Source organism: Qipengyuania marincola, assembly GCF_029688625.1.
Taxonomy (GTDB): Bacteria; Pseudomonadota; Alphaproteobacteria; order Sphingomonadales; family Sphingomonadaceae; genus Qipengyuania.
Map to the genome: position 1 here is coordinate 1 of NZ_JARULC010000004.1, position 112,602 is coordinate 112,602.

110 protein-coding genes and 2 tRNA genes (1 of these 112 only partly in view) are annotated in these 112,602 nt (G+C 62.2%); 54 read left to right on the top strand and 58 right to left on the bottom strand.

Annotation, left to right across the window (positions count from 1 at the left end):
• The first annotated feature begins 217 nt into the window (after positions 1-217).
• The 3 genes from P8Q88_RS14170 to P8Q88_RS14180 all read left to right on the top strand — a co-directional run bounded on the left by P8Q88_RS14170 (position 218) and on the right by P8Q88_RS14180 (position 5,959).
• A complete protein-coding gene (locus P8Q88_RS14170; RefSeq protein WP_278324505.1) occupies positions 218-1,036 on the top strand; it encodes an NYN domain-containing protein in 819 nt (272 codons plus the stop codon).
• Positions 1,036-3,531: a site-specific DNA-methyltransferase gene (locus P8Q88_RS14175; protein WP_278324506.1), complete on the top strand. Its 2,496-nt coding sequence runs from the start codon at positions 1,036-1,038 to the stop codon at positions 3,529-3,531. Before P8Q88_RS14170 ends, P8Q88_RS14175 begins: the two co-directional genes overlap by 1 nt.
• Positions 3,532-3,889: 358 nt before the next feature.
• Entirely contained in the window at positions 3,890-5,959 is a 2,070-nt protein-coding gene (locus P8Q88_RS14180; protein ID WP_278324507.1) for a 3'-5' exonuclease, read from the top strand.
• Positions 5,960-5,961: 2 nt separating this feature from the next.
• Here the strand turns inward: P8Q88_RS14180 and P8Q88_RS14185 are convergent, their stop codons facing one another.
• The 10 genes from P8Q88_RS14185 to P8Q88_RS14230 all read right to left on the bottom strand — a co-directional run bounded on the left by P8Q88_RS14185 (position 5,962) and on the right by P8Q88_RS14230 (position 15,567).
• Positions 5,962-7,407 (bottom strand): ISNCY family transposase, encoded by a 1,446-nt coding sequence (locus P8Q88_RS14185; protein ID WP_278324508.1) that lies wholly within the window; start codon positions 7,405-7,407, stop codon positions 5,962-5,964.
• A 164-nt stretch (positions 7,408-7,571) separates the two neighbouring features.
• Complete coding sequence (locus P8Q88_RS14190; RefSeq protein ID WP_278324509.1) at positions 7,572-7,739, bottom strand: hypothetical protein; 168 nt, start codon at positions 7,737-7,739, stop codon at positions 7,572-7,574.
• Positions 7,736-8,503, bottom strand: a complete 768-nt coding sequence (locus P8Q88_RS14195; protein WP_278324510.1) for an MBL fold metallo-hydrolase — start codon at positions 8,501-8,503, stop codon at positions 7,736-7,738. The genes P8Q88_RS14190 and P8Q88_RS14195 overlap by 4 nt, the downstream gene beginning before the upstream one ends.
• Positions 8,500-9,276: a TatD family hydrolase gene (locus tag P8Q88_RS14200; RefSeq protein ID WP_278324511.1), complete on the bottom strand. Its 777-nt coding sequence runs from the start codon at positions 9,274-9,276 to the stop codon at positions 8,500-8,502. The genes P8Q88_RS14195 and P8Q88_RS14200 overlap by 4 nt, the downstream gene beginning before the upstream one ends.
• A complete protein-coding gene (gene metG, locus P8Q88_RS14205) occupies positions 9,276-10,835 on the bottom strand; it encodes a methionine--tRNA ligase (RefSeq protein ID WP_278324512.1) in 1,560 nt (519 codons plus the stop codon). Before metG ends, P8Q88_RS14200 begins: the two co-directional genes overlap by 1 nt.
• Positions 10,828-11,778 (bottom strand): DNA polymerase III delta subunit-related protein, encoded by a 951-nt coding sequence (locus tag P8Q88_RS14210; RefSeq protein ID WP_278324513.1) that lies wholly within the window; start codon positions 11,776-11,778, stop codon positions 10,828-10,830. Before P8Q88_RS14210 ends, metG begins: the two co-directional genes overlap by 8 nt.
• On the bottom strand, positions 11,775-12,413 hold the full coding sequence (tmk, locus tag P8Q88_RS14215) for a dTMP kinase (protein WP_278324514.1): 639 nt from the start codon (positions 12,411-12,413) through the stop codon (positions 11,775-11,777). The genes P8Q88_RS14210 and tmk overlap by 4 nt, the downstream gene beginning before the upstream one ends.
• Positions 12,410-13,576 carry a D-alanyl-D-alanine carboxypeptidase family protein gene (locus P8Q88_RS14220; RefSeq protein WP_278324515.1) on the bottom strand — a complete coding sequence of 389 codons (1,167 nt, stop codon included), beginning with the start codon at positions 13,574-13,576 and terminating at the stop codon, positions 12,410-12,412. Before P8Q88_RS14220 ends, tmk begins: the two co-directional genes overlap by 4 nt.
• A 31-nt stretch (positions 13,577-13,607) precedes the next feature.
• Entirely contained in the window at positions 13,608-14,144 is a 537-nt protein-coding gene (locus P8Q88_RS14225) for an SPOR domain-containing protein (protein ID WP_278324516.1), read from the bottom strand.
• Between the two features lie 403 nt (positions 14,145-14,547).
• Positions 14,548-15,567 carry a lytic murein transglycosylase gene (locus tag P8Q88_RS14230; protein WP_278324517.1) on the bottom strand — a complete coding sequence of 340 codons (1,020 nt, stop codon included), beginning with the start codon at positions 15,565-15,567 and terminating at the stop codon, positions 14,548-14,550.
• A gap of 116 nt (positions 15,568-15,683) precedes the next feature.
• On the opposite strand from P8Q88_RS14230, the gene P8Q88_RS14235 reads away from it, so the two are divergent.
• Positions 15,684-15,773, top strand: a tRNA-Ser gene (locus P8Q88_RS14235).
• Between the two features lies 1 nt (position 15,774).
• On the opposite strand, the gene P8Q88_RS14240 is transcribed toward P8Q88_RS14235, so the two are convergent.
• The 8 genes from P8Q88_RS14240 to P8Q88_RS14275 all read right to left on the bottom strand — a co-directional run bounded on the left by P8Q88_RS14240 (position 15,775) and on the right by P8Q88_RS14275 (position 23,314).
• Entirely contained in the window at positions 15,775-15,960 is a 186-nt protein-coding gene (locus P8Q88_RS14240; RefSeq protein ID WP_278324518.1) for a hypothetical protein, read from the bottom strand.
• A gap of 62 nt (positions 15,961-16,022) precedes the next feature.
• Positions 16,023-16,754, bottom strand: coding sequence for a sulfotransferase-like domain-containing protein (locus P8Q88_RS14245; protein WP_278324519.1), 732 nt, complete (start codon positions 16,752-16,754; stop codon positions 16,023-16,025).
• The gene (locus P8Q88_RS14250; protein ID WP_278324520.1) at positions 16,751-17,689 is read right to left on the bottom strand and encodes an aminotransferase class IV; all 939 of its coding nucleotides are present in this window, start codon (positions 17,687-17,689) and stop codon (positions 16,751-16,753) included. Before P8Q88_RS14250 ends, P8Q88_RS14245 begins: the two co-directional genes overlap by 4 nt.
• A complete protein-coding gene (locus tag P8Q88_RS14255; protein WP_278324521.1) occupies positions 17,686-19,545 on the bottom strand; it encodes a cation:proton antiporter domain-containing protein in 1,860 nt (619 codons plus the stop codon). Before P8Q88_RS14255 ends, P8Q88_RS14250 begins: the two co-directional genes overlap by 4 nt.
• A gap of 35 nt (positions 19,546-19,580) precedes the next feature.
• On the bottom strand, positions 19,581-21,005 hold the full coding sequence (gene lpdA / locus P8Q88_RS14260; protein WP_278324522.1) for a dihydrolipoyl dehydrogenase: 1,425 nt from the start codon (positions 21,003-21,005) through the stop codon (positions 19,581-19,583).
• A 113-nt stretch (positions 21,006-21,118) separates the two neighbouring features.
• Entirely contained in the window at positions 21,119-21,508 is a 390-nt protein-coding gene (locus P8Q88_RS14265) for an acyl-CoA thioesterase (RefSeq protein WP_278324523.1), read from the bottom strand.
• Positions 21,501-22,004: an endonuclease domain-containing protein gene (locus tag P8Q88_RS14270; RefSeq protein WP_347569019.1), complete on the bottom strand. Its 504-nt coding sequence runs from the start codon at positions 22,002-22,004 to the stop codon at positions 21,501-21,503. The genes P8Q88_RS14265 and P8Q88_RS14270 overlap by 8 nt, the downstream gene beginning before the upstream one ends.
• Positions 21,974-23,314 (bottom strand): pyruvate dehydrogenase complex dihydrolipoamide acetyltransferase, encoded by a 1,341-nt coding sequence (locus tag P8Q88_RS14275; RefSeq protein WP_278324524.1) that lies wholly within the window; start codon positions 23,312-23,314, stop codon positions 21,974-21,976. Before P8Q88_RS14275 ends, P8Q88_RS14270 begins: the two co-directional genes overlap by 31 nt.
• A gap of 129 nt (positions 23,315-23,443) precedes the next feature.
• On the opposite strand from P8Q88_RS14275, the gene P8Q88_RS14280 reads away from it, so the two are divergent.
• Complete coding sequence (locus P8Q88_RS14280; protein ID WP_278324525.1) at positions 23,444-23,896, top strand: universal stress protein; 453 nt, start codon at positions 23,444-23,446, stop codon at positions 23,894-23,896.
• A 4-nt stretch (positions 23,897-23,900) separates the two neighbouring features.
• Here P8Q88_RS14280 and P8Q88_RS14285 read toward each other — a convergent pair whose 3' ends face one another.
• The 10 genes from P8Q88_RS14285 to radA all read right to left on the bottom strand — a co-directional run bounded on the left by P8Q88_RS14285 (position 23,901) and on the right by radA (position 35,486).
• Positions 23,901-24,422, bottom strand: coding sequence for a peroxiredoxin-like family protein (locus P8Q88_RS14285; RefSeq protein WP_278324526.1), 522 nt, complete (start codon positions 24,420-24,422; stop codon positions 23,901-23,903).
• A gap of 50 nt (positions 24,423-24,472) precedes the next feature.
• Positions 24,473-26,809 (bottom strand): ribonuclease R, encoded by a 2,337-nt coding sequence (gene rnr / locus P8Q88_RS14290; protein WP_278324527.1) that lies wholly within the window; start codon positions 26,807-26,809, stop codon positions 24,473-24,475.
• Between the two features lie 12 nt (positions 26,810-26,821).
• A complete protein-coding gene (locus P8Q88_RS14295; protein ID WP_278324528.1) occupies positions 26,822-28,201 on the bottom strand; it encodes a M28 family peptidase in 1,380 nt (459 codons plus the stop codon).
• A 37-nt stretch (positions 28,202-28,238) separates the two neighbouring features.
• Positions 28,239-29,780: a proline--tRNA ligase gene (proS, locus tag P8Q88_RS14300; RefSeq protein ID WP_278324529.1), complete on the bottom strand. Its 1,542-nt coding sequence runs from the start codon at positions 29,778-29,780 to the stop codon at positions 28,239-28,241.
• Between the two features lie 46 nt (positions 29,781-29,826).
• Complete coding sequence (gene phaR / locus P8Q88_RS14305; protein WP_278324530.1) at positions 29,827-30,369, bottom strand: polyhydroxyalkanoate synthesis repressor PhaR; 543 nt, start codon at positions 30,367-30,369, stop codon at positions 29,827-29,829.
• Between the two features lie 76 nt (positions 30,370-30,445).
• Complete coding sequence (gene alr / locus P8Q88_RS14310; protein ID WP_278324531.1) at positions 30,446-31,480, bottom strand: alanine racemase; 1,035 nt, start codon at positions 31,478-31,480, stop codon at positions 30,446-30,448.
• Complete coding sequence (locus P8Q88_RS14315) at positions 31,473-33,110, bottom strand: MFS transporter (RefSeq protein WP_278324532.1); 1,638 nt, start codon at positions 33,108-33,110, stop codon at positions 31,473-31,475. The genes alr and P8Q88_RS14315 overlap by 8 nt, the downstream gene beginning before the upstream one ends.
• 38 nt (positions 33,111-33,148) lie before the next feature.
• On the bottom strand, positions 33,149-33,583 hold the full coding sequence (locus tag P8Q88_RS14320; RefSeq protein ID WP_278324533.1) for an iron-sulfur cluster assembly scaffold protein: 435 nt from the start codon (positions 33,581-33,583) through the stop codon (positions 33,149-33,151).
• Complete coding sequence (locus P8Q88_RS14325) at positions 33,580-34,104, bottom strand: CvpA family protein (protein WP_278324534.1); 525 nt, start codon at positions 34,102-34,104, stop codon at positions 33,580-33,582. Before P8Q88_RS14325 ends, P8Q88_RS14320 begins: the two co-directional genes overlap by 4 nt.
• Before the next feature lie 14 nt (positions 34,105-34,118).
• Complete coding sequence (gene radA, locus P8Q88_RS14330) at positions 34,119-35,486, bottom strand: DNA repair protein RadA (protein WP_278324535.1); 1,368 nt, start codon at positions 35,484-35,486, stop codon at positions 34,119-34,121.
• Between the two features lie 71 nt (positions 35,487-35,557).
• Here radA and P8Q88_RS14335 point away from each other — a divergent pair, with 71 nt between their 5' ends.
• Positions 35,558-37,873, top strand: coding sequence for a patatin-like protein (locus tag P8Q88_RS14335; protein WP_278324536.1), 2,316 nt, complete (start codon positions 35,558-35,560; stop codon positions 37,871-37,873).
• Between the two features lie 10 nt (positions 37,874-37,883).
• On the opposite strand, the gene P8Q88_RS14340 is transcribed toward P8Q88_RS14335, so the two are convergent.
• The 3 genes from P8Q88_RS14340 to dnaK all read right to left on the bottom strand — a co-directional run bounded on the left by P8Q88_RS14340 (position 37,884) and on the right by dnaK (position 41,962).
• On the bottom strand, positions 37,884-38,771 hold the full coding sequence (locus P8Q88_RS14340; protein WP_278324537.1) for an MBL fold metallo-hydrolase: 888 nt from the start codon (positions 38,769-38,771) through the stop codon (positions 37,884-37,886).
• A 61-nt stretch (positions 38,772-38,832) separates the two neighbouring features.
• The gene (gene dnaJ / locus P8Q88_RS14345; RefSeq protein ID WP_278324538.1) at positions 38,833-39,954 is read right to left on the bottom strand and encodes a molecular chaperone DnaJ; all 1,122 of its coding nucleotides are present in this window, start codon (positions 39,952-39,954) and stop codon (positions 38,833-38,835) included.
• A 73-nt stretch (positions 39,955-40,027) separates the two neighbouring features.
• A complete protein-coding gene (gene dnaK, locus P8Q88_RS14350; protein WP_278324539.1) occupies positions 40,028-41,962 on the bottom strand; it encodes a molecular chaperone DnaK in 1,935 nt (644 codons plus the stop codon).
• Between the two features lie 186 nt (positions 41,963-42,148).
• Between dnaK and P8Q88_RS14355 the strand changes: the two genes are divergently transcribed.
• The 3 genes from P8Q88_RS14355 to P8Q88_RS14365 all read left to right on the top strand — a co-directional run bounded on the left by P8Q88_RS14355 (position 42,149) and on the right by P8Q88_RS14365 (position 43,739).
• The gene (locus P8Q88_RS14355) at positions 42,149-42,631 is read left to right on the top strand and encodes a copper chaperone PCu(A)C (protein ID WP_278324540.1); all 483 of its coding nucleotides are present in this window, start codon (positions 42,149-42,151) and stop codon (positions 42,629-42,631) included.
• A gap of 95 nt (positions 42,632-42,726) precedes the next feature.
• Positions 42,727-43,170 (top strand): vgr related protein, encoded by a 444-nt coding sequence (locus tag P8Q88_RS14360; RefSeq protein WP_278324541.1) that lies wholly within the window; start codon positions 42,727-42,729, stop codon positions 43,168-43,170.
• Positions 43,167-43,739 carry a hypothetical protein gene (locus P8Q88_RS14365; protein ID WP_278324542.1) on the top strand — a complete coding sequence of 191 codons (573 nt, stop codon included), beginning with the start codon at positions 43,167-43,169 and terminating at the stop codon, positions 43,737-43,739. Before P8Q88_RS14360 ends, P8Q88_RS14365 begins: the two co-directional genes overlap by 4 nt.
• A gap of 63 nt (positions 43,740-43,802) precedes the next feature.
• Here the strand turns inward: P8Q88_RS14365 and P8Q88_RS14370 are convergent, their stop codons facing one another.
• The 4 genes from P8Q88_RS14370 to hrcA all read right to left on the bottom strand — a co-directional run bounded on the left by P8Q88_RS14370 (position 43,803) and on the right by hrcA (position 47,599).
• Entirely contained in the window at positions 43,803-44,093 is a 291-nt protein-coding gene (locus P8Q88_RS14370; RefSeq protein ID WP_278324543.1) for a YMGG-like glycine zipper-containing protein, read from the bottom strand.
• Between the two features lie 62 nt (positions 44,094-44,155).
• Entirely contained in the window at positions 44,156-45,928 is a 1,773-nt protein-coding gene (locus P8Q88_RS14375) for a DUF885 domain-containing protein (RefSeq protein ID WP_278324544.1), read from the bottom strand.
• Positions 45,929-45,949: 21 nt separating this feature from the next.
• Positions 45,950-46,543, bottom strand: coding sequence for a nucleotide exchange factor GrpE (grpE, locus tag P8Q88_RS14380; RefSeq protein WP_278324545.1), 594 nt, complete (start codon positions 46,541-46,543; stop codon positions 45,950-45,952).
• A 12-nt stretch (positions 46,544-46,555) separates the two neighbouring features.
• On the bottom strand, positions 46,556-47,599 hold the full coding sequence (hrcA, locus tag P8Q88_RS14385) for a heat-inducible transcriptional repressor HrcA (RefSeq protein WP_278324546.1): 1,044 nt from the start codon (positions 47,597-47,599) through the stop codon (positions 46,556-46,558).
• Positions 47,600-47,686: 87 nt separating this feature from the next.
• Between hrcA and rph the strand changes: the two genes are divergently transcribed.
• Both rph and rdgB read left to right on the top strand, forming a co-directional pair.
• Positions 47,687-48,403 carry a ribonuclease PH gene (gene rph, locus P8Q88_RS14390; RefSeq protein WP_278324547.1) on the top strand — a complete coding sequence of 239 codons (717 nt, stop codon included), beginning with the start codon at positions 47,687-47,689 and terminating at the stop codon, positions 48,401-48,403.
• Positions 48,400-49,026, top strand: a complete 627-nt coding sequence (rdgB, locus tag P8Q88_RS14395) for an RdgB/HAM1 family non-canonical purine NTP pyrophosphatase (RefSeq protein WP_278324548.1) — start codon at positions 48,400-48,402, stop codon at positions 49,024-49,026. Before rph ends, rdgB begins: the two co-directional genes overlap by 4 nt.
• A gap of 3 nt (positions 49,027-49,029) precedes the next feature.
• On the opposite strand, the gene P8Q88_RS14400 is transcribed toward rdgB, so the two are convergent.
• Positions 49,030-49,584, bottom strand: coding sequence for a CAP domain-containing protein (locus tag P8Q88_RS14400; RefSeq protein WP_278324549.1), 555 nt, complete (start codon positions 49,582-49,584; stop codon positions 49,030-49,032).
• Between the two features lie 46 nt (positions 49,585-49,630).
• On the opposite strand from P8Q88_RS14400, the gene hemW reads away from it, so the two are divergent.
• Positions 49,631-50,785, top strand: coding sequence for a radical SAM family heme chaperone HemW (hemW, locus tag P8Q88_RS14405; RefSeq protein WP_278324550.1), 1,155 nt, complete (start codon positions 49,631-49,633; stop codon positions 50,783-50,785).
• Positions 50,782-51,678, top strand: a complete 897-nt coding sequence (locus tag P8Q88_RS14410; protein WP_278324551.1) for a tyrosine recombinase XerC — start codon at positions 50,782-50,784, stop codon at positions 51,676-51,678. Before hemW ends, P8Q88_RS14410 begins: the two co-directional genes overlap by 4 nt.
• Positions 51,679-51,688: 10 nt before the next feature.
• Here P8Q88_RS14410 and gshB read toward each other — a convergent pair whose 3' ends face one another.
• From gshB to rsmI, 3 genes are read right to left on the bottom strand one after another with little or no spacing between them, the layout of a single operon-like run.
• Complete coding sequence (gene gshB / locus P8Q88_RS14415) at positions 51,689-52,657, bottom strand: glutathione synthase (RefSeq protein ID WP_278324552.1); 969 nt, start codon at positions 52,655-52,657, stop codon at positions 51,689-51,691.
• A 10-nt stretch (positions 52,658-52,667) separates the two neighbouring features.
• The gene (locus tag P8Q88_RS14420) at positions 52,668-53,018 is read right to left on the bottom strand and encodes a YraN family protein (protein ID WP_278324553.1); all 351 of its coding nucleotides are present in this window, start codon (positions 53,016-53,018) and stop codon (positions 52,668-52,670) included.
• Positions 53,015-53,866, bottom strand: a complete 852-nt coding sequence (gene rsmI, locus P8Q88_RS14425) for a 16S rRNA (cytidine(1402)-2'-O)-methyltransferase (protein ID WP_278324554.1) — start codon at positions 53,864-53,866, stop codon at positions 53,015-53,017. The genes P8Q88_RS14420 and rsmI overlap by 4 nt, the downstream gene beginning before the upstream one ends.
• Before the next feature lie 37 nt (positions 53,867-53,903).
• Between rsmI and P8Q88_RS14430 the strand changes: the two genes are divergently transcribed.
• Complete coding sequence (locus P8Q88_RS14430) at positions 53,904-55,061, top strand: penicillin-binding protein activator (protein WP_278324555.1); 1,158 nt, start codon at positions 53,904-53,906, stop codon at positions 55,059-55,061.
• Positions 55,062-55,125: 64 nt separating this feature from the next.
• The gene (parE, locus tag P8Q88_RS14435; protein ID WP_278324556.1) at positions 55,126-57,117 is read left to right on the top strand and encodes a DNA topoisomerase IV subunit B; all 1,992 of its coding nucleotides are present in this window, start codon (positions 55,126-55,128) and stop codon (positions 57,115-57,117) included.
• Here parE and P8Q88_RS14440 read toward each other — a convergent pair.
• The gene (locus tag P8Q88_RS14440; protein WP_278324557.1) at positions 57,114-58,334 is read right to left on the bottom strand and encodes a bifunctional alpha/beta hydrolase/OsmC family protein; all 1,221 of its coding nucleotides are present in this window, start codon (positions 58,332-58,334) and stop codon (positions 57,114-57,116) included. The genes parE and P8Q88_RS14440 overlap by 4 nt on opposite strands.
• Before the next feature lie 101 nt (positions 58,335-58,435).
• Between P8Q88_RS14440 and P8Q88_RS14445 the strand changes: the two genes are divergently transcribed.
• Together P8Q88_RS14445 and P8Q88_RS14450 are read left to right on the top strand one after the other, a co-directional pair.
• Positions 58,436-59,302, top strand: a complete 867-nt coding sequence (locus tag P8Q88_RS14445; RefSeq protein WP_278324558.1) for an AAA family ATPase — start codon at positions 58,436-58,438, stop codon at positions 59,300-59,302.
• Entirely contained in the window at positions 59,302-59,748 is a 447-nt protein-coding gene (locus tag P8Q88_RS14450; RefSeq protein WP_278324559.1) for a GFA family protein, read from the top strand. Before P8Q88_RS14445 ends, P8Q88_RS14450 begins: the two co-directional genes overlap by 1 nt.
• Here the strand turns inward: P8Q88_RS14450 and P8Q88_RS14455 are convergent.
• Entirely contained in the window at positions 59,733-61,127 is a 1,395-nt protein-coding gene (locus P8Q88_RS14455; RefSeq protein ID WP_278324560.1) for a methyl-accepting chemotaxis protein, read from the bottom strand. The two genes, P8Q88_RS14450 and P8Q88_RS14455, sit on opposite strands and share 16 nt — an antisense overlap.
• A 128-nt stretch (positions 61,128-61,255) precedes the next feature.
• Between P8Q88_RS14455 and P8Q88_RS14460 the strand changes: the two genes are divergently transcribed.
• The 3 genes from P8Q88_RS14460 to P8Q88_RS14470 are packed head-to-tail and all read left to right on the top strand — an operon-like array spanning position 61,256 to position 63,688.
• On the top strand, positions 61,256-62,437 hold the full coding sequence (locus P8Q88_RS14460) for a vWA domain-containing protein (RefSeq protein ID WP_278324561.1): 1,182 nt from the start codon (positions 61,256-61,258) through the stop codon (positions 62,435-62,437).
• Positions 62,438-62,441: 4 nt separating this feature from the next.
• On the top strand, positions 62,442-63,284 hold the full coding sequence (locus tag P8Q88_RS14465) for a DUF817 domain-containing protein (protein WP_278324562.1): 843 nt from the start codon (positions 62,442-62,444) through the stop codon (positions 63,282-63,284).
• Between the two features lie 11 nt (positions 63,285-63,295).
• Positions 63,296-63,688: a hypothetical protein gene (locus P8Q88_RS14470; protein WP_278324563.1), complete on the top strand. Its 393-nt coding sequence runs from the start codon at positions 63,296-63,298 to the stop codon at positions 63,686-63,688.
• A 10-nt stretch (positions 63,689-63,698) separates the two neighbouring features.
• On the opposite strand, the gene P8Q88_RS14475 is transcribed toward P8Q88_RS14470, so the two are convergent.
• The 3 genes from P8Q88_RS14475 to P8Q88_RS14485 form a co-directional block, all read right to left on the bottom strand.
• Positions 63,699-64,991, bottom strand: a complete 1,293-nt coding sequence (locus P8Q88_RS14475) for a spinster family MFS transporter (RefSeq protein ID WP_278324564.1) — start codon at positions 64,989-64,991, stop codon at positions 63,699-63,701.
• Positions 64,992-65,124: 133 nt separating this feature from the next.
• Positions 65,125-66,327, bottom strand: a complete 1,203-nt coding sequence (locus P8Q88_RS14480; RefSeq protein WP_278324565.1) for an exo-beta-N-acetylmuramidase NamZ family protein — start codon at positions 66,325-66,327, stop codon at positions 65,125-65,127.
• Complete coding sequence (locus P8Q88_RS14485) at positions 66,324-66,866, bottom strand: DOMON-like domain-containing protein (RefSeq protein WP_278324566.1); 543 nt, start codon at positions 66,864-66,866, stop codon at positions 66,324-66,326. The genes P8Q88_RS14480 and P8Q88_RS14485 overlap by 4 nt, the downstream gene beginning before the upstream one ends.
• Positions 66,867-66,898: 32 nt before the next feature.
• Here P8Q88_RS14485 and tyrS point away from each other — a divergent pair, with 32 nt between their 5' ends.
• The 5 genes from tyrS to P8Q88_RS14510 all read left to right on the top strand — a co-directional run bounded on the left by tyrS (position 66,899) and on the right by P8Q88_RS14510 (position 71,576).
• Positions 66,899-68,128 (top strand): tyrosine--tRNA ligase, encoded by a 1,230-nt coding sequence (tyrS, locus tag P8Q88_RS14490; RefSeq protein ID WP_278324567.1) that lies wholly within the window; start codon positions 66,899-66,901, stop codon positions 68,126-68,128.
• A gap of 112 nt (positions 68,129-68,240) precedes the next feature.
• A complete protein-coding gene (locus P8Q88_RS14495) occupies positions 68,241-68,579 on the top strand; it encodes a PilZ domain-containing protein (RefSeq protein ID WP_278324568.1) in 339 nt (112 codons plus the stop codon).
• A gap of 74 nt (positions 68,580-68,653) precedes the next feature.
• Positions 68,654-69,967 carry an MFS transporter gene (locus P8Q88_RS14500; protein WP_278324569.1) on the top strand — a complete coding sequence of 438 codons (1,314 nt, stop codon included), beginning with the start codon at positions 68,654-68,656 and terminating at the stop codon, positions 69,965-69,967.
• Positions 69,964-70,881 (top strand): cysteine synthase A, encoded by a 918-nt coding sequence (gene cysK / locus P8Q88_RS14505; protein ID WP_278324570.1) that lies wholly within the window; start codon positions 69,964-69,966, stop codon positions 70,879-70,881. The genes P8Q88_RS14500 and cysK overlap by 4 nt, the downstream gene beginning before the upstream one ends.
• Positions 70,881-71,576, top strand: a complete 696-nt coding sequence (locus P8Q88_RS14510; RefSeq protein WP_278324571.1) for a dienelactone hydrolase family protein — start codon at positions 70,881-70,883, stop codon at positions 71,574-71,576. The genes cysK and P8Q88_RS14510 overlap by 1 nt, the downstream gene beginning before the upstream one ends.
• Positions 71,577-71,630: 54 nt before the next feature.
• Here P8Q88_RS14510 and P8Q88_RS14515 read toward each other — a convergent pair whose 3' ends face one another.
• The 4 genes from P8Q88_RS14515 to P8Q88_RS14530 form a co-directional block, all read right to left on the bottom strand.
• Complete coding sequence (locus P8Q88_RS14515) at positions 71,631-73,436, bottom strand: acyl-CoA dehydrogenase C-terminal domain-containing protein (RefSeq protein ID WP_278324572.1); 1,806 nt, start codon at positions 73,434-73,436, stop codon at positions 71,631-71,633.
• A 40-nt stretch (positions 73,437-73,476) separates the two neighbouring features.
• Positions 73,477-73,935 carry a MerR family transcriptional regulator gene (locus P8Q88_RS14520; protein ID WP_278324573.1) on the bottom strand — a complete coding sequence of 153 codons (459 nt, stop codon included), beginning with the start codon at positions 73,933-73,935 and terminating at the stop codon, positions 73,477-73,479.
• Between the two features lie 31 nt (positions 73,936-73,966).
• Positions 73,967-74,269, bottom strand: a complete 303-nt coding sequence (gene hisI / locus P8Q88_RS14525; protein ID WP_347569020.1) for a phosphoribosyl-AMP cyclohydrolase — start codon at positions 74,267-74,269, stop codon at positions 73,967-73,969.
• Between the two features lie 417 nt (positions 74,270-74,686).
• On the bottom strand, positions 74,687-75,454 hold the full coding sequence (locus tag P8Q88_RS14530) for a ComF family protein (RefSeq protein ID WP_278324575.1): 768 nt from the start codon (positions 75,452-75,454) through the stop codon (positions 74,687-74,689).
• Between the two features lie 53 nt (positions 75,455-75,507).
• On the opposite strand from P8Q88_RS14530, the gene P8Q88_RS14535 reads away from it, so the two are divergent.
• Complete coding sequence (locus P8Q88_RS14535; protein WP_278324576.1) at positions 75,508-76,266, top strand: class I SAM-dependent methyltransferase; 759 nt, start codon at positions 75,508-75,510, stop codon at positions 76,264-76,266.
• Here the strand turns inward: P8Q88_RS14535 and ppdK are convergent.
• Genes ppdK through P8Q88_RS14550 form a run of 3 tightly spaced genes read right to left on the bottom strand, consistent with a single transcriptional unit; the run spans position 76,263 to position 82,138 of the window.
• The gene (ppdK, locus tag P8Q88_RS14540; protein WP_278324577.1) at positions 76,263-78,926 is read right to left on the bottom strand and encodes a pyruvate, phosphate dikinase; all 2,664 of its coding nucleotides are present in this window, start codon (positions 78,924-78,926) and stop codon (positions 76,263-76,265) included. The genes P8Q88_RS14535 and ppdK overlap by 4 nt on opposite strands.
• A 60-nt stretch (positions 78,927-78,986) precedes the next feature.
• Positions 78,987-81,242 (bottom strand): glycine--tRNA ligase subunit beta, encoded by a 2,256-nt coding sequence (gene glyS / locus P8Q88_RS14545; RefSeq protein WP_278324578.1) that lies wholly within the window; start codon positions 81,240-81,242, stop codon positions 78,987-78,989.
• Positions 81,239-82,138, bottom strand: a complete 900-nt coding sequence (locus P8Q88_RS14550; RefSeq protein WP_278324579.1) for a glycine--tRNA ligase subunit alpha — start codon at positions 82,136-82,138, stop codon at positions 81,239-81,241. The genes glyS and P8Q88_RS14550 overlap by 4 nt, the downstream gene beginning before the upstream one ends.
• Positions 82,139-82,331: 193 nt before the next feature.
• On the opposite strand from P8Q88_RS14550, the gene P8Q88_RS14555 reads away from it, so the two are divergent.
• From P8Q88_RS14555 to P8Q88_RS14600, 10 genes are all read left to right on the top strand, one after another.
• A complete protein-coding gene (locus P8Q88_RS14555; protein WP_278324580.1) occupies positions 82,332-82,649 on the top strand; it encodes a UrcA family protein in 318 nt (105 codons plus the stop codon).
• 65 nt (positions 82,650-82,714) lie between these two features.
• Complete coding sequence (locus P8Q88_RS14560) at positions 82,715-83,131, top strand: hypothetical protein (protein ID WP_278324581.1); 417 nt, start codon at positions 82,715-82,717, stop codon at positions 83,129-83,131.
• Positions 83,132-83,143: 12 nt separating this feature from the next.
• Positions 83,144-83,611 (top strand): hypothetical protein, encoded by a 468-nt coding sequence (locus P8Q88_RS14565; RefSeq protein WP_278324582.1) that lies wholly within the window; start codon positions 83,144-83,146, stop codon positions 83,609-83,611.
• Positions 83,608-83,805, top strand: coding sequence for a helix-turn-helix transcriptional regulator (locus P8Q88_RS14570; RefSeq protein WP_278324583.1), 198 nt, complete (start codon positions 83,608-83,610; stop codon positions 83,803-83,805). Before P8Q88_RS14565 ends, P8Q88_RS14570 begins: the two co-directional genes overlap by 4 nt.
• Positions 83,789-84,442, top strand: a complete 654-nt coding sequence (locus P8Q88_RS14575; RefSeq protein WP_278324584.1) for a hypothetical protein — start codon at positions 83,789-83,791, stop codon at positions 84,440-84,442. The genes P8Q88_RS14570 and P8Q88_RS14575 overlap by 17 nt, the downstream gene beginning before the upstream one ends.
• A gap of 30 nt (positions 84,443-84,472) precedes the next feature.
• Entirely contained in the window at positions 84,473-85,393 is a 921-nt protein-coding gene (locus P8Q88_RS14580; protein ID WP_278324585.1) for a TraB/GumN family protein, read from the top strand.
• A gap of 20 nt (positions 85,394-85,413) precedes the next feature.
• Complete coding sequence (locus P8Q88_RS14585; RefSeq protein ID WP_278324586.1) at positions 85,414-86,295, top strand: TraB/GumN family protein; 882 nt, start codon at positions 85,414-85,416, stop codon at positions 86,293-86,295.
• Positions 86,296-86,437: 142 nt separating this feature from the next.
• Positions 86,438-87,139, top strand: a complete 702-nt coding sequence (locus P8Q88_RS14590; RefSeq protein ID WP_278324587.1) for a 50S ribosomal protein L25/general stress protein Ctc — start codon at positions 86,438-86,440, stop codon at positions 87,137-87,139.
• Between the two features lie 91 nt (positions 87,140-87,230).
• On the top strand, positions 87,231-87,800 hold the full coding sequence (gene pth, locus P8Q88_RS14595) for an aminoacyl-tRNA hydrolase (protein ID WP_278324588.1): 570 nt from the start codon (positions 87,231-87,233) through the stop codon (positions 87,798-87,800).
• A 134-nt stretch (positions 87,801-87,934) separates the two neighbouring features.
• The gene (locus P8Q88_RS14600; protein WP_278324589.1) at positions 87,935-88,678 is read left to right on the top strand and encodes a cistern family PEP-CTERM protein; all 744 of its coding nucleotides are present in this window, start codon (positions 87,935-87,937) and stop codon (positions 88,676-88,678) included.
• 135 nt (positions 88,679-88,813) lie between these two features.
• Here P8Q88_RS14600 and P8Q88_RS14605 read toward each other — a convergent pair whose 3' ends face one another.
• A complete protein-coding gene (locus P8Q88_RS14605) occupies positions 88,814-90,337 on the bottom strand; it encodes a tetratricopeptide repeat protein (protein WP_278324590.1) in 1,524 nt (507 codons plus the stop codon).
• A 112-nt stretch (positions 90,338-90,449) separates the two neighbouring features.
• On the opposite strand from P8Q88_RS14605, the gene P8Q88_RS14610 reads away from it, so the two are divergent.
• The 6 genes from P8Q88_RS14610 to P8Q88_RS14635 all read left to right on the top strand — a co-directional run bounded on the left by P8Q88_RS14610 (position 90,450) and on the right by P8Q88_RS14635 (position 96,018).
• Positions 90,450-91,445: an SDR family oxidoreductase gene (locus tag P8Q88_RS14610; RefSeq protein ID WP_278324591.1), complete on the top strand. Its 996-nt coding sequence runs from the start codon at positions 90,450-90,452 to the stop codon at positions 91,443-91,445.
• Between the two features lie 64 nt (positions 91,446-91,509).
• Positions 91,510-92,610 (top strand): redox-regulated ATPase YchF, encoded by a 1,101-nt coding sequence (gene ychF / locus P8Q88_RS14615; RefSeq protein WP_278324592.1) that lies wholly within the window; start codon positions 91,510-91,512, stop codon positions 92,608-92,610.
• A gap of 8 nt (positions 92,611-92,618) precedes the next feature.
• On the top strand, positions 92,619-93,881 hold the full coding sequence (locus tag P8Q88_RS14620) for an alkaline phosphatase family protein (RefSeq protein ID WP_278324593.1): 1,263 nt from the start codon (positions 92,619-92,621) through the stop codon (positions 93,879-93,881).
• A gap of 59 nt (positions 93,882-93,940) precedes the next feature.
• On the top strand, positions 93,941-94,765 hold the full coding sequence (locus P8Q88_RS14625) for a DUF1206 domain-containing protein (protein ID WP_278324594.1): 825 nt from the start codon (positions 93,941-93,943) through the stop codon (positions 94,763-94,765).
• A gap of 36 nt (positions 94,766-94,801) precedes the next feature.
• Entirely contained in the window at positions 94,802-95,539 is a 738-nt protein-coding gene (locus P8Q88_RS14630; RefSeq protein ID WP_278324595.1) for a MauE/DoxX family redox-associated membrane protein, read from the top strand.
• A gap of 14 nt (positions 95,540-95,553) precedes the next feature.
• Positions 95,554-96,018, top strand: coding sequence for a MaoC family dehydratase (locus tag P8Q88_RS14635; protein ID WP_278324596.1), 465 nt, complete (start codon positions 95,554-95,556; stop codon positions 96,016-96,018).
• Between the two features lies 1 nt (position 96,019).
• Here P8Q88_RS14635 and P8Q88_RS14640 read toward each other — a convergent pair whose 3' ends face one another.
• Together P8Q88_RS14640 and mutL are read right to left on the bottom strand one after the other, a co-directional pair.
• Positions 96,020-96,505, bottom strand: coding sequence for a hypothetical protein (locus P8Q88_RS14640; RefSeq protein ID WP_278324597.1), 486 nt, complete (start codon positions 96,503-96,505; stop codon positions 96,020-96,022).
• Entirely contained in the window at positions 96,505-98,307 is a 1,803-nt protein-coding gene (mutL, locus tag P8Q88_RS14645; RefSeq protein ID WP_278324598.1) for a DNA mismatch repair endonuclease MutL, read from the bottom strand. Before mutL ends, P8Q88_RS14640 begins: the two co-directional genes overlap by 1 nt.
• Before the next feature lie 192 nt (positions 98,308-98,499).
• On the opposite strand from mutL, the gene P8Q88_RS14650 reads away from it, so the two are divergent.
• Genes P8Q88_RS14650 through rodA form a run of 5 tightly spaced genes read left to right on the top strand, consistent with a single transcriptional unit; the run spans position 98,500 to position 104,232 of the window.
• The gene (locus P8Q88_RS14650) at positions 98,500-99,543 is read left to right on the top strand and encodes a rod shape-determining protein (protein WP_278324599.1); all 1,044 of its coding nucleotides are present in this window, start codon (positions 98,500-98,502) and stop codon (positions 99,541-99,543) included.
• A 12-nt stretch (positions 99,544-99,555) separates the two neighbouring features.
• The gene (locus tag P8Q88_RS14655; RefSeq protein ID WP_278324600.1) at positions 99,556-100,446 is read left to right on the top strand and encodes a rod shape-determining protein MreC; all 891 of its coding nucleotides are present in this window, start codon (positions 99,556-99,558) and stop codon (positions 100,444-100,446) included.
• Positions 100,446-100,997: a rod shape-determining protein MreD gene (locus P8Q88_RS14660; protein ID WP_278324601.1), complete on the top strand. Its 552-nt coding sequence runs from the start codon at positions 100,446-100,448 to the stop codon at positions 100,995-100,997. Before P8Q88_RS14655 ends, P8Q88_RS14660 begins: the two co-directional genes overlap by 1 nt.
• Complete coding sequence (mrdA, locus tag P8Q88_RS14665) at positions 100,997-103,117, top strand: penicillin-binding protein 2 (protein ID WP_278324602.1); 2,121 nt, start codon at positions 100,997-100,999, stop codon at positions 103,115-103,117. The genes P8Q88_RS14660 and mrdA overlap by 1 nt, the downstream gene beginning before the upstream one ends.
• A gap of 41 nt (positions 103,118-103,158) precedes the next feature.
• Complete coding sequence (gene rodA, locus P8Q88_RS14670; protein WP_446532573.1) at positions 103,159-104,232, top strand: rod shape-determining protein RodA; 1,074 nt, start codon at positions 103,159-103,161, stop codon at positions 104,230-104,232.
• Between the two features lie 6 nt (positions 104,233-104,238).
• Here the strand turns inward: rodA and P8Q88_RS14675 are convergent, their stop codons facing one another.
• Positions 104,239-104,949: a helix-turn-helix transcriptional regulator gene (locus P8Q88_RS14675; protein WP_278324604.1), complete on the bottom strand. Its 711-nt coding sequence runs from the start codon at positions 104,947-104,949 to the stop codon at positions 104,239-104,241.
• Positions 104,950-105,019: 70 nt separating this feature from the next.
• On the opposite strand from P8Q88_RS14675, the gene P8Q88_RS14680 reads away from it, so the two are divergent.
• From P8Q88_RS14680 to P8Q88_RS14700, 5 genes are all read left to right on the top strand, one after another.
• Positions 105,020-105,379, top strand: a complete 360-nt coding sequence (locus tag P8Q88_RS14680; RefSeq protein ID WP_278324605.1) for a hypothetical protein — start codon at positions 105,020-105,022, stop codon at positions 105,377-105,379.
• A 98-nt stretch (positions 105,380-105,477) separates the two neighbouring features.
• Positions 105,478-105,553: transfer RNA gene (locus P8Q88_RS14685), tRNA-Lys, on the top strand.
• Positions 105,554-105,665: 112 nt separating this feature from the next.
• A complete protein-coding gene (gene ribB / locus P8Q88_RS14690) occupies positions 105,666-106,904 on the top strand; it encodes a 3,4-dihydroxy-2-butanone-4-phosphate synthase (RefSeq protein ID WP_278324606.1) in 1,239 nt (412 codons plus the stop codon).
• A 5-nt stretch (positions 106,905-106,909) separates the two neighbouring features.
• Complete coding sequence (gene ribH / locus P8Q88_RS14695) at positions 106,910-107,329, top strand: 6,7-dimethyl-8-ribityllumazine synthase (RefSeq protein ID WP_278324607.1); 420 nt, start codon at positions 106,910-106,912, stop codon at positions 107,327-107,329.
• A 4-nt stretch (positions 107,330-107,333) separates the two neighbouring features.
• Positions 107,334-108,164, top strand: a complete 831-nt coding sequence (locus P8Q88_RS14700; protein ID WP_278324608.1) for an EamA family transporter — start codon at positions 107,334-107,336, stop codon at positions 108,162-108,164.
• Here the strand turns inward: P8Q88_RS14700 and P8Q88_RS14705 are convergent.
• Positions 108,161-109,252, bottom strand: a complete 1,092-nt coding sequence (locus P8Q88_RS14705; protein WP_278324609.1) for an Rv3169 family protein — start codon at positions 109,250-109,252, stop codon at positions 108,161-108,163. The two genes, P8Q88_RS14700 and P8Q88_RS14705, sit on opposite strands and share 4 nt — an antisense overlap.
• Positions 109,252-110,301 carry a phosphotransferase gene (locus tag P8Q88_RS14710; RefSeq protein ID WP_278324610.1) on the bottom strand — a complete coding sequence of 350 codons (1,050 nt, stop codon included), beginning with the start codon at positions 110,299-110,301 and terminating at the stop codon, positions 109,252-109,254. The genes P8Q88_RS14705 and P8Q88_RS14710 overlap by 1 nt, the downstream gene beginning before the upstream one ends.
• A gap of 78 nt (positions 110,302-110,379) precedes the next feature.
• On the opposite strand from P8Q88_RS14710, the gene P8Q88_RS14715 reads away from it, so the two are divergent.
• Positions 110,380-110,637, top strand: coding sequence for a hypothetical protein (locus P8Q88_RS14715; protein WP_278324611.1), 258 nt, complete (start codon positions 110,380-110,382; stop codon positions 110,635-110,637).
• On the opposite strand, the gene eno is transcribed toward P8Q88_RS14715, so the two are convergent.
• A complete protein-coding gene (gene eno / locus P8Q88_RS14720) occupies positions 110,634-111,920 on the bottom strand; it encodes a phosphopyruvate hydratase (protein ID WP_278324612.1) in 1,287 nt (428 codons plus the stop codon). The genes P8Q88_RS14715 and eno overlap by 4 nt on opposite strands.
• 186 nt (positions 111,921-112,106) lie before the next feature.
• On the opposite strand from eno, the gene P8Q88_RS14725 reads away from it, so the two are divergent.
• On the top strand, positions 112,107-112,602 hold the 5' portion of the coding sequence (locus P8Q88_RS14725) for a hypothetical protein (RefSeq protein WP_278324613.1). Its footprint extends 140 nt past the window's final position; the window shows 496 of its 636 coding nt (coding positions 1-496); it begins with the start codon at positions 112,107-112,109; the stop codon falls past the right edge of the window.

The following is a 112,602-nucleotide window of genomic DNA, read 5'->3' on the forward strand; positions in this document are numbered from 1 at the left end:
TTCATCGCAACGTTCATCGCAACGTTCATCGCAACGTTCATCGCAACGTTCATCGCAACGTTCATCGCAACGTTCATGACGATTTTAATTGCACATTAGGACATATGGTCCTATCTCAACTGCACATCCGCCCCTTGAGAGTAGGTTCGCTCGACTATCCAGAGTGTTACCGAAATCTTGGGGCTTTTCTTTTGTCCGGCATCCGCGAGACGCGGATATGAGCCGAGAAATAGCGATACTGATCGACGGCGGCTTTCTGACGAAACGTCTGCCGAAGCTCGTTAGCGAAGAGCATCACAAAACACCGGCAAACGTTGTCGGCTCGATCCGCTTCATGTGTCACCGCCATGTAGAGCGCCTTACGGGCGACACCGATCAGAACTGGCATCGCCACGTCTATCGCATATTCTACTACGATGCTGAACCCTTCGAGGGGCAAGCGCACCATCCGCTAACAAACAAGCAAATAGATTTCGGCAAGAGCGACCGTGCCACCTTCCAGCGCGAAATTTTCGATCTGCTTCGCAAACAGCGAAACGTCGCATTACGACTCGGCAAGGTGAATCGACTCGGTGGATGGACGGTCACTGGCGGACGGATGCAGAAGCTTTTCCGCACACGCGCCGCACTTGAACAAATCGATTTCGCTCAAACGCTGGCAGACGGTTCGTTAAACCTCTCGTCAGAACAGGTCGCCGCTCTGGCCGATTGTAAACACCAGTGGCTGGACATCGAAGCACATAATGTTGCTCTCGATCTGCGACAGAAGGGCGTCGATATGCGCATCGGCCTGGATATCGCATCGCTCACGCTCAAGCGGTTGGCAAAGACAATCATACTCATTGCAGGTGACAGCGATTTCGTGCCTGCCGCGAAGCTTGCACGCCGCGAAGGACTCCAATTCATCCTCGATCCGCTTTGGCAAAGCGTGAACGATGATCTCTACGAACACATCGACGGACTGCAGTCGGGACTGCCTCGCCCGACTGGAAGCGCACCTGCTGCGCAGGAGCCGCATCTCAAGGACGCTGAATAATGGCCCGCTCACCCAAGAAACCCCTCCGCGTCGAGACGCTCACCCATGACGAGGCCACGCGCAAGAACGCGCCCACGGCGGAGCTCGAAACCTTCGTCGATGCCGAAACCAAGCGGCCGATCGAGGTTGCTTACGAGCGGCGCAATCGCGATCTCGATCCGCAGCTGGTGTGGCGGGGGAAGGATGTGGCGGACTGGTCGGACCTCGTAGTCGAGGCGCCGCCGCTCTACATCCAAGAGAAGATTCATCCCAAGGCGCTGATCGAGGATTTGAAGCGCGCCAGCCAGCGCGACGAACCCGACGACGCGCCCGATCTCTTCGCCGATTTCAACGGCGTCGATCCGGAGGCGCGGACCGAGTTCTACGCGCATGACCAGCACTGGTCGAACCGCATGATCTTGGGCGACGGGCTGAAGGTGATGGCATCGCTGGCCGAGCGCGAGGGGCTGAAGGGCCAAGTGCAGTGCATCTATATCGACCCGCCCTATGGCATCAAGTTCAACTCCAACTTCCAGTGGTCCACCACCAGTCGCGACGTGAAGGACGGCAAGGCCGATCACTTGACGCGCGAGCCCGAGCAGGTGAAGGCATTCCGCGACACCTGGGCGGACGGCATCCACTCCTACCTCACTTATCTGCGCGACCGCCTGACCGTAGCGCGCGACCTCCTTACCGAAAGCGGCAGCGTTTTCGTCCAGATCGGCGACGAGAACGTTCATCGCGTGCGAGCGCTGATGGATGAGGTGTTTGGGGAGGAAAATTTCGTCCGGGAGATCGCGTTTGCAAAAACCTCGACTGGATCAGGCGACTTCTTGCCTGCTGTGAATGACTTTCTTCTTTGGTATGCGAGAGACGCCTTGCAACTCAAATGGCGGCGCCTCTTGGAGGAGAAAACCGTCGGCGGAACAGGCGGAACAGCTTTCACATTCGCGCTGAACGAATATGGCGAAAGGCGGCCATTAACGGACTTGGAGAAAGCCGATCCGTCTCAACTTCCAGAAGGTTGGCGAGTGGCTGGCACTGGCGACTTGACTTCGTCTCGACCCCCTGGAAGCTTTCCGATCAACTTTCAGGGCAATATTTACAAGCCCGGCAAACGTTACTGGAGCACCGGCGAAACCGGAATGCCACGGCTGATCAAATCCAGCCGCGTCGCTCAAACCGGTAAGGGGCTCAGTTTTCAGCGCTTCTTAGATGATTATCTCGTCTATCCGGTAACGAACATATGGACTGACACTGTCGGCCAGAACCAGTTCGGTGGCCCGAAAGAGTACGTCGTGCAGACAGGCTTGAAAGTCGTCCAACGCTGCATCTTAATGACAACCGATCCCGGCGATCTGGTGCTCGATCCCACCTGTGGTTCGGGCACCACCGCCTACGTCGCCGAGCAATGGGGGCGGCGGTGGATCACGATCGACACGAGCCGGGTCGCGCTCGCGCTCGCCCGGGCGCGGATCATGGGCGCGCGCTATCCCTGGTATCTGCTCGCCGACAGCCGCGAGGGGCAGGTGAAGGAAGGCGAGATCACCCGCACCCCGCCTCGCGATACGCCCACACAAGGCCGCATCCGCCAGGGCTTCGTTTACAAGCGCGTGCCGCACATCACGCTGAAAAGCATCGCCAACAACGCCGAGATCGACACGATCTGGGAGGAGTATCAGGAAAAGCTCGAACCCCTGCGCGCCGAGATCAACGCGATGCGCGGCCGCGCCTATGATGCCGAGGGGGGCTCCGATCCAGACCTGCCGCCCTTCGAGGAATGGACGATGCCGCGCGAACCCGGCTCGCCTTGGCCCGAAGCTGCGGCGAAGGCTCTGGCAAAGGCGCGCGGTCCCGGCTCCGATGCTGTGCGCACCAAGTGGCTTACCAAGCTGAACGAGGAGCTGGGCCGCGACTACACGCTGGAGACGCTGCCCGAACACCCCGTTGACCCGTGGAACGACCCGCGCGCCGAGGAACTCCACGCCGAATGGTGGAAGTTGCGCATCGAACGCCAGCAGGAAATCGACGCCAGCATCGCCGCCAAGGCGGACACCGAATATCTCTACGACCAGCCCTATGAGGACAAGGGCCGCGTGCGTGTGGCGGGGCCGTTCACGGTCGAAAGCCTCAGCCCCCACCGCGTCCCCGCCGTGGACGTGGACGACAGCCTGTTCGACGAGATCGAGGCAGCAGAGGGCAGGGCAAAGAAAGGCGAGAGCGGCGAACGCGCCGATTTCGCCGAGATGGTGCTCGAGAACCTCAAGCGCTCAGGGGTCCAGCAGCGCGCCAAGGACGATAGGCTCGTCTTTGAGACCATAAAACTGTGGCCAGGCGAATTCATCGTCGCCGAGGGCACCGTGCGCCAGAAGTCTCTTACCGAGGCACAGGACGAAGAAGCAACCGAGGCCGGCGACACCCGTTCACGACCATTTGCGAGGCCGAAAGAGGGTAGAGTGGCCGTGAAGGTGGTGAATCACCTGGGGGATGAGGTGATGAAGGTGCTGGAGGTCTAATCGTGGCAGGTCGGCGGCGGGTGGGCGGTTCAGGATGGGCTGGTGTTTATGGGTCGTTTGTAGGCCTCGGTAGCAAGGGGAAGCCTGGAGCCAAGCGCGCAAAGAAGAAAATAAAGCGCCAGTATCCGCTATTTCCTGGTCACATGACGTTACAGGAAGCCCGCCACGCAGGCCTCTCCATTAAGCAGTGGCGTGCGCAGTCGGATAACTTGGTCAAGCGTGTGGAAACGCAATTGAAAGATGCTCGCAAAGACATCGAACGCCTCGAACGCGAACTTCGCCTAGCCGAAAAATCCCGCCAAGCAGCCTATAAATCCAATGATTCTGCCTCCAAACGAGTTCGGAGCACGGAGGGCTGATGACGCTTCTATATGCCTCCACCTTTGCTGATGCCCTCGGCAAGCTCAGCCATAACGAGCAAAAGCAGGTCAAGCTCACCGCTTTCGACCTGATGACCGATCCTAAAGGCAGCGGCCTCAGTCTCGAACGTCTAAACCGGGCGGGGGATGACAAGCTTTGGTCAGCGCGTGTCAGCCGCGATCTTCGGATCATCCTGCGTCGCGATGGGGAGGACAACCTCCTCGCATATGTCGGTCATCATGACGACGCTTATGCTTGGGCTGAGCGCCGAAAGATCGTCCCGCATGAGCGAACTGGAGCGATGCAGATCGTCGAACTTGTGGAGCGGAGAGAAGAAACTGCCCCTCTCATTTACGCCGAGACCTCGGAGGACACCCCGGAACAGTCCGTACAGCCTTTCTGGGCGCTGACCGACGACGAAATGCTCGACGTCGGTGTTCCGCGCGACTGGCTTGAGCGCGTGCGTGAGATGCCAGAGGGCGAGGTTGACGGGCTGTTCGACCGCCTGCCTGCCGAAGCGGCCGAAGCGTTGTTGGATTTCGCGACCGGCGGGAAGCTCGAGAACCATGTTACCAAACCCGCCGAGCCGGGTGCCGACCCCTTCGCGCATCCTGATGCACAGCGCCGGTTCCGTGTGCTCGACAATCTGGAGGAGCTTCAGGCGGCACTAGATGCACCATTCGAAAAGTGGGCGGTATTTCTCCATCCCGCCCAGCGCGAACTCGTCGGGCGCAAGGTCACCGGGCCGACGCGCGTGACTGGCTCCGCAGGAACCGGAAAGACTATCGTCGCCCTTCATCGTGCGGTCCATTTGGCTGAGGCAGCAGATCGGACACGCGTACTTCTCACGACATTCTCGCAAGAGCTGGCGAACTCGCTTTCTGCTAAAGTCGATCTGTTAACCCAAAGCCAACTCAAGCTGCGCGACCGCATAACCGTCCGACCAATCGATCAGGCCGCAATCGAACTCTATGCCGCTGAATTCGGCAATCTGCAGATCGCGGAGGACACGCAGGTACGTTCACTGATCGAAGATGCGAGAGAAGCCGGCTTGGGAGGAGATCTGACTCCAGCTTTCCTTTTTGAGGAATGGATCGAACTGGTCGACGCCTGGGGTGTGACCGATGCGGAAAGTTACGCTGAGATACCACGTATCGGACGGCGCACGCGTCTAGGGCCGCTTCAACGCGAATCTGCCTGGGCAGTCTTCGATGCCGTTCGCCAAGGACTGACAAAGCGTGGACTGGTCACTCGCGCGATGATTTACGACCGCCTGGCCGCATGGCTGTCAGATGGTGGCACGCTGCCCTTCGAACATGTGGTCGTGGACGAAGCGCAGGATCTGACAGTGGCTCAAGTTCGCTTCCTCGCAAAAGCGGGCAAGGGCAGGGCCGATGCACTCTTCCTCGCGGGCGATATCGGACAGCGCATCTTCCGCCTTCCTTTCAGCTGGGCAAAGCTTGGTCTCGATATTCGAGGGCGAAGCCATACGCTGAAGGTCAATTACCGCACATCGCACCAGATCCGTTCGGTCGCCGACCGCCTACTACCGCCGTCTATTACTGATATGGACGGAGTAGAGGAGGGGCGTCGCGGCACCGTCTCGGTATTTGACGGTCCAACCCCGGTTGTTTCACTCTTTGCGGACGAAGCGGACGAGATCACCAGCGTCGCTGAGTGGCTGCGAAGTTGCGAGGCCGACGGCATCGCCGCCGAAGAAATAGGGCTGCTGGTTCGAAGTAGCCGGCAAACTCATCGCGCGCGTGCCGCCATTGAGGAAGCCGGTCTGGGCGGCCAAGCGGCGCCCAGAATCGCTAACATGCACGATGCAAAGGGCCTCGAGTTTCGCGCTGTTGCTGTAATGGCATGCGACGATGATGTGCTGCCCGATCCAGAACGCCTGTCCGCCATCGGAGACATTGGTGAAATGCAAGCAGCCTTCGAAACCGAACGCCACCTTCTGTACGTGGCCTGCACACGTGCCCGCGATCGGTTGTTAATCACTGGCCTAGAGCCGGGAAGCGAATTTTTGGAAGATTTAGACCCTCCTCAGGTTGGTCTGAGGTAGCCTCACGGTTTCTCGAATTCCTTCTCGTTCGACTCCAAGGAATGACTGCATATCACGATAGGGTGACGTCCCAAGGGCGCTCGCGGGCGCCCGTTATGGGCACGACGCAATTCCCTGGGAGGGTTTAGAAGTCGCGTACTTTCTGGATCAGTAGGGTCTCGAAAATTTTTTCTGAAACCCGCGAGAACATGAGCATTCCGTTTGTAATGATGCGGTTCCACCTCAGATATAGTCTTGCACAGGGCAAGTGCTGAACCGAGGCGCTTATGATCCACAACCTCCGGGACGTCTCTGACCCGCCGTATCTTATCAAAGACCCTAAAGGGAATCGCCTGCTCGTCGTACAGGATTTCGAGGTCGCCCTGCAGAGTTTGCACTATAGAAACCTTCGAACCGACTGCCTTTCTCGCTAGCGGACAATCATCAAGAATTATCTTTAACTTGTTATAGCTTAGAGATAAATCCTTGAAGACTTTGCGCTCAACAGCGTATGTCAGCAAGTTCCTCAGATCGGCATTGGGGGCAGGGCGATGAGCATCTGACGGGTCGAGAGGTTCGCGAGCAAAACGTCGATTGTGATCCAGGCGGTATTTTTCGAGAAATCTATTGCCTTCTTCCATCGTGGAAATGTTTGCCAATCGCATTCCCTTGATCAATCTATCCTGAAGCGTTCGATTAGCCCGTTCAACTCGGCCTTTTGCCTGAGGCGTTTTCGCACAGATAATTTGTATCTCAAGCTTACCACAAGCACGTGCAAATTGAGTTGGCATCCTCACCCCATTCCCTTTGGGGTTCGTGGCTCGAAAAATACTGTGGCGATCAGCAAAAAGCGCTTCGGGTCTACCGAAGCGCTGAATGTAAACCATGAGACAGTTCATGTAATTGTAAGAAGTTTCGTGCTCGACAAAGCGAAGTAGCTTAAGTTCACTCGTTGCATCGTCGATAAAGACAATTAAACAACATTCGCCTCCGCGCTTTTCGAACCAACGGTGATAAGAGCCGTCCACCTGAATGAGCTCTCCGCACCTAGGTCTTGGATCACGAGGTGAAAATATTCTAGGCTGCCTTCCTTTTCGATCAGTCCATAGTTTCTCTTCGATCATCCACTGCCGTAATTTTTCGTCGGAGATCCGGAGGTCGTGGATTTCTTCCAGTTTTTCTGCCGCCAAAGTTGGGCCGAAATCCGCATATTTTTCTCGAACTATCGTCAAGACATCGGAGCGGAACTGACTGGAGAATGCGCGATTCTTGTTTCCGACCTTTTTAGAGATCAAGCCGCCGGCGCCTTCCTCCTTAAAGCGCGAAACCATTCGGTGTGCCGTAGCTCTTGATACCTCAAGCGAAGCATGAAGGTCCTTTGCCTTCAATTCCCCACGAAGGTAGGCTTTGATGGCCTTTACCTCATAGGTCTCGTCATCGACTTCTATTTCGAATTCCGGCTCCGCCATTTTCTCGCACCTCCAAGGTCACAACCGAAAACGCGTCTCGGTCAGGGTAGAGGAGTCTCACTTCGAAATTGCGAGACTGTCTCATTTGGAAGTTGCGCTTACAGCTCTGCAAGAACGATAATATATATTATGTAAAATACGGTTATAGCGCCGAGCGCTCCGGTTCAACGGACGATGTCGATGAACAGCACGACGATCGCGAAGATTCCGGCCCAGGCACCCGCCATGAAGAACCCCTTGCGCCAGCCCACATTTCGCTGCTGGAAGCCGGCAGCTATCAGGATTAGAAAGCCGGTCAGCGAGATCAGGGAAACGACTTGATGCTCGTTCATGTGCGCAACTCCAGCCCGTCGTAACCCACGATCACGTTCTCGGGTACCTCGTTCCTGAGCGTCCTGTAGTCCATGCTCTTGTCCATGTGAGTCAGGACTGCAGTTCGCGCGCGAGTACGTTTGGCAAGCTCGAGAGCCATTTCCAGATTGGCATGTGTCGGATGCTTGCGGCGCCTGAGGCAGTCTACCACCAGAATATCCGCTCCACGATAGCACCGAACCATCGCTTCTGTAATTTCGCTGAAGTCCGTCGCGTAGACCAGCGAGCAGCCATCGGCCTCGAACCGAAATCCCGTGCTGGTCACCGGACCATGCGGCATCTCGACATAATCGAAGGAGAAGCCCGCAACCAGCGGTTTTGAAGAGATTTCTCTCAAATCCATAAGCGTGGGATAGCCAAACTGGCCAGCGAAGACATAATCGAACCGCTGGCGCAGTCGATCGCACGTCGTCTTGCTGGCGAAACCGGGCAGAGGATTGCTCCGGTCGTAGCGCATAACGCGCAAGTCATCGATGCCGTGGCAATGATCCGCGTGATCGTGAGTCCAGAACACCGCATCCACTCGATCGATCGAGTTCGCCAACAACTGGCTGCGAAGATCGGTGGACGTGTCGACGAGGATTCGGCCGCCTGCGTCATTCTCGACGATGACGGAAACGCGGCTCCGGCGATTGCGAGGTTCGGAAGGGTCGCAGTCGCCCCAGTCGTTCCCGATGCGGGGCACCCCGGTAGAGGTGCCAGAACCCAGCATCACTAACCTCACGCGGCAGCCTTGCCGAAGAGGCGGAAGAAATTGGCACTGGTGAACGCAGCCAGTCGATCCAGGTCCTCGCCGCGAAGATCGGCAAGGAACTCCGCTGTATCGTGTACATAAGCTGGCTCGCACGTCTTTCCGCGATGCGGCACCGGCGCAAGGAAGGGACTGTCGGTTTCCACCAGCAGGCGATCCTGCGGAACGGTTTTCGCGAATTCCTGAAGATCTTTGGCGTTCTTGAATGTCACGATGCCTGAAAGCGAAATCGACAGGCCCAGAGCCAAGACCTTCTCCCCGAAGTCAGCCGATGCTGTGAAGCAATGGATGAGCGCAGGAAACGCGCCCTTCTCCATCTCCTCCTCGAGAATTGCCAGCGTATCGTCTTCGGCGTCGCGCGTATGGATGATCAGCGGCAGGCCGGTCTCGCGTGCGACGGCAATATGCAGGCGGAACAGCTTTTGTTGCGCGGTCCGATCCGAGTGCTCGTAAAAATAATCGAGCCCGGTTTCGCCGATGCCGATTACCTTCGGGTTGCGGGTGGCCTCTAGCAAGACGTCGTGGGTCAGGCCCTGATGTTCGTCGGCATGATGAGGATGAATCCCCACACTCGCGTAAATCCGAGCTCGACCCTCGGCCGTCATAACGACGCGACCCCATTCGGATTGCTTGGTCGAAATATTGAGGAAGGCCTTCACGCCTCGCGCTTCTGCCCGCGCGATCACACCGTCCTTGTCGTCGACGAGACCGTCGTACTCGAGATGGCAATGGCTATCGACCAGCATTAGGCAACTTCCTGCTCGGGCAACTCCAGACGTGGGAAAACGGGCGTCGGTTTGCCGATGACATGGCCACCTTGCGCAAGTTCGGCAAACCATTCCCGGTATGATAGATCTGCATAACCCCGCCGGTCGGACGCGACGCCGAGTTGGTCAAGAACTTCCGCTGCTTTCTCGGGCACGACGGGCTGGATCGCGATCGCCAGGTCGCGAATAGCTATGAACAGTGTCTGGAGCACCACCTTCATACGGTCCGGATCGGCTTTCTTGAGCGCCCACGGTGCCTGCTCGTCGACATAGGCATTGCACGCGAATACCGCCTTGAGCCACGCCTCGATACCGATGGAAAAAGCGAGCTGGTCAAACGCTTCGGGCAAGGTTTCGCCACATGCCTTCGAAACGACCGACAGGAGCTTTTCATCCTCGCTCGCCAGTTCGAAGATCTCCAGCTTGCCGTCCATGTTCTTCGCGATCATGGAAAGCGTACGCTGCGCAAGATTGCCGAAGCTGTTTGCAAGCTCGGCATTGACTTTATTCACAAGCGCTTCTGCCGAATAGCTCCCATCCTGGCCGAAGGTTACTTCGGCCATCAGGAAATAGCGCAAGGCGTCTACGCCGAATGTTTGGGCCAACTCCATCGGATCGGTGACATTGCCGGCCGATTTGGATTCCTTCACGCCTCGATTGAGGAGGAAACCGTGCCCAAAGACTTTTTTCGGAAGGGGCAAGTCGGCGCTCAACAGGAAGGCCGGCCAGTAGATTGTGTGAAACCGAACGATGTCCTTGCCGATCAGGTGTAGATCAGCCGGCCAGAACTTGTCCCAGAGCGTGCCACCATCCGGAAAGCCTAGACCGGTGATGTAGTTGGTCAGGGCGTCCACCCAGACGTACATCACATGGTCTTCGCTCCCTGGCACTTTCACGCCCCAGTCGAAGCTTGTGCGGCTGACCGAGAGATCCTGCAATCCGCGTTCCACGAAGGCGATCATTTCGTTGCGACGGCTCGCGGGCTCGAGAAAGCCCGGCGTGCGCAACAGTTCGAGCAATGGCTCGGCATAACGAGAAAGGCGGAAGAACCAGGTTTCCTCCTCGGTCCATTCCACTGGCGTGCGCTGTGGAGAGAGCTTCTCGCCCTCTTCCCCTTCGACCAGTTCCTTCTCGTCGTAATACGCTTCGTCGCGCACCGAGTACCAGCCTTCGTAGCGATCGAGATACAGGTCACCCTTGGCTGCCATCCTTTCCCAGATGGCCTTGCTGGCACGATGATGATCCGCGTCGGTCGTCCGGATAAATCGGTCATAGGAGATGTTCAGAACGTCGAACAAGTCTCTGAAATGACCGGACATCTGATCCGCGAGCTCGCGCGGCTCCATCCCCAGCTCGCGTGCTTTCTGTGCCATTTTCAGGCCGTGTTCGTCAGTGCCTGTCTGGAAACGGACCTCGCGCCCGCGCAGGCGCTGGAAACGTGCGATGACATCGGCCGCGATCGTCTCGTATGCATGGCCGATATGCGGTTTGCCATTGGGATAGTGTATGGCGGTTGTCAGATAATATGGTTCAAGCATCGGCCCGCTCGCTAGCCGTAGCAGCCCTGGCGAGCAAGGTTCCGATTTCCATCGCCAGCAAGCCCGCATCATAATTGAAAGTGGGTAATTCACCCGTCAGGCGTACCAGTTCCGCATGTACCTCGATTAGGGCGCCGGGTTGGTCCGCGACGTGCGTCACCTGCTCGGCGAGCGCCGCGCGTGCGAGATTGAGGATCGCATGTAACCGCTCGCGATCCGGGCGCGCGCCGATAGCCGTGGCCAACTGTCCTCGCAAGGCGAAGTCCCCATCGCCGGCTTGGAGAATGCGATCCATCAGTTGTGCTGCGCGGCCCAGGTCGAGCTCCACGAAGGCGAGAGCCGCACCCGGCGAACCTGCGGCGGCGGCAATGGCGGCCTCGCGCGTGGCCTGATCGGCCTGCGGCGCCAGCTCTGCCAGCAGATTTGCCATGTCCGCGTCGGATATTGCCGGGAAGCGGAGCACCCGGCAGCGCGAACGTATCGTTGGAAGCAAACGCGCGGGGCTGTGTGCAACGAGCAGAAAGATCGTTCCTCGTGGTGGTTCTTCGAGGCTCTTGAGCAAAGCGTTTGCCGCATTGCGTTCGAGATCGTCGGCGGGATCGATGATGATGACCCGCTTGTCGCCGGCAGTCGGACGGGTCGACAGCCTGTGCTGCATGCTTCGGACTTGGGCGATACGAATGCTGCGCGCCTGTTCGAACGGCTTTCCTTCCGCGCGTTTGCGCTCTTCCTTGTCGTCTTTCGCTTCGTGAGTCAGCGTCAGGATATCGGGATGATGCTCGATTGTCGCTGGGACGCCGAGTAGATCTCTGGCGGCCGCTTGCGCGAAAGCTGATTTACCTACTCCCTTGCGTCCGACGAGTAGCCAAGCGTGGTGCATCCGTGTGCCACTGCCGGCCTGCGCCCACTGACGCCATGCTTCATCGTGGCCGATCAGTTTCATGAGCGGCTTGCAAGTAGATTTGCGACAGAATCTGCCACCCGGGCTCGCACCTCTTCAATGCTGCCAGTGCCGTCTATCAGCCGTACCCTGTCCGGATCGCTTGCCGCGATTTGCTGGAAAGCTGCGTTGACGGATGCATGAAAGGCGGCCGTCCTTCCTCCGATGGCATCGGACACGCCGCCATCGCGCCGCGCAAGCCGTGCCGTCACTTCCGCATCAGATGCGTCAAGAACAAGGGTGAGATCAGGCATGAGGCCGCCGCTGCCGATACCGTGCAACGTCTTAATCGCGTCATCGGTCATTTCGCCCGCTATTCCCTGATAGGCACGGCTTGAATCGACAAAGCGATCGCACAAGACCCAGCGACCGCTTTCCAGCGCCGGCACGATCAGGCGCGCGACATGATCGGCGCGCGCTGCAGCAAACAGCAATGCTTCGGCTTCGATAGTCCAGCCTTCGCCCGGGGGCTGAAGTAATAGCTCACGAATAGCCTCCCCTCCCGGCGTCCCACCAGGTTCGCGGGTCACGACCACGTCGATCCCGCGCTCTTCAAGAGTTTGAGCGAGCAATCGGATCTGGGTCGATTTGCCCATGCCCTCCCCGCCCTCGAAGGTAATGAAACTGCCACGTTTCAAGAGAGGCTCCCCAGCACCCCGTTCAGCAAGCGCTGAAACGGATTTGCGGGGCCAACGGCTTCATTCGCATATAGCGGCAGTCTGCTGTCGGGCATGCCCTCGATCTGGACGAGCAGCTCGGCGACCCTTTCATCTTTGGCAATCGGGGCTCGCAGAGGGCCCTGATAGTGGACCGAAAGGACAATCTCCGGCTTCCTCCCCTCGGGATATGCGATACGGATCGGCCCTCCCGCGCGAAGTCCGACGGCGCGAGCCGAGCCTTCCTGCACTCTTGCATCGGCGATTACGGCATCTGCGGGGAAAACCAGGCGACTGTCGAACGCCGCAAAACCCCATTCGATCAGATTGCGCGCAGCGCGGTTCCTGTCCCGCCCGCTTGGGCTGCCTGCAACGACCATGACGAGACGCCGGTTGTCTCGCTGCGCGGACCCGAGAAAGCCGTAGCCCGCCTGGTTCGTGAAACCGCTTTTGATGCCGTCGGCGCCCCGAACGACGCCGCTGATGGGATCATGGTTGGGCTGTGTGATGCCGTTGAAAGAGAACTCCCGAGCGCCGAAGAAATGCGCGTATTTCGAGGGGTGCCGGGCGATCATCGTACGGCCGAGGAGAGCCAGATCGTGCGCGGTGGTGAAGGTTCCACCCTCGTCCATCCAACCATTGGGCGTCCCGAACCGGCTGTCTCTCATGCCGATCTCGCGCGCCTTGCCATTCATCGCCACGAGCCAGTCTGCCAGCGTACCCGCTGCACCTTCGGCAAGGACTATCGAGCCGTCATTGGCAGACACTGTTGTGATGCCATGCAGCAGATCGTCGACACTGACCTTGGCGTCGGCGGGTAGAAACATGGTGGAGCCAACCCTGTTCCACTGCCGGAATGTCTCTGGTCTGACGGACACAGTTTGTTGCGGAAACAAGCGCCCTTCTTCCATCCATTCGAAGGCCAGGAAGGCAGTCATCGTCTTCGTTATGGATGCTGGCATGAACCGTCGATCGGCATCACGCTCAAACAGGACCTGGCCGCTTCCTGCATCGATCAGATAGGCGATCGGCGCCTCTTCGACGCTGGGGATCGCTGGTCGCAATTCTCCCGCCCCGTCCTGCGCGCTCGCCGCAGTGGCGATTCCGATGGCAATCCCGGTGAACAATCTCAGATATGTACGCAAGACGACTCCGCGGGCCGCGAAAAGACGCGGCTCAATCGATATTCTGGATCAAGGCGTCGCTATACCCTTGCCCGCGCAGCTTTGCGAGCGCTTCGCGCGCCTTTTCCCGACTTGCAAAGGGCCCGATGCGAACAAGGTGGAATGGGCCACTCCGCATCACAAAACCGCCTACGCGATCGGCAAGACGGTTGGCATTGTCGACAAGCGAAAAAGCGCCAATCTGGACGACGAAGCCGGTGGGTCTCTCCGGCATCATGACCGACAGCGAATTTTCGACGATCGAGCCGTCGATTCTTCCCGCTAGCGGAACGTCAACAGTCGGCTCGTTGACCAAGCCACCTGCCGCTGGTGCTTCGGTTTCTGGATCGATCGGCTCGATCGTGCCTGCGGCAGGCACAACCCCGCCACTTGTGGCTTGACGGGCATTTGGCGGAGGCGAAGCGCCCATTCCTGGAAGCCGCTTTCGCAGAGATGAAAGAAGGCCGTCGGGCGTCGTCATGCGCAGCGGGGCCGCTTCCCCGGTGCGGAGCAAGGCGCGATCGTCCTCGGGCGGATTGACACGCCGCATGCGGATCGGAGCACCTTCTTGCAAATCAAGTTGGGCCATGGCCGCAGGGGAGAGGGCCAATAGCCGATCCGCCCTCATCGGCCCGCGTCGCTCGAGACGCAACAAGATGGTTCGACCACTGTTCAATGCCGTCACCTCAACGTAGCTCGGCAAGGGCAAAGTCTTGTGGGACCCGGTCACACCAATGGTGCCGGGACCATCCTGCTCTGAATACCCAACCTCATCGTAGTTCATCGTGTCGAAAGGCGTGAATGTCTCGCCATCGACTACAAAAGGCTCCCCCAGAACGATCGGGTAATCGGCGGCCGGTCCAGTCCGCACCTCCTCTGAAGCGGGACCCTGCGCATTCGAAGGCAGGGCCGATGCGAGGGTCAAGATAAAGGCAAGCGAGAAGCGCAAGCCCTTAGGATACGGCATCGGCGAGCAACCCCACGCTCATCGCATAATAATTCGAGCAATTGTATTCGAGGATTACACGATAGTTTGACGTGAGAAGGTAGGCCGGAGTGCCGGGGCCATCGGGCTGAAACAGGCTGACTAGAGTGTCCGAGGGTAGCTGGCGTTGAGGCTGGACGCCGAGCCCACGCCATTCTTCGACCGTCTTGTAGACGCTATGGCGTTCGTGCACGCGTTCGCAAACCGGTGCATTTATTGGGCTGCGGTAGGCATTTACATTGAAGCCTCCAGGCACGAAGGCGCGGACGCCCCATGGCTGACCAGTGCGCCAGCCGGCGTCGCGAAAGTAATTGGCAATTGACGCAAGCGCATCGCTGCCATTGTTCATGATATCGGCACGGCCATCGCCATCCCCGTCGGCTGCGAGCCGGAGATAGACCGAAGGCAAGAACTGCGGGTTGCCGAAGGCTCCTGCCCAGCTTCCCTTGAGATCGCTTCGCGAATAGCCCTTGTCGGCCACCTTCATCAGCGCCACCCATTCGCCCGCGAACAATTCACGGCGGCGCCCTTCCCAGGCGAGCGTGGCCAGTGCCTGCGACAGATCGAAGCCACCCTTGACCGCGCCATAGGCGGTCTCATGGCCCCAAATCGCGACGAGGATTTCTGCCGGCACGCCATATTGGCTCTCGATAGCCTGCAAACGCGAACGATAGTTCTCATAGGCACGGCGGCCCCCGGCGATCCGCGCATCGTCGACATGCGTAGCGATATAGGGCGCCAGCGGTGGATAGCCGCTGCCTCGCGATGAGCCCGGCTGTGACCTGTCGAGCTCGATGACCCGCTGGCTGGGCTGCAGCCCGCTGGTCATACGCTGTAGGGTGCTATCGGATACCCCTTCCGCTCGCGCCCGCGCCATCAAGAGTTGCATGTAGGCGTCGAACGACAGATCGCTCTGGGCAGCGGCCGGGCCGGCGGGCAGCGACACAGCTATAGCCAACGGGACGGCGAACAGTTTCTTCAATTCCATACCTCGTTCTTGCAAAATGCAGATGAATGGCAAGTGTCGGAGCGAGGGCAGGTCCCAAACATCGCACACCATGGGTGACAACACCTGCGAGGGCGGCTAGCACGCCCATCGCTCGCGGACAGGTGGCAGAGCGGTTGAATGCACCGGTCTTGAAAACCGGCAAGGGTGCAAGCCCTTCGTGGGTTCGAATCCCACCCTGTCCGCCAGTTACTCGTCGTCGGCGTCGGGACCGCGAACGAGAGACTGGTCGGCGCGTTGCGCTTTGGGATAATCGCCGGCCTTCACACTCGACTGGTTTTTCAGAGCGATATGGTCCTCTACGATCCCGCCATCGCGCTTACCTTCGGTCTCGTCCTCTTGGGTTTGCGGGTCGTCATCGATTTCATATTCCATGTCCGTCTCCTTTCCCGGTCAACGCATGACCGTGCGGGAAGTTGCGTGCCTGGAGATTGTGTTCAGATGGCAGCGATCCGGTAGCGGGCGAGCTCCTCGTAATCGCCGCGGCAGGCTGCTGCTACCTCGGCATATTCACCGTCGAGGAACGGCAGTTCGCCGGGCGGCGGTCCGAAGCCGGTCGAGGCGTTCACTTTGTCGTACCAGTGCGCGCCCCAGGCACCGTCTTCGGCATGCGGTCCCTTGCTCCAGGAAAGCATGACTTCGTGCCACGCTATGCCGAGTGCTGCGCAAAGGGCTGAGAGGACGCCAGTGGGATTTTCGAGGATATCGTCAGAATCGACCACTGGCGGTACTGTGCCGGTGCGCTTGCGTTCGAATTCGAAATAGGTCCGTAGCTGGGCTAAGCCGAGCAGTTCGGGCCGCCGAAGCTCGTTCTTCTTGCGATAGCTGGCGACCACCCGCTCCGGAGCGCGGATCAGGAAAGCGTGGCGGTGTTCGGGCATGTCGGCAATCCCGATAGGCCCGACCATATGATGCGGCATATGCTTCTGATACCAGACCGAGGCATGTCCGGGCACGGGTCCGGATTGCGTTTCGAGCACCGATGTCCAGTCGCAGTCCATCGAAGCCATGGTTTCTTCGCCCATCGGATGGTCCTCGCCGCTGGCTTTGAGGAATGCGCCGTAGAACGGCTCGTCCGACACGGTGCAATCGCTTCGCGCGCCGAAGCTGCGCATCAGAGCAGTTGAGATGTTGCGCGGACCGGACCACATGGCGATGCGGATTGTCATGGTCTGGCCCTGCCTTCGACGTCTTTGGAAAGGCGGGACAGATATGCTGTCTGAAGTTTCTCGACGACTGGCCCGCGCGCCTTCGAGATCAACCGCCCATCGATCACGCCGATTGGAGCAACCCCGGCGAAGGTCCCGGTGGTAAAGGCCTCCTCGGCCCCATAAACATGGGTCAGCGAGAAATTTCGTTCGCGGACGGTCAGCCCCGCCTCACGTGCGATTTCGATCACGACACCGCGCGTGATGCCGTCGAGGCAGTAGTCGCCGCTGGATGTCCAGACTTCGCCATCGCGAACGATGAAGAAATGGGTCGAGTTGCAGGTCGCCACGAAGCCGTGCGGGTCCAGCATCAGCCCCTCGTCGGCCCCGGCCTGTGCAGCCTGGATACAAGCAGTGATGCAATTGAGTTTGCTGTGGGAGTTCAACATCGGATCCTGCACATCGGGATAGCCCCGGCGCACATGAACCGTTGCCAGCTTTAGCAAGCGTGTCGCGGTTTCCGGCGCGGGCTCTTTCCATTCCGGGATGATGACGATGGTCGCAGGCGTCACAACCACCCGGGGGTCCTGATATGGCGTCGAGCGGATCCCACGCGTGACCATCAGCCGGATATGGACACCCTCGCCCTCCATCCCGTTTGCGTCGAGCACTGCGTAAAGCCGCTGCTCCATCTCCTCGCGTGATATGCCGATATCCATGTGGATCGCCTTCGCGCCGCGCCAGAGGCGGTCGAGGTGGCGATCGAGGAAAGCGAGCCTTCCCTTATGTAGGCGAATGCCCTCCCAGACACCGTCGCCCAGCATGAAGCCGCTGTCGAACACGCTGATCTTAGCCTCCGGCCGCCGGAAATGCTCGCCATTGATGTCTATGTACACATTCTCGTTGCGCTCGTCGGCGACATAGAGATGCGTGCCGCGAGTCTCGGGTTGCGTCATTGGCCCCTCTTCAGGATTTCATCCATCTGTTCACGCAGGATCGGGTCCCACTCGCTGCGCAGTTCCTTGACCTTGGCAATCAGCGGTTCGTTCTGCTCGAAGGGGATCTCCATGTCGTAGAGATCGGCCACTTCGCGCATGGAACTGCGGTCCATTTCCTCGAACGCGTCGGTCGCCGCTCGTGCCTGCTGGCGATCCATGCCCAATGCTTCGAAGGCAGAGCGGCCCATGCGCAGCGAGCTGTCGTAGGTCTCGCGGATGATGTCGCGGCATCCGTATGCCCACAGCTCGTAGACGTGGTTCCGGTCGATCGCCCGTGCGGTCACATGCAGCTTCGGAAAGTTGGCGACGGCGTATTTGACGAGTTTGTCGATCTGCTCCTTCTCGTCGAGCGCGACGACCAATAGCCTTGCCTTGTCGATGCCAGCAGAGGCCAGCAAGTCGGGCCGCGTCGCATCGCCGAAATAGCTGCGGAAGCCGAATTTGCGGACCATCTCGAGATGCTTGCTGTCGTAGTCGATCACCGTGGTCGAATAGCCTGCGGCCTGCAGCATACGATCGACGATTCCGCCGACCCGGCCTCGCCCCGCGATGATGACCTGGTTTTCCTCATCGATCGTATCCGGCTCGGCCTGTTGGCCGGCGCAGTAGGTACGCGCCACGACCTTGTCGTAGAGGATGAACAGCAGCGGCGTAACCAACATGGTCAGGGCCACGACGAGCAGGAGCAGATCTGCCATGGCCTGGTCCAACACGGCGTTGCCGACGGCAAAAGCGATCAGGACGAAGGCGAATTCGCCCGCTTGCGGCAGGCTGAGTGCGAAGAGCCAAAGCGCCTGCCGCCGCAGCCCGTAGCTGTAGCCGACAAGCAATAGCACCGCCATCTTCGCGAGGATCGTGACCGCCGCCCAGAAGACGACTTCGCCGATCATTCCGGCCGCGAGCTCGAAGTCGATGCCTGCTCCGACGGTGATGAAGAAGAGGCCGAGCAGCAGGCCCTTGAACGGGTCGACATCGCTTTCGAGTTCGTGGCGATACTCGCTCGTCGCCAACACCACGCCGGCGACGAAGGCCCCAAGCGCTGGCGATAGTCCGACGAGCGACATCAGCAGCGCAATGCCGATCACGACGACCAGCGCGGCGGCAGTGAAGAGCTCTCGCAGGTTCGCTGCGGCGATGTAGCGGAACAGCGGGCGGATGGCGTAGATGCCGATTGCGACGACCGCGGCGACTGCGGCAACGCGCGCCAGGCCGGCGAGCCACACCGGCATGGATTCGGTCAGATCGATCCCGCCATGGGCCCCCTCCCCTCCGTGTCCTGCCGCTGAAGCGCTGTGGAGGTCCGGCATCGCCAGCAGGGGCAGCAGTGCCAGGATCGGGATCACCGCCACGTCCTGAACCAGGAGCACCGAGAAGCTCGCCTCGCCGCCTTCGCTGCGCAGCAGGTTCTTCTCGGTGAGCGTCTGGACGATGATCGCCGTGGACGACAGCGCGAGTATGAGCGCGATGGCGAGCGCGACCTGCCATGGATTTGCCGCGAGCAGACCGATCGCAAAGATTGCGGCGGTCGTCAGCAGGACCTGTCCTCCGCCCAGCCCGGCGAGCTTGCCGCGCATCTCCCACAGGCGTTTGGGCTCCATTTCGAGGCCGATGATGAAGAGCATCATCACCACGCCGAACTCGGCGAAGACCTGCAGCGCCTCGACATCGACGTTCAGTGCGCCGAGCAGCGGGCTGATCGCCATGCCTGCGAGGAGGTAGCCGAGCACCGAGCCGAGGCCGAAGCGGCTCGCCAGGGGGACGGCGACGACCCCCGCGACGAGGAGCAGGAAGGCGAGGATCAGGAAGCTGGTCATCGCCCTCCCCTATCTTGCCCGCTCAGATGTGCCCATCAAATATGTAGGGCTCTACCGTAGCTCGCCAACACGCTCTCGTGCATGCTCTCGCTGATGGTCGGGTGCGGGAAGACGGTCTGCATCAGCTCCGCCTCGGTCGTCTCCAGCGTCTTGCCGACGACGAAGCCCTGGATCATCTCGGTTACTTCCGCGCCCACCATATGCGCGCCCAGCAGCTCGCCGGTCTTGGCGTCGAATACGGTCTTGCAGAACCCCTCCGCTTCGCCCAGCGCGATGGCCTTGCCGTTGCCGATGAAGGGGAAGGTGCCAGCCTTGACCTCGTGGCCTGCCTCCTTGGCCTTCTCCTCCGTCAGGCCGACGCTGGCGATCTGCGGGTGGCAATAGGTGCAGCCCGGGATGTTGGCGCGGTCGAGCGCGTGCGGATGCAGACCCTTCACGCCCAGCTCGGTCGCAATAGCTTCGGCGGCGGTCACGCCCTCGTGGCTCGCCTTGTGCGCCAGCCAGGGGCCGGGGGTGCAGTCGCCGATGGCCCACAGGCCCTTCGACTTGGTGCGACCCATCCCGTCGATCTGGATGAAGCCGCGGTCCATCTCGACCAGCTTGTCGAGGCCGACGCCTTCGGTGTTGGGAACGATGCCGATGGCGACGATGCAGTGGCTGAACTCGGTCTCGCCGACCTTGCCTTTGGCATCCTTGATCTTGGCCTTCACGCCCTTGTCGGAGACCTTGAGATCCTCGACACCCGCGCCGGTCATGATGGTCATGCCCTGCTTGGTCAGGCTCTTCTCGAGGAAGGCGGAGACGTCCCTGTCCTCCACCGGCACGATGCGGTCGAGCATCTCTACCACGGTCACATCCGCGCCCATGTCGTTGTAGAAGCTCGCGAACTCGATCCCGATTGCACCCGATCCGATCACCAGCAGCTTCTTGGGCATTTCGGGCGGGGTCATAGCGGTGCGATAGGTCCACACGCGCCCTCCGTCTTTCTGGCCGTCCGCCTTGGCGAAAGGCAGGTCGCGCGCCCGGGCGCCGGTGGCGACGATCACGTGCTTGGCGGAGAGCTTCTCCTCCCCCTTCTCGCCCTTGACGGTCAGGCTGGTCGGACCGGTCAGCGTGCCCTCCCCCATGTGGACCGCGATCTTGTTCTTCTTCATCAGGTGCGTGACGCCTTGGTTGAGCTGCTTGGCGACGCCGCGGCTGCGCTTCACCACCGCTTCGAGGTCGGCTTCGATCTTGCCGGCAACTTTCAGCCCGTAATCGCCCGCATGTTCCATGAAGTGCTTGATCTCGGCAGAACGCAGCAGAGCCTTGGTCGGGATGCAGCCCCAGTTGAGGCAGATCCCGCCAAGCAGTTCGCGCTCCACGATGGCAGTCTTCAGCCCCAGCTGCGCGCAGCGGATCGCCGCGACATAGCCGCCGGGGCCGCTGCCGAGCACGATTACGTCGTAATTTTCAGCCACAAGTCACTCCAACAAATCCGTTCGCCCTGAGCTTGTCGAAGGGCCGTATTTCACTTCGGGGTCCGCGCTCGAAAGGAAGAGCAGGGCTTCGACAAGCTCAGCCCGAACGGATCTCATTTGTTTTGCGCATTCGCTGCCGCGCGCACCGGGCGCGGCTTGTCGTCATCGCCCAGCATCACGAATTTGAACGTGCCGCTTGCCACCCTGGTCTCGGCCTCGCCATTACGCTCGCGGGCGATGGCTTCGGCAGCGATGGTCAGCGAAGTGTTGCCGGTTGCGAGGATCTCGCAATAGACCGACAACTCGTCACCCACGGCCATCGCGCCCGGGAAGGCGAAATCGGTTGCCGAGACGACCACCGCCTTGCCCAGCCCCTCCCGACTCGCAAGCGATCCCGCGCCGAGCGCCATCTGGCTCATTAGCCACCCGCCGAAGACCCCGCCGTAGGGATTGAGGTCGGTCGGCATGGCCGTGACGCGGATAAGGGGGGAGCGGTCAGTCATTGCTGCCCAACACTTCGGAAATTGCCTGCAATACGGCGTCGGTATCGAGCAAGATGTCGTCGTTCCAGAACCGAAGGACACGAAAGCCCTGTTCGTGAAGCCACTCGTCCCGCCTGAGGTCGCGCTCGCTTTCGGCATGCTGAGCGCCGTCAGCTTCCACGACAAGGCGCGACCCGAAACAGACGAAATCGACTATGTAGTCCCCGATTTGCTCTTGCCGCTTGAATTTAGCGCCTGCCAGACGGCTTGCACGCAGGCGCGACCATAATCTTGCTTCTGCTTCGGTTGGTTCTTGACGCATGCGCTTTGCGAGTGGGAGCAGGTTGCGCTTGCCCCCTCTCCTTCCCACCGCTTCGCGGCGGGCCCCTTCCTCTCCCGCGAGGGGAGAGGAGTTTTGTATCCTCTCCGCTTGCCGGAGAGGATACGCAGACTTGCGAGCTTGCTCGCTAGTCGAAGTTGGAGAGGTCAAACGACCAGCCCCATCGGGTTCTCGCACAGCTGCTTGAATGCCTCCATCAGCTGCGCGCCATCCGCACCGTCGATGGCGCGGTGGTCGAAGGAGCCGCTGGCGGTCATCACGGTCGCGACCTGCAGCGCGCCGTCGACCACATAGGGGCGCTGCTCGCCCGCGCCGACGGCCATGATCATGCCCTGCGGCGGGTTGATGACCGCGTCGAACTGCTTGATGCCGAACATGCCGAGGTTGGAGAGGCTGGCCGTGCCGCCCTGGTATTCATGCGGCTGCAGCTTGCCCTCGCGCGCCTTCTCCGCAAGCTCCTTCATCGAAGTGCTGATTGCGGCGAGGCCCTTGGTATCGGCTTCGGTGATGATCGGGGTGATGAGGCCGGTCGGCGCGGCGACGGCCACGGAGACATCGGCGCGCTTGTACCGATGGATCGTGTCGCCCTGGAAGCTGACATTGCATTGCGGCACGCGCATTAGCGCGCGGGCCAGCGCCTTGATCAGCAGATCGTTGACCGACAGCTTGACCCCGTCCGCCTCCAGCCCGGCGTTGAGCTGCTTGCGCAGGTCGAGCATCGCATCGAGCCGCACATCCACGGCAAGGTAGTAATGCGGGACCTGCTGCTTGCTCTCGGTCAGGCGGCGCGCGATGACCTTGCGGACATTGGTGAGCTTTTCTTCCTCGTAAGGCGCGCCGTATTCACTCTCGGCCGGCGTCTTGCTGGGAACGCGCGGTTCGGCCATTTCGGCGGTCGCCTCCTGCTTTGCGGGAGCGGCAGCCTTGCCGCCTTCCGCGCCTTCGACATCGGCCTTCACGATGCGACCGCGCGGGCCGGAGCCGGTGACGCCAGCCAGATCGACGCCCTTCTGCTCGGCAATGCGGCGGGCGAGCGGCGAGGCGATAATACGTTCGCCGCTATCGTCCTTCGGCGCGGCGGGGGCCTTCGTATCGACTTCCACCGGCGTGCGCGCGGGCTCGGCAGTTTCTCGGGGCGCAGCCTTTGCGGGTTCGGCCTTCGTGTGGGGCTCGCTGTCTGATTTGCTCTCGGCAGCAGCCTCGCCACCTTCCGGCGCGGCCGCAGCAGCCTCGTCCAGATCTTCACCCTCTTCCGCCAGCATGGCGATGACGGTGCCGACCTTCACGCCCTCGCTGCCCTCTTCCACCGCGATGGAGGCGATGGTGCCCTCGTCGACGGCCTCGAATTCCATCGTCGCCTTGTCGGTTTCGATCTCGGCCATGATGTCGCCGGCTTCCACCTTGTCGCCCGGCTTCACCAGCCACTTGGCGAGCGTGCCTTCCTCCATGGTGGGTGACAGGGCGGGCATCTTGATCGGCGTGGGCATGTTTACGTTACGTCCTCGCGAGGGGAAGAGTTCGCCCGCACCTCTGGCCAAAATGGCGTGGGCAAGCAAGGTCCTTGCGCAGAATACGAATTACAAGATAGGCCCGCATGCGAGAGAGGGGATTGTCGCATGCGTGTCTATCTGGTCGTGATGGATGAAACCGAGGAGGCGAAGCGGGCGCTGCGTTTCGCCAGCCTGCGTGCCTACAAGACCGGCGGGTCGGTCCATATCCTGGCGCTGGTGCCGCAACAGACCTTCAATGCCTTCGGCGGCGTGCAGGCGACGATCGAGCAGGAGGCGCGCGACCGGGCGGAGGTGATGGCCAATTCCGCGGCGGGCAATATCTTCGGCGAGATGGGCAAGATGCCGACCATCGCCGTGCGACCCGGTCCGCCTGCAGACGTGATCCGCAAGTATATCGAGGAGCACGGCAATATCGCCGCGCTTGTGCTGGCGACGAGCGCGGAGGGCAATTCCGGCCCGCTCGTCAACCACTTCGCGGCGACGGCGGGCAATCTGCCCTGCCCGCTCTACCTGATCCCGGGCGGCATTTCGAAAGACGAGCTGGACGCGCTGGCCTGACCGCTCAGGTCAGCGTGCCGCGTGTGGGGTAATCGTTCTCGATCGTAAAGCTGAGGCCGCTAAGCAGATCGTCGAGATCGGGCCGCGTGAAGGGCGCGTTCTGGACCACGGCGAAGTGCAGCGTGCCGTCGGGCTTGACCAAAAAGAGGCCAGGTTCGGAAAACTTGTCGGGCTCTTCGCTACCCTCGCGCTTCTCGCTGATGTAGAGGCCCCATTCGCGGGCCTTTTCCTCCGTGAGAGAATGGGCGATGGGCAAGTCGTGGGTCTCCCACTCCTCATGCGCAACGGCAGCACGTTCGGGGCTGTCCATCGATACTGAGAAGACATTGATGCCCTTGTCGGTGAAATCGGACAGCCGCCCGCCGAGCTCGGTCAGGTACTTCTTACAGATCGGGCAATGCTTGCCGCGATAGAACACCAGCATGGTGAAGTTCTCGGGCGACTGCTTCGACAGCTCGAAACGCGCATCGATGGTCAGCGGCAGGTCGAGATCGGGGGTTTTCTGGCCGGGGATAAGCTGGGGCATGGTGTCTCCTTTACCCCATTAAATGAACCCTGCCCCGGCCCGTTCCGCAGCTACTTCTTGCGGCCCTGATGGCGAATGTTGCCCGGCCGTCCGCGCTGGCCTTGCGGATGCTTTTGCCGAGGGGCTCCCTGGCCTTTCTTCGGTCCGTTCTTCTGGGGCCCCTTGCGCTGGTGCGAGCGCTTCTTCGGCTCTGCGCGGTTGCCGCGCTTCTCGATGCTGTCGCCATCGCTGTCCGGCACTTCGAACTTGAGCGCGCCGGTCAGCGCATTGGCCTCCGCCAGCTTCAGCTTCAGCCGGTCACCGACGGCATATTCGGTGCCGGTGCTCTCGCCAATCAGCTTCTGCGCAGCTTCTTCATAGCGGAAATATTCGCGGCCCAGCGTGCTGACCGGGACCAGCCCGTCGCCGCCCAGCTTGTCGATCGTGGCGAAGAAGCCGAAGCCCTGCACGCCGGTTATGCGGGTGTCGAACGTCTCTCCCACACGGCCAGAGAGCCATGCTGCGACATAGCGGTCGATCGTGTCGCGCTCGGCCTCCATCGCACGCCGTTCGGTCTGGCTGATCGCGTCGGTGATCTGGTGCAGCGCGGTCTTGTCGCGATCGGACAGGCCGGTCGCTTCGGGCAGGTCGAGCTGCGGTTTGGGCTTGGGTTGCTCGAGCTTGTAGGAATCGACCAGCGCGCGGTGCACGAGCAGATCCGCATAGCGCCGGATCGGCGAAGTGAAGTGCGCATAGCTGGCGAGCGCCAGGCCAAAATGCCCTTCCTTGGCGGGGCCGTAATAGGCCTGCATCTGGCTGCGCAGGACGGCCTCCATGATCAGCGCCTTCTCGGCCGGATCGCCGATATCCTTGAGCATGCGGTTGAACAGGCCGGGGGTGATGACCTGGCCGAGCGCCAGCTTCTTGCCCTGAAAGGCAAGGTAATCGCGCAGCGCGAGCAGCTTCTCGCGGCTCGGGGTTTCGTGAATGCGATAGACGACCGGGGCCGTCTTCGCCTCCAGTGCCTTGGCCGCTGCGACATTGGCCGCGATCATGAAATCCTCAACCACGCGGTGGGCATCGAGCCGCTCGCGGACCGCGATTTCCTCGATCACGCCCGCGTCATTCAGCTTCACCTGCCGTTCGGGCAGTTCGAGGTCGAGTGGATCGCGCGCCTCGCGCGCCTTGAACAGAAGCTTCCAGGCGCCCCAGAGATGCTGGAGAAATTCAGGCGCATCGCCGGCATCGATAGCGGCCTGCGCATCTTCATAGGCGATGTTCTTTGCCAGGCGCACGATCGCGCGAGTGAAGCGCCATTTGGTGATCTTGCCCTCCGCATCGATGTGCAAGTGGCAAGCCATGGCGGCGCGGTCGACATCCTGCTTGAGGCTGCAAACGTCGGCGCTCAGCACTTCGGGCAGCATCGGGACGACGCGGTCGGGAAAATAGACCGAATTGCCGCGCTTCCTTGCCTCGCGGTCGAGCTGGCCGCCGGGGCGGACGTAATAGCTTACGTCCGCGATCGCGACGATCGCGCGGTAGCCGCCCTCGCCGTCCGGTTCGGCCCAGATCGCATCGTCGTGGTCGCGGGCATCGGCGGGGTCGATCGCGACGATGGGAACGTCGCGCAGATCTTCGCGGTGGTCCTTGCTCAGCGGCAACTCGGTTGCGCGCTGCGCCTCCTCGATGACGCCTTGCGGGAAGACATGTGGAATGCCGTGTTTGGCAATGGCGATCAGGCTGAAGGCCTTGGGTGCCAGCGGATCGCCGACCACTTCGACGACCTTGACCTTTGAGCGCGGCGACTTGCCCATGCGCTCTGCCAGCACGAGATCGCCTTCCTGCGCCTCGCCCACATCGCCCACCGGCGCGCTGTCGCGCACGCGCTTGTCGACAGGGGCCAGCCAGTAATTGCCGCTGCCATCCTTCTCGATCACGCCCATCAGGCCCTCGGTTCGAGCTGGCAGCTTCTTGATCGGGGTCGCGCGCCAGCCGCGCTCGGTCTCTTCGTTGCGCGCAAGGATGCGATCGCCGCGCTTGAGCGCGGCCATCTTCTTGCTTTCCTTTACCAACAGGCGCGGCGGCTTTTCCTTGCTGTCAGGCGCCCAGTTCTCGGGCTCCGCAACCGGCTCGCCATCCTCGATCGTGACGATCTTGAGCACGGTGACTTTAGGGACGCCGCCCATGCGATGATAGGCAGTACGCTTGCCGTCGATCAGGCCATCCTCGGCCATGTCCTTGAGGCGCTTCTTCAGCGCGATTTTCTCCTGCCCCTTCAGGCCGAAGGCCTTGGCGATTTCCCGCTTGCCGGCAGGTGTTTCGGAGGTCTGGATGAATTCGAGTATTTGTTCTTTGCTCGGCAAGCCTTTCGGCTTCCGGTGCTTATTCTGTTTTGTCATCCGCGCCATATAGGGACGCGCTTAGTCGGTTTCATCCTCTGGCTGCTCGACAGGTTTGAAAGCGCCACCCGGGACCGCGCTGGCATAAGGTGAGCAATAGCTGCCGGACGCACAGGCCCGGACACCGAACAACCAGTCGTCGCCGCGTAAGGGTGCAATATAACTGTATCCGGTATCTTCCTCGGTGTTTACCGGCCCGTCGCGATAAACGTTGGCTGCATCATCGCGCCAATAGGATTCGTCGGTGCGGCGTTTCGCGACTGCATAGGTTCCTGCACCGGGCACCGACTGCCATTTGATTTCGGTATCGACGCGCACGGCGGCATCTGCCGTCGGTTCCGGCGGCATTGGTGCATTGGCGAGCGCGTGCAGCGCCCGCACATTCAGCTGCGATGCGCGCGTCAGGTATTCGAAATCAAGTTCGTCGACGGTGTCGCCATATGTCACGCCGTCTTCCGTGCGCAGGTCCTGGTGCTGGTGTTCGTAATCCTCGACCGCGACGGTGATGCGAACAGCGGGGTAGCCCTTGTCCAGAAACGGTATCTGGTCGCCGCCGCGCCCCATCCGGTCGGTGCGCCAGATCTGCCGGACCTGCATGCCGTCGGGATGCTTCTCGGCCAGCTCGGCCAGCCAGCGCGACAGGTTGCGGCCCGGGCTGTCGTTCTCGCCGCCGAAGCGACGCTGGAGCGCGCGCAGCTCGGCCGTCGAATCCGCGCGCAGGCCTTCCGAGAACACGCGCACGTGTTCCGCATCGCACACGCCGTCGGAGCCGCAGCTGTTGCCGATCATGTCGTTGTTGAGCACCGCCTTGACCGTCAGGCCCTCTGCCTCGACCCAGTCCGCAAGGATCTGCGCTCCGTACAGCCCCTGTTCCTCCCCGGTGAGCAGTGCATAGACAATCGTCGAAGGATATTCGCGCTGCGAGAGGATCCGCGCAGCTTCGAGGATCATGACGCTGCCCGATCCATCGTCGTTCGCACCCGGCGCATCGTCGGTGGCATTGAGCGGATCGGTTACGCGGCTGTCGTAATGGCCCTGCACGATGATGATCTCGTCTGGCCGCTCCGTCCCACGCTGGATGGCGACCGCGTTTCGGACAAGCGTCGGCTCGGGAATACGCCTTGCGTCGGCTTCGACGACGCGCTCGACCGATTGCACCTCGAGGCAATTGCCGCAGTTCGCGCCGATCCTGCGAAACTCGTCGAGCGCCCAATCGACCGCGGCTCCGATCCCGCGTTCCGGATCGGTCTGGCTGGACAAGGTATGCCGCGTTCCGAAGCCGACGATGGTGTCCATGTCGGCGCGCAGGCGTTCTTGCGACACCTCCAGCGCCGGATCGGCTTCCTGTCCTGAAAGCGGTGTGGTGGCGAAGAGGGCGGCGAACAGGGCGAGTTTTTTCATGGCCGAAGCTCTCGGCCAAACCCGCCGTCAAATCAAGCTAGTAAGCCTTTGCCAGGAGAATGCGCTCCACTGCCTTGTCGCCGGTGAAGATGCATGCGCCATCGACTGGCGCCGAGTCCATTGGGACATTGCGGATCGTGAGCTTGTGCGCCTTCAGTCGCTCGACCACCGCGTCCAGCGCCTCACCCGTCGGCTTGGACCACATGACCTCGACCCATCCCGGATACTTTGATCCGGCGAAATGGGCCTCAACTTCGGCAAAGTCTTTCACGCCGCGCGTAATCTTTGCCTCGCGACGTTCTGTTGCCTCGGTCAGAAGCGAAGCCTGGATGTCGGCCAGGATGTCCGGCACGGTCTGCCCCGCGACTTCCCGGGTTGGCGTCTGGAAAGAAGGCTTGCCAGTCTCCCCGTCCCAGAGACGATCGCGGCGCAGCAAGCTGACCACGCCATTTTCCATGTCGCGCCCGCCTACTTCGATGATGACCGGCGCACCCTTCCGGACATAATCCCAGCGCTTCGCGGCTGCCTTGCCCGGCCGCGTGTCCAGCAGCACGCGCAGCGGCTCACCGAGCACGTGCTGGCTAGCGAGCGTTGCGCGCAGCGCCTCGCAATAATCGACCAGCGCCTCGTCCTCGGGCTTGTCGCGAAGCATCGGCAGGATGACGACTTGCTGCGGCGCGATCTTGGGCGGCAGGCGCAGGCCGTCGTCATCGCCATGCGTCATGATGACTCCGCCGACCATGCGCGTCGAAACCCCCCAGCTGGTAGTATGGGCCAGGCTTTCGCTGCCCTCCCGGTTCTGGAACTTGATGCCGCTCGCTTCGGCGAAGTTGGTGCCGAGATAGTGGCTCGTGCCCGCTTGCAGCGCCTTGCCGTCCTGCATCATGGCCTCGATCGACCAGGTTTCGACCGCGCCCGGAAAGCGCTCGTTCTCGGGCTTTTCGCCGGGAACGACGGCAAGCGCCAAGTCCTCGTCCGCGAAGGCGCGATAGACTTCCAGCATCGTGAGCGTATGCTCTTTGGCCTCGGCCTCGTCGGCATGCGCCGTGTGGCCTTCCTGCCAGAGAAATTCGCTGGTGCGCAGGAACATGCGGGTGCGCATTTCCCAGCGCACGACATTGGCCCACTGGTTGAGCTTCAGGGGCAGGTCACGCCAGCTCTGAACCCAGCGCGCCATTGCATCGCCGATGATCGTTTCCGACGTCGGCCGCACGACCAGCGGTTCTTCCAGCTTCGCTTCGGGATCGGGGACGAGACCGCCATCGGGGCCGGCGATCAGGCGGTGATGGGTGACGACCGCCATTTCCTTGGCAAAGCCCTCGACATGCTCGGCCTCGCGCGCGAAATTGGAAAGCGGAATGAAGATCGGAAAATAGGCGTTCTCATGGCCGGTTGCCTTGATCCGGTCGTCGAGCAGGCGCTGCATCCGCTCCCAGATGCCGAAGCCCCACGGGCGGATGACCATGCAGCCGCGCACGCCAGATTCCTCGGCCATTTCGGCAGAGGCAATCACGTCCTGATACCACGCCGCGAAATCGTCGGCGCGCTTCGTGTTCAATGCATGGCGGATCTGGGCCACGGTAAATCCTGTCGCTTGCGGGTGGTAGGCGGGCGGGCCGTTGCCGCTATTTGCCGAGTTCGTCCAGCTTCTTCTGCATGGCGGCCATCTGCTCGCGCATCTGGGCAAGCTCGTCCGCCTGATCGGGCTTTGCAGGCTTGCGGCTGCCCGGGATGAAGGCTTCGGCAGCGTTCTGCATCATCTTCAGGTTCGCTTCCGCCATCTTGGCCAGCGGATTGGCCTCCAGCCCCTTGGCGAATGCGGCCTGCAGCTGTTCACGGTTCTTGCGGAAATTGGCCATGCTCGCTTCGAGATAGCTCGGCATCATCGACTGCATGGAATTGCCGTACATGCTGATGAGGTCACGCAGAAAGCTGACCGGCAGCATCTGCGTGCCCTGGCTTTCTTCCTCGACGATGATCTGCGTCAGGATGGTGTGGGTGATATCGTCGCCACTCTTCGCGTCGAACACCTGGAAATCCACATTCTCGCGCACCATTTTCGCCAGGTCATCCAGCGTGATGTAGCTGCTGGTATCGGTGTTGTAGAGCCGCCGGTTGGCATATTTCTTGATCGTGATCGGCTCGCCTTCGGCGGTGCGCTTGGCCATGATTGCAGGTCCCGTGATTGTGCAGTGCGAATGGGCTTAGCACGTGCACAAACCGCGGCGCAACATGACGCGAGGGTCAACCGAAGCGGCGTCCCAATACGGTGAGCAATTCATATTGCGAAAGAGAGGTTTGCCGCGCGGCATCGGGAAGGTGATAGGGCAGATCGACCCATTCGCCCTCACCGATTGCTCTCGCTCCGCTCAAGTCCACGACGATCATGTCCATCGAGACCTTGCCAAGGATCGGGAGCCGCTCGCTATGCGCCTCGAAATACCCCCCGCCCCAGCTCCTGAGGATGCCGTCCGCATAGCCGAGCGAGACCACGCCGATCCGCATGGCACGGGGCGCGGTGAAGGTCGCATTATAGCCGACGCATTCTCCCGCTTCGATCTGCCGCACCTGGATGATTTTCGCCTGCGGAAAGGCAACCTGCCTGATAGTGTCGGCCAGCTCCGGTCGAGGAATGCCCCCATAGAGCGCGAGACCCGGGCGCGTGAGGTCGAAGGCGAAGTCGCTGCCAAGCGCGACGCCCGCGCTGTTGGCGAGACTCGTCTCTCGATGTGCAACCTGCTCGACAACGGAGCGAAAGCCGGCGAGCTGCGACGCATTGCTGTCGCTGTCTTCGTCGGCGCAGGCAAGGTGGCTCATGAGCACCTCGACCGAGAGGGCCTGGATGGACGGATCGCTGGCCTCATCGGGCCTGATGCCGAGGCGGTTGATGCCTGTGTCGACCATGAGATGGCAGGGGCCACCGCCCGCCTCGCTCCAGAGCCGCGCCTGTGCCACGCTGTCGATCACCGGCCGCACTCCGGTGGCACGGGCATATTGCGCCTCGCTTTGCTCGCTGACGCCATGCAGAACGGCGATCTGTTCCGGTGGTACATGCGCCAGCACTGCCGGGACTTCGGACCAGTGCGCCACGAAGAAGTCGCGGCAACCGATATCCCGCAGGACCGGTACGCAGGTCGCGACACCCAGACCGTAGCAATCGGCCTTGACCGCCGCTCCTGCGCGGGCCTGGCCCGACAGCCGATCGAGTGCGCGCCAATTATGCGCCAGCGCATCCCTGTCGATGTGCAGGCGCAAAGTGGGCGGCGGCAGGTCAGCCATGCGCGTCTTCGAAGTCCTTCGGGGGCCCGTCCGGAATGCCCCACCAGGCCACGAGCAGGCCGAAGCCGACCACCGCGATCGTGTACCATAGGCCCGAATAGGCATTGCCTGTCATCGCCACGATATAGCCGGCAATCAGAGGCAGGAAGCCGCCGAGATAGCCAGCCCCGATATGGTAGGGGATCGACATGGAGCTGTAACGGATCTTGGCCGGGAACATCTCGCACAGCAGCGCCGCTACCGACCCGTATGTGAGCGCTGAAAGCATGCCGAGCACGAGCAGCAGGGCGATGATACCGAGGATGCTCGACAGGGGCGGCGTCTGCCGCTCGAAGCTATACCCCTGCTCCTCCAGCCACCCCTGAACGGTGCCGCGGCGGTCATCGTCAGACAGAGTGTTGTAGTCGTATGCGCCATCCCCGACCAACAGCGTACCGGCTCCAGGCTCGCTCGAAGCGACTGCATCATCGATGTCGTAAGGCACGCCAAGCGCCGTCAGATCCTGCAACACGCGTCCGCAAGCGGTGGCCTGCACTTCGGCGAAGGGATCGTGCTCGCAACCCGTGCCAGCGATGGTCACCGGCGCTGCGCGCGCGCTCTCGTTCAGCCCCGGGTTGGCCAGGGCACCCATGCCCCAGAATACGGGAAAGAGCAGCACGAGCGACAGCACCGCTCCGATGATGATCGGCTTCTTGCGCCCGACGCGGTCGGACCATTTTCCGACGACGAGGTAGAACGCCATGGATATCGACCCTGCGATCAGCAGCATCCATTCGACCACTCCCTCCTCGACCCGCATCGGGCCGCGCAGGAAGGACAGGCCGGAGAAGAAGGCGGTGTACCAGATCGTGGTCAAGATGCCGGTGATGCCGAACAGGGCAACGAAGATGCGTTTGCCATTGCCGGGATAGGCAATGCTTTCCTTGAACGGATTGGCCGAAGTCTCGCCCGCCTCCTTCATCGCCTGAAACACCGGGCTTTCAGACAGTTTCAGCCGCATCCACAACGAGATGCCGAGCAGCACGATCGAGAGCAGGAACGGGATGCGCCAGCCCCATGCGGCGAAATCGTCTGCCGGGATCAATGCGCGGCAGACGATGACGACGATGATCGACAGCACGAAGCCGCCGACCACGCTGGCCTGGATGAAGCTGGTGTAGAAGCCGCGCTTTTCTGGCGGCGCATGTTCCGCGACATAGATTGCGGCACCACCATACTCGCCACCCAATGCGAGGCCCTGCAGGATGCGCAAGCAGATCACGATCAGAGGCGCAGCCAGGCCAATCGTCGCCGCGCTCGGGATCAGGCCGACACCCGCGGTTGCGATGCCCATCAGCGTCACGGTTACGAGAAACGTATATTTGCGCCCCAGCCGATCGCCGAGGAAACCAAACAGGATCGCGCCGAGCGGACGGAAGCCGAAGCCAACCGCGAAGCCGGCCCACACCAGAAGGATTTCGAGCGTCTCATTGTCGCTCGGGAAGAAAGCCGCGCCGATCAGTCCGGCAAGCGTACCGTAGATGAAGAAGTCATACCATTCGAAGATCGTGCCGGCCGAACTCGCCGCAATGACGAGGCGAATTTCCTTGTCGGTCGGTTCCCTCTGCGCGGCTGTCGTTGCGCCGGACATCTCTCGCTCCCCACTCCAATTGGTCTTGGCACGCGGGTCTAGCGACCGTCATCACCCTTGGAAAGCGCGTCTAGGGCGGCTCTCCACGGCAGCAGAATGGCACCGTGACGACCGCTGTGCGGGCGGGCCGGTTCGAGCAGGTCCAGGCGCGGCCAGGGCGGAAGCGGGCCGTCATCCGACAGCCATGCTTCGATTTCGCGGAGCGCTTCGGCCAACTCGCCTGCCGAGACCCCCTCGGCTGCGTTTGCAAAGATGGCGGCGGCAGCCTGCCCCACCGCACACGCGCTGACCTGCATGCCGACGGACGAGATCGCGTCGGTCTTCGCGCTGCTGAGCGCTATGGTGCTGCCACAGGTGCGCGAACGTGCGTGCCCGATGTTTCGAGCGTCGCGATGTAGGGGATATCGGGCGAGCTCGACGGCCAGCGCGAGAAGTTTGGGGGAGTAGAGCGCCTCGCGCCGCTCGCCCGTCATTCGCCAGGCGCGGCGTCGTCCCCGCGCAGGCGCGCGCGCCGCTCCGCAAGCACATCGACCAGGGCCCGCGAGCTTGCATCGACCAGCTCGTAACTGCGGGACGTGGTGATCCAGTCCGGACGCCCCTTGTAATCCCACACTTCGTCATAGCCGAGCACCAGCAGCGAGAAGGCGATGATCGCGATCAGAATACCCTTCAGCGCTCCGAACCCGAAGCCTAGCACCCGGTCAATGGGGCCGAGCACAGGATCGGTCGAAGCTGCGCTGGCATTGTTCGCGATGACTTTCATCGCTGCATAGGGGATCAGCAGCAGCAGTACGAAGGCCAGCAGTGTGGTGGTGGTATCCGCGCCGATATATTCCTGCAAAGCCAGCGTGAGCGGAGTGTGGAGATATTTGATGGCGAAGATCGCCAGGGCCCACGACGCGAGCGAAAAAATCTCCTGAACGAACCCGCGCAGGAACCCTCCCACGGCGGCGACGCCCACGATAAACAGCAGGATAAAATCGAAACCCGTCATGACCCGGCAGTGGGTTATGCGCTCCCGACGACTCGGTCAACGAGGTTCGCGAGTTGTCCCAAGCCCGCATAGTCGAGTGTGGCTTCCTTGCCGTTGCCTCCGACCGGACCAAACCCTTTGGCAAAGCCGAGCTTCGCCGCCTCACGCAAGCGTAGGGCACCATGGGCGACCGGTCGTATCTCTCCGGCCAGCGAGACCTCGCCCAGCCATACACTCCTATCGGGAAGAGGTTTGTCCGCCAGCGCGCTGACCAGCGCCGCCGCGACCGCCAGATCCGCCGCCGGGTCTGAAAGTCGATAACCGCCTGCGACATTGAGATAGACCTCGGCCGAGCTGAAATTCAGGCCGCAGCGCGATTCGAGCACGGCCAGCAACATGGCCAGCCGACCGCTATCCCAGCCAACCACGGCCCGCCGCGGCGTCGCTCCCGATTGAAGGCGGACGATCAGCGCCTGGATTTCAAGCAGGACCGGGCGGGTGCCCTCGATTGCCGGGAAAACCGCGCTGCCCGCCATGGGCTCGTCGCGGCCGGACAGGAACAGGAGAGAAGGATTGGCAACTTCCTCCAGGCCTTCCCCTGCCATCGAAAATACGCCGATCTCGTCTACCGCGCCGAAACGGTTCTTCAGGGCCCGCAGAATGCGGTACTGGTGGCTGCGTTCGCCTTCGAAGCTCATGACCACGTCGACCATGTGTTCCAGCACACGGGGGCCGGCGATGCTTCCGTCCTTGGTCACGTGGCCGACCAGGACCAGCGCGACATTGTTCTCCTTGGCGTAACGGATGAGCTCGAAAGCACAGCCACGCACCTGGCTGACCGTGCCGGGTGCCCCTTCGATAGTGTCGGAATGCATCGTCTGGATCGAGTCGATGACGAGAAAGCGCGGGGCATCCATCTGTCCCAGTGTCGTGAGGATATCGCGCACGCCGGTGGCTGCGGCGAGTTTCACTGGCGCATCGGAGAGACCGAGACGCGCCGCGCGCATCCGCACTTGTCCGGTCGCCTCCTCGCCGCTGACATAGACGACCCCGTGGCCCTCTCGCGCAATCCTGCCTGCTGCCTGCAATAGCAGCGTCGATTTCCCGATGCCCGGATCGCCGCCCATCAGGATGGCAGAGCCTGGCACCAGGCCACCGCCGAGCGCGCGATCGAATTCTGCAAGCCCGGTGGGCTGGCGGGTCGGCAGCGCGCCGGGCTTGTCGAGATCGACGAATTCGACCGCGCGGCCCCCACTCGACAAATCATGCTTGAGCGAAAAGACCGTGGCGGGGGCGTCCTCCGCCAGCGTATTCCATTCCGCGCAATCAGCGCATTGTCCCTGCCACCGGTGCGAGATGCTGCCACAAGCCTGGCAGACATAGCGTTTCTTGGGCTTTGCCATACGCGCTTGCTAATCGGAACATTTGCGGAACGCAATTGCCTTGCGCGGATAAGCCGTGCAAACCGCTTCCGATGCGCCAGAAGGAATTGCGAATAGCGCTGGTCTGTTATGGCGGGGTGAGCCTCGCCGTCTACATGCATGGCGTGACGCGCGAGTTGTGGCAGCTTGCCCGCGCCAGCCGGGATCATCATGCGCAAGGCGCGCCGCGTAGCGGCGTCGATTCGGTCTATCGCGGTCTCCTGGAGCGCATCGAGGACCGTCACGACCTGCGCCTGCGCGTTTTGCCCGACATCATGAGCGGGGCCAGTGCCGGCGGCATCAACGCCGTGTTCCTCGCGCAGGCAATCCATTCCGGGCAGTCTCTCGAACCGCTGACCGATCTGTGGCTCGAAGTCGCCGATGTCGACCAGCTGGTCGATCCGGCGGCAAAGCCCATGTGGCGCATGTCGAAGATCTACGCGCAGCCCTTCGCCAACTGGCTGCTCAGTCGCCCGGGGAGCGACATCGCCGATACCGTCGCTCCCGAAACGCGGCGCGAGGTCGAGCGCAAGGTGTCTCACCTCATCAGGGGCCGCTGGTTCGAGCCGCCGTTTTCGGGGCTCGGCTTTTCGCGCCTGCTGGAGAAGGCGTTCTCGGCGATGGAACAGACGCGCGCCGAGGCTCCTCTCCTGCCGCCAGGCCATCCGCTCGATCTGTATGTGACCGCGACCGACTTCCACGGTCACATGGAATTGCTGCATCTCAACAGCCCGCCCGTGGTCGAGGATACCGAGCATCGCATGCCGATATCGTTCCGCGCGCGCGCGCCCCTGCATGGAGGCGAGGGGCTCGCCAATCCGCTTGAGCTCGTATTCGCTGCGCGCGCGACCGCCAGCTTCCCCGGCGCTTTCCCGCCTCTGCGCATGGAGGAAATGGACGCGCTTTCGACCGAAAGCGGTCGCAGCTGGCCGGGACGCGACGCTTTTCTGGAGCGCGTGATGCCGGTTCATGTGATGCGCAACACGGTCGATCATGTGTCGCTGATCGACGGCTCGGTCCTTGTGAACAAGCCCTTCGCCGGGGCCATTGGCGCACTGCGCGGCAGGCCCGCTCAACGCGAAGTCGACCGGCGCTTCATCTATGTCGACCCGCGGCCCGATCGCTTCGGCAGGGCCGAGGGCGCCAAACACGAACCGGTCGGCTTTTTCTCGGCAATTTTCGGCTCACTCTCGACGATCCCGCGCGAACAGCCGATCCGCGACAATCTGGAACAGCTGGAGAACCAGACGCGCGAGGCGGAGCGCATCGGGAGGATCGTGACCTCGCTTCGGCCCGAGGTCGATGCGGCGGTCGAGAAACTGTTCGGGCGCACTCTCTTTCTCGACCGACCCACACCCGCGCGGCTCGGCAATTGGCGGCGCAAGGCGCAGCAGGCGGCGGCGGAACAGGCTGGTTTCGCCTTCCACTCTTACGCGCAGGCAAAGCTTAGTGGCATCGTGCGCAGACTGGCGGACCTTGCGCTGGCTGCCGCGCCCCGGCTTGCGATCGAGGACAGCGGGCCGATCGAAACAGTTTTGCGCGAGGAACTGCGCCGCCGCGGGCTGGACCGGCTGTCTGCGCCCGCCGGTGGGGCCACGCCCGAGGCGATAGCCTTCTTCCGTGAACACGATATCGGCTTTCGCATCCGCCGCCTTCGCCTGCTTGCCCGTCGCCTGGCCCGCGATTGGGAGGCAGACCCCGAAATCCCTGACGATGCCCTCGAGCAGGCGCGCGACACTGTATACGCGGTCCTTTCGCTGTATTTCGAGAGGGAGGGCGTCACGGCGCTAGGCCCGGCATTCGAGGGCGTGGCAGAGCAGGTCATGGCGGATCCCGGCACCCTGCTCGACATGCTGGATGCCAAGCGGCTGCTCCCGGAAATCGACGATCGGGCGGAAGCCATGCTGTCAGAGGCGCTGGTCGTTATGCCGAAGAACCTGCGACGGCGGATGCTGTTCGCCTACCTCGGCTTCCCCTTCTACGACGCGGCAACTCTGCCGCTGTCTCGAAACGAGGGGCTCACCGAATTCGACGTGGTCAAGGTAGACCGGATCAGCCCGGATGATGCTCGCAGCATTCGCGAAGGCGGATCGCAGGCGACATTGCGCGGGCTGGAGTTCTATAATTTTGGCGCTTTCTTCAGCCGCGCCTATCGCGAAAACGATTACCTCTGGGGGCGGCTGCATGGCGCCGAACGCATGATCGACCTTGTGTGTTCAACACTGCCAGAGCCGATATCCGAAGACGCGCATCGCGAGTGCAAGCGCGATGCCTTCCATGCAATTCTTGACGAGGAGCAGGCTTCCGGCCGATGCTCGCTCGCCTTGATCGACCAGCTTCGCAGCGAGGTGGACGAGCGAATGCCCTGATCGTCGGCCCCTAGTCGCGCGCGTCGAGGCTCCGGTAGATGGCGGTCACGAAACCGTCTGCATCGATGAAACCCTCGCCGCGATCGAAATCGGCTAGCGGCTTGGCCGCGAGTGCTTGGTCGAGCGTATTGCCGCCAATTCGCAAATCACGCACGCGGTCGACGGCCTGGCCGATCATTGCACGATAAGCGACCAGTTCGGCCTTGTTCGACATCGGCCCGTGACCCGGGATAACTTTGGTTTCGCCGTCGATCATGCGGATGACTGCGTCCAGCGAATTCATCGCATCGATGACATTGCCGCCGGAGCTCGTGTCGATGAAGGGAAACCCGGGGATCTTGAAATAGAGGTCGCCCATGTGGACGACATTCGCACCGTGCCAATACACGATGCTGTCGCCGTCGGTATGACCGCCACCGAGGAACATGACGTCGGTCCGATAGCCGTTGAGATGCATTGTCACGCCCTGACCATAGGTCACCACGGGCAGCGCCGCATCGGGAGCAGGAGGGACCGGGCGTTCACCTTCGCGCCCTTCGGCAAGACGGGTCCGGACGTTGTGATGGGCAAAGATCAACGCGCCCTTCTCGCCGAGGTTTTCGTTCCCGCCGGTGTGGTCGCCATGCCAGTGAGTATTGATGACGAAGCCGACTGGCTGCGCGCCGAGTTCGGCGACGGCGGCCTCGATCTTCGCGGTCAGCGGCGCGAACTGGTCGTCGATCAGGACGGTGCCGTCTTCGCCATGGCTCACCCCGATATTGCCGCCCGCCCCGAACAGCACGGCTATGCCCGGCGCGACTTCCTCCGCAGTGATCTCGACATCATCAAAATTGCGCTGGGCGGAAAGGGGTGTGGCCGCAAGCACGGCAACGGTGGCGTAAGCGACGATCTTCTTCATGACACTCTCCCTCTGCCGCTCGTGCTAGGCGCGGGCGAGGTCGCTGTCGAGCCGCGAGTATTCAGCCGCCGAAAGCGGTTTTAAGCTTATCGAAAAAGCCGCGGCTTTCGGGGCACTCGTCGCCCGTCTCGGTGTCGCGGAATTGTTCGAGCAACGCGCGCTGTTCCTTGCTGAGCTTCGTGGGCGTTTCGACCGCGATCTCGACCACCAGATCGCCGCGACCCCTCCCTTGCAACACCGGCATGCCGGCGCCGCGCTGGCGCAACTGCTTGCCCGACTGGATGCCGGCAGGGATCTCGATCGTAACCTCGTCGCCATCAATATTCGGGATGTCGATAGAGCCGCCAAGCGCTGCCTTGGTGAAGCTGATCGGCACGCGCGTGCCGAGCGTCGTGCCCTCTCGCTGGAAGATCTCATGCGGCTTGACGTGCACGAAGATATAGAGGTCGCCCGGAGGTGCGCCGCGTGGCCCCGCTTCGCCTTTACCGGATAGCCTGATGCGGGTGCCGGTATCGACGCCGGGCGGGATTTCGACCGCGAGCGTCTGCTCCCGATCGACACGCCCTTCCCCGCCGCAGTCGCGACAAGGGGAGGTAATGACTTCGCCACTGCCGTGGCAATTGGGGCACGGGCGCTCCACGACGAAGAAGCCCTGCTTTGCACGCACCTGGCCGCGACCACCACACAGGTTGCAGGTTCGCGCGCGTGTACCGGGCGTCGCGCCCGAGCCGTGGCAGGTGTCGCAATTCTGGGAGACTTCGATTTCGACCTCGGTGGACTTGCCGTGGAAGGCTTCCTCGAGCGAAATCTGCATATCGTAACGAAGATCGGCGCCGCGGCGCGGCTGGGCACGCCCTCCTCCGCCAAAAGCACTGCCGAAAATCGTTTCGAAAATATCGCCGATATCGCCGAAATCGGCTCCGGGATGGCCGCCACCCGGGCCGCCGCCGTTCTGGAAAGCGGCATGGCCGAAGCGATCGTAGGCCGCTCGCTTCTGCGGATCCTTGAGGCATTCGTAAGCCGCGCTCACGGCCTTGAACTTCGCCTCGCTCTCGCCGCACCCCGGATTGCGATCGGGGTGATGCTTCATCGCGAGCTTGCGATAGGCGCTCTTGATGGTCGCACCGTCCGCATCGCGCGAAACGCCGAGCAGCTCGTAAAAATCGACTTCAGTCGCTGACATATTCTTCCCTACCCGAAATCATACCGCCACCGGAGCGCGAGGGCACCGGTGGCGGATCGATTTCCATCAGCGATCAGTTCTTGGAGTCTTCGTCGACTTCCGAGAATTCGGCGTCGACCACCTCTTCCTCGGCATCACCACCTTCAGGCGCTGCTGCGTCACCTTCGGGCGAAGCGGACTGGGTGTTAGCCTGCTCCTGCTCGTAGATCGACTGGCCCATCTTCATGGCAGCCTGCGTCAGTTCCTCGGCTGCCGAGTTGATGGCAGCGGCGTCATCGCCTTCAAGCGCCGCCTTGGTAGCCGCGATCTTGGCTTCGACGTCGGACTTGAGCGAAGCGTCGATCTTGTCGCCATGCTCTTCGAGCTGCTTTTCCGTGGTGTGCACAAGGCTGTCCGCCTGGTTGCGCGCTTCCACGCTTTCGCGACGCTTCTTGTCCTCTTCGGCAAACTTCTCGGCATCCTGAACCATCTGGTCGATGTCGGAATCCGAAAGACCGCCCGAGGCCTGGATGCGGATCTGCTGCTCCTTGCCCGTGCCCTTGTCCTTGGCGGACACGTTCACGATGCCGTTGGCGTCGATGTCGAACGTGACCTCGATCTGCGGCACGCCGCGCGGTGCAGCGGGAATGCCGACGAGGTCGAACTGACCGAGCAGCTTGTTGTCCGCCGCCATCTCGCGCTCGCCCTGGAACACGCGGATGGTCACGGCCTGCTGGTTGTCCTCGGCCGTCGAGTAGGTCTGCGTCTTCTTGGTCGGGATGGTGGTGTTACGGTCGATCATGCGGGTGAACACGCCGCCGAGCGTCTCGATACCGAGCGACAGCGGGGTCACGTCGAGCAGCAGCACATCCTTGACGTCGCCCTGGAGGACGCCGGCCTGGATGGCAGCACCCATGGCCACGACTTCATCGGGGTTCACGCCGGTGTGCGGCTTCTTGCCGAAGAATTCCTCGACCACTTCGCGAACCTTGGGCATGCGGGTCATGCCGCCGACGAGGACCACTTCGTCCACGCCGCCCTTGTCGATGCCGGCATCGGCCAGCGCCTTCTTGCAGGGCTCCAGCGTGCGCTTGATCAGGTCGCCGACCAGCTGCTCCAGCTTCGAGCGCGTGAGCGTTTCCACGAGGTGGAGCGGGGTGGTCGCGCCGCCTTCCATGCGCGCGGTGATGAAGGGCAGGTTGATTTCGGTCTGGGCCGAGCTCGACAGCTCGATCTTGGCCTTTTCCGCCGCTTCTTTGAGACGCTGAAGAGCGAGCTTGTCGGTCTTCAGGTCCATGTTTTCCTTCTTCTTGAACTCTTCCGCGAGGTATTCGACGATCGCGCTGTCGAAGTCCTCACCGCCAAGGAAGGTGTCGCCATTGGTCGACTTCACTTCGAATACGCCATCGCCGATCTCGAGGATCGAGACGTCGAAGGTACCGCCGCCAAGATCGTAGACGGCGATGGTCTTGCCGTCTTCCTTGTCCATGCCATAGGCGAGCGCAGCTGCAGTCGGCTCGTTGATGATGCGCAGCACTTCGAGGCCGGCGATCTGGCCGGCATCCTTGGTTGCCTGGCGCTGGGCGTCGTTGAAGTAGGCAGGGACGGTGATGACGGCCTGCTTCACGTCCTCGCCGAGATAGCTCTCGGCGGTTTCCTTCATCTTCTGGAGGATGAAGGCGGAAACCTGGCTGGGCGAATATTCCTCGCCGCCCGCTTCGACCCATGCATCGCCGTTCTTGCCCTTGACGATGTCGTAGGGGACGAGATCCATGTCCTTCTTTGTGGTCGGATCGTCGAACCGGCGGCCGATCAGGCGCTTGATCGCGAACAGCGTGTTGTCGGGATTGGTAACGGCCTGGCGCTTGGCAGGCTGGCCGATCAGGCGCTCGTTATCCTTGGTGAAGGCGACGATCGAGGGCGTGGTGCGCGCGCCTTCCGAATTCTCGATGACCTTGGGCTTGCCGCCGTCCATCACCGCGACGCAGGAGTTGGTGGTGCCGAGGTCGATACCGATTACTTTTGCCATGGTTTCCCCATCAGTTGCTTCGTTGGACGCTGCCATTCGGTCCCCCGCTATCGGCGGGACCACTCGGCAGCTCGTTCGAGTGGTGTGTTAGGTGTGTGTTACTCGGGCGATATAGGAGTGGTTTTGCTTGGCACAAGGGACCCGGCGGGCTAGATTTTTACTCCTGTTCGTCGCGGAGACACTTCCATGAATTTCAAACCCTTTGCTGCTGCCTTCCTCGTGATAACTTCCTTCGGCGCTGTGGCTTGCTCGGATGGCGGGGCCGAAAACGATGCGGCGGCCGAGGCCAATTCTACCGGGCTCGAAGTCGCCAATGCGCGCCTGGTGCTGCCGGCAGTTTCCGGCAATCCGGCCGCGGTCTATTTCGACCTCGGCAACAAAGGCGATCGCAACGTCGCAGTGCGCAGCGCGTCCATCGAAGGCGCCAGCAATGCGCAAATGCACGACACGATGGAATGGAGCGGCGAGATGACGATGGGCGAAATGGGCCCATTGACGATTGAGGCCGGCGACACGGTCTCGTTCGAACCGGGCGGCATGCATGTCATGGCCTTCGATCTCGACCCCTCGCTCGAAGCTGGCGGGACGACCGCGATGACGCTCACCGTTGCCGGCGGCAAGACCGTGACCGCGGATGTTGCAATCGTCGCGGCGGGTGACGACCGCTGAACGACCTGCGCGACAGCCTGAACGTCGAGAGCCACGAACACAGCCTGGACGAAAAATGCCCGGTCGGCGGTGAAAGACGGCTGACCAGCGGCGAGGTGACCCTGGCGCGATCGGTTTTCGGGACCGCCATCGATTACGACCGGGTCACCATCAGACGGCGCAAGTGGTTTCCGCTACAGCCCCGGCGGATCACCATGGCGCCGCGTGGCCACCTCCATTTCCATCCCGCAAGCGAAGCCTATTGCGAGGATTTCAGTACGGCGAGCCTCACTCGCCAAGGGCTGTTTATTCACGAGATGGTCCATGTCTGGCAGGTCCAGACGCTGGGCAAGTGGTACCTTGTAACTCGCCGGATGCCCTGGGCCCGCTACGATTACAGTCTTAAACCGGGCTGGCCGCTCGAGCGTTACGGGATCGAACAGCAGGCAGAGATTGTGAAGCATGCCTTCTGGCTGAGAAACGGAATGCGGATCGCCGGCGCCGCGGACGTATCCGCCTACGACCTCCTCGTCCGCTTTCCAGGGACATCGGTCGTGTGACCGATTTCGAGTTCGCTTTCATCCTCTATGCGCTGCTGCTCGGTCTCTCGCTGATCGAATTGCTGGCGGGACTTGGCCGAGCGCTCGAACTGAAGTTTGCCAGTAATGCGGGCGGCGCGACATTCACTATCGGATGGCTGACTCCGGCGCTCGCGATATTCGTGATGCTCGATCTCTTGAGCTTCTGGATATTCGCCTGGCGCCTGCAGGACCAGATCGCTGTGGACGCGCTTTCGCTCCTCGCGGTGATGGTCTTTGCCTCATCCTACTACCTCGCCGCGCGGCTCGTTTTTCCGTCCGAACCGGATCGGTTCGCGGATCTCGACACCCATTATTTCAGGGTCAAGAAGGTCGTCATGGCGATCCTCATCGCGCTCGTCTTCGTACAATGGGGCTATCTTCTCACGGTCCCCGGCTTGCGCGACTCGCTGTTCTCTCCACTCTCGCTTGTGGCGACAGGTGTTCTCGTGGGCCTGATGGCGGCGGTCGCCTTTATTCGATCGGCGACGCTCAATCTGATCCTGCTCGGGCTTCTGATCGTGCGCTATCTGGTCATCTATGCAATCTAGCCTGACAGCGAAAAGGCCGCCCCGGTCGTGGCAGGGACGGCCGTTTTCGCCTGATTTGGCTTCTCACCAATACCGCGCGTAGCGGTCGTCGTAGCGGCAATCATCGTCGACATAGCGCCCGTCGCCATAATAGCCGTCGCACTCGTCATTCTTGTCGGTCGCATAGCCGACGACACCGCCGATAGCAGCGCCGGCGAGTGCGTAGGTCTTGATGTCGTCGCCAAGAATCGCGCCAAGGCCGGCCCCGGCAGCAGCACCGGCGGCCGCCCCTTCGACGGCGTAATTCTGCGCGCAGGCACCAAGCGACAAGGTGGAAAGAGCAAGCGCCGGGGCGAGTATGAGCTTCGAATTCATGGGGTATCTCCGTTTGCGTCCCTGTTGGACGAAATACGGAAGTAGGGCCCTCATGTTCCTGCTCAATCGTAGGTCACGCCATCCAGTCCGGCGCCGCCCTCTGCGATGAAACGATCAATGCGCTGCTCCAGTACTGGCAAGGGAACCGAGCCGAGCGAAAGCACCACATCGTGAAATTTGCGCAAGTCGAAGGCGTCGCCGAGCTCGTTTTCCGCTTTGGTTCGCACCCGCTTGATCGTGAGCTCGCCGAGCTTGTAGGCCAGAGCCTGCCCGGGCCAACTGATGTAGCGGTCGATCTCGGTACCGACCTCGCGCTCGGACAGGGCTGTGCGCTGCGACAGGTAATCGACCGCCTGCTCGCGGCTCCAGCCATAGTGGTGAATGCCGGTGTCGATCACCAGCCGTGCGGCGCGCCACATTTCGTAGGATAGCTGGCCAAAACGCTCATAGGGCGTGCGATAGATCCCCATCTCGTTGCCGAGGTGCTCGACATAGAGCCCCCACCCCTCGCCAAAGCCGGAAAAATAGGTCTGGCGGCGAAACAGCGGCGCCTCTTCCTGCTCCAGCGCGATCGCGGCCTGGAAGCTGTGGCCTGGGGCGCATTCGTGCAGAGTCAGTGCGGGAATATTGTAGACGGGGCGCGAGGGCAGATCGTAAGTGTTGATCTGGCAGTACTCGAGCCCGCCGCGACCTGCCGTGTAGAATGGCGCGATGGCCGGGTCGACGGGGCGGATACCGTGGCGGTAGCGCGGCAGGAAGCCGAAGTATTCGCCAAGTTTGTCGTCCACCCGCTTGGCCGCATAGGCGGCGACACCCATCAGTTCGTCGGGCGTCTCCGCCACGAACTGCGCATCGGTGCGCAAGAAGGCGATAAATTCGCTGAGCGAGCCGTCGAAGCCTGCCTCTTCCTTCACCTTTTCCATTGCCGCGGTAATACGGGCGACTTCGTCGAGTCCGATCCGGTGAATTTGCTCGGCTGTCAGGTCGAGCGTCGTGTACTGGCGGATTTGCTGGGCGTAATAGTCTTCGCCGCGAGGGAATTCACGGGCGCCCAGCGTTTTGCGCGTTTTCGGAAGATACTCGTCGCGCATGAAGCCGAGCAGCTCTCGATAGGCGGGAGCGACAGCCTGCTCGATGGCATTGCGCGCCTCCCCGCGCAGTCGCTCCTGCTCGGCGGCCGGAATGCGTGCCGGCATCTCGGCGAAGGGCCGCCAGAAGGGGTTCTCGTCGACCTCGGCAGCAGCGTAGGCTTCGATCGACACGTCACGACCTTCCAGCGTAACCGCCGGAACGCTGAAGCCACGATCGAGACCGCTTCGCATATTCGCGATATTTTCGTCGAAGAAGCGCGGCAGGTCGCGCATTCGGGCGATATAATTTTCGTATTGCACGACATCCATCGGGCCCGACGGAACGAGGTAGGACCAGAAATTGCTGTCGGAATTGAGCGGCATCTCCCACTCGCGATAGGCGATATCGCCAAGGTCCTGTTCGATCAGGGTCACGAGGACGGCCGCGTCGATCCGCTCCCTCTCGCCAAGCTGCTCTGTCTCCAGCAATCGAGCGCGTGCCAGCAAATCCTGCAGTACCCGCTCGCGCTCAGCATAAGCCGACGGCGTAACCGAGGGGAGTTTGCCAGTCGGCGCCGTGCTGCCGTCTGGTTTGGCCTCGCGCTCGTATTCTGCAAGGCCGAACCGATAGTATTCATCGGCCAGCGCTTGAAGCGTGCTCGACTGCTCAGTCCGTACTGGCGTTGCGGAACGGCCGTCCTGCGCGACGGCGGGCAGCGCCGCTGCCAGCAGGATGGGGAGGAAACTTGCAGTCGCGGCTTTCATCACACCCTCCCCTTCGATCGATCAGTCTGGCTTCTTGGCCACGCCGACCATGGCCGGACGCAACAGGCGATCTCTGATCATGTAGCCGGCCTGCATTTCCTGCACGATCGTGCCGGGCTCCGCTTCGTCGGTCGGCACTTCCATCATCGCCTGATGCTGGTTGGGGTCCAGCGGCATGCCCTGCGCCGCAATCCGCGTGATGCCATTCTGCGCGAAGACCTTTTCCAGTTCGCGCATGGTCGCCTCGATCCCGGCGATGAAATTCTTCGCCTTGTCGCTCTCGCGCAGGTCCTCGGGCACATGATCCAGCGCGCGCGACAGATTGTCGGCCACGCTGAGAATATCCCGGGCAAAACTGGTCGCACCGTAATTGCGCGCATCCTGCACGTCTTTTTCAAGCCGGCGACGCACATTCTGGGTTTCGGCGCGCGCATAGAGAACGTCCTGCATCGCCTTGTCGAGATCGCCCTTCAAGTTGGCGAGCGCATCTTCGAGGCTGTTGTCCTCTTCGCCCGGACCATCGTCGCGCAAATGCTCGGGCACGCCTTCCATTTCGCGCGCCATTTCATCGTCGACCGCCTTTTCATGCGGTTCGTTCTTGTTCTCGTCTGTCACTGGTAAACCCTGTCAGCCAATTCTCTTGCCCAAGGATCGGGCCGTGAAATCCACCATGGGGACGACCCGCGCGTAATTCAACCGAGTCGGCCCGATGACCCCCAGTACGCCGACAACCTTGCCCTCCCGGTCACGATAGGGCGCGGCGATGACCGACGAGCCGGACAGCGAGAAGAGGCGATTCTCGCTCCCGATGAAGATGCGCATCGCCTCGGCACGCTGCGCGCGCTCAAGCAGTTCGGAAACCGATTGCTTGTTCTCAAGCTCGTCGAGCAGCGATCGAACACGTTCGATGTCGGACAGGGCGCCGTCGTCGAGAAGATTGGCTTGCCCCCGAACGATCAGCACAGGCCGCTGCGCCGAGTCCTGCGTCCATGTAGCGATACCCCGACGGACGAGATCCCGGCTCGCTTCATCGAGGGCGGAGCGGCCGGAGGCGATTTCCTTTTCGACGAGCCTGGCTGCCTCGGCCAGCGTCCGGCCATTCGTGCGCGCCGTGAGGTAATTGCTGGCCTGTTCGAGCGACGTCCCCAGCATCGCGGCCGACAGGTTCAGAACGCGGTTCTCGATATGCCCGTCCTCACCCACCAGGACCGCCAGAACCCGTTGGGCATCGAGCGGCGTCAGCGAAACCTGCGCGAGGCGCGGTTCGCGCCGCGGCACCATCACCATGCCGGCGGCGCCCGAGAGGTCGGACAGCAGCGCCGACGTCTCTTCCAGCGCGCGCTCTATCGGGCCGGGCTCGGCGAGGCGCTGCTCGATCGCGGCGCGTTCTTCCGCCGTCGGTTCTGCCACCTGCATCATCGCGTCGACGAACAGCCGCAAGCCGCTTTCGGTCGGCATCCTGCCAGCGCTGGTATGGGGCGCAGCAAGCAGCCCCCTCGCCTCCAGATCGGCGAGGACGTTGCGGATCGAGGCCGGCGACAGATTGAGCCCGCGATCGCCGGCAAGCGTTTTCGAACCCACCGGCTGCCCGCTGTCGAGATAGCCTTCCACCACCAGGCGGAAGATATCGCGTGCCCGGTCGGACAGGTCGGTAAGCGAGGGCGAATTCATTCCGCCATATCTAACCCTTCCTCTTGCGGCCTCAAGACCCATGCGCCACACGCCTCCGCGAGATTCGACTGTATTGGAGATACGAGAATGCGACCTTCCGGCCGGGCGCCAGACGAAATGCGCGCCATCACCATTGAAACTGGCTATACCAAGCACGCCGAAGGCAGCTGCCTGATCAGCTTCGGCGAAACGCGGGTGCTGTGCACTGCGAGCGTCGAAGAACGAATTCCGCCCTGGTTGCGCGGCAAGGGCGAAGGCTGGGTCACTGGCGAATATTCCATGCTGCCCCGCGCCACCCACACACGCGGCCAGCGGGAAGCCGCCAAGGGAAAGCAGAGCGGGCGGACACAGGAAATCCAGCGCCTCATCGGCCGGTCTCTGCGAGCGGTGGTGGACATGAAGAAGCTCGGCGAGCGGCAGATCACGCTCGATTGCGATGTCATCCAGGCCGATGGCGGCACGCGCACGGCGTCCATCTCGGGTGCATGGGTTGCGCTCCGCCTCGCGATCGACGGGCTGATGAAATCGGGCGCAATCACGCAGGATCCGATCACCGCCAAGGTCGCAGCCATTTCCTGCGGTATCTACAAGGGCACACCGGTGCTCGACCTCGACTATCCCGAGGATAGCAGCGCCGATGCCGACGCCAATTTCGTGCTGATCGAGGGCGGCAAGATTGCCGAGGCCCAAGCCACCGCCGAGGGCGCACCCTATGACGAGGAAGCCTTCCTGCGCCTGCTGCGTCTCGCACAGATGGGCTGTGCCGATATTTTCCGCGCGCAGGACGAGGCCGTTCGCAAGTGACACGTCGCCTGGGCTCCGGATCGCTCGTGATTGCCACGCACAATGCGGGAAAGCTGAAAGAGATTGGCGCGCTGTTGGAGCCCTATGGCGTGAAATGCATTTCGGCCGGATCGCTCGGGCTGCCCGAGCCGCCGGAGACCGGGACGACATTCGTGCAAAACGCGCTGATCAAGGCGCGCGCCGCAGCAGAAGCCTCGGGCCTTGCGGCGCTTGCCGATGACAGCGGCCTGGCAGTCGATGCGCTGGACGGGCGCCCGGGGGTCTACACCGCTGACTGGGCAGAGCGGCAGTGGTTCGAAGGCGATCCCGGACGTGACTGGTATATGGCCATGGGCAAGGTCGAAGGCATGCTGCAGGCCAAGGGCGCCGATATCGATCGCTCATGCGCCTTCCACTGCGTGCTGGCCATTGCATGGCCGGACGGGGACCATGCGATCTATGAAGGTACGGCGCCGGGCTCCCTGACATGGCCGCCGCGCGGGACCATGGGTTTCGGCTATGATCCGGTTTTCGTGCCGCAGGGGCGCGAAGAAACGTTTGCAGAGCTCGATCCGGCGGAGAAACACGCCATCAGCCATCGTGCCGATGCTTTCGCCAAATTGGTCGCCGAACAGTTCGGCTAGGCTTCAGTAGGCTTTGCGGCCCCAGACATTGCCGGCCGGCCAATACCGGCAGACCAGAATATCATTGCCTCTCGCGGTCACCCAGGCGCAGCCGACTTCCTGCGTGTCGCGCCATACAATCTGAGTGTAATGCGCCACATCAGCCCAGTTTCCCGTCCGCGAGATATGGGGGAAGCTGCCGTGCCGATAGTGTTTCTTTTCTTCGATGAAACGCCCTACCGCCATATCGGGAGACCAGTGGCCCGCCGTGCCCATCCACAGGTTCTCGCCCGTGCCGTCGCGTGCAGTATGATCGGCATGCTGCAATCTGCCCTTGCGGGAAAGTTCATGCGCCCAGCGATGCGCCTCGCGCTCCAGGTGGACGTTCCATTTCAATCTGGGCAGGCGGAGGCGATCGCGCTCCTGGTTGTGCGCGTCAAGGATACGCGAAGCCGTGCGAACATCGCTGGTGCGCAACTGCGACGACGACGATGCGCTTGCAGCAACGCCGATAGCCGTGGCAGAAAGCAACCCAATCGCGCCGATTATCGGCGTTTTCCAATTTTTCGACCCGCTCATGCCCACTATTTTCGGCATTCTGGGTTAAGATAGGCTGAAGACGGTTTTGGCGCGCGCACTATACATCCACTGGCCGTTCTGCCTCGCAAAATGCCCCTATTGCGACTTCAACAGCCATGTTCGATCCGAGACGGACATGGCTGCCTGGGAGGCTGCGTTGCTCGCCGACATGCGGCACGAAAGACTTGTTACGCCAGGCAAAGAACGTCTCACAAGTATCTTTTTTGGCGGGGGAACACCGTCGCTCATGCCCCCGGCCCTCGTCTCGAGACTGCTTGACGAAGCCGAGCGTATCTGGGGTTTCGAACCAGATATTGAGATCACGCTCGAGGCCAATCCCTCCTCCGTCGAAGCGGCCAACTTCGCGGTGCTGGCATCTGCGGGAATCAATCGCGTCTCGCTCGGGGTGCAGAGCCTGCGAGACGAAGCGCTCCGTTTTCTCGGCAGGCTGCATGGTGTCCGCGAAGCGCTGGATGCAGTGGCCACGGCACAGCAACATTTCAAGCGGGTCTCGGTCGATCTGATCTATGCGCGGCCCGATCAGTCGGTCCGCGAATGGGAAACGGAGCTGACCGAAGCAATCGCCCTCGGGACAGGTCATATGTCGCTCTACCAGCTGACGATAGAGCCGGCGACGCGATTTGCGACCGATGTTCGACGCGGTCTTTTCGACCCCCTCGACGATGATCGTGCAGCCGACCTTTTTGCGCTGACTCGCGAGATGACAGCGGCTGCCGGACTACCCGCCTACGAGACCAGCAATCACGCGCGCTGCGGCGAGGAAAGTCGCCACAACCTTACCTACTGGCGATACCAGGACTATCTCGGCATCGGGCCGGGCGCTCATGGCCGACGTTCGGGAATTGCGACGATGCGCCATCGCAAGCCAGAGAATTTCCTCAGTGCGGTCGAGGCCAAGGGACACGGAATAGCCGAGCATCGCCAGCTGGGTCTGCGGGAACAGGCTTCGGAGGCGTTGCTGATGGGCTTGCGCCTTGCCGAAGGGGTCGACCTCGATGCGCTCGCCGCTCGCTTCGAGATGGACGGAGACGCTCTGATCGAACCTTCCAAGCTGGACCTTTACCGCAGCCTCGGCCTCGTCCGGGTTGAAGGCGGGCGGATTGGCGTCACGCCGCAAGGTATGCCCCTCCTCGACGCCCTGCTTGGAGAACTTGTTCCGGCAGATCTCGTGGCGTCATGAGCAGGGCGGACCTGCTTGCCGCCTGGCACGATCATCTTGCGCTCGGTCGGCGTCGCTCGCCGCATACGGTGCGCGCCTATACGCGAGCAGCCGAGCGACTTGTTACGCGCCTCGGGCTCGGCGACTGGGACGCCATCGCCGGATTGACGCCAGCGCGTCTCCGTACGCATCTGGCGTCGCGACGGGCCGACGGACTGGCGAACAGCTCCGCCGCGCACGAGCTTTCCGCGCTCAAGAGCTTCATCGCTTTCGCTCGCGCAGAGGCCGGGCACGAGGTCACCGATCCGCCGCGTATGCGCGGGCCGCGGATCAAGAAGGGACTGCCGCGCCCTGTCACGCCCGATGATGCGGTCGGTCTCGCGGACACGGTCGAGGCGCTATCCGCCGACAGCTGGATCGGCGCGCGCGACCGCGCCGTGCTGTTGTTGCTCTATGGCGCAGGCCTGCGCATTGCAGAGGCTCTGGCACTCACCGGGGCGGCATATCCGCTAGGCGAAAGACTGCTCGTCACCGGCAAGGGCGGCAAGGAGAGGGGCGTTCCGATCCTGCCTGTCGTAGCCGAGGCGGTCGATGAATACGCGAAGCAGTGTCCCTGGCCACTGGAGTCCGATGCCCCCCTGTTTCGCGGAGCGAGGGGCGGCGCGCTCAGCCAGGGGATGGTTCAGAAGGCGGTCGCCCGGGCGCGCAAGGCGCTTGGCCTGCCCGCCACGGCCACTCCGCATGCGCTGAGGCATAGCTTTGCCACCCATCTGCTTGGTGCCGGGGCCGATCTGCGCAGCCTGCAGGAACTGCTCGGCCACGCGAGCTTGGGGTCCACGCAAATCTATACGCAGGTCGACGCCGCCAGCCTGCTTGACACCTACCGCAAGGCACATCCCCGCGACCGGGACTGAGGATGATCGATCAAAGGGCCGCGTGCCGTCGCTCGATCGCATCCCAGATCAGCGCTGCAGTATCGGTGCCATTGAAGCGATCGATCGCGACGATGCCGGTGGGCGATGTGACGTTGATTTCGGTCAGCCATTTGCCGCCGATCACGTCGATACCCACGAACACGAGACCGCGCCGCTTGAGTTCCGGACCCATGGCAGCGCAGATTTCCTCTTCGGCCGCGGTAAGGGTCGTCGATTCAGCGTGTCCGCCCTGCGCAAGGTTCGAACGGAACTCACCTTCGCCCGGGAAGCGATTGATCGCCCCTACAAATTCTCCATCCACGAGAACGATACGCTTGTCGCCCTCGCTCACCTCGGGCAGGAAAGGCTGAACCATATGCGGCTCGGGCCAGGTCTGGTCGAAAACCTCGCTCAGCGCGCTCAGATTGGTGCCATCGGCATCGAGGCGAAAGATCGCCTTGCCGCCATTGCCGTGCAGCGGCTTCACGACGACCGAACCATGTTTCCTCTGGAATGCCCGCAGGTCATCGATGTGTCGCGCGACCAGCGTCGGCGGCATATATTGCGCGTAGTCGAGAACGAACATCTTCTCAGGCGCATTCACCACCTCGCGCGGGTCGTTCACCACCAGCGTAGTCCCCTTCAGCCGGTCGAGGAGAAAGGCGGCGGTGATATAGCCGAGGTGAAATGGCGGGTCCTGCCGCATGAGGACAACGTCGATGTCCTGCGCCAGGTCGATCCGGCGCCGTTCCCCGGCGGTGAAATGATCACCTTCCACCCGCTGGACCGTGACCGGCGCGGCATGCGCCGTGATCTTGCCGTGAGAGGTGCCGTCACTCTCGTAAGCCAGTGTCGCGAAATCGTAATGCCATACCTCGTGCCCTCGCGCCTGCGCCGCCAGCATCAGGGCGAAAGAGCTGTCACCCGCGATGTTGATGCTCTCCAGCGGGTCCATCTGGACGGCGACACGCAACTTCATTGGCGGCTCCTCAGGGTTGCCATGCGTTGGCGATGTGGCGGGGGAAGCTGCCTGGTGCAAGCAGGATCACGTCGATGCGGACATCTTCTCCGTTCCCGGCATAGTGATGAGCGACCGCTTCCGCCGCGGCCGCCACGCGCGACAGGCGGTATTCGTCGATCGCGTAATCGAGATCGGTCCGCTTGCGGCGCCATTTGACCTCGACGAAAGCGACGACGGAACCGCGCTTCGCGACGAGATCGATCTCGCCAGCCGGTGTCTTTACTCTCCTATCGACGATCTGCCAGCCCTTGGCCTTGAGCCAGAAAGCCGCGCGGGCTTCTGCGTCTCGTCCGCTCTTTTCGGCGAGCTGGCGCTTCATTCGCTGCGCAGGCCAAGCGCGCGCGTGTAGAGCGCTTTGCGGTCGAGCCCGGTTCGCTTCGCCACCTGCGCTGCGGCTTGGGATGGCTTAAGGGTCTCCAGCGCTTCGAGCAGCAGGGCATCCGCATCGGCATCGGTCGTCTCGACCCGGACGGGTGGTCCGACAAGCAGGACGATCTCACCCTTCGGCGGATTGGCTTCGTACCAGGCCATCAGACCGTGCGGCAGCCCTCGCCTCACGTCCTCATGCAGCTTGGTGAGTTCGCGGGCGACCGTCACCTCGCGATTGGGCAGCGATGTCGCGATGGCATCGAGCGATTTCAGCAGCCTCGGCGCGGTTTCGTAGAAGACCAGCGTGCTGTCGATCGAGGCCAGACCTTCGAGATACTCGCGCCGGGCCTTGTCCTTGTTCGGCAAGAAGCCGGCAAACATGAAACGGTCGTTCGGCAGACCCGATAAGGTCAGGCCCATGATAGCGGCGCATGGCCCGGGAATGGCGGTGACTTGAATGCCTTCCGAATGGCAATCGTTGACCAGGCGAAATCCCGGGTCGCTGACCAGTGGCGTGCCTGCATCGCTGACCAGCGCCACCGCGCGCGTCTGCATGGAGTCCACCAGCCGCCGCCGGTCCCGGTGCTCGCTGTGATCGTCATAGCGCCACAGAGGCTTTGAGATGCCCAAGTGCTTGAGCAGCTTGCCGGTTATCCGCGTGTCTTCGCAGGCGACACCGTCGCAAGCCTTGAGCACCTCGATAGCGCGCAGGGTGATATCGCCGAGGTTGCCGATTGGCGTGGCCACGATATACAGCCCCGGATCGAGGCTTTTTTCAGGGGGTGGGGTTTCGCTCACCCCTTCCCCATGAACCATTCGCACGGGAGGCGGCAAGATGAAGCGCTGGACTATCGACCGGAGAACCTTCGCCGCCACTGCCCTCGCGACGCTGCTTGCCGGTTGCGCGGTCATCCCCCGGGGGGCCGAGCGGCCCGGCCCGGTGGAAACCGCGCCCACCCCCGCGCCCAGCGAGACCGCCCTGCCACAGGACCAGCAACGCCATCGGGTCGCCCTGCTGGTGCCGATGTCGGGCTCTAACGGGAATGTCGGACAGGCCATCGCCAATGCCACGACAATGGCATTGCTCGATACGGGTGCCGACAATCTGCGGATAACGACTTATGACACTGCGCGCGGCCCTGAAAGTGCGGCCCGGCAGGCCGTGGCGGAGGGCAACAGCCTGATCCTCGGGCCGCTGTTGGGAAGCAATATTCCCTCGATCCTTTCGGTTGCGCGGGCCGCCGACGTGCCGGTCGTCTCATTCTCGAACGATACCAGTGCTGCAGGGCCGGATGTTTTCATCATGGGCCACATTCCCGAACAATCGATCATGCGCACGGTGCAGTACGCGCGCGGGCGCGGCGCGAACAATTTCGCCATCATCGCGCCGGATGGCGCTTATGGCGAACGGGCCGAGGAAGCCATGCGGCGGTCCACCGCAGCCTATGGCGGACGCGTCGTGTGGACCGAGCGCTACTCGCGTGGAAATACTTCCATCGTCAGCGCCGCGCAGAGGCTGCAGGATCACGGCGGGTACGATAGCGTGCTCATCGCCGATGGCGCGCGTCTCGCGATACAAGCTGCGGGCACACTGAAATCCAGCGGAAGCACGGCCTGCCTGCTCGGCACTGAACTGTGGAGCGGAGAAGGCTCGATCCCGCGTGCATCGGCGATGGAGGGCGCGCTGTTCTCGGCCGTTTCCGACGATCGCTACAAGCGCTTCGTCGACAGTTACGAGGCGCGCTTCGGTGGGCAGCCCTTCAGGATCGCGACGCTCGGCTACGATGCCGTATTGCTGACCTTGCGCGTTGCTCGCGACTGGAGCGTGGGCACCCCCTTCCCGGTGCGCGCATTGCAGTCTTCAGACGGATTTCTCGGTCTCGATGGCGCCTTCCGCTTCAATCGTGCCGGCGTGGTCGAGCGGGCGATGGAGGTGCGCGAAGTGCGCGATCGCGGGGTCGTTGTGGTGGACAGCGCGCCGTCCGGCTTCTGATCGGCGCGGATAAAGGGGGCCGCGCGCTTGTCGCTTGCACGACAGGCGCGATATAGACGCGCGCATGTCCGACGATCTTTTCGAGAACACGCCGACGTCGAGCGGCGACTATGACGCCTCCTCCATCGAGGTGCTGGAAGGGCTCGAGCCCGTCCGTCGCCGTCCGGGCATGTATATCGGGGGCACGGACGACCGCGCGCTCCATCACCTCGTTGCCGAAGTGCTCGACAATGCGATGGACGAGGCGGTCGCGGGACACGCCAGCCGGATCGAGATGCGGCTCGATGAAGGCAACAAGGTCACGATCTCGGACAATGGCCGCGGCATCCCGGTGGGCGAGCATCCGAAATATCCCGGCAAGTCCACGCTCGAGGTCATCCTCACGACCTTGCATTCGGGGGGCAAGTTTTCCGGCAAGGCCTATGCCACCAGCGGGGGACTGCATGGCGTTGGCGTGAGCGTGGTAAATGCGTTGAGCAGCGACACGCGGGTCGAGGTGGCGCGCGACAAGACGCTTTATGCGCAGGAGTTTGCGAAGGGTCATCCGACCGGCGCGCTCATTGAGATCGGCGCAGCACCCAACCGGCGCGGCACCACCGTCAGTTTCGTGCCCGACAGCGAGATTTTCGGGGATCGCAGCTTCAACCCCAAGCGCCTGTTCAAGCTGGCTCGGTCCAAGGCGTATCTTTTCGCCGGGGTGGAAATCCGATGGAAATGTGCGCCAAGCCTCGCTTCCGACGACGTGCCGGAAGAAGCGGTGTTCAAGTTTCCCGGCGGCCTTGCGGATCATCTGGCCGAACAGATCAATGGGCGTGAATGCGTCACCGCACAGCCCTTCGCCGGCAGTCAGGAATTCCCGGCAATGGGCGACGGCGCCCAGCAAGGGCGGGTCGAATGGGCGATCGCCTGGCCTCTCTTCTCCGACGGATCGACCAGCTGGTACTGCAATACCGTGCCGACGCCCGACGGCGGGACGCACGAGCAGGGCCTGCGCGCAGCACTCACCAAGGGGCTGCGGGCCTTCGGCGAACTGACCGGCATCAAGAAATCGAAAGACCTGACCGCCGACGACGTGATGACAGGCGCTGAGGTCATGCTCAGCGTCTTCATTCGCGATCCGCAGTTCCAGAGCCAAACCAAGGACCGCCTCACTTCGCCCGAGGCCGCCAAGCTGGTCGAGAATGCGGTGCGCGACCATTTCGACCACTTTCTCACCGACAATATGGATCGCGGCAAAGCCCTGCTTGGCCAGGTCATGGAGCGGATGGACGAGCGCTTGCGGAGGAAGCAGGAGCGCGAGGTCAAGCGCAAGACCGCGACCAACGCCAAGAAATTGCGCTTACCCGGCAAACTCACCGATTGCTCGGGCGAAGGCGATGGCGAGACCGAACTTTTCATCGTCGAGGGCGATTCAGCAGGTGGCAGCGCCAAGCAGGCGCGCGACCGCAAGACGCAGGCGATCCTGCCGATCCGCGGCAAGATCCTCAACGTCGCCAGCGCGACTGCCGACAAGATTCGCGCGAACAGCGAGATCGCCGACCTGACGCTCGCGATGGGCTGCGGCACGCGAAAGGACTGCGATCCCGAGAATCTTCGCTACGACCGGATCATCATCATGACCGACGCGGACGTCGATGGAGCGCATATCGCGACCCTGCTGATGACGTTCTTCTTTCAGGAAATGGCCGAGGTGGTCCGGAATGGGCATCTGTATCTTGCGCAACCGCCGCTCTACCGCCTCACCGCCGGCAAGGAGAGCCGCTACGCCCGCGATGACGAGCACCGCCGCGAGCTTGAGGAAACGGTGTTCAAGGGCAAGAAGGTCGAGGTCGGCCGCTTCAAGGGCCTGGGCGAAATGAATCCGGCTCAGCTGCGCGAAACCACCATGAATCCCGATACGCGTTCACTGATCCGTATCACCTTGCCCCAGGAATTCGAACAGCGTGCGGTGGTGAAGGAATTGGTCGACCAGCTCATGGGTCGCAATCCCGAACACCGGTTCAATTTCATCCAGAACAACGCTGGCGAATTCGACCGCGAGATGATCGACGCCTAGTCCGACTGTACTGTATGCACATGGAGCTCACCCTCCAGCGTACGGTGAACGGGGCACTTGTCCGCGATCTCGATCAGCTTTGCGCGCTGCCCTTCGTCGAGGTCGGGGCCTTCGATGGCGATCGTCCGATGCAGCGCCTGCATCTTCTTGCCCTGCTCCATGGCCTCGACGTGATCGCATTCCTCAGCGTGGTTGCGCTCGTGGCGCACTCCGACCGTCACCCCTTCCAGGGGCCACCCCTTGCGATCGGCATACATCTTCATAGTCATCGCCGTGCAGCTACCCAGCGCCGCGTTGAGGAGGTCGTAAGGCGTCGGGCCGGTATCGTCGCCGCCGTAACTTCGCGGCTCGTCGGCGATAAAACGATGGGAGACCGTGTGCACCTCGGTGCCGAACTTCCCGTGGCCGGTCTTCACGACCACCCCTTCATCGGGCAGCGGCCAGTCGTCGCGCATGGGAAGATAACGCGTCGCCCAGCTGGCGATGACATCGGCCGTGAAATGCGCATCCTCTTCCTTCACGAGAAGATGGTCTGCACCTTCCAAGCTGACGAAACTCTTCGGATGTTTCGCAGCCTGGAACAGGGCGCCGGCATGTTCGATGCCCACGATCTGATCGGTCGGCGAATGGAGAAACAGGAGCGGTTTTCGCAGGCGCGACACTTCCGCGAGGAGGTCCACGCTCTCGACCTTCTCGATGAACTCGCTGCTCAGCGTGAACTCGCGACCGCCGATCTTGACCGGCGCAGGTTCGCCCGCCCGGATGGCGTCAATGTCGCCATCGATATTGGCGAGGACGTGGGGCACGTCGCTCGGCGCACCGATCGTGGCGATCGCCGCTACGTGGTCGAAGCCGAGATCGTCCGCCGCGGCCAGCACCGCCGCGCCACCCAGGCTATGGCCGATCATCAGGACCGGGGCTTCGAAACGCTCGACCAGCATTCGCGCCGCTTCGACGAGATCGCTGACATCGGTGGCAAATCCTGCGCGACCGAACTCGCCCTCGCTCCCGCCCAGCCCGGTGAAATCGAACCGCAGCGTCGCGATGCCGCGCCGGGCCAGCGCCCTCGCTACGGTCACAGCGGCCTTGCTCTGGCGCGTGCAGGTAAAGCAGTGCGCAAACAGGGCTGCCCCGCGCACGAGGCCGGTCGGAAGCTCGAGCGAGCCTTCCAGCCTGTGCCCGGCGGCAGCATCGATCGTGATCGTTTCGGTCGGCATGATGTCTCCAGTCCGCTGTCGGGCTTGCCAAGGTTACAGCGCCCCCTTGCCCTTCGCGTGCCCACCCCTTAACGCTCGCGTCAAGTTGCAAGGGAAAACCCATGGCCGACCAGACTACCGAACAGACCCGTTTTGAAGGCACCAAGTCCTACATTGCGACCGAGGATCTCAAGGTCGCGGTGAACGCGGCCGTGACGCTTCGCCGTCCGCTGCTGGTCAAGGGCGAGCCGGGCACGGGGAAGACCGTGCTCGCGCACGAGATCTCGAAGGCGCTCGACGCCCCGCTGATCGAATGGAACGTGAAATCGACCACGAAGGCGCAGCAGGGCCTTTACGAATATGACGCGGTCGCCCGCCTGCGCGACGGCCAGCTGGGCGACGAGCGCGTCCACGACATTTCCAATTACATCAAGAAGGGCAAGCTGTGGGAAGCGTTCACTTCCGAACAGCTGCCCGTCCTGCTGATCGACGAGATCGACAAGGCCGACATCGAGTTTCCGAACGACCTGCTGCAGGAACTCGATCGGATGAGCTTCGACGTCTATGAAACGCATACCCGGATCGAGGCGAAGGAACGTCCGATCGTGGTGATCACATCGAACAACGAGAAGGAACTGCCGGACGCCTTTCTGCGCCGCTGCTTCTTCCACTATATCAAGTTTCCGGATCGCGAGACGATGCAGGACATCATCGATGTTCACTATCCCGATATCCAGAAGACGCTGGTCAAGAAGGCGATGGATATCTTCTACGAGCTGCGCGAAGTGCCGGGCCTGAAGAAAAAGCCGAGCACCAGCGAATTGCTCGATTGGCTCAAGCTGCTGATGAACGAGGATATGCCGCTCGAGACGCTGCAGGATAACAATCCGAACAGCGCCATCCCGCCGCTGCACGGCGCTCTGCTGAAAAACGAGCAGGACGTGATGATGTTCGAACGGCTTGCATTCATGGCGCGCCGCCAAAGCTGATGCATGAAGGCGGATGCCTTTGCGGGAGCGTGCGCTTCACGATCGAAGGCGACCCGCAGGGCGCACGCTATTGCTGGTGCCGCGATTGCCAGCGCATCGCAAGCGGCATGGCGACGGTCAATGTGTTGTTCGATGCCGACGCGGTGACCTATTCTGGTGCGATGACGGTGATGCGCCTTGTCGCTGACAGTGGGAACACGGTCGAACGCGGCTTTTGCGAAAAATGCGGGTCGCAGATGTATTCGAAGACCGTGGTCGGTATGGCGCAGCCGATGCGAGTGCGGGCCGGGACATTGGACGATCCGGAGATTTGCCCGCCGAGCTACATCATCTGGGGACGAAGTGCGCCATCGTGGGCTCCATTTCCGGACGGTATGATCGTGTACGAATCCGGTCCGGGCTCGACCGTTATCAATCCAAAACGGACGACTCAGTCGAAGCTGTAAGCCAGCTCCACATCTCCCCAGCGTCTGCCATTGATGATCAAAGGCACATAGACGTCCCGAACGATCACGTAATTCTTGCCGTCGCCTTCCTGGCGATAGACCGCCATTGTAAAGGGATCGTTGGTCGTCTTCGCGACATTGTCGATGCCTTCCATGATGATGCGGCCGTTGCGGCAATATTTCGTGTCGTGCGCCAGGTCGCCAATCGGCTTGCGCGACCGATCGGTAATGTGGGTTGGAAGAAACCCGTTCATATCCGCCTGCGTGCACATGACGATCGCGCCACCTTCGGCGGTGACAGCGTCATTCACTGGGCGCCAGTGTTTATCCGCCCAATCGGAAAAATTGGTGCGATACAACTTGGGATCCGTACCGGGAACCTCCCGGTAATTCTGGTCGAACAACTGATCCATGGTCAGCGTGCCTTCGGCCAAGGCCTTCGTCGCGATGTCCACCAGCTCCTGGGCGATGCCTTGGGCCTTCTCGACCATCTGGCTGTCTTGCGGCGACAGGCCGGCCTTCACCAGCGTGTCGAACATCTCGCTCGCGGTGAGCTCGAGTTCCTCCATCCGGTCATGCGCGGTGGCAAGCTTCGCCTCATTGTCGCTGACCGCCGAGTCGAAATCGCCAAGCACGTCCTGCACCCGGTGAACGTGCTCGGAGATCGTTGCCGAATTGCGCGCGATAAGATCCTGTTGCTGGTCCACCTCGCCGATCAGCTCGGTCACGCCGCTGAGGGTGCGTTCAATGGCCGATACGGAGCTTTTGGCTTCCGCACTTGCGGTGGCACCGACCTGGATCTTCTCGATCACCTGCGCTGCTTCGCCGCCGAGCGTATCGATCGTGCGGCCGATTTCCTCGGTTGCGCGCCGGGTTTCGTTCGCCAGCGATTTCACTTCATTGGCAACCACGGCGAAGGTGCGGCCCTGTTCGCCTGCGCGCATCGCCTCGATAGTCGCATTGAGCGCCAGGATATTGGTCGTTTCCGCGATCTGGTCGATTTCCTGCGAGCTGCGCCGGACCTGGTCCATCGCTGCGGCAAAGCCCGTGACATGCTGCGTCAGCGTCTGAACCAGTTCGAGCAAATTTCCGATCTGGCCCAGCGAATTGCCGATCAGTTCGGATCCCTGCGACAGGCGGTCGATGGCCCGTTCGGACAGCAGGCGCGCTTCATCCGTGGCCTCGAGCACCTTGCGCTGGTCCTCGTCCAGGTCGCGCACCGTTCCCTGCAGTTCGACATATTCGGCTCTCAAATGACCGAAGCTGTCGATGACGCCCTGCACGATCCCGGCAACGTCGGTGCAACCGACCGTGACTCGTCCGCAACTTTCCGGAATCTGGCTGATGCTGGTGCCCTCACCCAGACTGACTTGGCGCATTTCCATTGCTCGCTTCGACCCTGTTCGGTTTGTTAGGGGCGGATTAGCGCGGATTGGTTATTGTCGAGTTAAGGTTCGGCACGATCTGCCCCCTTCGCAAGGACCCGAGAAACGGTTAAGCCACTTCCATGTTCTTCAACTTCGTCGATGAATTGCGCTCCGCCGGCATTCCGGCCAGCTTCAAGGAACACCTGACTCTGCTCGAAGCGCTCGACAAGGACGTGATCGAGCAGACTCCCGAGGCCTTTTACTACCTTTCACGCGCGACCTTCGTGAAGGACGAGGGGCTGATCGACCGGTTCGATCAGGTATTCTCCAAGGTCTTCAAGGGTATCATGTCCGATTATGGCCAGAACCCGGTCGACATCCCGGAAGACTGGCTGAAGGCCGTCGCGGAGAAGTTCCTCTCCGAAGAGGAGATGGCCGCGATCAAGTCGCTCGGGGACTGGGACGAGATTATGGAGACGCTGAAAAAGCGGCTGGAAGAGCAGGAAAAGCGCCACCAGGGCGGCAACAAGTGGATCGGGACCGGCGGCACTTCGCCGTTTGGCAACTCGGGATACAATCCTGAAGGCGTGCGCATTGGCGGCGAGAGCAAGCACAAGCGCGCGGTAAAGGTGTGGGACAAGCGCGAGTTCAAGAACCTCGACAACACCAAGGAACTGGGCACGCGTAACATCAAGATGGCGCTGCGCCGGCTGCGCCGGTTCGCCCGCGAGGGTGCGGCCGACGAGCTCGATCTCGACGCGACAATCGACGGCACGGCGAAGCAGGGCTGGCTCGACATTCACATGCGGCCCGAGCGTCACAATGCTGTGAAACTGCTGCTGTTCCTTGATGTCGGCGGCTCGATGGATCCGTTCATCAAGCTGTGTGAGGAACTCTTCAGCGCGGCCACAACAGAGTTCAAGAATCTCGAATTCTTCTACTTTCACAACTGCCTGTATGAAGGGGTTTGGAAGGACAACAGCCGGCGCTGGCAGGAGCGGACCAAGACATGGGACGTGCTCCACAAATATGGCCACGACTACAAGGTGATTTTCGTTGGCGATGCCGCGATGAGCCCTTACGAGATCACCCATCCCGGCGGCAGCGTGGAGCACATGAACGAGGAAGCGGGCGCGACCTGGATGCAACGCGTGGTGAATACCTACCCGGCGACCGTCTGGCTTAATCCGGTGCCGGAGAAGCAGTGGAGCTATTCGCAATCGACCAAGGTGATGAAGCACCTCGTTAACGACCGCATGTATCCCCTGACGCTGGATGGCCTTGACGATGCAATGCGTGAACTGAGCCGCAAACAGGGCTGACGGCTTGAAGCATTCACGTTTCGAGGCTTTTCGCCTCCGCCTCGAACGATACGACCCTGGCACCGGCTGGCGGCTGTGGCTTTACGAATTTCTGCTGTTCGGGTTCAAGCAGGCCTGGGCGTGCCTGTTCGGCGCTCTGATGCTCGGCTTGCTACTGGCAACGCATTTCTTCTACCCGGACGATGCGCCGCTCTACCGCTATGATTTCATCACGCTTGGCGCCCTGGCGATCCAGTTGGGAATGATCGCCTTCCGGCTCGAAACTATCGCCGAGGCCAAGGTAATTCTGATTTTCCATGTCGTCGGCACGGTCATGGAACTGTTCAAGACAGCCGCGGGATCGTGGCTCTATCCCGAACCGAGCCTTCTCAGGATCGGCGATGTCCCCCTGTTTTCGGGTTTCATGTACGCCTCGGTGGGAAGCTATATCGCCCGGGTCTGGCGGATCTTCGATTTCCGCTACGCGAACTATCCGGCGCGCTGGATGACGTATGGGCTTGCAGCGGCCATCTATGTCAACTTTTTCGCACATCATTGGCTGCCGGATGTCCGTGCGATGCTGTTCGTGGCGACCTTTGCGGCGTTCTGGCGCACGCGCATCTATTTTCGAAACTGGCGCGCATATCGCTGGATGCCCTTGCTGCTCGGGTTCTTCCTCGTCGCCCTATTCATCTGGGGTGCAGAAAATATCGCGACATTCGCTCGCGCCTGGTCCTATCCGGGCCAGGAGGATGGCTGGGAGATGGTAAGCCTTGCCAAGCTCGGCAGCTGGTTCCTCCTGATGCTGATCAGCTTCGTTCTCGTCAGCCTTGTCAATCCGTTGAAGACGCCGGATAATGAGACCTGAGGAGCAACGCAATGCAGACTATTTCCCTTATTTCCGCGGCCCTGCTGGCCAGCGTCGCCTTGGCAGCGGACACCGATACCGCTCCGGAAGCCCCGGCCGACGCTGAAGCGCGACCTTGCGACGGTGCCTATCCAGTCTTCAATCCCGAAGGTTGCCCGGAGAAACCCATCACGCCGGCTGACGCCGAGGACATCATCTGTCGTGACAAGATACACCAGGTTCGCGATGCAAATGGCCAGCCGCAGCTCCGCCGGGATGCGGAGCAGCGCGAGGACGCCGCGATGATCAAGGCAGTCGACCAACGGATCGACGGCTGCAATGTGATGGTCATGCATCACGACACAACCGACATTCGCCCGCTTCCCAAACCGGATGGCGAGCCGAGGCTGGAGCCGGCCGGCTAGGCCCTGCTCGCTAGTCCTGCTTGTCGAGTTCCTCGTTGAGGCGCAGGCTGCAGCGCCAGAAGAAGAATGCCGGGATCAATCCGAGGAAGGCGGCCCCGTAAAGGACGTAGCGCACGCTCTCCTCGCCATATTCAGGCCGCAGGAAGTCCGACAGCATGCCGAAGAAAAGCGGGCCGAGTCCCAGCCCGATCAGGTTCTGAAAGAACAGCAGTACCGCGGCGGCGATGGCGCGCGAGCGCAGCGGCACGAGGCCTTGCGCCGCGGAATAGGTCGGGCCGTAGTAGAGCGAATTGAGCAGGGTCGGCACGAACAGCAGGGCAAGGCCCGCCTGCCAGCTTTGCGCCTGATAGGCGAGGAAGGCGAGCGGCGCGGCAATTGCCATGCCAATGGCCGGCGCGGTCAGGACATGACGGCGATTCTTGGCACCAAAGCGGTCGGCGAGCCACCCGCCGAGCACTGTTCCGGCAATGCCCGCGGCGCCGTTGACGATACCGAACCAGAACCCGACCTCGCCCGGCGTCATTCCGTGGGTCCGCTGGAAAAAGATCGTCGTCCAGGTCGTCTTGCCATAAGCGAGGAATGCCGCAGCCGATCCCGCAACCAGCAGGAGGACGAAGGCCCGTGACCGCATCACCCTGGCCATCGCCTGAAAGAAGGGGACGACGTCTTCCGTCCCGCGTTGACGCAACACTTCCAGGCTGTCCTTGCGGCGCGGTTCCTTGAGGACGAACCAAACCACCAACGCCAACGCGACGCCCGGCAGTCCGACGAACAGGAAGGCGCGCCGCCAGCCGACCCAGTCTGCCAACACCCCGCCGATCAGCATGCCCAGCAGCGTCCCGATGGGAATGCCGAGAGCATAAAAGGCAAGCGCCGAACTGCGCTTTTCAGGCGGGACCATGTCCGAAATCAGCGAATGGGCCGGCGGCGTGCAGCCCGCCTCGCCCACCCCCACCCCGATCCGGGCAAGCAGCAACTGGATGAAGTTTTGCGCCAGCCCGCAGAGCGCAGTCATGGCTGACCAGGTGGCCAGTGCCAGCGCGATCAGACGCGGACGATGCGTCGTGGGGCGATCGGAAAATCGCGCGATGGGCAAACCCAGCACTGTGTAGAACAGGGCAAATGCCAGGCCCGTCATCAGGCCGATCTGTGTGTCGCTAAGTCCCAGGTCGAGCGCGATAGGTTCGGCCAGGATGTTGACGATTTGCCGGTCGATGAAATTGAAGATGTAGACGATCAGCAGAATCCAGAGCGTCGCCCGCACCGAAGTCTGTGCGCCGCCAGTTTGTGCCGCTGTCGCCATAAGAACCTCTCCCGAAGCGCGGGTATGCCCGTCACCCGAGAGCAAGCAACCCTATCGACAGGCGTTCGTCAAGCGATCTGCGACAAAACGGAACAATCGGTTTGGCGACAGGCGCCTGCCGCCGGGGAATTGCTCAGCTGTACAGCAAATGCGGCGCGATGGTTTCGCGCCACGCCGCCTCGTCAGCGTCGGCCAGTGCGTCGAGGTCGCCCGGCTCAGCCTCGGCGTCATCCACCCATTCGCGCAATGTCGGACCGCCATTGATGACGTCGATCGCCAGTCGCTCGAGCTCGTATTCGTAGGGGAAGTCGCGCCACAGGTCGTAGTCGGGATAGAGCTTGCGGATCGCCTTGAACGCGAGGGCCTGCAGGCGCCAGGGGCGAAACTCGTGATGGTCGTGAAAGGGCCCCTCGGCATGAACCATCAATGCGTTGCACAATGTTCCGGCATGCTTGTGGAACGTCGGCTCGAACCAGCATTCGCGCAGCGCGCACCCGCGCAGCCACATGGGTGCCATGCGGTTCATCTCGCGCAATACGTCGCCTGCAGCAATATCTGGTGCGCCGAACAGCACTTCGAGCGGCCGGGTCGTCCCGCGTCCCTCGCTTAGCGTGGTGCCCTCCAGCATGACGGTGCCGGCATAGGCGCGCGCCATATTCAAATTGGCCGCATTGGGGCTGGGATTGATCCAGACGCGGTCCTTCGGCCAGCCGAACCCAGGCGCCTGTCCTGGCTTCCAGTCGACCATCTCGATTACGCGATAATCGAGATCGAGCTCGAAGTGATCCTTGAACCAGTGCCCCATCTCGCCCAGCGTCATGCCGTGGCGCATCACCATCGGCCCGGCGCCGACGAAACTTTCCTCACCCGGTTGCAGCAAGGTTCCTTCGACCGGTCCGCCGGCCGGATTGGGCCGGTCGAGCACCCATACTGCCTTCCCGGCTTTTGCAGCCTCTTCCATCACATAGAGTAGCGTGGTGACGAAGGTATAAATACGGCAGCCGAGATCCTGCAGGTCGAACAGGAAGATGTCGGCACTCGACATCATCTGGCCGGTTGGCCGCCGCACTTCGCCATAGAGGCTGAAGATCGGAATACCGTATCGCGGATCGGTTTCGTCCGCGGTCTCCACCATATTGTCCTGCTTGTCCCCCTTCAGCCCGTGTTGCGGCCCGAAGGCGGAGGTGACGCGAACGCCGCGTTGGATCAACGCGTCGAGCGAATGGTCGAGCTGCGCCGTTACCGAGGCGGGGTGCGCGACCAGCGAGACTCGCTTGCCCTCCAGCGGTGCGCGCAATTCAGGTTCCGCCAACAGGCGATCAATGCCAAACTTCATCTGGCGGTCGGTGCCGCAAGCGCGAGTGTGAAGCAAGCCGGATCGTGGAAATCCGGCTCCTCGCTCGTGTGGGCAAGCGCCCAATAGCTTTTCGCCCCGCCCCTCTCCTCGATGACGCACGATATGCCGAGCGAACAGTCTTCCTCGGGCAATGCCTTCGTCGGGATCGCAGCGTCGAACAGCGCGAAGTTCGTCCCCGGACGGATGGTGCAGTCCAGCGCGTGCTCCACCGGATGGTTCCGCATGCCTTTACGCGGCGTATCGAAGGCGTAAGCGGCCCAGCGCTCCGACGGCGAAAGATTGAATTCGAGATAGGCGCTGGCCCCCTCGGGCTTGACGAACAGTTCGAAACACGTGGTCTGCCACAGCATGTCGGCGCGCTTCCTCCCGCCGAACGCGGGATAGACCACCTTGCCAGCCTGTTCGATGCGCCACCGGAAGCACAGCCAATTTGCGTCGTAGCTTACCAATCGTGCAGAAACTCTGCTTACCTCCGCAGGTGGAAACGCCGGATGGGGCACCAGTTCATGCGTTTTCATGGCAGTCCTTAGCTGCTAGCGCGCGCTCCACCATGACCAGTTTCACATCCGATCTCCTGCGCAATCTCGACCAGCGCGGCTACATCCACCAGATCACCAACGCCGAGGCGCTCGACGCGCTCGCGGCCAAGGAGATCGTGCCGGGCTATATCGGCTTCGATGCCACCGCGCCATCGCTGCATGTCGGCAGCCTCGTGCAGATCATGATGCTGCGGCGCTTGCAGCAGGCGGGCCACAAACCGATCATCGTGATGGGCGGCGGAACGACCAAGGTCGGTGATCCGAGCGGCAAGGACGAGAGCCGCAAGATGCTCTCCGACGCCGATATCGAGGCCAATATCGCCGGGATCCGCAAGGTGTTCGAACGGCTGCTGGCCTTCGGCGATGGCCCTACCGATGCGGTGATGGTGAACAATGACGAATGGCTCAGCACACTCGGTTACATCGAATTGCTGCGCGACGTGGGGCCGCATTTTACGATCAACCGGATGCTGACCTTCGATTCGGTCAAGCTGCGGCTCGAGCGCGAGCAGCCGCTGACCTTCCTCGAATTCAACTACATGATTCTTCAGGCCTATGATTTCCGCGAACTGGCGGAGCGCTATGACTGTCGCTTGCAGATGGGCGGTAGCGACCAGTGGGGCAATATCGTCAATGGCATGGAGCTTGCGCGCAGAATGGACGGGCGCGAGCTGTTCGGACTGACGACGCCGCTGCTGACGACGGCTGACGGCTCGAAGATGGGTAAGACCGCGGCGGGCGCGGTGTGGCTTAACGAGGACCAGCTTTCGAACTACGATTTCTGGCAATTCTGGCGCAATACCGACGATCGCGACGTTGGCCGCTTCCTGCGCTTGTTTACAGATCTCCCGCTGGATAAAATCGAACGGCTCGAAAAACTCGAAGGCGCCGAAATCAACCAGGCCAAGATCGTCCTCGCAAACGCGGTCACGACGCTTGTGCGCGGAGCGGATGCTGCCAAAACGGCGGAAGCAACCGCATCCCAGACTTTTGCTGCGGGCGGGTCCGGCGCGGATCTGCCCACCTTGGCAATCGGTGCCGAGGGCATGCGGATCGGAGCGGCGCTGACTGCGCTCGGTTTCACGGCATCGAATGGCGAAGCGAAGCGGAAGCTGGCCGAAAAGGCGGTAAGGCTCGACGACGTTATCGTGGACGATCCGGGCTATCTCGTCACAGTCGCAGAAGGGGCGGAAGCCAAGCTGAGTCTCGGCAAGAAGAAGCATGCGATCCTGCACCGTTGACCGCCTTTCCGGCGGTCAATAAAAGCACAAAACCTGCGCGCCGATTTACCAAATATCAGCCTTTTTCGGCAAAGACTTTGAGCGATCGAAATTCTTGGAGGGATCGCCGGGTATGAGTGCCGGAGCACAATTGAGCGTAACCGACCAGCGGCGCATGGCGCGCCATCCGGTCGATCACCCGGTTATTGCCGAACATTTCGGCCGGGGTGACCTGCGCCTTCACATCGCCAATCTCTCGGCAAACGGCTTTATGGTCGACAATGCCGATGGCCTTACGCGCGGTGAGCGTGTCATCATTCGCTTGCCGGTGATCGGAAGGATCGAATCCTACGTTATCTGGACCCGCGACAATCGCGCCGGTTTCCAGTTCGAGCGGATCATCCGGATGGACGATTTTCTAGCCTTGATCGACGAGCTTCAGCCCAACCCGCGCTTGCGCAAGCTTCGCTGAGCCGAACCTATAGATAACAAAGCGCATGACAGGCGCGTCTTCACAAGCGAAGGCGCGCCTGTCATGCGTCTCGCGTGAGCGAAACCGACCAAAGCCTCTCTCCCGATACATCGCCGCTGCGCATAGCGAATTTCCGCGCCTATTGGCTGTCGCGGCTCAGCATGACGCTGGCGCAATATGCGATGATGCTGATTATCGGGTGGCAGACCTATAATATCGCCCGTGACGGCGGACTGAGCGTTGCGGAGGCATCCGGGCAGTTGGCGCTGATCGGGCTGCTCCAGTTTCTCCCGCTGTTCGTTCTGACCCCGTTCTCGGGCTGGGCGGCGGATCATTTCGATCGTCGCAATCTCGCGCGACTGACCATGATAGCGCAACTGGGCTGCGCCGTGGTGCTCGCGTGGCTGACCTGGCAGGACACGATCTCCCTAGCCTGGCTCTACGCGGTTGCCATCGTCCTCGGCATCGTCCGCGCGTTCAATGGCCCTGCGCTCTCCGCCCTCGCACCCAATCTCGTACCCAAGGCGATCCTTCCCAACGCCATCGCCTTGTCGAGCATCGCCTGGCAGGTGGGGATGATCGTCGGGCCCGCGATCGGCGGCTACACCTATGCCGTGCTGCCTGCCCTGCCCTACGTCGTGGCTGCGATCCTTTTCATCGTTTCCATATCTGCCATTTCCTTCATCGGTGCCGTGCCCCAGCCTCCGCGCGAGGCCAACAAGCGACCGATCCACCAGATGGTCGAAGGCCTGCGCTACGTCGTGCGGAACAAGATGGTGCTTGGCGCGATCACGCTCGACCTGTTCGCCGTGTTTCTGGCTGGCGCGACGGCACTGTTCCCGGTTTATGCGCGTGACATCCTGGAGGTGGGCGAAACCGGTCTTGCCCAGTTGGCAATGGCGCCGGCGGTCGGCGCTGCCCTGACTGCGCTGTTCTTCTCCTTCCGCCCGCTCAGAACGAATGTCGGGCCGAAGATGCTTTGGGCCGTCGCCATATTCGGGCTCGCCACGGTGGTATTCGGCCTGTCCCGCTCCATGCCGCTCAGCCTCGCGATGCTGTTCATTGTGGGTGCCGCCGATATGTTCAGCGTCTACATCCGCCAGTCGCTCATCCAGCTTCACACGCCTGACGACAAACGCGGCCGGGTTTCCTCGGTCAGCCTGTTGACGATCAGCGCGTCCAACGAATTCGGCGATTTCTTTTCCGGTTCGCTCGCCTTCCTAATCGGGCCGGTCGCCGCCGTCGTCACGGGCGGCATCGGCGCGATCGTGACCGTAGGCCTCTGGTCTCGCGTGTTCCCGGTATTGCGCACCACGCGGACCTTTGACCCGCCGGAAGAATTGTTGGAAACGACACCCGAAGAAAAGCTCAAGGAGCAGATCCCATGAAAGCCGACTCCATCCTCGCTACAATTGGCAAGACGCCTCACGTCCGCCTGTCGCGCCTGTTCCCCGATCACGAGGTCTGGGTGAAGAACGAGCGCGCGAACCCTGGCGGGTCGATCAAGGACCGCATCGGCCTCGCCATGATCGAGGATGCGGAAAAATCTGGCAAGCTCAAGGAAGGCGGCACGATCGTCGAGCCGACCAGCGGCAACACCGGCATCGGCCTTGCCATGACCGCAGCGGTCAAGGGATACAAACTGATCCTCGTCATGCCAGAGAGCATGAGCGTCGAGCGGCGCCGTCTGATGCTTGCCTATGGCGCGACCTTCGACCTGACGCCCAAGGAAAAGGGGATGAAAGGCGCTATCGAGCGCGCGCAGGAACTGGTCGAGAAAATCGACGGTGCCTGGATGCCAAGCCAGTTCGACAACGAAAGCAACTGGAAGGTCCATGCGCGCACCACGGCACAGGAAATCCTCGAAGATTTTGCCGACAGCCCGATCGACGTAATGATCACCGGGGTCGGCACCGGTGGACACCTGACCGGCTGTGCGGAAGTGCTCAAGGAAAAGTGGAGCGGGTTCAAGGCCTATGCGGTGGAACCGGCATTGTCGCCTGTCATTAGCGGCGGGCAACCCGGCCCGCATCCCATCCAGGGAATCGGCGCGGGTTTCGTGCCCGATAACCTCCACACCCAGGCGATCGATGGCGCGATTCAGGTCGACGCCGAAGAAGCCAAGGAGATGGCCCGCCAGTGCGCGGCGAAGGAAGGGTTGCTGGTCGGCATCTCCAGCGGCGCAACGCTGGCTGCGATCGCCAGGAAGCTTCCCGATCTGCCCGCTGGCAGCCGGGTAATGGGCTTCAATTACGACACAGGTGAGCGGTACCTGTCGGTCCCTGACTTCCTGCCGGAGTGATGGGCGCCGAGCGGATAGGATATGTTGACGGGGAAACGCCTCTGGAGGGCTTGCTCTTTCGTCCCACTGAGGCTCCTCGTGCAGCCGCAGCGGTCTTTCCGACCATAATGAATACGACCCCCGCGGTCGAAGCCAAAGCGCAGGCTCTGGCTGAGGCAGGCTATCTCGCGATGGTATGCGACCTTTATGGTCGGACACCTGCAGATTTTGCGCAATCGCAAGATTGGGCGGGCGAGTTGACGCGCAATGTCGAAATGCACCGTGCCCAGCTTTACGCAAGCCTCGCCGCGCTCCGAATCCGGGCGGAAGGCCTTCCGCTCCTTGCCATCGGGTTTTGCATGGGCGGTCAGGCTGTTCTCGAGCTGGCGCGATCAGGCGCCGACCTGCGGGCGGTGGCGAGTTTTCATGGGCTGTTGCAGACACTGGCCCCGGCACAGCCGGACACGGTCCGCGCCCGCATTCTTGTATGCCACGGCTATGCCGACCCGCTCGTCCCGCGCGAACACGTGATCGCGTTCTGGGAGGAAATGGACCGGGCCGGCGCCGACTGGCACTTCCATGCTTATGGCAAGGTGAAGCACGGTTTCACCAACCCGAATCCACCGCCCGACAACGGTGTTGTGGATTATGACGCAAGCGCGGACCGGCAAAGCTGGGCTGCCATGCTCAACTTCTTCGACGAGGTGCTCGGCTGAAACTAGAAGGCCCGGACAAGCAGTCCGGGCCTCCGATTCTATTGTCGAGTGAGGTCAGGCCGCTGTCGCGAAAGCTTCTTCGCCCAGTGCCATCATGCTCTCAGCGCCTGCTTCCAGCTTGCGGCGAAGCGCGCCGGCATCGGGCAGGAAACGGTCCATATAATAGCGCGCGCTGGCAAGCTTCGCTTCGTAGAAAGCTTTGTCGTCGCTACCGTCGGCAAGCGCTGCCTGCGCAGTCTTGGCCATGCGTAGCCACATCCAGCCGAGCGAGACGATGCCCATTATGTGCATGTAGTGATGCGCGCCCGCCCCAAGGTGGTTCGGATTCTGCATGGCATTGTTCATGAACCACATGGTCGCAGCCTGCTGCTGGCCAAGTGCTTTCTCCAGCCGCTCCGCCATCGGCGCAAGAGCCTCATCGTTCTTGGCGGCGGCAATGTCCTCACCGACCGTTTTGAAGAAGGCCTGGATCGCGGCACCGCCCTTCTGGGCGAGCTTGCGACCGCACAGGTCCATGGCCTGAACGCCATTGGTGCCTTCGTAGATCTGCGCAATGCGGGCATCGCGCACGAACTGGCTCATGCCCCATTCCTCAATATAGCCGTGGCCGCCGAAGACCTGCTGCATATTGGTCGCGACCTCATAGCCCTTGTCGGTGCCGTAGCCCTTGATGACCGGAGTCAGCAGGCCGATCATCATGTCGGCTTCCTCGCGCTCTTCCTCGGTCTGCGCCTTGTGCGTCAGATCGACCTGCAGCGCGCCCCACAGGCACAGCATGCGCATCCCTTCGGTGAAGGTCTTGGCGTCCATGAGCATGCGGCGCACGTCGGGGTGGACGAAGATCGGATCTGCCTGCGCATCGGGATCGGCCGGACCGGTCAGCGCGCGGCCCTGGCGGCGATCAAGCGCATAGGCAACTGCGTTCTGATAGGACACCTCCGCCTGGCTCAGGCCCTGGATGCCAACGCCGAGACGCGCGGCGTTCATCATGATGAACATGGCGGCGAGGCCCTTGTTTTCCTCGCCGACGAGCCAGCCCTTCGCGCCGTCATAGTTCAGCACACAGGTGGAATTCGCATGAATGCCCATCTTGTGTTCGATCGAGCCGCACATCACGCCATTGCGCTCGCCCGGGGTCCCGTCTTCGTTGACGATGAACTTGGGGACGACGAACAGCGAGATACCCTTGGTGCTGTCGGGCGCGCCCGGGGTCTTGGCGAGCACCAGATGGATGATGTTCTCGCTCATGTCGTGCTCGCCGGCCGAGATGAAAATCTTAGTGCCGGTGATCGCGTAGCTGCCGTCTGCCTGAGGTTCGGCCTTGGTGCGGATCATGCCAAGATCGGTGCCGCAATGCGGCTCGGTCAGGTTCATGGTGCCGGTCCATTCGCCCGAGACCATCTTGGGCAGGTATTTTTCCTTCTGTTCCTGCGACCCCTTGGCGATGAGCGCTGAAATTGCGCCATTGGTAAGGCCGGGATACATTCCGAAGGCCTGGTTCGCGCTCGAGATGAATTCCTCCATCACGAAGCCGAGAACGTGCGGCATCCCCTGTCCGCCGAACTCTTCCGGGTGAGCCAGCGTGCCCCAGCCGGCTTCGCGGAACTGGTCGAATGCTTCCTTGAAGCCCTTGGGAGTGGTGACCGAGCCATCTTCGTGACGCGTGCAACCTTCCTGGTCGCCCGACTGGTTCAGGGGCGCGAGCACTTCGGCACAGAACTTGCCGCCTTCGTTGATGACCGCATCGGTCACATCGGGGCTGGCCATTTCGAACCCCGGCAGATTGCCGTAGTTGGCGAGGTCCAAAACTTCGTTGACGATAAAACGCGTGTCGCGGGTCGGAGCGGAATAGATGGGCATCTGCGTGTCCTTGGTTTGACAGGTTTTGGAGAGAGTGGACCTATTCGAGTTCGAGCGACTCGATCTGCTCGATGAAGTCCGCAAGTTCCTTGATCGAGCTATCTATGTCGGCGCGCTGTTCCTTCAGCTTGGCAACATGCGCCTTGCATTTCTCGACTGTGACGCGGCGCTGTTCCACGCGCCCGTCTCCGAGATCATAGAGGTCGATCATTTCGCGGATTTCGGTGAGCGAGAACCCGACATTCTTGGCACGCATGATCCATGCGAGCCGCGCGCGATCGCGTTTGGAATAAATGCGGGTGAGGCCGACACGGGATGGCGCGATCAGCCCCTCATCCTCGTAGAATCTCAAGGCACGCGCCGTGCAGCCGAATTCGCTGGTCAGATCGGAAATCGAGTATTGTTCGCGGCCGAACGCATCGGGCCGTTCGAGATGGGCGCCCGCATGGCGGCGTTCGCCGCTGCTGCGCTCAACATCCTTGGGAAGCGGCTGGGTCATGCCGCGGTCCTACTCAACGTTTACGTAAGCGTCAAGTGTTGACGGGTTGGAGAGTTCGGCCGCTGACGACCCGGTAGAAACACGATTGCGCTCCCGTGTGGCATGTAGGGCCCGCCGGACTGCATCGGAGAACGAATGCGTCCTGGTCACAATCCACCAGCATTTCATCTACCCGGAGAACATTGCCGGACGTCTCGCCCTTCTTCCACAATCGCCCTCGCGACCGTGAGTGGAAGTGGGCCACTCCGCTCTCGATCGTCTTGTCGAGCGCCTCGGCGTCCATGAAGGCGACCATAAGGACTTCTCCGCACGCACTATCTAGGGCAACAGCCATAACCAAGCCGTTGGCATCAAATTTTGGCCTGAGCTCGCGCGTGGTTTCCTGCTTAGTCGATCCGGACACGCATCTACCTTTTCAAATTGTAAGAATACGACATGCTTGTTGCACGATAACCACAAAGGGGTTTCAAAATCGAGCCGCTTTCAGAATCGATATTCCATGAAGCGGCGACATAGTGAACATTCTTTCTTGCGAGCCACGTTGGTTCGCCCACCGGAGCATCGGTGCCGACAGAGCGCCAGGTTCATGGGGGTCCCGGATACGCAGCCGCGATGAGGGTTTTCGCGGCGCATCCGGATACGATGAGGGATGGACCGAGGTGCTGGCTGGGGGGCTGCACCGTTGTCGCAAGACCGGTCCGGTTTTATTCGTCACGTGGCGCCCGGGTCCGCAAGGATCCGGGCGTTTCACTTATGCAGCGCGTCCGGCTGCGTCTCTCGCCTCGTCCAGTACCCGCGCAAAGCAGGCGATGACGACACTTCTGGCGCCCGCTTTCTTCAACGCTTTCGTACACGCCAGCGAGGTCGCCCCGCTCGTAAGCACGTCGTCGACAAGCATTATGTCGGCGCCATCGACCGGCGGCTTTCTCGAAGTGCGGACTTCGATCGCGCCTGCCAAAGCCTTGCTGCGAGCCTTGCTTCCCAGGCCGCCAAGCGACGGTGTGGCTTTGCGCCGGACCAGCGCATCGACCGCCAGATCGCCATAACCCATGCCCGCGAGCTCTTGGGCAAGCAGCGCGGCCTGATTGTAGCCTCTTTGCCACAGGCGACCGCGGTGAAGCGGAACCGGAACGATAATGCGCGCGATTCCGTCAGCAGGCAGCCGCGCCGCGATCAATCGGGCAAGCAGCGGCGCCAGCGCAATCCGTCGGCCATGCTTCAGCGCGAGGATAAGCTTGCGTGACGTCTCACCATAGAGGGCGCCAGCGGCAATGCCGTCATGTAATGGAGGGTTGGAAAGGCAGGGCGCGCAGATCGCACCATGCGCTGGGCCGGCCTCGCCGAAGGGGCGCTGACATGTCGCGCATGATGGCTCGCCCGGAATGCGCAGATCGCTCCAGCAATCGGTGCAAAGGCCGCCCTGCTCTCCAACACTCTCGCCACAGGCCGGACATCGCGGCGGGTACACGAAGTCAACCAGTGGCGCGAGGCTCTCGGCGATAAGGCGTCTTGTCGACATCCAAAGCTGATGCCCGCCTTGCACGGCCCGCGCAAGCGCGGCAGGGCGGCACGATGGCCAGCAAGCCCCCTCCCCGCATCTTCTCCCGCGAGCGCCGGATCGCCGGACTCCGCCGTGCGCGCGTCCGGCAATCGCAGCGCGACGCGGCGCGCTATGTCCTGCAGGACATGGTTGAGGACGTGCTTGAGCGGCTTGAGTTCATGCGCCTTTCGCCGGGCCGCGCTTTGGTGGTTGGGGACTGGACCGGGACACTTGCGCTCTCGCTTAGGGGTTTGGGCGCGCCGGTGGAGGAGGCGGATGTTGCAACCCTCGACGAGGAAGCGCCCCTGCTTGGTGGACCGTACGATCTGATCGTCTCGCTCGCCTCGCTCGACCGGGTGAACGACTTGCCGGGCGCGCTGCTTCATCTCCGGGGCGCGCTGGACGATGGCGGTATCCTGATCGCCAGCGTCGTCGGTGCCGGGAGCCTGCCCAACCTGCGGCGGGCGATGATCGCCAGCGAGCCTGACCGACCGGCCGCCCGGATGCACCCGCTGATCGACAATGCCGCTGCCTCAGCTCTCCTCCAGCGCGCGCTGTTCCGGCGTCAGGTAGTCGATGGGCGTTCGCTGAGCGTTTCTTACGCCAGCCTTGACCGCCTCGTGTCCGACCTGCGCGACCAGGGCCTCGGCAGTTCGCTCGCCAGCCCTGCCCCGCCGCTTGGCAGGACGGCGCTCGAGCGGGCGCGCGAAGCCTTCCTGCAAACCGCCAACAGCAAGGGCCGAGTGGTCGAAACCTTCGAGGTTCTCACGCTAACCGGTTGGCGCGACTAGCGAAGGCTCGCCTGCGCCGCAGCAAGGCGTGCGATCGGCACGCGGTAAGGTGAGGCACTGACGTAATCGAGGCCGGTCTTCTCGCAAAAGGCGATACTTGCCGGATCCCCGCCGTGTTCACCACAGATGCCAAGCTTGATGCCGTCGCGGGTTGCTCGCCCGCGCTCGCTCGCCAGTTCCACCAGCTGGCCCACGCCGTCGACATCGATGCTGACGAACGGGTCGCGCGCAAAGATGCCCTTGTCGACATAGGTCGTCAGGAAGCGCCCGGCATCATCACGGCTCACGCCGAGGGTCGTTTGCGTGAGGTCGTTGGTGCCGAAGCTGAAGAACTCTGCGGTCTCGGCGATGGCACCTGCCATCAATGCGGCCCGCGGAAGCTCGATCATGGTTCCGACGAGATAGTCGACGGTGCAGCCGGTCTTTTCGAAGACATCGCTGGCAGCCCTGTCGACGACGTCCTTGAGCAAGTCGAGCTCGCGCTTGGTCGCGACTAGCGGGATCATTACCTCGGGCACCGGCGCTTCGCCGCTGGCCTTGGCGACCTCGCAGGCTGCTTCGAAGATGGCCCGCGCCTGCATCTCGTAGATTTCGGGATAGGTAATCCCGAGCCGGCACCCGCGATGGCCGAGCATCGGGTTGAACTCATGCAGCTCGTTCGCGCGACGGCGCAGCTTGTCGATGCTGACGCCGGTCGTCTCGGCAAGCTCCTCGAACTCGGTATCGCCGGTCGGCAGGAACTCGTGGAGCGGCGGATCGAGCAGGCGAATCGTGCATGGCAGGCCAGCCATCACCTCGAAGATCTTTACGAAATCGCCGCGTTGCTCTGGCAGCAACTTGTCCAGGGCCGCGCGGCGGCCGGCCTCGTTTTCGGCAAGGATCATCTCGCGCACCGCGCTGATCCGGCCAGCGTCGAAGAACATGTGCTCCGTACGGCACAGGCCGATGCCTTCCGCCCCGAACTGCCGCGCCATCTTGCATTCGGTTTCGGTCTCGGCATTGGTGCGCACGCCCATGCGGCGGTGCCGGTCCGCCCAATCCATCAATGTTCCGAAATCGCCGGCCAGCTCCGGCTCTATGGTGGCGACCTCACCAGCCATGACCTGACCATTGGCACCGTCGATGGTGATGACGTCGCCTTCCTTGAGTTCGCGACTGCCGATGCTGAGCGTGCGTTCGTCACGGGCGATCGACACCTGCGAAGCGCCCGAGACGCAGGGCCGCCCCATTCCACGCGCCACGACGGCTGCGTGACTGGTCATTCCGCCGCGCGCGGTAAGGATGCCGGTGGCGGCGTGCATGCCATGAATGTCCTCGGGGGACGTCTCGACGCGGACGAGGATCACCTTCTCGCCCCGCCCTGCCCACAATTCGGCGGTATCGGCATCGAGCACGATCTTGCCGCTCGCCGCACCAGGCGACGCCGGAAGCCCGGTCGTCAGCACATCGCGCGGCGCATCGGGGTCGAGCGTCGGGTGAAGCAGCTGGTCGAGCGCCATCGGATCGACGCGCAGGATCGCGGTCTTCTCGTCGATCAGCCCTTCGCCCACCATGTCGACCGCCATCTTCAGCGCGGCCTTGGCGGTGCGCTTGCCATTGCGGGTTTGGAGCAGCCACAGCTTGCCCTGCTGCACGGTGAACTCGATGTCCTGCATGTCCTTGTAGTGCTTTTCGAGCAGCTCGAAGACATGAGCGAGCTCGCCGAATGCGTCGGGCATGGCTTCTTCCATACTCGGCTTGTCGGCTCCGGCGGCCTCGCGGCGCGCCTGTGTCAGGTATTGCGGTGTGCGGATCCCGGCGACGACATCTTCGCCCTGCGCGTTAACCAGCCATTCGCCATAGTAGGCGCGCTCGCCGGTCGAGGGGTCGCGGGTGAAGGCGACGCCGGTGGCCGAGGTGTCGCCCATATTGCCGAACACCATCGCCTGCACGTTGACGGCCGTGCCCATGTCGTGCGGGATGTCGTTGAGGCGGCGGTAGACCTTGGCGCGTTCGCTGTCCCAGCTGTCGAAGACTGCGCTGATCGCGCCCCATAGCTGCTCGATGGGGTCCTGCGGGAACGGCGTGCCGAGTTCCTGCTCGACGATGGACTTGTACTCGGCGACGAGCGTCTTCCACTCGTCCGCGCTCAATTCGGTGTCGGCGTAATAGCCAGCGTCTTCCTTGGCGATTTCGAGCGCTTCCTCGAACAGGCCGTGGTCGACGCCGAGGACCACATCGCCATACATCTGGATGAAGCGACGGTAGCTGTCCCAGGCGAAGCGTTCGTCGCCACTGGTCTTGGCGAGTCCCTCGACCGTTTCGTCGTTAAGGCCGAGATTGAGGACGGTATCCATCATGCCGGGCATCGAGATCGCTGCGCCCGAGCGCACCGATACAAGCAGCGGATCGGCCTCATCGCCGAAGCCTTTGCCAACGGTGGTCTCCACGTGCTTCAGCGCCTCGGCTACATCGTTGCGCAGCTTCTCGCTGAAGTCGCTGCCACCGGCGAGATACTTCAGGCATTCCTCGGTCGCGATGGTGAAGCCCGGCGGGACCGGCAGGCCGATGCTGGCCATTTCGGCAAGGTTCGCGCCCTTGCCGCCGGTGACGGTCTTGTCCTTCTGCCGCGCATTCGTATGCGGCGCATCGCCGCCGAAGGTGAAGACTGTTTCGTTCATGCTATCGCCCGTCAAACTGAGACATGGACCGCATGTTACACAGTCCATTGGGTAAAAAACTCATCCCTCGATACGAGAGAAATCTGCGACTTTGTGCACTGCAGCACGGAAGCGCGCAAGCAGGTCGAGCCGGTGTGCCCGCTTGTTTTCTTCGTCCGCATTTACCGTCACTTCTTCGAAGAAACGGTCGATCGGACCGCGCAGGCCGGCAAGCGCCGCCATCGCCGCGCCGAAGTCCTCCGCTTCAATGGCTCGCGAAGCGGCCGGTTCCGAAGTGTCGAGCGCGTCCATCAGCGCCTTTTCGGCCGGTTCGGGCGTGTAGGAAAGCTCCTTCGCGTGGCGCTCGGACATCTTGGCGTCGATCACAGCCTTCATGTCGGGATCGTCGACCAGGGCCAGCGGGTCTTCCTCGCCCGTGCGGGCGATCTCGCCTTCCGCGCCGTGCCAGTCTTCCTTCTTGAGGATATTGGCCGCCCGCTTGTAGCCTGCGAGCAGGTTGGCGCCGTCTTCGGTTTCCATGAAGGACTGAAGCGCTTTCACGCGGGCAAGCAGGCGGACGAGATCGTCCTCGCCCCCGAGCGCGAAGACCGCGTCGATGAGGTCGTGACGAACACCCGCCTCGCGTTGCTGGACCTTGAGGCGGTCTACGATGAACTGAACAACTTCGCTCGCGACTGTCGACAGGTTTTGATTGTCCACCTCGACTGTCTGTTCGCGCGAGAGGCGGTCTTTGAACCCTTCACCATAGATACGCTCAAAAATAGCGAAGGAATCGGTCGCAGGCGACAAGATTGGAAGTTCTCTAACTGTCTTGAAAAGCGAAAACCGAAGCCCGTTTTCGAGTATCAAGCGGGAAACCCCGATTGCAGCCCTTCGCAGGGCAAATGGGTCTTTGGACCCGGTCGGCTTTTCCTCAATTCCGAAGAAGGCAGCTAGATTGTCGAGCTTGTCTGCCAAGCTGACCGCAATGCTCTCAGGTGCGCTAGGCACCTCATCACTTTGGCCGACAGGTTTGTAGTGGTCGCGGATGGCATTGGCCTCAACGTCGGAAAGACCTTCTGCCCTGGCGTAATACCCACCCATCAACCCCTGCAACTCAGGGAATTCGCCGACCATCTCGGTTACCAAGTCAGCTTTGCAGACCAGCGCGGCATATTCTGCGCGGTCAGCGTCGGCGTTCGGAACGACTCTTTCTTCGCAAAACTCACGCGCCATGTTCGCAAGCCGCATACGCTTGTCGGCGACGGTGCCCAGCTTCTCGTGGAAGGTAATCCGCTCCAGACCCTTGGCGTGCTCGGCGAGGGTCTTCTTGCGGTCGACGTCCCAGAAGAAGCGCGCGTCGGACAGGCGGGCGGCGAGGACCTTGCGGTTGCCATCCACCACCCGCGCGCCGCCGTCTCCCGCCTCGATATTGGCAGTGCAGATGAAGGCGTTCGCGAGTTCGCCCTGCGCGTCTACACAGACGAAATACTTCTGGTTCACGCGCGCGGTGAGTTGGATGGTCTCGGGCGGAACCTCAAGGAAGTCCTCCTCAAACCGGCCGAGCAGCGGGACGGGCCATTCGGTAAGGCCCGCGTTCTCGACCACTAGCCCCTCGTCCTCGACCAGCTTGAGGCCGGCTTCACTTGCCACCTTGGCCGCGCCCGAGCGGATCAGATCCTGCCGCTCCTCATGGTCGACGATCACGTGACCGGCGCGCAGCTTCATCGCATAGTCGTCGGCATTGCCGATGGTGATGTCGCCCGAGTGATGGAAGCGGTGGCCCAGCGTGACCGAGCCCGAGGTGACGCCATGCACCTCGCATTCGACCACCCCGTCACCCAGCAACGCGACGATCCCCGACAGCGGGCGAACCCAGCGCAAGGACTCGGTGCTGATCGAGGCAGCGCCCCAGCGCATCGACTTGGGCCAGCTGAAATCGCGGATGATTGCCGGAATGGCCTCGGCGAGAAGGTCCTTCGTCGCGCGGCCGGGGATGTTCTTTACGGCGAAATAGGTTTCGCGGCCCTTCACCTCGCGGACTTCGAGTTCACCCCTCTCGACACCCGCCTTGCGGCAGAATCCGTCGAGCGCCTGATCGGGCGCGCCGACCGGCGGACCCTTGAGTTCTTGGGTGACTGCCTCGGTCGCTTCCGGCAGGCCACGCGCGATCAGCGCAAGGCGGCGCGGGGTCGACCAGACGGTGAGCTCGCCAGCCTCGACACCGGCTGCATCCAGCTCGCGGCGGAACAGTTTTTCGAGCTCGACACGCGCGCCGGCCTGCATGCGGGCGGGGATTTCTTCGCTGCGCAGTTCGAGGAGGAAGTCGGAGCTCATTTCGACCACTCCGGATATTTCTCGGCCCAACCGGCGGCTTCCTTGGCCATATGCGCTTCGCAGCTGCCGCGCGCGAGGTCGCGGACGCGGCCCATGTAGCTGGCGCGTTCCTGCACGCTGATTACGCCCCGCGCTTGCAGCAGGTTGAAGATGTGACTGGCCTCCACCGCCTGCTCGTAAGCCGCGATGGGCACTTCATTGGCGAGCGCATTCTTGCACTCTGCCTCGGCCTTGTTGAACAGGTCGAACAGCGCGTCCGTCTCGGCGACCTCGAAGTTCCACTTCGACATCTGCTTCTCGTTCTCGAGAAAGACGTCGCCATAGGTGACGCCCTGCCCGTTGAAATCGAGATCGTAGACGTTGTCGACGCCCTGAATGTACATGGCAAGGCGTTCGAGCCCGTAGGTCAGCTCGCCCGCGACGGGCTTACAGTCGAAGCCGCCCATCTGCTGGAAATAGGTGAACTGGGTCACTTCCATCCCGTCGCACCAGACCTCCCAGCCCAGGCCCCATGCGCCCAGCGTCGGGCTTTCCCAGTCGTCTTCCACGAAGCGGATATCGTGCTTCAATGGATCGATACCGATGACGCGCAGGCTTTCGAGGTAGAGGTCCTGGATGTCCGGCGGGCTCGGTTTCAGGATCACCTGGTACTGGTAATAATGCTGCAGCCGGTTGGGGTTCTCGCCATAGCGTCCGTCGGTCGGGCGGCGACAAGGCTGCACGAAGGCCGCGTTCCACGGCTCCGGCCCGAGCGCGCGTAGGGTGGTCGCCGTGTGAAAGGTCCCCGCCCCCATGCGCATGTCATAGGGCTGGAGAATCAGGCAACCCTGCGCGCTCCAGAAATCGTGCAACGCAAGGATCATGTCCTGAAAGGATTTACGCGGGTCTCGGTCCATGGAGCGGCGCAATGGCGCAAGGGCGAAAATGCGTCAATGGCGCAAGGCTTGCGCCCCGCAAATGACAGGTCATCCAAACTTTTTGTCAGGTCTTATTGACATGGTCAGCGAATCGCGACATAAAGTCAGCACAACCTGACACAAGGGAAGGTTGACCTACCACTGGACCGAATATCCAAGCTGGAGCCTAGACATGAAAAAGACCGTTCTGATCGCCGCTGCCCTCGCCATCCTGCCCGCTCAGGCCATTGCGAGTGATATCCCTTCGATCAACGTCGATACCACCGGCCTCGATCTCGCATCGACCAAGGATCAGGATCGCCTCAACAGCAAGGTGGAACGCGCCATCCGCAAGGCCTGCACTGTCGGTGGCAAGGGCCTGACGGTGCAAAATGCAGAGCAGGCCTGCCGCGCCGAGCTTCGCACCGCTGCCGACGCGGAGGTCCGCCTCGCCATCGCCGCCGCACGGCAGTCTCGCCTCGCCGCCCTCGAAATCGATCCGGGCGCCTGAGCCGACCATACCGCCGGGGCGGCGTGCCCTACGCGCCGCTCCGGCGACCTAATCAAGAGAGTTCGATGTCAAACCCATCCTTGACCAAGCGACAGAAACAGGTGCGCACGCACAATATCGCAACTGCGGTCGCACTGCTCGCGGTCGTCACGATATTCGCCGCAAACCTGCTGGACAGCGAATTCGTGACCGAGCTTGGAATCCTCCTCATCCTCATCATGTTTGCGAGCATTCTCGTGATGTATCGGACGCGCAATGCCGATGAATACATCGCCTCGGTCTGGCGCGCCGGTACCAGTCTCGCATTCGTTTTCACCGCTGCGATCCTTTTGGTGACACCGCTCGTCTCCGGTTTCTACGCAGGGTACATGGGCGCGCATACCGGCACCGAATACGCGACTAGCGAAGCCAGCGGGTTCTTGACCGTCATCGCCAGTTTCTTCGTCGGCAACGCCTGGGCCCGCATCCGCGGGACTGCCTGAGGAGGTCTCGACATGCCTTTCGATCCGCAGGCCCCGAGCGAGCAGGACCGCTCCCGAACTCATGCCCTGATCTGGTTCGGCGCCGCATGCACCCTCCTATCCCTCGTCAACCGCTTCCTGGGGATGGACAACATGATGGTTGTCATTGCCTATGGCGGCACCGCCGGAGGGCTTTTGCAAGCTGCGCTCAGCAGGGCCAGCGACGAATACCTTCGCGGACTCTACAATGTGGGTTGGCGAACCATGGGGACCGGTGTCGCTCTCTATTTGATGGCACTTTTTGTTTTCGCTGCTGGTGATCTGTCGAGACAGGCGGGGCATTGGGCCTCGAGCGGCACGAAACCGTCAGACAGCATGTTCGACATCAACGGGTTTCTCGTCGATCCAATCTCGCTCTGCGTCATCCTGGCGATCCTCTTCTATGGCGGCTTTGCTTTCGCCTGGCTGCGCGATCGTTTCACCACGGAGAGCAGCGCATGAAAAACCGCCTGAAAGTCCTGCGCGCCGAGCGCGACTGGAGCCAGGCGGAGCTGGGTATGCATCTCGACGTGTCGCGTCAGGCGGTGAACGCCATCGAGACCGGCAAGCACGACCCCTCGCTACCCCTCGCCTTCCGTATCGCCCGCCTGTTCGAAATGCCGATCGAGGAGATTTTTGATGACGAACTCGACTGAGATCGACGCTCCAGAGAACGACCAACCTTCTCCGTTCCGCCGCTGGCTGGGCGTGGGCACTCTGGGTTTTATCCTGATCGCATTGCTCGGCTTTGTCACCGGCGTGCTGATGTCTGCAGCCGAGAGAGGCGGATTTACGACGCGCGGCGGCGTGCTTCTGACGGTCGCGATCTTTTTGATTGCCCTATGCGCATGGGGTGTTGTCAGGCTTAAACCGGCAATACTGACCGGCGAACCTCAATCGAAGAAGACCAAACGCGCCAATTGGGTGCTTGTCGCCTGCGGCGTACTGGGCGGCGTTATAGGCCTCACGCTCTCGATCGCAGGGCTAGAAAACGGTGATTTCGGCGTCTTCAGTAACGGTCCGCTACCGCCGACGGTCGCGATAATCGTCGTGAGCGCCATCGCTTTGCTCACACCGCTTTTGAGCTTTTACTGGTACGCTAATGCCGACGAATTCGAGAAACGCGCCTCCGGCGATGGCGCCATAATTGCCATGTATGTCTATTCGGTGATCGCACCATGCTGGTGGCTGCTCGAACGCGCCGCCCTGATCCCGCCGCAGGAACCGATGATTGTGTACCTGCTTGTCATAACCGTTTGGGGCCTTGTCTGGCTTTATCGAAAAGCCAATTAGCTCTTACTCGCTCTCACAGGAAACTCGTTCATGAAAAAACTGCTTCTCGCCACCGCACCGATCGCCTTTCTTCTTCAGGGATGCGCGACCTACTCGGGCGCCGATGCGTCCACGGCGGTCGAAACGGCACCAGTCGCGCAAGCCACCGGACAAGGCCCGGCCCTGTGGAAGGTCGCCGACGATGACACGACGATTTACCTGTTCGGCACCGTCCATGCGCTTCCCGATGGGGTCGAATGGTACAAGGGGCCGATCGCGACTGCACTCGAAACGTCCGATACGCTGGTGACCGAATTGTCTGCGGACGCGACCAATGATCCGGCCTCGCAGCAGGCGGTCGCCCTGCAGGCCATGCTCCCGCCCGAAGACTCGCTGCGCGGGGTGCTGGGCGAGAAGCAGGCAGCCCGATATGAAGGCGCGCTCACCAAGCTGGGCCTGCCGGTCAATGCTTTCGATCGCTTCGAGCCGTGGTTCGCCGGCATGACGCTCGCCGTCCTGCCGCTGATGCAGCAGGGTTGGACCGCGGAGAGCGGCGTGGAGAAGGTAGTCGAAGGCCAGGCGAGCGAAACCGTGGCGCGAGAGGCGCTGGAGACGCTCGAATTCCAGATCGGCGTATTCGATAATCTCCCGCAGGAAACTCAGGTCGAGTTCCTGATGGCGACGGTCGACAACATGGATCAGGTTGTCCCACTGATGGACCAGATGCTTGCGGAATGGGTGGACGGCGATGCCGATGGCCTGGCCGAGCTTATGAACCGCAGCCTGACCGATCCGAAACTAGCCAAGGCGCTGCTGTATGATCGCAACGCCAACTGGGCCGAATGGATCGATACCCGGTTGGAAACGCCCGGCACCGTCTTCATCGCGGTGGGCGCAGGGCATCTCGCAGGCAAGAAAAGCGTGCAGGATTACCTCGCGAAGCGCAATATTGCAGTCACGCGGGTCCAGTGAACCGGCGATAGGCTGCGGCAGTGTTCAGATCCTTTCTCAGCGCCTTCGCTTGCCTCGGTCTGTGCGTAGCTTGCTCGCCGACGGCGGACGAGGCTGAGGGCGCCCGCAGCTATCCGGCGCTGTGGCAGATTGCGCGTGAGGACGGGATGGTCGAAGGCTGGCTGTTCGGGACGGTCCATTCCCTGCCCGATGACATGGCATGGCGATCTCCGCGCCTCGAGGAGGTGGTGCAGCAAGCCGACACGCTGGTCGTCGAAGTGGCGGACCTCGAGGATCGCGAGGCAATGGCCGCGTTGTTCGAAAGCATGGCCTATGATCGCGTCGAGGGCCCGGTGCGGGATCGGGTCCGCGAGGATCTGCAGGATGAGTTCGACGCCCTGATCGTCAAGGCGAAGGTGCGCCGTGCATACTTCGACTCAATGGAGAGCTGGGCTGCTGCTCTCGCGCTTGCACAGGCGGCCAATCCGAACCGGTCGGGCAGCGGGGCCGATCGCGAGCTCATTGCCGACTTCGCCGACCGTCCCCTGGTGGAACTGGAGGGCGCGCGCGAGCAGTTGGAGATTTTCGACCGGCTGCCGCCACCGCAACAGCGCGACCTCCTCGATGCGGTGCTCGAGGAAGCAAGCGCACAGGATCGTACCCCGGGCCGGGTCGCAAACGTGTGGGGCGAGGGAAACATCGAGGAACTGGAGGCCCTGACGCAGGCCGGAATGCTGGCCGATCCCGAATTGCGCGCCGCGCTGCTGGTCGACCGCAACGAGGCCTGGGCGGCGAGGCTCGAGAACCTGCTGTCCGCCCCGTCCCGTCCGCTGATTGCCGTCGGCGCGGGTCACTTGCTCGGCGAAGCTGGCCTGCCAGCCTTGCTGCGGGAGCGCGGTTATGTGGTCACCCGTGTCGAGTAGGCGCGCCGAATTGATGGCCCGCACGGGGCCCCGGGGCTTGCCTTTGCGGCGATAGCTGCTAAGCGCGCGCCTTCCGGCACCATGGTCATCCCTGGAGGCGTGGTGGACCGGGAGTATCAAATGCATTCGAAAGGTATGTGACATGAGCGACGCTCTGACCCTGCCGGCCGAGGCGCGCGAACGGGCTGGCAAGGGAGCCTCTCGTCAACTGCGCCGCGAAGGCCGCGTTCCCGCCGTGATTTATGGCGGTAAGGAAGAACCCACCCTGATTCACGTGGAAGCGAAGGAGCTAGTCCGCCAGCTCGGCACCGGCCACTTCATGAACTCGATCGTCGAGATCGAGCTTGACGGCAAGAAGGTCCGAACGCTTCCCAAGGACGTCGCCCTGCACCCGGTCAACGACCGGCCTGAGCATGTCGATTTCTTCCGCCTCGCCAAGGGCGGCAAGATCGAAGTCTCGGTCCCCGTCGTCTTTCTCAACGAAGAAGCTTCGCCCGGCCTCAAGAAGGGTGGCGTGCTCAACGTCGTCCGTCACGAGCTGGAGCTGGTGTGCGACAACGACAAGATCCCGAGCGAGATCGAGATCGATGTCACCGGCAAGGAAGTGGGTGATTCGATCCACATCAGCGAAGTGACCCTGCCTGCAGGCAGTGAGAGCGCGATCACCGATCGCGACTTCACCATCGCGACGCTGGTCGCACCTTCGGCCCTCAAGAAGAGCGAAGGCGCGGAAGGCGCTGAAGAAGAACTCACCGGCGAAGATATGGAACCGGGCGAAACCGCTGCTACCGAGCAGGGCCCGGACGCCGATGCTGCCGAAGAGCAGGAAGCGAAGAGCGAGTAACTCGCCTCGCGCATTGACGCAAAAAGAGGAAACGCCGGTCCGGTTTCGGGCCGGCGTTTTCTTTTGGCCGAAGCAAAGCTAGAGGGCGCGGATGCAGATATGGACCGGCCTCGGCAATCCTGGACCCAAATACGCACTGCACCGGCACAATGTCGGCTTCATGGCGTGCGACGTGATTGGCGAAGTGCACGGCTTCGGCCCGGTGCAGCAGAAGTTCTCCGGCTGGGTTCAGGAAGGGCGCATCGGTACCGAAAAGATCCTTCTCCTCAAGCCCGCCACCTTCATGAACGAGAGCGGTCGCTCTGTTTCCGAGGCGCTGCGGTTCTACAAGCTGGAACCCGAAGCACTCACGGTCTTCCACGATGAGCTCGACCTGGCTCCGTTCAAGGTGAAGGTCCGCGATGGCGGCGGTCTGGCGGGGCACAACGGACTGCGCTCGATCAACCAGCATATCGGCCCGGATTTCCGCCGGGTGCGCATCGGCATCGGCCATCCCGGCCATAAGGACCGGGTGACCGGTCATGTGCTGGGCAACTACGCCAAGGCCGAAATGGACGATCTGGCGGAAATGCTTGCCGCGATCGCCGCCGGGGCGCCGTGTCTCGCTGTCGGTGAGAATGCCAGGTTCATGAGCGACTTCGCCTTGCGCATGCAGGCGTAAGGAGGCGCCGAGTCAACGCGCGCCAGACCTGTTCCCAATTGAGACACGGCGGTCTGGCCGCTGGCGAACTGCGGTTTTGCGTGACAGTGAGGCCAAATCAATTATTCACCTCGAATGACGACGGGGATTTTGCCGTGAATTTCAAGCGACTCATTGTGAATGCCCTGGCCGCGATCGGGCTGACCGCAGCCGCGCCGGCATTTGCCGAACCGATCCTGCTGGATGCGGACAGCGTGGGCGAAAGCTTCACGATCTCCTTCGACGGCTTCGTGGATGGCGGCCCGTCGATCGACGGCCTGGGCTCGGAACTGACCCTGACGCTCACCGGGGTGGAACACGGCACCTATACTTTCGATTATGCGCTGACCAATGTCGGCGTCGGCGGTGATCACATCGACTCGCGTGTGTCTGGCTTCGCCTTCAACACCGATCCCGAGATCGCTTCGGCCACGAGCACCGGCGCCTATCGCTACACGAATACCAACTCGAACTATCCGAACGGCATCGGCACGGTCGACGTGTGCTTCCAGGCGCGCCGCACCGGCAGCTGCGCTGGCGGCGCTTCGGGTGGCGTGTTTGAGAACAACACCGGCACCGGGACGCTCAGCCTGAATTTCGGCACTGCCCCCGCGCAGCTTACGCTCGACGATTTCTTCGTCCGTTACCAGTCGGTCAGCGGCATCGACGGGGTGACGTCGGCCAGCGGTCGCCAGACCTCGACCACCAGCGGTGGAACGACCACCGGCGGCTCTACCAGCGGGATCGATGTTCCCGAACCCGGCATGATGCTGCTCTTCGGCCTCGCGGTATTGGGTCTTGCGATCGGTACGCGCCGTCGCCGCATCCAGCATGCACCTGCGAGCCTGGCCTACGCCTGATTGTTGAGCCCCTCGGCTCAAATATTGGCGGCGCGAGACCTCGGTTTCGCGCCGCCTTTCTTTTGCCGCGACCTGCCAGGATACGAGGCTCCCATCGGGCGGGAGGCCCAAACCACGAGCGCGTAGCGAGCCTCGCTAGCCGCGCACTGCCTCGTCGAGATGGCGCCTGATCGTCGGATTATCGGGCGCCAGCTCCGCCGCACGCCGCAACATCTCGAGCCCGCGTGCCCTCGAACCGGTCTGGACCAGCAACCATCCGGCTGTGTCCAGAATGCTGGCATTGTCGGGTTCCATCCGTGCTGCTTCCAGGGCCAGCTTCAGCGCTTCGTCGCGCTTGCCCTGCCGATCCTTGGCGAAAGCAAGATTGTTCAGCACCATCGCATTGCTGCCGCCCGTGCGCGACAGAATGCTCTCATAGCGCGTCTCGGCAACGCTCCACTGCTCGTTGCGCAGGGCCTGGTCGGCCTTGGCCAGCTCTCCACCGATCCATTCTGCAGAGGGGCGATCCACGCGACGTGCGAATTCCACAGCGGAGTCGCTGCCAGCTTCCTTCGCCGCTCGTGCCGCGAGGCGCAGCTCGGCTGGCGTCGCATCGGGACGACTGGCGAGCGGCCGGATCGTGGCAAGCGCATCGTCTGAATTGCCGGCTGCAAGCTGCGCGCGCGCAACCAGTGTACGCAGCGGACGCGAATAGGGCTGACGATTCAGCTCCGGCTCGAGCACGCCCAGGGCGACGGCAGGCTGTCCGATTTCAACGAGCGATTCTCCATAGATCGCGACGAGTCCCGTGCCGTCTCTCAGATCGGCTTCGTGCGGCTGCAGGAGCTTGCGCACCCGCTGCCATTCGCCCTGCCCCGCGGCGATCCGTGCATCGAGGAAGGCCACGCCGCGATCATCGGGTGCCTCACTGGCAAGATCGGCCGCGATCGCCGATGCCTCGTCGAACCGCTCGAGCCGGGCGAGCGTGTTGGCTTTGCCGAGCCTGCCGTCGAAATTGGCCGGATGGAGTTCCAACGCGCGATCATAGGCCCCGAGGGCCGATCGCAGGTTGTTTCTGCGGGTTTCGATTTCGCCCCGCACGAGATGAGCCTCGACTAGCTTCGGCTCTTCCTTGGCGGCGCTCGCCACCAGATCACCGGCCTTGTCGAGATCGCCGCGCGCCAGTTCGAAGCGAGCGTAGGAAGCCAGCAGCCGTGCATTCGCCCCTTCCCGCGCCGCGCCTTGCGCAAAAGCTTCTGCAGCCGCGTCGAACTTCTCCTGTCCCACGAAGGCCAGCGCCCTGATCCGGTCCGCCGCCGCGATATCCATCCCCTCAACCGCGGCGAGCGCCTCGTCGAACCGCCCGCGCAGAACGTCGGTCTCCGCGCGCATCAGAACGACCCGATCCTGCCGTGCGAACGCGTCCGACAGTGCATCGAGCGAGGCCGCCGCACCCTCGCCATCGCCGAGCGCGATCTGCGAGCGGGCCAGCAACAGCCGCATCTCGTCATTGCCCGGCGCATCCTTGAGGCCGGCGATCAGCGAGATTCGCGCGGCGCGAAAATCATTGGCGGCAAAAGCTTCTTGCGCGTCGGCGAAACGCGTTTCGGGGCTAGGAGAACATGCCGCCAGCGCGCCGGCAAGGAGAAGGGTCGAAGCAAGTTGGCGTGTCCGGATCATGGCCTCCCTCTAGGACAAATCTCCTAAGACTTCACTGAAAACCGCTTGCGCACGGCAGCCTTCCAAACTGCAGCCCGCATGCTAGTCTGCTGCGCTGCAAAAGGAGACCGCAATGCCCGATATCGACCGCCGTTCCTTGCTCGCCGGTGCCGCCGCGACCGGCGTAGCACTTACCGCCGCCAACAGTGCGCTTGCCCAGACGATGGCCGTGCCTGCGCGCATGGAGGGAAAGAGCATCCTTGTGACCGGCTGTTCCTCGGGCTTCGGACGTCTCATGGCCGAGGATTACGCGCGCAAGGGTGCCAAGGTCTTCGCCACCATGCGCAACCTGCCGCGCCCCGAAGCGGAAGAATTGCGCGCGCTGGCGAAAAGCGAGAATCTCGATCTGCATGTCATCGAGATCGATGTCACCGACGATGCCCAGGTCGCCGCTGGAGTGGCCGAGGCCGAGCGCATTGCAGGAGGTGGCCTCGACGTGCTGGTCAACAATGCCGGTATCGGCATTTCCTCGCCGGTCGAGGTGCAAGACATGCAGGCGACGCAGCTGATTTTCGACACCAATGTCTTCGGCTGCCATCGTATGGCTCGCGCGGTTCTGCCGGGCATGCGCGCCAGGGGCTCAGGCCTGATCGTGCCGATTTCAAGCCAGCTAGGACGCGTCATCGTGCCCTATTCCGGGCATTACTCGGCGACCAAGTTCGCGCTCGAAGCGATGAGCGAGCAGCTGGCCTACGAGCTTGTGCCGCATGGCATCGACGTCGCGATCATCGAACCCGGCGGCTATCCGACCGAGGTCTGGGTCAACCGCAATATCTATTCGGGCCAGCTGAAGGAGCGCGCCGCTGAAATCCACACGAGTGGCTATCCCCAAATCGTTGCGCGCATGGGCGAGGAGGACGGGACGACCAGAACGGCCGATCCGATGGATGTGCCCAACGCCATCGCCGCGATCATCGCGATGCCGCCGGGAACACGCCCGCTGCGCACGCCCGTCCATCCCGGCAACAAACCGCAAGTGCCGATCAACGAGGTGAGCTCACGGGTGCAGGTCGATTGGCTCGGCCAGTCACCTTTCGGACCGCTGATTACTGCGGTCCATAACGTCTGACGCTCTGGCCTTCTGCGAGTTGCGCGTCTAAGGGCGCGCGCACACACTTTTTCCGGAGTCATCGATGGGTTTCCGCTGCGGGATCGTCGGCCTGCCGAATGTCGGCAAGTCCACCCTTTTCAACGCCCTTACCGAAACGCAGGCCGCGCAGGCTGCGAATTATCCCTTCTGCACGATCGAGCCCAATGTCGGCCAGGTCGCGGTGCCCGACGAGCGGCTCGATGCGATCGCGGGCATTGCGAATTCGGCGAAGGTCGTCCCGACGCAGCTGGCCTTCGTGGACATCGCGGGCCTGGTGAAGGGCGCGAGCAAGGGCGAAGGTCTGGGCAACCAGTTTCTCGGCAACATCCGCGAGGTCGACGCCATCGTCCACGTCCTGCGCTGTTTCGAGGATGACGATATCCAGCATGTCGCGAACAAGGTCGATCCGATTGCCGATGCCGAAGTCGTCGAAACCGAGCTGATGCTTGCCGATCTCGAGAGCCTGGAAAAGCGCGTGCCCGCTGCTGCCAAGCGCGCCACAGGCGGCGACAAGGAAGCGAAAATTATGGCCAGCGTCCTCGGCCAGGCACTCGATCTCCTGCGCGACGGAAAGCCAGCCCGGCTGACCGAGCCCAAGGATGACGAGGAGGCACGCCTGTTCCGGCAGGCGCAGCTGCTTACCGCCAAGCCCGTGCTGTATGTGTGCAACGTTGCCGAGGAGGATGCCGCGAAAGGCAATGCCTTGTCCGAACTCGTCTTCGAGAAGGCCCGGGCCGAAGGGGCGGAAGCCGTAGTCGTCTCGGCCGCCATCGAAAGCGAGCTGGTCGGCATGCCGCAGGAAGATCGCGCGGAGTATCTTGCCGAACTGGGCCTCGACGAGTCGGGCCTCAGCCGGGTCATCCGCGCTGGCTACAAGCTGCTTGGACTCAAGACCTTCTTCACCGCAGGCCCTAAGGAATCGCGCGCCTGGACCTTTCCCGATGGCGCGAAGGCCCCGCAGGCGGCCGGCGAGATCCACACCGATTTCGAACGCGGTTTCATCCGCGCCGAAACCATTGCCTATGACGACTACGTCTCGCTCGGCGGCGAAGCCGGGGCCAAGGATGCCGGCAAGTTGCGGCAGGAAGGCAAGGACTATGTCGTTCAGGACGGCGACGTGATGCTGTTCAAGTTCAACGTCTGAGGTTCGCGATGAAGCAGGTTGCGGCAGCCTTCGCTCTTTGTTTCGCCAGCCTTGCGGCAGGCTGCACCACCGTAACCGACGCGCAGGTCGCCAGCGTGTCCGTCGAACATCGCGAGCCGGTGACGATCCTCGTCTCGATCGACGGCTTTCACCCCGATTACCTCGACCGGGGTCTGACGCCGACCTTGTTGCAGCTGGCGCAATCGGGCGTGCGCGCGGCGATGCAGCCATCCTTCCCCAGCAAGACCTTTCCCAATCACTGGACGCTGGTGACAGGTCTCGTTCCCGATAATCACGGGATCACCGCCAATCGCATGGAGGACCCGGGGCGCCCCGACGAGGCGTTCACGATGGCCAATGTCGATCCCTGGTGGTGGTCGGATGCCCGCCCGATCTGGGTCGATGCGGAACAGGCAGGGATACGCAGCGCGGCAATGTTCTGGCCCGGATCTGCCGTGCCGTGGGGCGGGACCGCGCGCCGCTATGGCCCGGTCGACGATGGCGCCATGCCGAGCGACTGGCAGGCGTTCAGCATGCAGGTGTCGAACACCCAGCGCGTGAACAGCGTGCTGGACTGGCTGCGCCGCCCTGCCGAAATCCGGCCTGAGTTTGTCACGCTATATTTCGACACGGTCGACAGCGCCGGTCATGGTGGTGGTCCGCAAAGCGAGGAAGTGAACGCCTCACTGCGCGACATCGACCGGCATATCGCAAATCTCGTTGCGGGGCTCGACACACTGGACCAGCCAGCGAATCTCGTGATCGTCTCGGATCACGGCATGGCCGCCACGAGTTCGGAGCGGGTCATCGCGCTTGCCGATTTCGTCGATCCTTCGCTCTATCGCATGGTCGAGGGCGGGCCTTACGCGACATTCGAGGCGACCGAGGGTAACGCTGCCGCTTTCGAACAGGCGCTGCTGACCGACCACGAACACATGCAGTGCTGGCGCAAGGGCGATATTCCGGAGCGGTTCGATTACGGTACGCACCGGCGTATTCCGCCCTATCTTTGCCTTGCCGATATCGGATGGACGATTTCGACGGAGCGGTCCGACAGCAGCTGGACAGGCGGAACGCATGGCTATGATCCGGCAGCGCCGGAAATGGCCGCGCTGTTCATCGCAAACGGCCCTGCGTTTGCCAGCGCTCGCGTTCTGCCAGGTTTCAGCAACACGGCAATCGAGCCGCTCTTGCGCGAGCTGATCGGGCTCCCGCCCCGCGCGAGAGCCGATGGCAGCATCGATCCGCTGCGCCCGGCGCTGGCGGATTGATATCGGAACGGATTGCCACCACCCGCCGTTAGCACCTGAGAACAACAGGGAGCTGCCACGTGGTCGATAAGTCGGAGAAGTTCAATTGGTTGGTGCGCGTAGGCTATTTCAGCCGCGCGATCCTCTATTTCGTCCTCGGGCTGATCGCGCTCACGAGCGCGCAGAAGATCGCAGAGGGGACGAACGGCATCTTCCAGGCGATCCAGGATTTTCCTCTGGGCACAGCAATCCTGTGGATCATGGTGGTGGGCCTTATCGCCTATGCCTTGTTCCGCTTCTGCTCGCTTTTCTTCGATATCGAGAACAACGGCTCTGATGCGAAAGGTTGGGGCAAGCGCCTCGGCCATGCCGGCAGCGGTGTCGCTCACCTCGCCCTCGCCTATTCGGCGTACAAGTTTGCCACCAGCGACACCGGCGGTTCGGGCGGCGGTAGCGGCGGGAGCGGCGGCGGCGGCGCGCAGGAAGCGGCGTCGGGCGTTCTCTCGTTCGAGTTTGGCGGCATTGTGCTCGGCCTGCTCGGAGTGGCGCTGTTCATCGCTGCTTTCCACCAGGCGAAGAAGGGCGTGACCGGCAGTTTCATGAACCGCATCAGCGCGCAGGCGCCTGATGCTACGCGCTGGCTCGGTGGAGCGGGCTTCCTCGCGCGCGCAGTGGTTTATACCGTCATCGGGTGGTCGCTGTTTCAGGCCGGCTTCATGTCGGGCGGCGCGGACCAGATCAAGACGCTCGGCGATGCCGTTGCGAGCCTTGCCGGTGACGGATGGATCTTCACGCTGACTGCCCTCGGCCTGCTCCTCTTCGGCCTCTTCAGCCTGGTGCTCGCGCGTTACCGGATCATTCCCGATCTCGACTCCGATGCCGGAGTGCCGAAGTTCAGGGCCTGACTTGAAACATACCCCCCGGGGGTATAGTTTAAGACCATGACCCAGACCGCGAAACTTTATCGCATGGTGATGGACAAGCATGTCTGTCCCTACGGTATCAAGTCCAAATGGCTGCTCGAGAGCAAGGGGTTCGAGGTGGAAGACCACCATCTCGAAACCCGTGAGCAAACCGATGCTTTCAAAGCGAAGCACGGCGTCGAAACGACGCCGCAGACTTTCATTGGTGGCGAACGCATCGGCGGCTACGACGCGCTGCGTAAACACTTCGGTGAGGCGAAGGAAGACAGCGGCAAAAGCTACACGCCCGTCCTCGCCGTGTTCGCGGTGGGTGCCGCGCTTGCGGTGGCGCTCAGCCTGTTTGTCTATCAAACGCCCCTAACCGTCCGCACGGCAGAATGGTTCGTGGCGTTTTCCATGGCCATGCTCGCCATGCTCAAACTTCAGGATGTCGAGCAATTCTCCACCATGTTCGTCGGCTATGATCTTCTGGGAAAGCGGTGGGTTCCCTACGCCTATGCCTACCCCTTTCTCGAAGCGACCGCCGCGGTTCTGATGGCGGGGCGGATACTCCCGTGGATTTCGATTCCGGTTGCGCTGTTCATCGGCACTATCGGCGCCGTCAGCGTGTTCTACGCCGTTTATGTCCAGAAGCGCGACATCAAATGCGCCTGCGTTGGCGGCTCTGGTAACGTGCCGCTCGGCTTCATATCGCTCAGCGAAAATCTCGCGATGATCGGCATGGGCATCTGGATGTTGCTTCGTCCGATGATCTGATCCAACGCTGGGGCATGATCTATTTCGAGGATATCGAGGTCGGCAGCCGCCAGTCGTTCGGACGTTACGAGGTTACGCGCGAGGAAGTGATCGACTTTGCTTCGAAATACGATCCACAGCCATTCCATCTGGATGACGAGGCAGCCGCGCAGACCCATTTCGGACGAATTTCCGCCAGCGGGTGGCATACCTGCGCAATGACCATGGCGATGCTGGTCGCGAACCTGAAAGCCACCCGTCAGGCTGGCCTCGGCTCTCCGGGGGTCGATCAGTTGCGCTGGGCCAAGCCAGTCTATCCCGGAGACACGTTGCGCTGCGAGAGTGAAGTCCTGGAAAAGCGGCGTAGCAGGTCGCGGCGCGAGATGGGCATATTCAAGAGCCGGACCACAACCTTCAACCAGCATGACGAGATCGTGCTCGACATGATCAGCAATGGCCTCATCCGCGTGCGTGATGAGGATGCCCCGATCAAGGATTAGGTTACGCGCCGCACTGCACGATACCGGTCGCCTGATAGACAGTGCGGTCCTGGGGATCGAAGACTGTGAGCTCGCCCGAATAATCGCTCGTTTCATCCCCACTCGGCGCGCCGCTTTCCTCGTCGATCGTCAAGCGGAAAGAGTAGGTCGTGCCGTCATATTCGCTGCGCGCCAGATAGGGTAGTTCCGCACTACCGGTGTCGGCTGCCAGCTCGACGATCGCATCTTCGAGTTTGAGATAGCCGGTTTCCGCCATGGCGATGGCGACAGCCCCGAGACCCCCGCCATCGGGCGCGAAACTGCAGCCGGCTCCGTAAAGATCGTTGGCCTCGATATCGGGATAGAGGATCGGTTGGGGTTCAATGGAAAGCGGCGGCGGCGACTGCGTGGCCTCCACCTCGGCGATCGCGGCCTGGCGCTCTTCCTCGGTCGGTTCGGACGAACAGGCCGCCAGCGCCAGCAATGCCATGGGTATTGCGATCCGCATCAATGCCTCCCGAACAGTTTCTCGACGTCTTCCATGGACAGTTTGACCCATGTCGGACGCCCGTGGTTGCATTGACCCGAACGCGGCGTGCGCTCCATTTCGCGCAGCAATGCATTCATCTCATCGACGCGCAGTGTCCGCCCCGCCCTCACCGATCCGTGACAGGCCATCGTGGCGAGAACGAGGTCGAGTTTCTCGCCGAGCAGGAGCGGATCGCCGTTGAGCGCCAGATCATCGTCGATATCGCGCAACAGCTTTTCCGGATCGGTCCTGGCGATGGCATGCGGCATCGCGCGCACGAGCATGGCGGAGGGACCGAACCTCTCGATCCCGAGACCCAGTTCGGCAAGCTTCGGCGCTGCCTCCTCAAGCCGGTCGCAAGCAGTTTCCTCGAGTTCAACGACTTCGGGTATAAGCAGGGCCTGTTCGCGCTTCACTGCGTCTTCCGCCCCTGCGGCGCGCAGCCGTTCAAGGACGAGGCGTTCGTGCGCCGCGTGCTGGTCTACCAGGACGAGGCCGTCGCTTGCTTCCGCCACGATATAGGTATTGGCAACCTGCCCGCGAGCAATACCGAGGGGAAAGTCGTGATCGGCGGCCGAAATCGGAATCGCTTCTTCGGCTCGTCCACGCGGCGCGGCCATGACCCCGGCATCCGCTCCATGCCAGGGGGTGTTTGGCTCCGCGACGCGCCGTGATGGCTCGTTCCAGTCGCGCCCGGAGAAGATCGAGCGTAACGCCGGGCTCGCCTCTTCCTGCATCGGCTCGGACTGCCACCGCGCCATTGCGCCCGCGTCCGGTGTCTGCGCGCTGCGCTTGTCACCGGTCGCCAGAGCCTGACGGAGGCCCGACACGATGAAGCCCCGCACACCCTGCGCATCACGAAACCGGACCTCGGTTTTGGCCGGGTGGACGTTCACGTCCACATCTTCAGCGGGAATCTCCAGGAACAGCGCCAGCACAGCGTGCCGGTCGCGCGCAAGCATGTCGGCATAGGCACCGCGCACTGCCCCTGTCAGCAGGCGATCCTTCACCGGTCGGCCGTTGACGAACAGATACTGGTGATCAGCGATCCCGCGATTGTAGGTCGGCAGCCCTGCAACGCCGGTCAGCCGCATCGCGCCGCGTTCCATGTCGATCAGGACCCCGTTGTCCTTCAACTCCCGCGCGACGATCTGCGCCACGCGATCGTGCGCCGCGTCGCCAGCCTGCAGGGCGATGATGCGCCGGTCGCCATGATCCAGAGTGAAGGCGATGTCGGGGCGGGCCATCGCGAGCCGCTGGACGACATCCTTGCATGCGGCATACTCGCTGCGCGGGGTGCGCAGGAACTTGCGGCGTGCGGGAATCTTGCCGAACAGATTCTCGACCCGGACCCGCGTGCCGGGTGGCAGGGCGGCCGGACCTTCTGCAATCATCGTTCCATGGTCGACGACGCGCTTCCACCCCTCGGCCGCACCCTGCGGCCGGCTTTCGAGAGTAAAGCGCGCGACGCTGGCAATGCTCGGCAGCGCCTCCCCGCGAAAGCCCAGGGTCGTCACCTGCTCGATTGCCTCGTTCGGCAATTTCGAGGTGGCGTGACGCTCGAGCGCCAGGGCCATTTCTTCAGGAGCCATGCCGCAGCCGTCGTCGGTGACTTCGAGCGCGGTCAGGCCGCCGTCGACCAGTTGAACCGCGATTCTGCCGGCACCCGCGTCGATCGCGTTCTCGACCAATTCCTTCAAAGCGGACGATGGCCGTTCGACGACTTCGCCCGCAGCGATGCGGTTCACCAGCGTATCGGGAAGACGGCGAATGTGCGGCATTTCGCCAGCCTAGCGGTGAGTGGGCGCGAATCCGAGGTCGGGCGAGCGAGTTTCCACCACTGACGACAAGGAAATTTTTGGCCTTTTGCGCAATGTCTCGCTAAAGACCCGGCCATCCTCCCTTACCGGGCCAGTGCCGGGGTCGCCGCGCCACCTGCATCAGGCCGCCATCAGACGGAAAAACGAGCGAAAATGGGCTTCTGGAACAATCTCTTCAAATTCGGCGTGCAAAATATGGCGATCGACCTGGGGACGGCCAACACGCTGGTCTATGTCCAGGATCAGGGCATCGTGCTCAACGAGCCGAGCGTCGTCGCGCTGGAGACCATCAATGGCCAGAAGCGCGTGAAGGCGGTGGGTGACGATGCGAAGATGATGATGGGCAAGACGCCCGACTCCATCGAAGCCATTCGTCCGCTGCGTGACGGCGTCATCGCCGACCTCGACGTTGCCGAGGAGATGATCAAGCATTTCATCCGCAAGGTGAACGGCCGCAAGAGCCTGATGCGCTATCCTGAAATCACGATCTGCGTGCCGTCGGGGTCGACCTCGGTGGAACGACGCGCGATCCGCGATGCAGCTAGCAATGCCGGCGCTTCGCAGGTCTACCTGATCCTCGAACCGATGGCCGCGGCGATCGGCGCCGATATGCCCGTGACCGAACCGGTCGGCAGCATGGTCGTCGATATTGGCGGCGGCACGACTGAAGTTGCGGTTCTTTCGCTCCGCGGCCTCGCCTACACAACCTCCGTCCGCACCGGGGGCGACAAGATGGACGAGGCGATCGTTTCTTACGTTCGACGACACCATAACCTGCTGATCGGCGACAGCACGGCTGAGCGGATCAAGAAGGACTACGGTGTCGCCCGCTCGCCCGAGGATGGCATTGGCGAGAGCATCACCATCAAGGGCCGCGACCTTGTCAACGGCGTGCCCAAGGAAATCACGATCAACCAGGGCCATGTCGCCGAGGCGCTCAACGAACCGATCGGCGCAATCGTTGAGGGCGTTCGCATCGCGCTCGAGAATACCGCGCCCGAATTGGCCGCCGACATCGTCGATCAGGGCATCGTCCTGACCGGCGGCGGCGCGCTGATCGGCGGATTGGACGAGTATCTGCGCGAGGAGACCGGGCTGCCGGTGACGATCGCGGAAGATCCGCTGTCCTGCGTGGCAATCGGTACGGGACGGGCCATGGAAGACCCGATCTATCGCGGCGTCCTGATGACGGCTTAAGGGGAGTTCAAGATGGCGCCGACAGGCCAACGGCGCTCGGGCTATTCGCGAAGGGCGCAGTACAATCTCTTCACCGGCTACATCATAGCCGGCATCGGCGCCCTGATCGGCGCCGTTCTGCTTGCGCTGTCCTTTTTCCAGCCCCAACTGTTCGGCGGCTTGCGCGGTGCGGCGGCCGACACCGTATCCCCCGCCACTCAGACATCCGCGACCGTCAGGACCGGGTCCAAAAGTATCTGGGACTCGGTCAGCGGCTATTATCGCGCGGGCTCCAAGAACGCCGAGCTGAAGCGGGAGATGGAGATCGCCCGAATCCGCCTGGCCGAGGCGGCGGCGGTAAAGAGCGAGAACCAGAGGCTCAAGGCCCTGCTGGGCTTGCAGGATGGTGACGTCAAACCGGTCGCGGTAGCGCGCCTGGTCGGCTCCACCGCATCGAGCACGCGGCGGTTCGCCTATGTCGGTGCGGGCAAGGATCAGGGCGTCGAGATCGGAATGCCGGTTCGCTCGCCCCGCGGCGTGGTGGGCCGCGTTCTCGAAGTGGCCAATGACAGCGCGCGAATCCTGCTGCTGACCGACACGGAAAGCGTCCTCCCGGTGCGCCGCGCGTCCGACGAGACTGTCGCCTTCGCCGAGGGGCGCGGCGATGGCCTCTTGCGCATCCGGCTGATCAATCTCGGGATCAACCCGCTCGAAGTGGGCGACATGTTCGTGACCAGCGGCGCCGGAGGCTTTTATCGGCCCGGTGCTGCCGTGGCGATCCTGGTTGAAAAGACCGACGATGGCGGGCTGGCGCGCATGGTCAGCGATCCGGCCGCGACCGACTTCGTGTCAGTCGACCCGATCTTCGAACCCGAAGCTGTCGTAGCCGTGCAGACCCCCGCGGAAACGGAGCTGGACGAATAATGGAGCGGATCGACCCGCGCGCGCGCAGCGATGCCTATGGCAACCGGATCAATCGTTCGCATTCGGCCCTGCTGGCCAACATCGTTCCCTGGGCGTCGATCCTGCTGGGGTCGATCCTACCCCTGTTTTTCATTGCCAGCGCCCTGCCGATCATGCCGCCGGTGGGCTTTCTTCTCCTGCTGGGCTGGAGACTGGTGCGGCCCGGACTGCTGCCGGTGTGGGCGGGTCTTCCGCTGGGCATGTTCGATGACCTCTTTAGCGGGCAACCCTTCGGCTTCGGCATCCTGACCTGGTCGCTGGCGCTGATCGCTATCGAACTTATCGAGACCCGCTTGCCCTGGCGATCCTTCTGGCAGGATTGGTTCACCGCCGGTATAGTGACAACGGTCTATCTGATCGCCGGGTGGTTGCTTTCCGGCGGCTCGCCCACGCTCCATTCTCTCGTCGCTCTAGTGCCGCAACTCGTGCTTTCCATTTTGCTCTTCCCTGTTCTTGCCCGTCTCATTGCGAGGCTTGATCAGTTTCGTCTGCATCGCTGGAAGAGCCTGTGATGGGCCGACTCTCCAAGAAAAACCGTCGGCGCGATCATGTCAGCCAGACGACGCTGGACAATGCCTTCGATAGGCGGACCTTCACGATCGGGACAGCGATGGGCGGGATCGGTATCCTGCTTGCAGCCCGTATGGGCTACATCGCGATCGCGGAGAACGAGAGATACGAGCTCGAAAGCGAGAGCAATCGCGTCAACTTGTCGCTGATCCCGCCGCGGCGTGGCTGGCTGCTCGATCGCAACGGAGCGCCGCTTGCCTCGAACCGCGCCGACTTCCGCGTCGATATCATCCCGGACCGCACGCCTGATCCCAATCATACGGTCGCTGTGCTTACGGACATTCTCGATCTCGACGAGAACGCGGCCGCCGACGTGCGCAAGCGAATTGAGGATTCGCCCGGCTTCCAGCCCGTCGAAGTTGCCTCGGGCCTGAAGTATGACCAGTTCGCAGCCGTCAGCGTCCGTCTGCCTGACCTGCCCGGGGTTGTGCCGCAGCGCGGATTTTCCCGCTTTTATCCCACCGGGCCATCGGTCGGCCATCTGATCGGCTATGTCGGGCCCGCCAATGCCGAGGAATACGAAGCGCAAGACCGCAATCCGCTGCTTGTTACGCCCGGATACAAGATCGGCAAGGATGCGCTGGAACAACAATTCGAGCAGGAATTGCGCGGCATTCCCGGGGCCCGGCGGGTGGAAGTCACCGCATCCGGTCGCATCGTACGCGATCTCGAAACGCGCGAAGACGTTCAGGGTGATCCCGTTCGCCTGACGATCGATGGCCCGCTGCAGGATTATGCAGCGCGCCGCATCGGGCTGGAAAGCGGGTCTTGCGTGGTCATGGACTGCGAGACGGGGGACATACTGTGCATGTCCTCCATGCCGAGTTTCGACCCCAACAGCTTTTCTCAGGGCATCGGACGTGTCGAATATGCCATGCTGCGCGATGACGAGCGCGTGCCACTGCGAAACAAGGTTCTCAAGGGCCTCTATCCGCCCGGCTCGACGGTCAAGCCGATGCACTGCATGGCTTTCCTCGATGCCGGCGTGAAGCCGGAAGAAACTATCATCTGTGGCGGTGGTCGTCGGATCGGCAACCGCTTCTTCAATTGCTGGAGCAATCACGGTTCGGTCGATATGGCCAAGGCCATCTACCAGAGTTGCGACAGCTATTTCTATCATTTCGCCCAGCAGGTCGGCTTCGACCAGGTCGCGAAATGGGCACATAAGATGGGCCTTGGTGAAGAATTTCCGCTTCCGGTTACCAGCCAGTTCTACGGCACCGTGCCCGATCCGGCCTGGAAAAAGAAGAAGTTCGACCAGGAATGGCAGCCTTACGACACGGTCAATTCGTCGATCGGCCAAGGTTACTACCTTACCAGCCCTCTCCAATTGGCAGTGATGAGCGCGCGCCTGGCGACAGGCGATAAGGTCATGCCGCGCCTGCGATTGACGGACGACAAGCCCCGTTTCGAGCATTTCGATTTCAGCCCCGAGGAAATCGGATATGTCCGCCAGGCGATGAGCGATACGGTCAACGGGCCGGGGACCGCCGGTCGTGCGCGGTTGCCGTTCGACGACATCAAGATGGCCGGGAAAACCGGCACGGCTCAGGTCGTGTCGCTGAGCATTTCGGACGGCAAGACCGGTCCGTGGAAGTACCGCGACCATGGCCTGTTTGTGTTCTTCGCCCCGTTCGACAAACCCAAATATGCCGGCGCGGTGGTAATCGAGCATGGCGGGGGCTCGGGTGCAGCCTATCCGATCGCGCGCGACGTGATGACCTTCATGTTCGACCCGGCCAAGGGCATGGAGGCCCTGCGTCCGCTTGAGGAGCAATGGGGCGGCACGGCGCAGGAGCGCCTCGATGCGAAATATCGCGCCTATGCCGCGGCGGCGGGAGAAGCGGTCCCGCCAGTGCCCGAGCGCGACGAAGATATCTTCGACCAGGTCGAAGCCGAAGCACGCGTCGCTGCCCGCCAGCCCGAAGCTATTGCGCGGGAAACCAATCCCTCGCGTGTCGACACCCGGTCAGCAGAGGAAGTTTCCGAAGCCACTGCTTCCGCGCGCCCGACTTCGCCCGACAGTGTTACGCAGGGCCCCGCCCCGGATAATCCTGAGTGAGCGGCATCGTCCCGGATCCGATAGCCCGCCAGCCCTGGCGGATGCTTTTCCCGTTATTCGTGCTCATCGGGTTCGGCGCGCTGGTGCTGTATTCGGCAGCAGGTGGATCGTGGACCCCTTACGCATCTTCGCATGTCGTGCGCTTTCTCGTTTTCCTGCCGATGGCTTTCGTCATCAGTCGGTTCACGCGCGAGCTGGCGCAATTCTTTGCGTTCCCGATTTATGCGGTCATCATCATTATGCTGATGGCTGTCGAAGCGATCGGCTTCGTCGGCGGGGGCAGCCAGCGATGGCTAGACCTTGGTTTCATGCAGCTGCAGCCGTCGGAGCTGATGAAGCCGGGCCTCGTCCTGGTGCTGGCACGATTCTATGCCAATCTGCCCATCGGCCTCATCCCGACCTGGCGTTCGGTGGTGCCAGCCGCCGCGCTCATCGGCTTTCCCGTAGCGCTGGTTCTTCTTCAGCCCGACCTCGGCACCTCGCTGGCCCTGGCCTTCGGGGGTGCGACGGTCATGTTCGTTGCGGGACTTCCCTTGCGCTGGTTCCTCATGGCCGGCGCGGCTGCGGCCGTCCTCGCACCGCTCGCTTTCTTCTTCGGCCTTCAGCCATACCAGCAACGCCGCGTATTTACCTTTCTCGATCCCGAGAACGATCCTCTGGGCGACGGCTACCATATCACCCAGTCGAAGATCGCGATCGGCTCGGGCGGGCTGAGTGGCAAGGGTTTCAACGAAGGCTCGCAAAGCCACCTGAACTACCTGCCTGAACCGCAGACGGATTTCATTTTTTCGACGATGGCCGAAGAATGGGGCTTCATCGGCGGGCTTGTCGTCATCGGCGCTTTCGCTATGATTTTCAGCTGGGGGCTGAAAGTCGCGCGGGATAGCCAGGACAGGTTCGGCAAGCTGCTCGCCACGGGCATGACGGCGACGATCTTCTTCTACGTCGCCATCAATCTGATGATGGTAATGGGGCTTGCTCCAGTCGTCGGTATCCCCCTGCCTTTCATGAGCCACGGCGGCAGTTCGATGATGACCAACATGATCTGTATCGGATCGCTGATGATGGTTGCCCGCTGGAACCGCAAGGCGCCGAGAACCGGGCTGATCTCTTAAATCCTGTCAAAGGCGCACGAGGTTCATTTTCAGCGCCTTGACCACTGCCCCGATCCGGGTGCTGGTATCGAGCTTGTCATAAAGGCGCTTGGTGTAAGTCCTCACCGTGTCGGGCGACAGGTTGAGGATCGTACCGATGTCGCCGATCGACTTGCCACGCATGAGCCATTCGAGCACTTCGGATTCGCGATCCGATAGTGACGGTTCCGCGTTGTTCCGAGCGAGTAACCGACTAACCCGTTTCTGCGCGGCCTGCGCAACAGCCCTGATCTCGCGCGCCGCATCCACGTCCTCGGGCTCCATAACGCGGCCGAAATCATAACTTGCATAGGCCTCGCGTCCGCCAGCACCATAGAGCGGCACGCCGAAACCATGAACCAGGCCGTGTTCGCGCATCGCGCTGAAATAGGCTTCCTCCTCGGGTGTGTTCTCTTCCAGCGCGATGGCATCGAGCCAGCTCATTGCTTCGCCGTGACGAAGCGTGCGCGCCGGTATCGGGTCGTGACGGCGAAACTCGCAGTCCTGGTAGAGCGTCAGCCATTCGCCCGAAAATCCTTCGGCGTAAATCGTTGTGCTTTCCGATACCGGCGCATCGAGGACCGGTGTGAAATGGTAGCTCTGGCGCACCACCCCGCGCGAACGCGCGAAATCGCGGACGAAGATCAGCAGTTCGCCAACGTCGTCCAGCTTTTCGATTTGCTCCAATGCAGTCTTCACGGCGCACTCTCCCCAGCGCAGGGAACGTCCCCCGACCATGCGACTTTCGGGAGGCCGACGGGCAAAATACATGCGCGCTCTGGATCGAGCAACACAGCCGATCGACAAGCGAAAGGCCGCCTCGGTGACAGATTTTAAGTCTCTTGCGTCCTCAACCCTCCGGCTGGCGCAAGGCAATGATGGTGATCGCACCGCTTGCGGTCTGGTGATCGATGCCCTGAGCGGTGCTTACGAGCATGGAAAGGTGCTAACGATCTGGGAGTTGCGGACGATCACTGGTCTGCCATTGCATGAGGTTTTCGCCGCAATTCGCACGCTGGAATTTGGCGGCATCGTGTCGATCGAGCAGAACCGCGAGGATCCGTTTGCGGCAACCGTGCACCCTGCCCGCCTGCCACAAGCTTCCGCGGAGGACGGTGGCGGACAATAGTCCGGCAAAAAGCCCTTCCAATCGCGAATAGGCCCGCTATATGAGCGCCTCGCCCGAGTCGGGGCAGCCCTCCACGGGCACGCGGCAGGCCGCAGAGTGGACGCATAGCTCAGTTGGTAGAGCAGCTGACTCTTAATCAGCGGGTCCTAGGTTCGAGCCCTAGTGCGTCCACCATTTCTTCCCTTTCTTTAGACTGGACCCACCGCGGCTGCGTCCCGTTGCCGGGCATCACATTTGATGTGCTGCAGGCCTTTCCTGTCACATTACGATGTGATACCGGCGGTGCATGAACACGATTGAAAAGGTCCGCACCCTCGTATCGCAAGGCCTAATGACCCGCGCCGGGCTGGCCCGCGCTGCCGGGCTTCATGCCAATACGCTGAGGGACTGCACGGACGACAGCTGGAATCCCACGGCCGAGACGCTGGCCAAGCTCGAAGGATTTCTCGAGGCGAATGACGAGACGCCCGTCATCGTCGGCGCGGAAGAGATCATCAACGAGGCGCGCAATGGCCGCATGTATATTCTCGTTGATGACGAGGATCGCGAGAACGAAGGCGATCTGATCATCCCGGCGCAAATGGCGACGCCCGACGCGATAAACTTCATGGCGACGCATGGTCGCGGACTCATCTGCCTCGCGCTGGATCGCAAGCGGGTCGAGGCGCTGGGCCTCGAACCCATGAGCCGCGACAATCGCGAAAGCATGCAGACCGCCTTCACCACTTCGATAGAGGCCAAGACGGGCGTCACGACAGGTATCAGCGCGGCCGACCGGGCGCGCACCGTTTCGGTTGCGATCGATGCCGGCAAGGGGCCGGACGATATCGTGACGCCAGGCCACGTATTCCCGCTCGCCGCCCGTGATGGCGGCGTTCTGGTCCGCGCCGGACATACCGAAGCGGCAGTGGACATCTCCCGCCTTGCCGGGCTCAATCCCGCCGGTGTCATCTGCGAGATCATGAACGAGGACGGCACCATGGCGCGCCTCGATGATCTCGTCAGTTTTGCACGCAAGCACGATATGAAGATCGGCACGATCCGGGACCTGATCGAATATCGCATGCGCAACGACCATCTTGTCGAACGCATCGCGGAGGACAAATTCGAATCCGACTATGGCGGCGCGTGGCGGATGATGACCTATCGCAACACCGTCGACGGCAGCGAATCCTACGTCCTCCAGAAGGGCGAGGTGAAGACGGGGGAACCCACCCTCGCCCGCGTTCATCCGATCTCGATTTTCGACGATGTGCTCGGTAAGCCGGGCGCGCGCAAGCGGACACTGCAGCGCGCGATGCAGGCAGTCGGCGAACACGGCTCCGGCGTCATTGTGATCATCACCGGCCGCCCGGCGACAGGCTACGGTGAGAGCGAGGCGGAACGCAATGTCGGCATCGGATCGCAAATTCTCGCCGATCTGGGCATCGAGGACATGATCCTGCTCAGCAATTCGCAGCCCAACGTTGTCGCGATCGAGGGCTACGGCCTCACCATCGTCGACCATCGTCCCATTCCGGAGTGACCCCCATGGCCAAGTTCCTGATTGTCGAAGCGCGTTTCTACGACCACCTCAACGACATGCTTATCGCTGGCGCACGGGCTGCGTTGGAGCAAGCGGGTCATGATGTAGAGGTCCTGACGGTGCCGGGTGCACTCGAAATCCCGGGCGCGATCGCAATGGCGGCTGAAAGCGGGGGCTATGACGGTTTTGTCGCCATCGGCGTGGTCATTCGCGGCGAGACCTATCATTTCGAAATCGTGGCTGGTGAAAGCGCTCGCGGCATCATGGCGCTGACCATGGATGGCATCGCGATCGGGAACGGGATCCTGACGGTCGAAAACGAGGAGCAGGCTCTGGTCCGCGCCGATTCCGCCCAGAAGAACAAGGGTGGCGAGGCAGCGATGGCTGCGCTTGCCTTGCTGGACCTGCACGACCGCTTCGGCTGACCGAATGGTCGAAATCGCCGCGCTCATGATGATCGCGAGCGGGGCAATCCACGCTGTGGTCAATGCCGTGCTCAAGTCCGGCGAGGACAAGCTGGCAAGCCGCGCGCTGATCGATCTCAGCGGCGGCCTGCTGGTCTTGCCTGCAATCTTCTTCGTTGCACCGCCCGACGGTGCATGGGGCTGGTTGTTTGGTTCCCTTCTGGTCCATGCCATCTACTTTCTCGCCTTGGTCAAGGCGTTCGAGGTGGCGGACATGAGCGCCGCCTATCCGGTCATGCGCGGCACCGCGCCTGTTTTTGCCGCCATGGGCGCAGTCGCGTTTCTCGGGGACGGCGTGACCGTGCCGGTCGCGCTGGGCATGGGACTTGTGACCACCGGAATCTTCGTGAGCATCATCGGGCGCAATCTTACGCTCCCGGCCCTGTCGTACTCCCTGCTGACCGGGCTCGCCGTCGCCTGCTACACCGTGCTTGATGCAGGCGGGGTGCGCAATGCGCCGACACCTTTCAGCTATATCGCCTGGGCATTTTTCATTCTGGGTGCGGTGATCGGCGGCGTATTCGGCGCGTGGCGCGGGCGCGCCTTTGTCCACTATGCGAAAGCGAACTGGCGAAGTTGCGGTACAGCAGGGATGGCCGGAGTGGTCAGCTACGGCTTGGCAATGCTCGCCTTTTCCGTCGGTGACCTGCCGCGCCTCGCCCCGTTGCGCGAAAGCTCGATCCTCTTTGCCCTGGCAATCGCTATCCTGTTCCTAGGCGAGCGACCCGAGCGAATGAAAATTGTCGGCGGCGCGATCATTTTCGCAGGGGTCGTGATCCTGCTGCTGGCGCGCTAGGCAGCACCGTCGAGAAACTCATCGAGGCCCAGCGGCGAGAACGGCCCGATGATCAGTTGCTCGAACACCCCGATACCCTCCTCTCCGGCATTGCCGGTGACGCGAACGGGGATCTGTACATGCAGGTTCTCGGGCTGCAGTGGATCGATCGAAGCGAGATCGATATCCTCGCGTGCGACCTTGATCGGGCCATGGTAGAGGCCATGGCCCCATTCGGGATGGGTATAGCCCAGCCCCTTCATCTGGAAACGCCCCAAAGGCTCCAGTGTGACCTGCTCGGGGGCGCCGGGAAGCGCAAGGGACAAGGTCCCGCCGCTCGGCCAGCGCGTTCTTGCCGTAAGCCGCGTGCGCATGCCTCCGTGTCCTTCACGCAGTTCAGAGGCTTCGCTGCCATCCTCGGCCCAGGCCGCGCGCGTATTCCACGCTCTTCCGTGCGAGTCATTATTCACGTGGAAGAACAGGCTGCCGTTCTCGAAATTGATCGGCGTCCACTGCCAGAAAAAGCCGGGAAGCGGGTGCCCCGGCATGGGCTGGAGATCGCGTGTGCCGACGGGGCGGACACCCCAACTGCGGTCGCGGGTTCCCGTCGTGCCCTCTGCCAAATCGCGCCGGTCGCCATCGACGTCGATCCAGCCCGCATAGCGCCCGTTCTGGGTCATGCGCGTATAGTCCATGAAAGCGCGCGGCCCGATGCGATGCGTGAAGCGCGGCTCTTCGATCGGATGGGCGCGACCGGAGAAGGTTAGATCGGCCGAAATACCGTCGAAATCATCGACGACGAGCCGGAGTGCTTGCAGCGGTTCGACGATCTCGATGCGGATCGGCCCGGCGATCAGGTCCATTCGTTCCATGCCCAGTTCGCGGCTCGCATGAATGCAGTGCTGAACTCCGTCGCGGACGACGTTGAAGTGCGCGTCGATCACGTCGAGATGCGGATAGACCCCCAGCGCCGCGGCGAAAAAGCCACTTCCGTCGGGCGCATAGCCATTGAAGAAATAGCGATCGTAGAAATTGCGATCGGTGCCGGAATAGGCGACCGGCTCGGCAGTCTGGTGAAGCGGGAATTCGTCGCCGCGGGACAAGACCATCAGATCGTCTCCTTCAGGGCTGCAAGGCTGTCATGCGCGATTGCGAGGGAACAGGCCCCGCGCGCCATCGAAAGAAAGTTCGCATCGCCGCGTTCTGTTCGCTTGACGAAGGCCGCGCTGAATACGGCGGTCGATACGCCGTGCAGAATTCCGCGGCGATAATCCTCGTGGATTTCCCTGCGTGACAAAGCCACGCCTCGCTGCGCCATTTGCGAAAGCCAGAGGTCGAGCAGTTCCTCCTCATGCCGACGCCACATCGTCTCTCCCAGACCGCAACCCATCAGATAGCCAATGTCGGTCATCGCCTTGCCAGCAGCTACGGTCTGCCAATCGAGAATTGCGATAGGTTCTGCCCCGCCGCGAATATCGAACAGCATATTGTCGAGGCGGAAGTCGCCGTGAACCACGCATTGGATGTCTGGCTCGCGGTGGAAATATATCGGGGCCAGCTCGGAGAGTTCATCGCACAGGGCCATATGATCAGCGGGGAGGGTATCGGCGTACCGATCACGAAACACTGCCTGGGCCTGCGGATACAGGGTGGCAACCGTCGCCCCGAGGTCGTCCGCCGGCTGAATCCATTCCGCTTCGAGTATATCCGCCCTTCCCCAACTCAGCGCATGGATCGCTGCGGCCTGCCGGATGGCCTCTTGCGCTCGCTCCAGTGAGGTACCTGCGATCTGGTCGCCCTGCTCGGCCGGCCCGAGGTCTTCGAACAGCATCGCGAACTCGCTGCCATCGGCAGTGACGTCGGCGAAATGGACACGGGGAACGCGCACCGCGAGATGCGGCGCAGCATGACGGTAGAACTCCACCTCCTTGCGATAGAGGCCGAACGTCGTGGCGGTGGCCCTGCTCGCTTCGTCGGCAGCACTGAACTTGCCAGCCATCGTGAACGGCTCGCCTTCGCCTGCGATAAAGAAACGCACGCTGTCGCCAACCTGCCCCGTACCGATCGCTTCCCAGCGAACGCTGTCGATCCGCATGCCGAGCACTTCGCCCAGCCATTGCGCGGTCACCTCGTCCGGATGGACAGGAAAATCTGCCAAGCCCCTCTCCCACAAAGAGCAGTCCTGGAACGCTAGCTGCTACGAGGCGTCGTGACAATCAGCAGCGAAAGGTCAGCCATGAATGGTCCGCTCGAATGGATCGCATCGGCGGGGACGGTCGCCGCCGCCGCGATGATCGCTTTCGACATGGGGCGGCGCGCAACCGGGTGGGGGTTCGTCCTGTTCTGTCTCGTGTCGGCCCTCTGGATTTATGTCGGCCTCGTCGAAGGCGCGATGCCGCTCGCCGCAATGAACCTCGTGCTGCTGCTCATCAACGGCTGGGGCGTTTATCAGTATTGGCTGCACCCCAAAAACCGAGGCGCGCCGAAGGACTAGCTGCCGATACGCCTGAAACAGTCGCGCCCGGCATAAACGGCGCTCGCGCCCAGCTCTTCCTCGATGCGGATCAGCTGGTTGTACTTCGCAAGCCTGTCCGACCGCGCGAGAGATCCGGTCTTGATCTGTCCGCAATTGGTCGCAACGGCGAGATCGGCAATCGTGGCGTCCTCGGTCTCGCCCGAGCGGTGCGACATGACGGCGGTGTAACCCGCGCGATTGGCGATGCTCACCGCGTCGAGGGTTTCCGAAAGGGTACCGATCTGATTGACCTTCACCAGCAGCGAATTTGCCAGCCCTCGCTCGATTCCATCCTGCAGGCGCGCTGAATTGGTGACGAAGAGGTCGTCCCCGACAAGCTGGACCTTGTCGCCGATCCGGTCTGTCAGTGCCTTCCAACCGGCGAAATCGTCTTCCGCCATGCCGTCCTCGATCGAGCGGATGGGATAGTCGCGACAGAGGAGATCGAGATATTCCGCCATCTCCTGGCCGTCGAGGGAAAGCTTCTCGCCGGAAATCTCATACTTGCCGTCGCGGTAGAACTCTGTCGAAGCGCAATCGAGAGCCAGGGCGACATCCTCACCGGGCGTGAAACCGGCCTGCTCGATCGAGGCCATGATGAAATCCAGCGCATCGCGCGTGCTGGCGAGGTCGGGGGCGAAACCACCTTCGTCCCCCACTGCGGTGGACAGACCTTTCTCGTGCAGCTTCTTTTTCAGCGTGTGGAATATCTCCGCGCCCCAGCGAACGGCCTCCGCAATGCTGTCCGCGCCGATCGGCATCACCATGAATTCCTGGATATCGATCGGGTTATCGGCATGTTCGCCGCCATTGATGATATTCATCATCGGCACGGGCAGCAGATGTGCGGAAACACCGCCAATGTAGCTATAGAGCGGCAGGCCGCGTGCATTGGCGGCCGCCTTCGCCACGGCCATGCTGGTTCCCAAGATCGCATTGGCACCGAGGCGGGCCTTGTTGTCGGTTCCGTCGAGGCCGATCATGGTCCCATCGATATCGCGCTGGTCCTCGGCATCGAGACCGAGGATGGCGTCCGCGATCTCCGAATTTGCGGCATCTACCGCCTTGGAAACGCCCTTGCCGAGATAGCGCCCCTTGTCGCCGTCGCGCAATTCTACGGCCTCGTGTGCGCCGGTCGATGCCCCGCTCGGGACCGCGGCACGACCGAAGCTGCCGTCTTCCAGCAGGATGTCGACTTCTACGGTGGGATTGCCACGGGAATCGAGGATTTCGCGGGCGTGGAGGTCGATGATCGCGGTCATGGAAGATGGCACTCCGAATTGTCTGGCCGATTGCGTGGTGTTGTAATTCAGTAAAACACCACCAGCTTGGGTGTGGCACGCGCTCTATGCGTCGGAACATCGCGGCGCAAGTTGCGTTGCACAAAGGAACTCCCGGTCCAGAGCCGACTGGGGGGTTGTTTACGAATAGAGGGGAAGGACGAAATAATGGCCGAAACCACCGGAAACGGCGCACCGAAGAAGCGCAAGAGCCCCGCCAAGAAAACACCCGCTGCCGCAAAGCCCCGCAAGACCGTGGCGAAGACGGCCACCGCGAAGGAGACAACACCCGTGACCGACACTGCACACACCACCACGCCGACATCCGACAATCGCGCCGAGGCGAAGTCGCGCTTCAACGCCGCGCTCGAAGAAGCGAAGGCTGGTGCTGCCGCGCTCAAAGCCGAAGGGCGGGAGCGTGCCGGTGCCTATCGCGCACAGGCCAAGGGCAAGGGCGACGATTGGGTTGCGGATGCCAAGGCCTATGGCGAAGACGCCAAGGTCAAGGGCCGCGAGCTTGCCACCGAAGGTAAGGTCAAGGCCAGCGAAGGTATGCGCTCGCTCAGCCGAGTAGTGAACGAGAATGCATACCAGGTGGATGAGAAGCTGGGCGCGAAATACGGCGACTATGCTCGCACCGCCTCCAAATCGCTCGACGATTACG

Coding starts and splice junctions, on each gene's coding strand:
- P8Q88_RS14630 (WP_278324595.1), top strand. CDS start 94,802: ATGACCCAGACCGCGAAACTTTATCGCATGGTGATGGACAAGCATGTC.
- P8Q88_RS14240 (WP_278324518.1), bottom strand. CDS start 15,960: ATGGAATATGAAATCGATGACGACCCGCAAACCCAAGAGGACGAGACC.
- P8Q88_RS14610 (WP_278324591.1), top strand. CDS start 90,450: ATGCCCGATATCGACCGCCGTTCCTTGCTCGCCGGTGCCGCCGCGACC.
- dnaK (WP_278324539.1), bottom strand. CDS start 41,962: ATGGCAAAAGTAATCGGTATCGACCTCGGCACCACCAACTCCTGCGTC.
- P8Q88_RS14275 (WP_278324524.1), bottom strand. CDS start 23,314: ATGCCCACGCCGATCAAGATGCCCGCCCTGTCACCCACCATGGAGGAA.
- P8Q88_RS14325 (WP_278324534.1), bottom strand. CDS start 34,104: ATGACGGGTTTCGATTTTATCCTGCTGTTTATCGTGGGCGTCGCCGCC.
- P8Q88_RS14485 (WP_278324566.1), bottom strand. CDS start 66,866: ATGAAAACGCATGAACTGGTGCCCCATCCGGCGTTTCCACCTGCGGAG.
- rnr (WP_278324527.1), bottom strand. CDS start 26,809: ATGGCGCGGATGACAAAACAGAATAAGCACCGGAAGCCGAAAGGCTTG.
- P8Q88_RS14355 (WP_278324540.1), top strand. CDS start 42,149: ATGAATTTCAAACCCTTTGCTGCTGCCTTCCTCGTGATAACTTCCTTC.
- P8Q88_RS14315 (WP_278324532.1), bottom strand. CDS start 33,110: ATGTCCGGCGCAACGACAGCCGCGCAGAGGGAACCGACCGACAAGGAA.
- tyrS (WP_278324567.1), top strand. CDS start 66,899: ATGACCAGTTTCACATCCGATCTCCTGCGCAATCTCGACCAGCGCGGC.
- ppdK (WP_278324577.1), bottom strand. CDS start 78,926: ATGAACGAAACAGTCTTCACCTTCGGCGGCGATGCGCCGCATACGAAT.
- rph (WP_278324547.1), top strand. CDS start 47,687: ATGCGACCTTCCGGCCGGGCGCCAGACGAAATGCGCGCCATCACCATT.
- mrdA (WP_278324602.1), top strand. CDS start 100,997: ATGGGCCGACTCTCCAAGAAAAACCGTCGGCGCGATCATGTCAGCCAG.
- hisI (WP_347569020.1), bottom strand. CDS start 74,269: ATGGCTGTTGCCCTAGATAGTGCGTGCGGAGAAGTCCTTATGGTCGCC.
- P8Q88_RS14635 (WP_278324596.1), top strand. CDS start 95,554: ATGATCTATTTCGAGGATATCGAGGTCGGCAGCCGCCAGTCGTTCGGA.
- glyS (WP_278324578.1), bottom strand. CDS start 81,242: ATGAGCTCCGACTTCCTCCTCGAACTGCGCAGCGAAGAAATCCCCGCC.
- P8Q88_RS14680 (WP_278324605.1), top strand. CDS start 105,020: ATGCGCGCTCTGGATCGAGCAACACAGCCGATCGACAAGCGAAAGGCC.
- eno (WP_278324612.1), bottom strand. CDS start 111,920: ATGACCGCGATCATCGACCTCCACGCCCGCGAAATCCTCGATTCCCGT.
- P8Q88_RS14225 (WP_278324516.1), bottom strand. CDS start 14,144: ATGCGGCGTGTCAATCCGCCCGAGGACGATCGCGCCTTGCTCCGCACC.
- P8Q88_RS14605 (WP_278324590.1), bottom strand. CDS start 90,337: ATGATCCGGACACGCCAACTTGCTTCGACCCTTCTCCTTGCCGGCGCG.
- P8Q88_RS14515 (WP_278324572.1), bottom strand. CDS start 73,436: ATGCCCATCTATTCCGCTCCGACCCGCGACACGCGTTTTATCGTCAAC.
- P8Q88_RS14455 (WP_278324560.1), bottom strand. CDS start 61,127: ATGCGCCAAGTCAGTCTGGGTGAGGGCACCAGCATCAGCCAGATTCCG.
- P8Q88_RS14370 (WP_278324543.1), bottom strand. CDS start 44,093: ATGAATTCGAAGCTCATACTCGCCCCGGCGCTTGCTCTTTCCACCTTG.
- P8Q88_RS14475 (WP_278324564.1), bottom strand. CDS start 64,991: ATGGCGACAGCGGCACAAACTGGCGGCGCACAGACTTCGGTGCGGGCG.
- alr (WP_278324531.1), bottom strand. CDS start 31,480: ATGGCTGACCTGCCGCCGCCCACTTTGCGCCTGCACATCGACAGGGAT.
- P8Q88_RS14200 (WP_278324511.1), bottom strand. CDS start 9,276: ATGCTGGTCGATAGCCATTGCCATCTCGAGTACGACGGTCTCGTCGAC.
- P8Q88_RS14170 (WP_278324505.1), top strand. CDS start 218: ATGAGCCGAGAAATAGCGATACTGATCGACGGCGGCTTTCTGACGAAA.
- P8Q88_RS14660 (WP_278324601.1), top strand. CDS start 100,446: ATGGAGCGGATCGACCCGCGCGCGCGCAGCGATGCCTATGGCAACCGG.
- P8Q88_RS14255 (WP_278324521.1), bottom strand. CDS start 19,545: ATGACCAGCTTCCTGATCCTCGCCTTCCTGCTCCTCGTCGCGGGGGTC.
- metG (WP_278324512.1), bottom strand. CDS start 10,835: ATGCTTGAACCATATTATCTGACAACCGCCATACACTATCCCAATGGC.
- P8Q88_RS14180 (WP_278324507.1), top strand. CDS start 3,890: ATGACGCTTCTATATGCCTCCACCTTTGCTGATGCCCTCGGCAAGCTC.
- P8Q88_RS14250 (WP_278324520.1), bottom strand. CDS start 17,689: ATGACGCAACCCGAGACTCGCGGCACGCATCTCTATGTCGCCGACGAG.
- P8Q88_RS14575 (WP_278324584.1), top strand. CDS start 83,789: ATGACGAACTCGACTGAGATCGACGCTCCAGAGAACGACCAACCTTCT.
- P8Q88_RS14460 (WP_278324561.1), top strand. CDS start 61,256: ATGTTCTTCAACTTCGTCGATGAATTGCGCTCCGCCGGCATTCCGGCC.
- dnaJ (WP_278324538.1), bottom strand. CDS start 39,954: ATGTCAGCGACTGAAGTCGATTTTTACGAGCTGCTCGGCGTTTCGCGC.
- P8Q88_RS14530 (WP_278324575.1), bottom strand. CDS start 75,454: ATGTCGACAAGACGCCTTATCGCCGAGAGCCTCGCGCCACTGGTTGAC.
- P8Q88_RS14410 (WP_278324551.1), top strand. CDS start 50,782: ATGAGCAGGGCGGACCTGCTTGCCGCCTGGCACGATCATCTTGCGCTC.
- cysK (WP_278324570.1), top strand. CDS start 69,964: ATGAAAGCCGACTCCATCCTCGCTACAATTGGCAAGACGCCTCACGTC.
- P8Q88_RS14565 (WP_278324582.1), top strand. CDS start 83,144: ATGCCTTTCGATCCGCAGGCCCCGAGCGAGCAGGACCGCTCCCGAACT.
- radA (WP_278324535.1), bottom strand. CDS start 35,486: ATGGCAAAGCCCAAGAAACGCTATGTCTGCCAGGCTTGTGGCAGCATC.
- P8Q88_RS14230 (WP_278324517.1), bottom strand. CDS start 15,567: ATGGAATTGAAGAAACTGTTCGCCGTCCCGTTGGCTATAGCTGTGTCG.
- P8Q88_RS14210 (WP_278324513.1), bottom strand. CDS start 11,778: ATGAAACTGATCGGCCACGATGAAGCATGGCGTCAGTGGGCGCAGGCC.
- P8Q88_RS14570 (WP_278324583.1), top strand. CDS start 83,608: ATGAAAAACCGCCTGAAAGTCCTGCGCGCCGAGCGCGACTGGAGCCAG.
- P8Q88_RS14245 (WP_278324519.1), bottom strand. CDS start 16,754: ATGACAATCCGCATCGCCATGTGGTCCGGTCCGCGCAACATCTCAACT.
- P8Q88_RS14190 (WP_278324509.1), bottom strand. CDS start 7,739: ATGAACGAGCATCAAGTCGTTTCCCTGATCTCGCTGACCGGCTTTCTA.
- P8Q88_RS14335 (WP_278324536.1), top strand. CDS start 35,558: ATGCGCCAGAAGGAATTGCGAATAGCGCTGGTCTGTTATGGCGGGGTG.
- P8Q88_RS14295 (WP_278324528.1), bottom strand. CDS start 28,201: ATGAAAAAACTCGCCCTGTTCGCCGCCCTCTTCGCCACCACACCGCTT.
- ribH (WP_278324607.1), top strand. CDS start 106,910: ATGGCCAAGTTCCTGATTGTCGAAGCGCGTTTCTACGACCACCTCAAC.
- hrcA (WP_278324546.1), bottom strand. CDS start 47,599: ATGAATTCGCCCTCGCTTACCGACCTGTCCGACCGGGCACGCGATATC.
- phaR (WP_278324530.1), bottom strand. CDS start 30,369: ATGGCCAAGCGCACCGCCGAAGGCGAGCCGATCACGATCAAGAAATAT.
- P8Q88_RS14560 (WP_278324581.1), top strand. CDS start 82,715: ATGTCAAACCCATCCTTGACCAAGCGACAGAAACAGGTGCGCACGCAC.
- P8Q88_RS14650 (WP_278324599.1), top strand. CDS start 98,500: ATGGGCTTCTGGAACAATCTCTTCAAATTCGGCGTGCAAAATATGGCG.
- P8Q88_RS14555 (WP_278324580.1), top strand. CDS start 82,332: ATGAAAAAGACCGTTCTGATCGCCGCTGCCCTCGCCATCCTGCCCGCT.
- mutL (WP_278324598.1), bottom strand. CDS start 98,307: ATGCCGCACATTCGCCGTCTTCCCGATACGCTGGTGAACCGCATCGCT.
- parE (WP_278324556.1), top strand. CDS start 55,126: ATGTCCGACGATCTTTTCGAGAACACGCCGACGTCGAGCGGCGACTAT.
- P8Q88_RS14430 (WP_278324555.1), top strand. CDS start 53,904: ATGAAGCGCTGGACTATCGACCGGAGAACCTTCGCCGCCACTGCCCTC.
- P8Q88_RS14320 (WP_278324533.1), bottom strand. CDS start 33,583: ATGACGGGCGAGCGGCGCGAGGCGCTCTACTCCCCCAAACTTCTCGCG.
- P8Q88_RS14550 (WP_278324579.1), bottom strand. CDS start 82,138: ATGGACCGAGACCCGCGTAAATCCTTTCAGGACATGATCCTTGCGTTG.
- P8Q88_RS14285 (WP_278324526.1), bottom strand. CDS start 24,422: ATGCCCCAGCTTATCCCCGGCCAGAAAACCCCCGATCTCGACCTGCCG.
- P8Q88_RS14715 (WP_278324611.1), top strand. CDS start 110,380: ATGAATGGTCCGCTCGAATGGATCGCATCGGCGGGGACGGTCGCCGCC.
- ribB (WP_278324606.1), top strand. CDS start 105,666: ATGAACACGATTGAAAAGGTCCGCACCCTCGTATCGCAAGGCCTAATG.
- P8Q88_RS14445 (WP_278324558.1), top strand. CDS start 58,436: ATGGCCGACCAGACTACCGAACAGACCCGTTTTGAAGGCACCAAGTCC.
- P8Q88_RS14535 (WP_278324576.1), top strand. CDS start 75,508: ATGGCCAGCAAGCCCCCTCCCCGCATCTTCTCCCGCGAGCGCCGGATC.
- P8Q88_RS14375 (WP_278324544.1), bottom strand. CDS start 45,928: ATGAAAGCCGCGACTGCAAGTTTCCTCCCCATCCTGCTGGCAGCGGCG.
- P8Q88_RS14520 (WP_278324573.1), bottom strand. CDS start 73,935: ATGACCCAGCCGCTTCCCAAGGATGTTGAGCGCAGCAGCGGCGAACGC.
- P8Q88_RS14590 (WP_278324587.1), top strand. CDS start 86,438: ATGAGCGACGCTCTGACCCTGCCGGCCGAGGCGCGCGAACGGGCTGGC.
- P8Q88_RS14510 (WP_278324571.1), top strand. CDS start 70,881: ATGGGCGCCGAGCGGATAGGATATGTTGACGGGGAAACGCCTCTGGAG.
- P8Q88_RS14265 (WP_278324523.1), bottom strand. CDS start 21,508: ATGACTGACCGCTCCCCCCTTATCCGCGTCACGGCCATGCCGACCGAC.
- P8Q88_RS14700 (WP_278324608.1), top strand. CDS start 107,334: ATGGTCGAAATCGCCGCGCTCATGATGATCGCGAGCGGGGCAATCCAC.
- P8Q88_RS14450 (WP_278324559.1), top strand. CDS start 59,302: ATGCATGAAGGCGGATGCCTTTGCGGGAGCGTGCGCTTCACGATCGAA.
- ychF (WP_278324592.1), top strand. CDS start 91,510: ATGGGTTTCCGCTGCGGGATCGTCGGCCTGCCGAATGTCGGCAAGTCC.
- P8Q88_RS14655 (WP_278324600.1), top strand. CDS start 99,556: ATGGCGCCGACAGGCCAACGGCGCTCGGGCTATTCGCGAAGGGCGCAG.
- P8Q88_RS14400 (WP_278324549.1), bottom strand. CDS start 49,584: ATGAGCGGGTCGAAAAATTGGAAAACGCCGATAATCGGCGCGATTGGG.
- P8Q88_RS14480 (WP_278324565.1), bottom strand. CDS start 66,327: ATGAAGTTTGGCATTGATCGCCTGTTGGCGGAACCTGAATTGCGCGCA.
- P8Q88_RS14340 (WP_278324537.1), bottom strand. CDS start 38,771: ATGAAGAAGATCGTCGCTTACGCCACCGTTGCCGTGCTTGCGGCCACA.
- P8Q88_RS14495 (WP_278324568.1), top strand. CDS start 68,241: ATGAGTGCCGGAGCACAATTGAGCGTAACCGACCAGCGGCGCATGGCG.
- P8Q88_RS14470 (WP_278324563.1), top strand. CDS start 63,296: ATGCAGACTATTTCCCTTATTTCCGCGGCCCTGCTGGCCAGCGTCGCC.
- P8Q88_RS14705 (WP_278324609.1), bottom strand. CDS start 109,252: ATGGTCTTGTCCCGCGGCGACGAATTCCCGCTTCACCAGACTGCCGAG.
- P8Q88_RS14420 (WP_278324553.1), bottom strand. CDS start 53,018: ATGAAGCGCCAGCTCGCCGAAAAGAGCGGACGAGACGCAGAAGCCCGC.
- gshB (WP_278324552.1), bottom strand. CDS start 52,657: ATGAAGTTGCGTGTCGCCGTCCAGATGGACCCGCTGGAGAGCATCAAC.
- pth (WP_278324588.1), top strand. CDS start 87,231: ATGCAGATATGGACCGGCCTCGGCAATCCTGGACCCAAATACGCACTG.
- rodA (WP_446532573.1), top strand. CDS start 103,159: ATGCTTTTCCCGTTATTCGTGCTCATCGGGTTCGGCGCGCTGGTGCTG.
- P8Q88_RS14640 (WP_278324597.1), bottom strand. CDS start 96,505: ATGCGGATCGCAATACCCATGGCATTGCTGGCGCTGGCGGCCTGTTCG.
- P8Q88_RS14580 (WP_278324585.1), top strand. CDS start 84,473: ATGAAAAAACTGCTTCTCGCCACCGCACCGATCGCCTTTCTTCTTCAG.
- P8Q88_RS14175 (WP_278324506.1), top strand. CDS start 1,036: ATGGCCCGCTCACCCAAGAAACCCCTCCGCGTCGAGACGCTCACCCAT.
- P8Q88_RS14620 (WP_278324593.1), top strand. CDS start 92,619: ATGAAGCAGGTTGCGGCAGCCTTCGCTCTTTGTTTCGCCAGCCTTGCG.
- P8Q88_RS14280 (WP_278324525.1), top strand. CDS start 23,444: ATGCGTGTCTATCTGGTCGTGATGGATGAAACCGAGGAGGCGAAGCGG.
- P8Q88_RS14440 (WP_278324557.1), bottom strand. CDS start 58,334: ATGCCGACCGAAACGATCACGATCGATGCTGCCGCCGGGCACAGGCTG.
- P8Q88_RS14185 (WP_278324508.1), bottom strand. CDS start 7,407: ATGGCGGAGCCGGAATTCGAAATAGAAGTCGATGACGAGACCTATGAG.